Below are 115,343 nucleotides of genomic sequence, written 5' to 3'. Positions count from 1 at the left end.
ATGCGCTGGACTCCGGAGCCTCGCTGGTGGAACTCGATGTCTGGGCCAATGGACTGGGCCGGTCCTGGCGGGTCTCGCACAGCAACCCGCTGGGGAACAATAACAATTGCGAGGGCGCCGCGAGCGCCGCGGAGTTGCGGACCAAGGACACCGACCAGGACTTCGGCGCCTGTCTGGCCGATATGCGGGCCTGGCACGACGCCCACCCCGGGCACCGCCCCATCCTGGTCAAGGTCGAGATGAAGGACGGCTTCAATGCCAAGGGCGGCCGCGGGCCCGACGCCTTCGATGCGCTGGTACGGCAGAAGCTGGGCGATGCGGTCTACGGCCCCGGGGACCTGACGGCCGGTCATGCCACCGCCGACGAGGCCGTACGGGCCAACGGCTGGCCCGCCCGCTCCGCCCTGGCCGGAAAGTTTCTGATCGAGCTGATACCCGGCACCGTCGAGGAGCACAACCCGCTCGACAAGCTGTGGACCGACGTCGAATACGCCACCCATCTCAAGGACCTCGCCGCCCAGGGCAAGCTGGCGCAGTCGACGGCCTTCCCCGCCGTGCACGGCGCGGCCGCGGGCGATCCGCGCGAGCGCTATGCCGACCCGGCGCTGCGCCCGTGGTTCGTGGTCTTCGACGGCGATGCGGCGACGTATCTGGGCGGCAGTATCGACACCTCCTGGTACGACACCCGGCACTACCTCCTGGTGATGACGGACGCCCACAAGGTCCCGCCGGTGATCGACGGCACCCACCCCACCGAGGCCGAGGCCCTGGCCCGCGTCCGGCAACTCGCCGCCGCCCATGCGAGTTTCGCGACCGCGGACTGGTACCCGCTGCCGTCGGTCCTGAAGACCGTGGTGCCGCGGGGCGCGTGAACGCCGCGCCTACGACGTCGCGCGCCGGTACAGCGTGGCCAGGTCCTTGCCCAGGCGGCTGCTGTAGGACGTGGCGTCGTCGCCGCCCTCGTCCAGGCCGCCGATGACGCCGATGAGCGACCCGGTGCCGGTGGCCGGGTCGACGTCGATGAGCATCGGGCCGCCGCTGGTGCCGTTGGGGAACCCCGGGCAGTCGAACCGGAGTTGGGTGCCGCTTTCGGCGTCCGCCGTGTGGCGGCAGGCGAGGGGGGTGTCGCGGTCCTCGGGGTAGCCGGTCAGCAGGGCCGGGCGGCCGACGGGTGCGCCGAAGCGGATCTGCTCGGCGCCGGTGACCTCCTCGACCGTCCGGCCGTCCGCCGGCCGCCCGGCCCGGCGCACCCGCAGGAACGCCAGATCGCGGTCCGGGTCCCGGTCGGCGATCCAGCGGGGATCGACATCGATCCGGGTGGGCACCCACAGGCCGTACGGCGCGATCCCGTCGCGCAGACCGGGGACGAAGACCAGCCGGGTACGGAACCCGCCGTCGTGCACACAGTGGGCGGCGGTGACGACCAGATCGCCCGCGGGGGAGTGCACCACGCTCGCCGTGCAGTGATGTCCGGGGTCGCCGTCGTCGCCGGGGGAGAACAGCGCGCCGACGGGCGGTGAGGGGGCGGCCGGGGCCGCTTGCAGGGGCCGGGAGGCCGGGAGCGGGGCGGGGCTGCCGCCGCGGTCCGCGGAGACGGGCACCAGGGGACCGGGCCGCTCCCGGTACGGTCCGGCGAGCAGCGCCGCCGCGGCCGCGTCCCCGGCGTGCCGCCCGGGCCGGTACGTTCCGGTGTCCGGGTCCCCGTCGGCCAGATACGGGTCGCGCGCCCCGGCCCACAGCACCAGGGCCGCACCGCCCGCCAGCAGCCCCGCCGCCAGCAGCGCCAGTACCACCCGCCGCTGGGGGTACCTCCCGGCGTCAGCTGGGGGAGCACCGCCGCCGGGTCCGTCCTCGGCCTCCGTCATCCGGCGCGGCGGCTCCTCCGTCGCCGTCCGCCCGTACTCGCCCGTCTCCATGGCCCTCAGTCTGCGTTACGCGCCGCGGTGACGCGCGCACCACGGCGGGCACAGGCCCGGACCGTTAGGCCGTCGCGGGGTTGTGCCCGATGAGCGTCTCCGCCAGCCCGAACGCGTTCGGGAAGTCCATCGGGACGATGCCAAGCCCGCTCCAGCCGTGCCCCTCCGGCCCCGTCAGCAGGTCCTTGACCTGCGGGTTCAGCCGGTCGGCGTTGGAGCGGGGCGGCAGCAGGGCGGCGGTGCTGACGTAGTTGGCATACAGCTTGCCGGGCTCGGCGGCCGCCTTGCGGAACTGGGCGGCCACCTTCGGCCATTTCGCGAACGGCTCCGCCACATAGTCGTCCTGGATGTCGAACAGCTGCGGATCGCCGTACCGCACACCTGGCATCCCGTCGGAATCCGCCAGCAGGACGACCCGGCCGCGGGCGTTCCCGAGGGCAGGCAGATCGCTGTCGAGGCGGAACAGCGGACGGTAGCCCTTGCCGTCCAGATAGAGGTCGAAGATCCGGCGGAATTCCGTAGCGGGGACGTCGGAGTACTCCTGCTTGACCCGCATCAGAACGGTCTCGGACGGATGCGCCCGCAAGAACGCCCGGCAGGAGTTCAGTACGTCGCCGAACATCAGCTGCTGGTAGTAGGCGCCGTGATGGATGGCGAAGGCATCGTCGACGGCGCGGCAGCGGACGTCCAGAAAGCGGATGCCGCCGGCCAGTTGGTCATCGACGGCGCTGTCCTGGCAGGCCACCCAGGGGCCGCCGATGCGGGCGCCGGAGTCGTGGGTGCCGGGGACCGTCAGCCGCTGAAGGGGCGTCGTATCGGCCAGGGCCGACATCCAGTCCTGTACGGCGGCCCGGGCAAGGACCGACGGCCGCTCCGCCGCGTCGGCCGTGAAGCGGACGCCGCCGACGCCCACCAGCGCCCCCGCCGCCGACAGTCCCGCTGCGCCCCTGAGGAATCCCCGCCGGTCCAGTGCCATTCCGTCACCCCTGCCCGATGCGAACGTGTGAACGTGGGGGTCCCCCTGCTCGACCGGAGCCGAGAGCTTGGGGGACGTCGGGGCATCGAACCACAGGGGCGGCGCGAAGGGCACCGGATCGGCGGGGAAGGGCCGGTATTCTCAGGAACGGACCGCCAGCGACAGCGCGAACCGCCCGGCGCGGTCGGTCCACCACTCGCGCAACTCCAGTCCGGCAGCGGCCAGTTCGGCCCGTACGCCGTCCTCGCGGAACTTGGCGGAGACCTCGGTGCGCACCTCCTCGCCCTCGGCGAAGGAGACCGCCAGATCCACGTCGGTGATCTTGACCGTGAGCTCCTTGAGGGCCCGCAGCCGCATCTCGATCCACTCGTGCTCGGCATTCCACACGGCGACATGCGCGAAGTCGGCCGGATCGAAATCGCCGCCCAGCTCGCGGTTGATGACCTGGAGGACGTTCTTGTTGAAGGCGGCCGTCACGCCCTGCGCGTCGTCGTACGCGGCGACCAGCGTCGCCTCGTCCTTGACCAGATCGGTGCCCAGCAGCAGGGCGTCGCCCGGCGAGAGCAGCTCGTGCACGGAGCGCAGGAACGCCGCGCGTTCCCCGGGCAGCAGGTTGCCGATGGTGCCGCCGAGGAAGGCCAGCAGCCGGGGGCCGGGCGCGCCGGGGAGGGTCAGGCCCTGCTGGAAGTCGGCGACCAGGGCGTGCACGGTCAGGCCGGGGTGCTCGGTCAGCAGCGCCTTGCCCGCCGCGGTCAGCGCCGATTCGCTGACGTCGACCGGCACGTAGGTGTGCAGCCCGGTGAGGGCGCCGATCAGATGCCGGGTCTTGTCGGACGAGCCGGAGCCCAGCTCGATGAGCGTACGGGCGTCGGTGGCCGCGGCGATCTGCGGTGCACGGGCGAGCAGGATCTCGCGCTCCGCGCGGGTGGGGTAGTACTCGGGCAGTCTGGTGATCTCCTCGAAGAGCTCGCTGCCGCGGGCGTCATAGAACCATTTGGGCGGCAGCTGTTTGGGCGTACGGGTCAGCCCCTGGGTGACATCGGCGCGCAGCGCGGCCGAGGTGGCGTCGGCGGGGAGGGTGCGGGTGATGCTGAGCGGGCTCACGCGGCGGACTCCTTGAGCGGGGTGAGGCGGACGTCGGTGCGGGTGGCGCACACCAGGGTGCGGTCCGGGACCGGTGTCCACCGGGGGTCGTCGTCGTAGGGCTCGGAGGCTACGACGGTGCCGCCTCCGGAGCGGGTGTGGTGGAAGAGGGTGTCGCCCCAGGTGGTGGCGGCGATGGTGGTGCCGTCGGTCAGGAGCAGGTTCAGCCGGGAGCCGGGCGCGGCCCGCGCGACGTCGGCCACGGTGCCGGCCAGCGCCTGCCCCGGCGTCGCCCCGGCCGCCAGCCGGTGGCACACCAGCGCGAACAGGAACGCCGCATCGCAGCGGGCGGCCAGCTGGAGCAGCGCGACGGCGGGCAGCCCGGCGGCCAGCGGGGCGAGCGCATCGGGCCAGCCGAGCACCGCGCCGTTGTGGCTGAACAGATACCGCCCGGACGCGAACGGCGCCGCCGCGGCCTCGGCATCGGCCCCCGCCTCGGTGGCATCCCGGACGGCGGCGAGCAGGGCGCCGGTACGCACCACCCGGCCCAGGTCGGGCAGCAGATCGTCGGCCCAGATCGGCCCGGCCCGGCGGTAGCGGGCGGGTATCGGATCGTCCGGCGCGTACCAGCCGACCCCGAACCCGTCCGCGTTGACCGTTCCGTGCAGCTGCCGGCGCGGCGCCCAGGACTGCCGGTAGAGGCCCTGCGGCGGTTCCAGAATCACCTGGCCGAAGGGTATCTCCGGTCCCAGATAGGCAAGGTGACGGCACATCAGGCAGCTCCCGAGGGGCGCGGGACGGGCGGCGGCGCTGCCCTCATGCGGCCGCCGTCGGCTCGGCGTCCCGGGCGGTGCGGAACCCGGAGAAGATCTGCCGCCGTATGGGCAGGTCCCAGTTGCGGAACGTTCCGCGGCAGGCGACCGGATCGACCGCGAAGGACCCGCCGCGCAGCACCTTGTACCGGTCGCCGAAGAACACCTCGGAGTACTCCCGGTAGGGGAAGGCGGCGAAGCCGGGATACGGCAGGAAGTCGCTGGCCGTCCACTCCCAGACGTCGCCGATCAACTGCCGTACGCCGAGCGGGGATTGCCCCTCGGGATAGCTGCCGACGGGCGCGGGGCGGAGGTGGCGCTGGCCGAGGTTGGCGCGGTCGGGCGTCGGGTCCTCGTCGCCCCACGGGTAGCGCAGCGCCCGCCCGGTTGTGGGATCGTGCCGGGCGGCCTTCTCCCATTCGGCCTCCGTCGGCAGCCGCCGCCCCGCCCAGCGCGCATAGGCGTCCGCCTCGTACCAGCTGACGTGCAGCACCGGCTCGTCGGGCGGCACCGGTTCGGTCACCCCGAACCGGCGGCGCAGCCACTGACGGCTCTCGCGTTTCCAGAACAGCGGGGCCCGCAGTCCGTGCTCCCGCACCTGCGCCCAGCCCTCCTTCGCCCACCAGCGCGGTTCGTCATAGCCGCCGTCGTCGATGAAGCACTGATAGGCGCCGTTGCTGACCGGGGTGGTGTCGATGAGAAAGGCCGGAACGATCCTGCGGTGCGCGGGGCGCTCGTTGTCCAGCGCCCAGGGCTCGGTGGAGGTGCCCATGGTGAACGGGCCCGCGGGGACCAGGACTTCATCGGTCAGGATGCCGTCGAAGGTGGCCGGCGGCGGGGGAGCGGACAGCACGGCGGGGCCCCGGCGGAGCTGGTGTGTGATCAGCATGGTCTCGTCGTGCTGCTGCTCGTGCTGCGCGATCATGCCGAAGGCGAAACCGGCGTCCAGCAGCGGGCCGCCGCGCAGCGGACTGGACTCCAGCACCTCCAGCACCCGGCCGCGTACCTCGGCCAGATAGCCGTGCGCCTCGGCCGGTGCCAGCAGCGGCAGCGAGGGGCGCTCGGCGCGCGGATGCTCGAAGGCGTCGTAGACGGAGTCGATGTCCGGGCGCAGCGCGTCCCGGCCGCCGACGGTGCGCAGCAGCCACTGCTCCTCCTGGTTGCCGATGTGCGCCAGGTCCCACACCAGGGGCGACATCAGCGGGGAGTGCTGGGCGACGAGGTCGGGTTCTTCGACGCTGGTGGTCAGCAGGCGGGTACGGTCGCGGGCGGCGAGCAGCGCCGCGGCCGCCCGGGTGCGGAGCGCCTCGGGGGTGAGCGGATCGGTGGTCACGGACGGTCCTTCCCAAGGAGCTCGGTGATGTCCCCGTCGCCCGGGTGCGCGCGGGCGGCTTCGGCTTCCGCGGCGTACAGGGCGTCGAGATGGTCGTCGGCGGGGCAGCGGCCGCGGGCCACATAGCGTTCGGTGAACTCCGCGACCGCCGCGATCACCTCCGGGGCGGCTCCCAGCCGGGGCAGCGCCTCCTGGGCGGCGGCGAAACAGGCCACCGCGGCCGCATGCAGCTCGGGGTCGGTCAGCGCGCCGCGGACCGCATGCCGCCACAGGGGATTGCGCGGGGCGGGACGCGAACCGGCCGTCTCCGCAAGGGGTTTGACGATGCGATAGGCCCGCTCCGCGGCCTCGGCGTCGTCGAACAGCGCGGCCGTCACCGCCAGCGGCACGATCCAGCCGCCGTCGCCCGCCTGTGCGTCGATCATCCGCAGCTCCAGATGGCCGCGCGGCCGCACCGGCGGGAAGAGCGTGGTGACGTGGTAGTCCAGATCCTCCAGGGTCGGCGGCCGGGGCCGGCCGGTGCGGACCCAGTCGCGGAAGGTCAGCCCCTTCGGCGCGTCCCAGGGCCCTTCCTCGCTCCGTACGCACATCACCGGTGCGTCCAGTACATAGCGCGCCCAGGCGGCCCGCGGGTCCGCGGACTGCGGCGGGGCGAGGGTTCGGCCGGGATCCAGCTGGGTCCAGACGACCTGGCGGGTGGTGCGATAGCCGGTAGGGCAGCCCTCGCTGGCCGGCGAATTGGCGAACGCCGCGCACAGCACCGCGCCCAGCAGATGCGCCATCAGCCACCGGCGGCCCAGCCCGAGCGGCCCCGGCTCCTCGTAGCCCGCGTCCACACAGACCTGGACGGATGCGGTGGAGCACATCATGGACCGGCCGGCGCCGCCCCAGCGGTCGAAATACGCCTCCATGGTGCTGTAGCGGGGGTCGTCGGTCAGCACACGGTGCGGCGGAATCCAGGGATTGTGGCCGTGTCCCGCCATGCCCAGGCCCATGGCACGCATCGCGGGGCGGACCAGTGCCAGATCGGCCGCGACGGACTCGATGCAGGCGGTGAGGGAGGTGGCGGGCAGCGAGCTGAGCTCCAGCTGGCCGCCGGGTTCGAAGGTCAGAAGGGAGGTGAGGGGGAGGGTGCGAAGGTGGCGGGCCGCGGAGTGCAGCCGGTCCGGTTCGACCGGACATCGGGGGTTGCGTGCATCGTGCACCAGCCATTCGATCTCGACACCGATGCGTTGTGGCGGACCGGTCTTGAAACAGATTCCGTGCAGGTGAGCTTCCAGCTCAGCTTCCGTTTCCGCAGGTCGTACGGGCAACACGGGCTACTCCCCTCGGGGATCGCGGCAGGACTGCCGTCCTCCACCTAAGCGGCTGCGCGCCGTGTGCTCAAGAGCGCGTCGGGCGAACGGGCGGTGACGGGCGGGACCCGGCCACGGTGCCGGGCGGGCGGCAGCGATTCCTGACCGCTACGCCCGTTGGGGTGAGGCGCGGGAAACCGCGGGCCTCACCGGGTGTACCGGCCCCGGTGCCCGGCCGCTGATCGTCCGGCTCCGTCACGCCTGTTACTGCCGGTACGCCGCCTACTGCCGGTACCCCGCCAGGAACCGCCCGATCCGGCCGATGGCCGCGTCCAGGTCGTCGGCGTGCGGGAGGGTGAGGATGCGGAAGTGGTCGGGGCGGGGCCAGTTGAAACCGGTGCCCTGGACGACCTGGATCTTTTCGCGCAGGAGGAGGTCGAGGACGAACTTCTCGTCGTCGTGGATGGCGTGGACGGCGGGGTCGAGGCGCGGGAAGGCGTAGAGCGCGCCCTTGGGCTTGACGCAGGAGACGCCGGGGATCTCGTTCAGCCGCTCCCAGGCGAGGTCGCGCTGTTCGCGCAGCCGGCCGCCCGGCAGGATCAGGTCCGTGATGCTCTGGCGGCCGCCGAGCGCGGCTTGGATGGCGTACTGCGCGGGGGCGTTGGGGCACAGCCGCATCGAGGCCAGGGTGCCCAGGCCCTCCAGATAGTCGGCGGCGTGCTCCTTGGGGCCGGAGACGACCAGCCAGCCGGAGCGGAAGCCGGCGATGCGGGAGGACTTGGACAGCCCGCTGAAGGTGAGGCAGACCAGGTCCGGGGCGAGCACGGCGGCGTGGTGGTGGACCGCGTCGTCGTACAGGATCCGGTCGTAGACCTCGTCGGCGAGGACCATCAGCTGGTGGCGGCGGGCGAGGTCGAGCATGCCCTCCAGGAGCTCACGCGGATAGACCGCGCCGGTGGGGTTGTTGGGGTTGATGATGACCAGCGCCCGGGTCCGGTCGGTGATCTTCGACGCGATGTCGTCGAGGTCCGGCAGCCAGTCGGCGGACTCGTCGCACAGGTAGTGCACGGCCTTGCCGCCGGAGAGGGTGGTGACCGCCGTCCACAGGGGGTAATCGGGAGCCGGGATCAGCACCTCGTCGCCGTCGTCCAGGAGCGCCTGGAGCGCCAGCGAGACCAGCTCGGAGACGCCGTTGCCCAGGTAGATGTCGTCCACCCCGACATCGGGCAGCCCGGCCTCCTGATAGCGCTGGGCCACCGCGCGGCGGGCGGAGAGGATGCCCTGCGACTCCGTATAGCCGTGTGCGCGGGAGAGGTTGCGCATCACGTCCTGGAGGATCTCTTCGGGGCATTCGAAGCCGAACAGCGCCGGATTGCCCGTATTGAGGCGCAGCACGCTGTGGCCGGCCTCCTCCAGCGCGTTCGCCTGCTCGATCACCGGCCCGCGGATCTCGTAGCAGACGTCGGTCAACTTGCTGGACTGCTTGAACTGCATACGGCGGCCTCCCGGTCCTCGCCCACCGCGCGGCGCGGCAGTGCTCGTCACTGGTTACAACACCAAACGTGCGTACTTGGTTTTACCAAGCTGGGACTTGGAAAGTCCAACTATTGTCTATGCTGAGGTCATGCCGCGCCGAAGTTATGACCACTACTGCGCCCTCGCCCGCGCCCTGGACGCCGTCGGCGACCGCTGGACGCTGCTGATCGTCCGCGAACTGCTCGGCGGTGCCCGGCGCTACACCGATCTGCACGCCGACCTGCCCGGCGTCAGTACGGACATGCTCGCCTCCCGCCTCAAGGACATGGAGCGCGACGGGCTTCTCTCGCGGCGCCGGCTCGCCCCGCCCGGCGCCGCCTTCGTCTACGAACTCACCGGACGCGGACGTGGCCTGCTGCCCGCGCTCACCGCGCTCGCCGACTGGGGCGCCCCGGCCCTCGACGCCCGGCGCCCCACGGACGCGGTACGGGCCCACTGGTTCGCGCTGCCCCTCGTCACCCGGCTCGCCCGGCACTTCGCGGAGGGCGTCGCCGTGATCGACGTCGCCCTGGACGAGGGGGAGTTCCATGTGCTGCTCGACCCGGCGGACGAGGGCCCGCGCTACGGCGACGGCCCGGCCGAACGCGCCGACGTCCGCCTCCGCATGGACACCGCGACCTGCGCCGACGTCGCCGCCGATCGTCTCTCCCTCGCCGAGGGCATCGCCTCCGGGCGGATCGCGGTCACGGTCCCTGAGGGCGAGGGCGAGGGCGAGGGCGAGGGCGAGGGCGACCGGCCGCGGCGGGAGCGGGCGACGACGGGCTGACAGCGCGCGGCGGGCATCCCCGCTCGCCGCCGCCCCTCGCCGTCCTCCGTTTGCCGCCGCCCCTCCCGCCCGTCTCCTGCCCCACCCGTCTCCCGCTCCTCATCTCATGCCCCGTCAGGAACGGTCACCCGTACGGCAGGTGCGTACCGCCCCCGGCCCTCCGTTCGGCGCTTCTGGGCGGGCGCCCGCCGCGGCACCGGGTGAAGCTGCGGGCATGGACCATGTATCCGTTACCCGGGCGCGCCCCGGGTTCGCGCTCCTGCTGGCCGCGGTGGCGCTCGCCGGACCGCTCGCCCCGGCGGCCGTGGCCGCGGCGTCACCGGGGACCGAGGCCGGCGTCGCGCTGGCCGCCGCCGACCGGCGCACCGGCTCCGCCTGGCTGCCGTACTGGGGCGACACCGAGGCCGCCTACCAGGACGCGCTGGAACACGCCGACCAGCTGCGCACCGTCAGCCCGTTCTGGTACGAGGCCACGGCCGATGCCGTCAGGGGGCAGGACGGCGCGGGGGACGAGGGCGTCATCGACGGGCTGCACCGTGCCGGCATCCGCGTCGTGCCCACCGTGACCGAGAAGCCCGGCCCCGCCGAGATGGCCGGGGTGATACACGATCCCCGGCGCCGGGCCGCGCATATCGACGCCCTGCTGGAGACGGCGGGCAGCCGCGCGTACGACGGCATGGATCTGGACTACGAGACCATGACCCTCACCAACGACCGGGCCGCCCGCGAACGCGTCCGCACCGGCTTCAACCTCCTCACCCGCGATCTGTGCGCCCGGCTGCACGCCCGCGGCAAGGAATGCGTCGTCACCGTCCTGGCGCAGACCGGCGGCTCCGGCGAGGCGTACGACTACCGGCAGCTGGGCAAGGTCGCCGACACCGTCCGGATCATGGGCTATGACCTGCACTGGGCCGGCGGCGCGGCGGGCCCGCTGTCGTCCAAGGACTGGTACGAGCAGTTCCTCCGCTATGCCACCGCCACCATCCCGCGCAACAAGATCGAGGTCGGCTTCCCCGGCTACGGCTGGGACTGGACCAAGGGCAGTACGAACCGGGCCGGCCATCTGACCTGGAAGGAGGCCGAGGCGCTGCGCCGGCGGACCGGCTCCGGCTACCACTTGGACGACGCGTCCGGCACCCCGCACTTCACCTACCTCAAGGACGGCACCGAGCACCAGGTCTGGTACCAGGACGCCCGCGGGGTCGCCGAGCAGCTGCCGCTGCTGAAGAAGTACGGGGTGCAGGGCACCGGCCTATGGGCGCTCGGCTTCGAGGACCCGGAGGTGTGGCCCGTGTTCCGTGGCCAGTAGCCGCAGGGCCGCCTCGGAGGGCGAACCGTCCGCCGCGGTGTACATCAGCACGCCCTGCCCGGACCCGTCCGGGGTCTGCATCATCTCGAACTCCAGCTCCAGCTCGCCCACCAGCGGATGGTGGAAGCGCTTGGTGCCGAAGGTGCAGTTGCGCACGCCGTGCCATGACCACAGGGCGGCGAACTCCTCGCTCTTCATCATCAACTCACCGATCAGTGCGGCCAGTTGCGGGTCGTCGGGGCGCTCGCTTGCGGTGACCCGCAGCGCGGAGACGGCGCGCCGGATCTCCGTGTCGCGGTCGGGGAAGAGCTCGCGGGTGTGCGGGTCGAGGAAGAGCAGGCGCTGGGTGTTGGGGCGGTCCAGGGGGCGGCCGGGGCTGTCGGCATCCAGGTGGCCGGCGATCAGGGCGTGTCCGAGGCGGTTCCAGGCCAGCACCTCGAAGCGCGGGCCGAGCGCCAGGGCCGGGACGCCGTCCAGGGCGCGCAGCAGCTGAAGCACTCCGGGGCGGGCCTTCTCGTGCCGGACGGCGGGGCGGCGGCGCCGCTGTCCGGGCCGGGCCAGCGCCAGCAGATACGCCCGCTCGTCGGCGGTCAGCCGCAGCGCGCGGGCCAGGGCCTCCAGCACCCCTTCCGAAGCGTTGTGGCTCTGCCCCTGTTCGAGGCGGGTGTAGTACGCGGCACTGACCCCGGCCAATTGGGCCAGCTCCTCGCGGCGCAGCCCGGGGACGCGGCGGCGCGCCCCGTAGGAGACCAGTCCGACGTCCTCTGGTTGCAGGCGGGCGCGGCGGGTGCGCAGGAAGTCCCCCAGCTCGGCGGGTGTGCCGATGCCGGGGGCGGGCATGCGGGGGGCGGTGCCAGGTGTGTCCGTAGGGGGTGCGTTCGTGCCCGGTGAGTCCATGGGGTCAGTCTCGGTGATCCGGCGGCGCGGAGCCTGACCCTGTGGGTACCAGGGTCCGCGCCGCCCGGCTCGCGGAACGCCGGACACTGTTCCCTCCAGGATACCGACCGCTTAGTATGTCGCTCGACGGCGAGGCGACGGGGCCCGGCGGGCCGGCCCGGCCGTTGCACCCCGCATATCCGAGGTCTGTGGAGGCACCTGGTGAAGGCATGGCGCGTATCCGCGAACGGCGAGCCGCGAGAGGTGATGCGGCTGGAAGAGGTGCCGGACCCCGAGCCCGGCCCCGGGCAGCTGCTGCTGCGCGTCCGGGCCGCCAACGTCAACTTCCCGGACGCGCTGCTGTGCCGTGGCCACTACCAGGTACGGCCGCCGCTGCCGTTCACCCCGGGCGTGGAGATCTGCGGCGAGGTGCTGGCCGTGGGGGAGGGCGCGACCGGCTCGGTGGGGCAGCGGGTGCTGGCCCAACCGCCGCTGCCCGACGGAGGGTTCGCCGAGTACGCGGTGGCCGATGCCCGGTCCGTGCGGCCCGCCCCGGAGGCCCTGGACGATGCGGAGGCCGCCGCGCTGCACATCGGCTACCAGACCGGCTGGTTCGGCCTGCACCGGCGGGCGCGGCTCCAGGCGGGGGAGACCCTGCTGGTGCACGCCGCGGCCGGCGGCGTCGGCAGCGCCGCCGTCCAGCTGGGCAAGGCCGCGGGGGCGCGGGTCATCGGCGTCGTCGGCGGTGCGGACAAGGCCCGGATCGCCCGCGAGCTGGGCTGTGACCTCGTCCTCGACCGGCGCGCGGACGACCTCGTCGCCGAGGTCAAGAACGCCACCGGCGGGCGCGGCGCCGATGTCGTCTACGATCCGGTGGGCGGCGACGCCTACGCCAAGTCCGTCAAGTGCATCGCCTTCGAGGGCCGGATCGTCGTCGTCGGCTTCGCCAGCGGCGCCGTCCCCAGCCCCGCCCTCAACCATGCGCTGGTGAAGAACTACTCGGTGCTGGGCCTGCACTGGGGCCTGTACAACACCAAGGACCCGGCCGCGGTCGACGCCTGCCACGAGGAGCTCACCAAGCTCGCCGCGCAGGGCGTCGTACGGCCGCTGATCGGCGGGCGCATCCCGCTGGCGGGCGCCGCCGAGGCCGTCCAGCGGGTCGCCGACGGCACCTCCACCGGCCGTCTGGTCGTCCTGCCCGGACTTGAGGAGGCACGATGACCGACGCCGCCGACCTGCGCCGCCGCACCGCGGACCTGCTCGCCGCACACCCTCCGGCCACGACCGAGCGGCTGGACTTCCTGCGCGCCCGCTTCGACGCCGGCCTCGCCTGGGTCCACTTCCCCGAAGGGCTCGGCGGGCTGGGTGCGCCGCGCGCCCTCCAGGCGGTGGTGGACGCCGAACTGGAGGCCGCCGGCGCTCCCGGCAACGACCCCGGCCGCATCGGCATCGGCCTCGGCATGGCCGCGCCCACCCTCCTCCGCTTCGGCACCGAGGAGCAGAAGAAGCGCTTCCTGCGGCCCCTGTGGACGGGGGAGGAGGTGTGGTGCCAGCTGTTCAGCGAGCCCGGCGCGGGCTCCGACCTGGCGGCGCTGGCCACCCGTGCCGTACGGGACGAAAAGGAGGGTTGGGTGGTCGACGGCCAGAAGGTCTGGACGTCGAGCGCGCATCTGGCCCGCTGGGCGATCCTCATCGCCCGCACCGATCCCGACGTGCCCAAACACCGCGGGATGACCTACTTCGTCTGCGATATGACCGACCCCGGCGTCGAGGTGCGGCCGCTGCGGCAGATCACCGGCGAGGCCGAGTTCAACGAGGTGTTCCTGACCGGGGTGCGGATCCCCGACGCCCATCGCCTCGGCGAGGTCGGCGAGGGCTGGAAGGTCGCCCAGACCACGCTGATGAACGAGCGGGTCGCGATCGGCGGCATCCGCATCCCCCGCGAGGGCGGCATGATCGGCGTCGCCGCGACCGCCTGGCGCGAGCGCCCCGAACTGCGCACCCACGACCTCCACCAGCGGCTGCTGAAACTCTGGGTGGAGGCCGAGGTCGCCCGGCTGACCGGCGAGCGGCTGCGCCAGCAGCTCTCCAAGGGCCAGCCCGGCCCGGAAGGCAGCGGGATGAAGCTGGCCTTCGCCCGCCTCGCCCAGGAGATCAGCGGCTGGGAGGTGGAGTTCCTCGCCGAGGACGGACTGACCTACGACGACTGGACGCTGCGCCGTCCCGACGGCGTCGACTTCACCGGACGCCAGGCCGGCTACCGCTATCTGCGCGCCAAGGGGAACTCCATCGAAGGAGGCACCTCCGAAGTGCTGCTCAACATCGTCGCCGAACGCGTGCTGGGGCTGCCGCCCGAGCCGCGCACCGACAAGGACGTCGCGTGGAAGGACCTCCCCCGATGACCACCCCCATGTCCGCCGCCCCCGAGCCCGATCTGCTCTACTCCGCCGACGAGGAGGCGCTGCGCGACGCCGTCCGCGCTCTGCTCGCCGACCGCAGCGATCCGGCCACCGTTCTGGCCGGGCTGGAGTCGGCGCTCCCCTACGACCGCGAACTGTGGCGCGCGCTCGCCACCGGGATCGGCACCGCCGGACTGCTGGTCCCCGAGAAGCTCGGCGGCGCGGGCGCGAGCGCCCGGGAGGCCGCCGTGGTGCTGGAGGAGCTGGGCCGCTCCGTCGCCCCCGCGCCCTATCTGACCAGCGCCGTCATCGCGGTCACCGCGCTGCTGGGCTGCGATACGGACCAGACGGACGTCGCCGGGCCGCTCGCCGCGCTGGCCGAGGGCCGCACCCTCGGGGTGCTCGCGCTGCCGCTGACGACCGCGCCCGGCGGTGCGGGGGAGCCGACCGTACGGGCCGACGCGGACGGCGCGCTGACCGGCCGGGTGACCTCGGTCGCCGATGCCGCGGCCGCGGAGCTGCTGCTGGTGTGGGCGCAGGGGCCGCACGGCCCGGCCCTGCACGCGGTCGAGGCCCCGGCCGACGGCGTCCGCACCGAGGCCGTCATCCCGCTCGACCTCACCCGGCCGCTCGCCCATCTCACCCTCGACGGTGCACCGGGCCGAGTGCTGGCCGCCGGGGACCGCGCCCGCGACGCCGTGGAGCGGGCGCTGCTCACCGGGGCGGGACTGCTGGCCTCGGAGCAGCTCGGTATCGCCGAATGGTGCCTGGCCGAAACCGTGCGCCACACCACGCAGCGCACGCAGTTCGGCCGCCCGGTCGGCTCGTTCCAGGCCCTCAAGCACCGGATGGCGGCCCTGTGGCTGGAGGTCGCCTCGGCCCGCGCCGCCGCCCGCAACGCCGCCGATGCGCTGGCCGGCGGCAGCCCCGACGCCCCGCTGGCGGTGGCCGTCGCCCAGGCGTACTGCGCACCGGTGGCGGTCCGCGCCGCCGAGGAGTGCATCCAGCTGCACGGCGGCATCGGGATGACCTGGGAACACCCGGCACATCTCTACCTCAAGCGCGCCAAGGCCGATCAGCTCGCGCTGGGGGCGCCGGGGCGGCACCGCGCGGCGCTGGCGGAACTGGCCGGGCTGAGCGCGCCCTGAGGGCGCGGGCGGTGGTCAGGCGATGACGGCGAAGGACGTGCTGTAGGCATGGGCGATGTCGTCCTGGGTGGTCACCTCCAGCGCATAGGCGCGGCCGGGCGCCACCGGCGGTAGCGACACCAGCGCCTCCCCGGTGGGCCCGGCACCGGCCCGGGGGGCGACCTGCGCCATCCGCTGCATCCGGTTGCCGTGGCGCACCGTCAGCCAGACGTCCACCTCGCGGCCGGTGTTGTTCGTCCAGGACACGCTGAAACCGCCGTTGCCCCGGAAGGTGAGGCCGGGCGCCGGTCCGTTCACCGCGATCCGCCAGCCGCGGGGTGGCGCATGGGCGGGGGGCTCCTCTTCGGGCTCTGTGTGCCGGGAGTGCGCGGAGTGCCCGGCGGGGGCGTCGTGGCCGCTGGCCTCGGCGGGGGCGGCCGGGACGCCGCGGCCCATGATGTCCGCGCGGGCGGGCCCGGCACCGGGCGGGACATCGGCCTTGCCCGACGGCCAGGGGGTGCCGTGCGACGGGAGCAGCACCAGCACCAGCAGGCAGCCGCCGACGGTGGCGACGGCGACGGCGGCCATGGACTTGAACATCGAGGTCGCCCAGCGCATCCAGGTCTCGTTTCCTCAGGGGGCGGAAATTCCCCGGGGGAGGGGCGAACTGGAACATCCCCGGTCATTTCATCATCAAAAACGCCACGCTGAGCGACCACCTGGATGGTCACGCCCGGCGCGACAGACCGCCCCGCCGCCGCGATACTGCCTCCTCGGCCGTCGGCTTCCGGTCACTCCAACGGCCCTCCCGCGGCCCTCCTGTACCGGCCCCGTCACCGGCGCTGTCTGAAAAGTGCCGTTCAGGTAGCGTCGTAGACATGAAGACCGGTACGAGGACCGCAACCCGACGCGCACCGTTCGCCCCGGTGCTCCTGCTGGTGGCCGCGCTACTGGCCGTGATCACTGTGCTGGCCCCCGGAGCCCGCGCCACCGGCGGCCTCGATGCGGCCGCGGCCGCCCTCAAACAGGGACCGGTCTACGTCGATCCCCGCGCCGCCGGTCAGTTCCCCAAGGCCGACGCGGACGCACTGGCCAAGAAGATCAAGAACTCCGGCAAGCCGATCTTCGTCGCGGTGCTGCCCCGCGCCGCGGAATACCCGCCCAAGACGCTGCTCCAGGACCTGCGCACCAAGGTCGGCATCAGCGGCGTCTACGCCGTGGAGCTGGGCAACGGCTTCAACGCCGGCGCCGACCCCCGGGTGATGCCGCACGGCGCGGTGACGAACCTGGTCGGCTCGGTCAATCGCTCCGACTACCCCACCGTCTCCCAGCGCCTGAACAGCTTCGTCGACATCGCCGACCAGCAGGCCATGGGCCACGCCCCGTCCTCCTGGGGCGGCGGCGGGAACTCCGGCATCGACACCGGCACCCTCGTCGGCCTCGGCGCGCTGGTCGTCATCGGCGGCGGCGGCGCGTACGCCCTCGCCCGCCGCCAGCGCCGCCGGCGCGCCGAGGAGGAGCGCGCCGCGCTCGAAGACCTGCGGGTCGTCGTCGACGAGGACATCACCGCCTTCGGCGAAGAGCTGGACCGGCTCGACTTCAACCCCGGCGAGCCCGGCGCCGACGACGCGATGCGCGCCGACTACAGCCATGCCCTGGACGCCTACGAGAACGCCAAGTCGGCGATGACCCGGGCCGAACGGCCCGGCGACGTCCAGTCCGTGACCCGGGCCCTGGAGGACGGCCGGTTCTCGCTCGCCACCCTCGCCGCCCGGCGCGAGGGCCGGCCGCTGCCCGAGCGCCGGCTGCCCTGCTTCTTCGACCCCCGGCACGGGCCGTCCGTCGTCGACGTCGCGTGGGCACCGTCCGGCGGCGCCGAGCGCACCGTGCCGGTCTGCGCCGCGGACAAGAGCCGTCTGGACGACGGCCGAGAGCCGCTGGCCCGTACCGTGCGCACCGAGAGCGGCGACCGCCCCTACTGGGACGCGGGCCCGGCCTACGCCCCCTGGGCCGGCGGCTACTTCGGCGGCGGCCTGCTGCCCGGCCTTCTGGTGGGCACCATGCTCGGCAACCTGATGATGTCGTCCCCCGCCTACGGCGCCGACTTCGGCGGCCCGTCGGGTGCCGAGGGCGGCGACGTCACCGGATCCGACTTCAACCCGGACGACTTCGGGGGCGGCTTCGGCGACGGCGGCGGTTTCGACGGCGGTGGCGGCGGGGGCTTCGACGGCGGTTTCTGAGCCCGGCGGCGGGGCCAGGGCCCTTCTGATGGGTCTCCGCGGCGTCGCGACGCCACGGAGACCCATCAGAAGGGCCCTGACCCCCGGGCGGCCCCGACCGCCCGCTTGGCTCCCAGGAAGCGCGCATACCGCGGCCGCGCCGCGAAGTCCGCGTAGGTCCACACGGCGGGCCGCCCGACCTCCTTGCACAGATGCAGCACCTGACCGGGCGCCAGATGGACCCCGACATGGGCGCCGTACCCGGTGGGACGGCCCGCCACCGGCCCGCCGTCGAACAGCACCAGGTCCAGCGGCCGCGGCCGTGTGGCGCGTACCGTCGCCCGCTCGTCCGCCCACAGCTCCGCCGACCGCAGCGGCGGCACCACAAGGCCGAAGTGCCGGAGGACGGCGTAGGCGTAGCGCTGGCAGTTCGCGCCCCCGGCGAGGGCAGCGGCCGCATCCCCGGCGGATGACGTGCATTCAGGTGGCCCGGCTCCCGGATGGCGGGCGGCCGAGTAGCTGACGTTGCGCAGCTCCGCGGGAAGCCCGGCCAGGGCCTGCGGCCCGCAGGGAACGGGGATTTGACGGTCGGACCGTGCGCTCATCGGACCATGATGCAGGCGATCTCCGCGATGCCGCACGTCGCGCGGTCAACGAGGCTCGGCGGAACGGCTTCGACGCGTATTCGACCCGCGAGGAGATCCCCGATGCACTGCCGCTTCCGCAAGGCCGCTCTCTGGGGCGCCACCATGGCCGCCGTTCTGGCCGCCACCGGCCCGCTCAGCCCGGCGCACGCCACGCCGCGGCCCGACCCCACGCCCCAGCCCTCGCCCCGCGGCATGCTCGACGCGATGCGCCGCGACCTGGGCCTGACGCCCGACCAGGCCCGCACCCGGCTGGCCCAGGAGGCCGAGGCGCAGCGGGCCGCCGCCGCGGTGCGCCGGGTGCTCTCCGCACCACCCGCCGGTATGTGGTTCGACAAGAACGTCGGCAAGCTGGTCGTCGCGGTCACCGTCCCCGGCGACGCCGCGCGGGTACGGGCCGCCGGCGCGCTGCCCAAGACCGTCACCCACAGCCGCGCCGCGCTCACCGAAATGACCCGCCAGATCAGCACCCGGGCCGGCAAGGGCGTACCGGGCGTCACCGGCTGGGGTGTGGACGAGCGCGCCAACGGGGTCGTGGTCCGCGTGGACCGCCGCTCCGCCGGGCGGGCGACCGACTCCTTCGAGAACGCCGTACGCTCCATGGCCGCCCCCTCCCGCATCCCCGTCACCGTCGAGCGCAGCGACCAGGCGCCGCGCCAGCAGGGCGGCCCCGTCATCGGCGGCGAACGCTGGATGCCCGGCAAGGAGGGCATCTGCTCCATCGGCTTCTCGGTCACCGGACCCGGCGGCCTCCAGGGCTTTTTGACGGCGGGTCACTGCACGGACGACATCGATCAGGACGCGTTCGGCAAGGACGGCACCCGCATGGGCACCTCCAACAAAGGCGGCGGGCACAGCGTGATCGGGCGCGAGGGTGACTTCGGGCTGGTCACCGTCGACGGGGACGGCTGGACCCTGTCGCCGAACGTGGCCGGGCAGGGCGGCCAGCCGGTCGCCGTCACCGGATCCCAGGAGGGCGTGACGGGGATGTCCGTGTGCCATTCGGGCGAGGCCACCGGCTGGCACTGCGGGGAGATCACCCGCTCCGAGCAGACCGTGGACTACGGCACCGCCATCGTCGAGGGACTGTCCTTCACCAACGCCTGCTCGGCGCCCGGCGATTCGGGCGGCTCCTACGTCACCCAGCCCGGCTCCCCGAAGGCCGTGGGAATCCACTCCGGCGGCGGCACCGCGACCTGCACCGAAGGCGGCGACACCATCACCATCTTCCAGCCGGTCGACGAGGCGCTGGCCAAATGGCACCTGTCGCTGAAGAGGGGCGGTTCCTGACAACGGATCCTGACTGGCCGTCACCAGGGCGGAGGTGCGCAGACAGCCAGTGCAGTGATCTTTCGCCGGTGCCCCGTATCGGGGGGACGGTGCCGGGAAGTACAGAGGCTGACCACCGTCTCGGCTTCTCAGGAGAAAACATGCGTATGCGCACGGCCCTTTTCGCTGCGACCCTGGCCGCCGCCGCCCTCTTCGGCGGCGCCGGCATCGCCGCCGCCGACAACTCGATCCCCCACGGTCTCGGTTCGCTCCTGGGACAGGAGCAGTCGGGTCCGTCGGACCAGGGTCCGTCGGGCTCCGACATGATGGGCGGTTCGGGGACGATCTCGCAGACTGCGGACAGCAACGTCGACAAGGCGCCGGAGAGCTCCGGCGACTCCGGCAACCCCGGCGGCCATGGGGCGAACGGTGGTGGTTCGGACGGGATGGGCTCCAGTGGGATGGGCTCCAACGGCATGTGAGGCGCGCCCCCGAAGGGGCCGGAAAGCGGCGGGGCGGGCCGGTGTGCCCGCCCCTTGCCGCGCCCTCACCCCCGCTGCGGCACCACCATGACCTCGGTGCCGGCCGTCCGTATCGACCGTAGCTGCTCGGCCGGGAGACCGTCGTCGACGATCAGCAGCTCGAAATCGGTCAGCGGGGCGAGCGCGTACAGGCCGTCCTTGGTGAACTTGGTGTGGTCGGCGACCAGCACCCGGCGGGCCGCGCTCTCCATCATCGCCCGCTTGACCTGCACCGTTTCCGGTGAGGTGTGGTAGCAGCGGCCGTTGGTGACGGCCGTGGTGGACAGAAACAGGACATCGGCCCGAAACGCCCGTACGGCGTCCGCGGTGTGCAGCCCCATGAAGGCGTCGTACGCCGGGAAGTAGGCGCCGCCCAGCGTGATCAGCGCAATGCCCGGCTCCTTGGCGAGGGTGGTGATCGCCGGGAGCGAGTTGGTGATCACGGTCAGCGGGGCGTGCTCCGCGGCCTGGTGGGCCAGCAGCAGACAGGTGGTGCTGTCGTCGAGCAGCACGGTCTGCCCGGGGACCAGCAGCGTCGCCGCGGCCCGCGCCAGCTGCTGTTTGGTCGCCGCCATGGTCGCCATCCGCTCGGCGACACTGCCGTGGAACTGCGCCGACGGCAGCCCGGTCGCCCCGCCGCGCACCTTGCGGAGCCAGCCCTGCGCCTGGAGCGCGTCCAGATCGCGGTGTGCGGTCATCAGGCTGACCCCGAACTCCTCGGCCAGATCCGAGGTGCGGACGAACCCGCCGGCGATGACGCGCTCGCGCATCCGCCGCCGCCGCTCCTCCTGGGCCTCGACCCGGTCCACCGCGTCCTCCCTCCGCCCTCGACGGGCGATCGACCGTGCGACCGCGAAGGCGGCCGCGTGATCCACCACGTGAATGCGCCGCGTTATGTTCGCACGGATTTAACACTGCGCGCCGGACCGCGGCCCTGTCCACATGCGGTTCCGGTGCGACACATCATGGCTGGTCGCGGCGCCGATGCGAACATTCCGGCGGCCATTGACCCCCCGTTCCACGCGGCGGTTCCATCACTGCGTTCCTCCCCGTCACCCCCCCGCACCTTCCTGCCCCGCCGCCGCAGAAAGGGAGATTCGATGACGAACTCTCCTCCCGCCTCGCCGCGTTCGCCGCTCGCTCGCCTGGGCATCCCGCCGACCCTGGTCTGGGGGTACCTCGGGCTCCTGCTCTTCATGATCGGAGACGGGGTCGAGTCGGGCTATCTCTCGCCGTACCTGACCGACCGGGGCTTCTCCGAATCCCGCGTCGCCCTGCTCTTCACGGTCTACGGCATCGCCGCCGGAATCGCCGCCTGGCTCTCCGGGGTCCTCTCCGACCTGTGGGGCCCGCGCCGCGTCATGTGGACCGGTCTGGCCGTCTGGACCGTCTTCCAGCTGGTCTTCCTGGCCGTCGCCCTCCCCCTGGGCAGCTATCCGCTGATGATGCTCGGCTACGGGCTGCGCGGCCTGGGCTACCCCCTCTTCGCGTACGGCTTCCTGGTCTGGATCGCCGCGGTGGCCCCCGGCGCCCGGCTGGGCACCGCCATGGGCTGGTTCTGGTTCGCCTTCACCGGCGGGCTGCCCACGCTCGGCTCGCTCGTCGCCAGCGGACTCATCCCGCACATCGGCGCCTACGCCACCCTGTGGGCCGCCCTCGCCCTCGTCGCCGCGGGCGGACTGCTCGCCCTGCTGCTGGTCCGCGACACCCGGGGCGGCAAGCGGCCGCGCGGTACGGGCGAGGGGCCGCTGGCCACCCTCGTCGGCAGCATCACCATCCTGTGGCGCAACCCCCGTGTCGGCATGGGCTCGGTGGTGCGGGTCATCAACACCGCCTCACAGTTCGGCTTCTTCGTGATCATGCCGATCCACTTCACCAAAACGGTCGGCTTCAGCCTGACCCAGTGGCTGCACCTGCTCAGCGCGATGTTCGCGACCAACATCTTCGCCAACCTGCTGTTCGGCGTGATCGGCGACCGGCTCGGATGGCGCCGCACCATCGCCTGGTTCGGCGGCGCCGGCTGCACCCTGAGCACCCTGCTGCTCTTCTACGTCCCCGACGCCGCGGGCGCCAACTTCCCGCTCGCCCTGCTGGTGGCCGCCTTCTACGGGGCTACGCTGGCGGGATACGTACCGCTGTCGGCGCTGGTGCCCAGTATGGAACCGCGCCACAAGGGCCAGGCCCTGGCCGCGCTCAACCTCGGCGCGGGCGCCAGCACCTTCGTGGGCCCCGCCGTGGTCGCGGCCTTCGTGGGCCCGCTCGGCGTCGCCGGGGTGGTGTGGATCTTCGCGGGGATGTATGCGGTGAGCACTGTGCTCGCGCTCTTCCTGAAGCTGCCGGACGAGTCGCCCGCCGCGGCCGGTGCACCGCACGCCGGTGCCGAAGCCGCCGCCTCGGCTCCGGCGTGAGAGGACCCCACTGATGTCCGTACTGACCATCGACGTCGGCACCACGGTGATCAAGTCCGTCGTCTTCGACGACCAGGGCACCGAGATCGCCGTCGCCCGCCACGCCACCGAGGTCCTGCGCCCGCACCCCGGCTGGGCCGAACAGGACATGGAGGCCGTCTGGCGTGCCGTCGTCCATACCGTCCGCGAGGTCCTCGACGGGCTGGCCGATCCGGTCTGGCTGGTGTCCTTCACCGCACAGGGCGACGGCGCCTGGCTCGTCGACGACCGCGGCCGCCCCACCGGACCCGCCATCCTGTGGTCCGACGGGCGTGCCGGGGAGCTGCTCACCGGCTGGCAGCGCGACGGCCTGCTGGAGGCGGCCTTCCGCCGCAACGGCTCGCTGACCTGCACCGGAATGCCCAACGCCCTCTTCGCCTGGCTCGCCGCCCACGACCCGGACCGGCTCGCCCGCTCCGCCACCTCGCTGACCGCCGCCGGCTGGCTCTTCCTGCGCCTGACCGGTGTGCGGGCCAGCGATGAATCCGATGCCTCCGCCCCGTTCCTGGACCACTCCACCGGGGAGTACGACCCCGCCATCCTGGAGCTGTTCGGGCTGAGCGACTGCCGGCGGCTGCTGCCCACCGTGCTCGGCGAATCGGAGCGGATCGCCGAGCTGACCGGCCCGGCAGGACGGGAACTGGGCCTGCCCGCCGGGCTGCCGGTGGTGATGTCCCCCTATGACATCGCCGCCACCGCCCGCGGAGTCGGCGTGGTCAACCCCGGCCAGGCGTGCAGCATCCTGGGCACCACCCTGTGCACCGAAATCGTCCGCACCGAGATCGACACCGGCGGCGAACCGTCCGGGATCCATATCGCCTACCGCGGCCGGGAGCGGGTGCTGCGCGCCTTCCCCACGCTCAACGGCGCCGAGGTGCTCACCTGGGCGGCGCGGCTGCTGCATCTGCCCGGCCCGCCCGAGCTGGCACAGCTGGCGTTCGCCTCGGAGCCGGGCGCCCGCGGGTTGACCTTTCTGCCGTATCTCTCACCGGCCGGTGAGCGCGCCCCGTTCCTGGATCCGCGCGCCCGCGGCACCTTCTGGGGCATGTCCCTGGAACACACCCCCGCCGACCTGGCCCGCGCGGTCTTCGACGGCCTCTCGCTGGTGCTGCGCGACTCGCTGGCCGCCGCACGTACGGACGTCAGCGAACTGCGACTGTGCGGGGGCGGCGCCAACAGCGACGCCTGGTGCGCGCTGATCGCCGACGCGACGGGTGTGCCCACGGCCCGCTCCGGCGACACCGAACTCGGCGCCAAGGGGGCGTTCCTGACGGGTCTGGTACGTACCGGGGCCGAGTCCAGCATGCACCGTGCGGCCGACAAGTACGTCCGGATGAACCGCAGTTGGCAGCCCGATCCGCAGCGCGCGGCGTTCTACAGCGAGCTCTACGAGGATTTCCTCGCCTGGCGCGGCCTGGCCAGGGAGGCCGGCTGGCGCAGCGGCGCCCGCTGGTTTCCCCGTCCGCGCGTCACCCCTTCTGCCGGAGGCACCCGTGTCTGACCCCCGCACCTCCGCCCTCGACGGCATCTGGCTCGGCCTCGACCTCGGCACCCAGAGCGCCCGCTGTGTCGCCGTCGACGGCACCGGCCAGGTCCTCGCCTCGGCCGCCCGCCCGCTGGCCGGCCGCCGCGAGGGCAGACGGCACGAGCAGGACCCCGAGGAGTGGTGGTCGGCTCTCGCCGCCGCATGCCGGGAGGCGCTCGCGGGCATCGACACCGGGCGTGTGCGCGGCCTCGCCGTCGACGGCACCTCCGGCACGATCCTGCTCGCCGACGCCCACGGCACCCCGCTCACCCCAGGCCTGATGTACGACGACGGGCGCGCCGACACCCAGACCGGGGCCGTCAACGCGGCGGGCGGGGAGGTCTGGCAGGAGCTGGGCTACCGGAGCATGCAGCCGACCTGGGCGCTGCCCAAGCTCCGCTGGCTGCTGGAGCAGGGGAAGGCGGCCCGGGGCGCCCGGCTGCTGCACCAGGCCGACCTGGTGACCTGGAAACTGGCCGGACACCAGGTGCCCTCCGACGCCAGTCACGCCCTCAAGACCGGCTATCACCTCGTCGAGGAGCGCTGGCCGGAGCGGGTGATGGACGCCCTCGGGGTGCCCGGGGACCTGCTGCCCGAGGTCGTACGGCCGGGAACGGTGCTGGGCACGGTCTGCGCCGAGGCCGCCGAGGCCACCGGAATTCCGCCCGGCACCGCCGTCGTCGCCGGGATGACCGACGGCTGTGCCGCCCAGATCGGCGCCGGGGCCCTGGCACCCGGCGCCTGGAACTCCGTCCTGGGCACCACCCTCGTCCTCAAGGGCAGCAGCCCGCACCTGGTCCGGGACCCGGCGGGCGTCGTCTACTGCCACCGCGGCCCGGGGGAGCGCTGGCTGCCGGGCGGAGCGTCCAGCAGCGGCGCCGGAGTGCTCTCCCAGTACTTCCACGGCGAGAACCTCGATGTGCTCACCGAACAGGCCGCCGCCCTGGACGCGGACGCCGTCGCCTACCCCCTGGTCTCCACCGGCGGGGAACGCTTCCCCTTCCGCGCCCCCGAGGCCGAACCGTTCATCCTCGGAGACGTCCCCACCCGGCCCGCCGCCTTCCACGCCTACCTCCTCGGCCTCGCCTGCCTCGAACGGCTCTGCTTCGACTATCTCGACCACCTCGGCGCCCCCGTCGACGGTCCGCTCACCCTCACCGGCGGCGGCGCCCGCAACCACTACTGGTGCCGTCTGCGCGCCGATGTCCTCGGCCGCCCCGTACGCCTGCCCGAACAGGCCGAGGGCGCCGTCGGCATGGCCGTCCTCGCCGCCACCTCCGGCGGCGCCGGCCTGGAGGAGGCCGCCGCTGCCATGGTCCGCATCGCAGCCGAGATCGAGCCGTCCCCGGCGCGCACCGCCCGCTACACCCCCGTCTACCTCCGCTTCGTCGACGAACTGACCCGCCGCGGCTGGCTCGACCAGGCCGTGGCCGCACATGCCCGCAGGAGGGCCGCTCCGTGACCGACTTCATCCTCGTACGCCACGGCGAAACCGTCTGGCATGCGGAGAACCGCTATGCCGGCCGCACCGACGTGCCCCTGACCGACCACGGCCGCGACCAGGCCACCACGCTCGCCGCCTGGGCCGCCACCGCCGGCCTGACCGCCGTCTGGAGCTCGCCGCTCTCCCGCGCCCGGCTCACCGCCGAGCCCGCCGCCGACGCCTGCGGCCTGGCCCCGCAGACCGACGAGCGGCTCTACGAGGTCGACTTCGGCCGCGGCGAGGGCCTGACCCGCGACGAGATGCGCGAGCGCTTCCCGCGGGAGCTGGCGGACTTCCTCGCCGACCCGGTCGCCTGCCATCTGCCCGGCGGCGAACACCCCCGCCGCGCCGCCGAACGCGCCGCCGCCTGCCTGGCCGACCTCGCCCGCGACGAGCCCTCCGGCCGGATCCTCGTCGTCGCCCACTCCACCCTGCTGCGGCTGCTGCTGTGCCACCTCCTCGGCATCCCGCTCGCCGACTACCGCCGGGTCTTCCCCCGGCTGGACAACGGCGCCCTCACCGAGATCCGCCTCGCCCACGGCCACACCGCCCTGCTCAGCTTCAACACCCCCGCGCCGACCCAGACCCCCGCCCTCCACTGACCCCACCACCCCTTTCAGGAGACGCCCCACCATGAGCACCACCGTCCTCGCCGCCGGCAACCACTTCATCCGCCCCGGCCTGTTCGCCGAGGCGATAAGGACGGCTGTAGGGGAAACACCGCTGGACATCCGGGAGTTGCAGTTCGGCTGGCCGCACACCCCCTTCGGGCCGGTCGCCGAGGTCAGCGAGGCATCCGGTACCGAGGACGAGATGATCGAGGCGCTGCGCGGCGTCGAGATCTGCGTCACCGAACACGGCCCGCTCACCGCCCGCATCCTCGCCAACTGCCCCGATCTGAAGCTGTTCTGCACCAGCCGCGGCGGCCCGGTCAACGCCAACCTCGACGCCGCCACCCGGCACGGCGTCGCCGTCTGCTACGCCCCCGGCCGCAACGCCACCGCCACCGCGGAACACACCCTCACCCTGCTCCTCGCCGCGGCCCGCGGCGTCGGCGACACCCACACCGACCTGCGCCGCGGCGTCTGGCGCGGCGACTACTACGACTACGACACCTGCGGCATCGAGATCGACGGCACCACCGTCGGCCTGATCGGCTACGGCGCCATCGGCAGCCGCGTCGCCCGGATCCTCGCCGCGATGGGCGCCCATGTCCTCGTCCACGACCCGTACGTCCGCCCCGACATGCTGGCCGGCATCGCCGAACAGGTCACGCTCGACGAGCTGCTGACCCGCTCCCGGATCGTCTCGCTGCACGCGCGGGTGACCGAGGAGACCAGGGGCATGATCGGCCGCGACCAGATCGCCGCCATGCCGCGCGGCTCCGTGCTGGTCAACTGCGCCCGCGGTGCGCTGCTCGACTACGACGCGGTGTGCGAGGCGCTGGAGTCCGGGCAGTTGTCCGGTGCGGCGTTCGATGTGTTCCCCGAGGAGCCGATCCCGGCCGGTTCGCGGCTGCTGACCGTTCCCGGCGCCGTCCTCACCCCGCATATCGCGGGCGGCAGCCGCCAGGTCGCGCACAAGGCCGCACGGATCGTCGCCGGGGACGTCGCCCGCTATCTGCGCGGCGAGCCGCTGGCACACTGCGCCAACCCCGAGGTCCTGAAGGGCGGCTGAGGCCCGGCCGCCGGGGGCGGGCTCCGGCGGCGGCGGCGCGCCCCGCAGCGGGTGCCCGCCGCCCCGGCGCCCCCTCCCTCCGCCCGGCGCCCTTCCCTCCACACCGGGTCCTCCACTCCCTTTCCGGTTCTTCAACTCCCTTATCACGCATGTGCGTTGACACTGCACGAGGGTGCCCCCACCATGCATCGCGGCTTCCTCCAGCCGTACGACAAGGAGTGAGACCCGATGAAACCCCCCGCGAAACCCCCCGCGAAACCCCCCGCGCACCGCCTGCGCACCGCGCTGGCCGCGACCCTCGGCGCGCTCGGCCTGCTCGTCACGGCCACCACCGCCCAGGCGCACAACACCCACACCCCCACCCCGTCCCACCGGACCAGGGCCGTGCCCGCCTACGACCACGTCGTGATCGTCGTCTTCGAGAACAAGCAGTACGGCGAGATCATCGGCAGCTCCGAGGCGCCCTACATCAACCAACTCGCCCAGGGCGGCGCCAGCCTGACCGGCATGAAGGCGCTCACCCACCCCAGCCAGCCGAACTACTTCAACCTCTTCTCCGGCGCCACCCAGGGCATCACCGGCGACAGCTGCTACACCGCCCGGTCGATGAACGCCCCCAACCTCGGCCAGGAGCTGATCGCCGCGGGCAAGACCTTCGGCAGCTACAACGAGGGCCTGCCCAGCGCGGGTTCGACGGTCTGCTCCAGCGGCAAGTACGCGCAGAAGCACAACCCGTGGTTCGCCTTCAGCAACGTCCCCGTCGCCACCGGCAAGACCTTCGCACAGTTCCCCAAGGACGACTTCACCGCGCTGCCGACGCTGTCGTTCGTCATCCCGGACCTGTGCAACGACATGCACGACTGCGGCGTCGCCAGCGGTGACACCTGGATCAAGAACAACCTCGACTCCTACGCCCAGTGGGCCAAGGACCACAACAGCCTGCTGATGCTGACCTGGGACGAGGACAACTACCTCGGCTCCAACCAGATCGCCTCCGTGTTCTCCGGCGCCCACGTCACAAAGGGCGATGTCGCGGGGGCGTACAACCACTACAGCCTCCTGCGCACCTTCGAGGACATGTACGGCACCGGCCACGCGGGCAACGCCGCCACGGCCACCCCGGTGACCGGGGTGTTCGACACCGGCGTCCGCTGATCCACCCTCGGGAGGAGACGTCCGTGTATCTCTCGTCCAGCCGCGCCGCCGACGCCTCGGCCGGTGTCGTCCGCGACCGGCCCGGCATCCGCCGCGCCGTCGCCGGCACCGTCGTCGCCCTCGGCCTGGTCAGCATGGTCACGGACGTCTCCTCGGAGATGGTCACCGCGGTCCTGCCGCTGTATCTGGTCGCCGGCCTCGGTATGACCCCGCTCGCCTACGGGCTGCTCGACGGCGTCTACCAGGGCGTCACCGCACTGGTCCGCCTGGCCGGTTCGTACGCCGCCGACCGCACCCACCGCCGCAAACTCGTCGCGGGCAGCGGCTACGCCCTGTCCGCGGTCTGCAAACTCGGCCTGCTCGCCGTCACCACCCCCTGGGCGATCGGCGCCGTCCTGGCCGCCGACCGCACCGGCAAGGGCCTGCGCAGCGCCCCGCGCGACGCCCTGATCTCGCTGTCCACCGCCCCCGAGGACCAGGGCCGCGCCTTCGGCGTCCACCGCACCCTGGACACCGCCGGCGCCCTCCTGGGCCCGCTCGCCGCCTTCGCCGTCCTGTGGCCGGCCCGGGACGCCTATGACGCGGTCTTCCAGGTCAGCTTCTGCTGCGCCGTGTTCGGTGTGCTGCTGCTGGCCCTGTACGTCCGCGAGCCCCGCGCCCCCCGGCACCCCGCGCACCCTCCCCGCCCGGGCCTCGTACGGGCGCTGCGCACCCTGGCCGGTACCCCCGGCGTGCCCCGGCTGAGCCTGGCCGCCGTCCTGCTGGGCGCCGCCACCCTCAGCGACGCCTTCCTCTACCTCGTCCTCCAGCAGCGCCACCACCTCGACGCCCGGTGGTTCCCGCTGCTGCCGGTCGGTACCGCGGCGGCCTTCCTGCTGCTCGCGCTCCCGGTCGGCCGCCTCGCCGACCGGGTGGGGCGGCTGCGGGTCTTCCTGGCCGGGCACGGCGCCCTGCTCGCCGCCTACCTCCTGCTGCTGGTCCCCCTCGGCGGTGGCGCCCAACTCCCCGCGACCGCCGCCCTGTTCGTCCTCCTGGGCGTCTTCTACGCCGCCACCGACGGGGTCCTGATGGCCGCCACCGCACCCCTTCTCCCACCCGCCCTGCGCGCGAGCGGGCTCGCCCTGGTGCAGACCGGTCAGGCCGTGGGCCGGTTCGGCGCCGCGGTCCTCTTCGGGGCGGCCTGGACCGCCCTGGGGCCCGCGACGGCCCTGGCCGGGGCGGCCGGCGTGCTGGCCGCCGCGCTCGCGCTCTGCCTGCCGGTCCTCGTCCGCGACCGGTCCTCCGCCGCCGGAAAGGCCGCCGTATGACGCCGTTCCTGGTACGTCACCGCCTGGCGGTGCTGCTCGCGGTCACCGCCCTGCTGGTGACGGGCGCCGCCCTCGCCGTACACCGCGCCGCCGGACGTGCCGCCGAACGCGACCGCAGCCATGCGGGTCAGCCGTCCGTGACGAAGGGCGAGGTGCGCCTCGGGGGCGGTCCCCGCCGACTGATCTTCCGGAACCTGGCCTGGGGACCCCGGCGCGACCATCTCGCCACCGTCCCCCTCACCACCCCCGGAGCCACCCGCACCACCGCCCCGCGCGACTGCCTGCGCTTCCACGCCGCCGCCGGCACCGGCATCTGCCTGCGCACCACCGGGGGAGTGGTACCGGGCCACGAGGCCGTCGTCCTGGACTCCCGCCTCAGGCCCGTACGCCGCTTCCCGGTGCCCGGCATCCCCACCCGCGCCCGCGTCTCGCCCAGCGGCCGGCTCGTCGCCTGGACGGTGTTCGTCAGCGGCGACTCCTACGCGGGCGGCGCCTTCTCCACCCGTACCGCGCTCTACGACACCCGCACCCATACCCTCCACGACAACCTGGAGGACTTCACGGTCCTGATCGACGGCCGCCGCCACCAGGCGGTCGACGACAACTTCTGGGGCGTGACCTTCGCCGCCGACGACACCACCTTCTACGCCACCCTCGGCACCCAGGGCCGCACCTATCTCGTCCGCGGCAACCTCTCCCGCCACACTCTGACCGCCGTCCACGAGAACGTCGAATGCCCCTCCCTCTCCCCGGACGGCACCCGGATCGCCTTCAAGAAGCGGATCCGGCCCAAGGGGGCGGACGCGCCCTGGCGGCTGTACGTCCTGGACCTGCGCAGCGGCCGCGAGACCCCGCTCGCCGAACGGGCGAGCGTGGACGACCAGGCCCTGTGGCTCGACCGCGGCACCCTCCTGTACGCCCTGCCCGGCGACTACGGCGCCGACCTGTGGGAGGTGCCCGCCAACGGCGAAGGCCACCCCCGAAAGGTGGTGGCCTCCGCCGTTTCGCCCGCCGTCATCGGGCCCTGACGGTATGTTCCCGCCCGGGCCGCCTCAGCGGCGCCGCACCAGCGGGAACGGCAGCGTCTCGCGGATCGACAGACCGGTCAGGAACATCACCAGCCGGTCCACGCCGATGCCCAGACCACCGGTCGGCGGCATCGCGTACTCCAGCGCCTGGAGGAAGTCCTCGTCCAGCTCCATCGCCTCCGGGTTGCCGCCCGCCGCCAGCAGCGACTGGGCGGTCAGCCGGCGCCGCTGCTCGACCGGGTCGGTCAGCTCCGAGTAGGCGGTGCCCAGCTCGGTGCCGAAGGCGACCAGGTCCCAGCGCTCGGCGAGCCGCGGGTCCTTGCGGTGCTGACGGGTCAGCGGCGAGACATCCGTGGGGAAGTCCTTGTAGAAGGTGGGCAGGGTGGTCTTCTCCTCCACCAGCCGCTCGTACATCTCCAGCACGATGTCGCCGCGCCCCATCTCGGGCTTCACCGGCACCGCCGCGCGCAGACACAGCCGCCGCAGCACATCGAGCTCGGTGTCCGCGTCGACCTCCTCGCCGAGCGCCTCCGAGATCGCGCCGTAGACCGTCTTGACCGGCCAGATCCCGGAGATGTCGTGCTCGACGAGCTTGCCGTCGGCATCGGCCTTACGGGCCGTCGCACTGCCGAACGCCGAGACCGCCGCGCCCTGGATCAGCTCCCGGGTCAGGTCCAGCATCACGTCGTAGTCGGCGAACGCCTGGTACGCCTCCAGCATCGTGAACTCGGGGTTGTGCTTGTAGGAGATGCCCTCGTTGCGGAAGGTCCGCCCCATCTCGAAGACCTTCTCCATACCGCCCACGCACAGCCGCTTGAGATACAGCTCCGGTGCGATACGCAGATACAGATCGAGGTCGTAGGCGTTGATGTGGGTGTGGAACGGCCGGGCGTTGGCACCGCCGTGGATCTGCTGGAGCATCGGCGTCTCGACCTCCAGATAGCCCCGGTCGATCAGCCCCTGGCGCAGCGCCTGGACGGCCGTACTGCGCGCCCGCACGGTCTCGCGCGCATCCGGCGAGACGACCAGGTCCACATACCGCTGACGGACCTTGGCCTCCGGGTCGGACAGACCGCGTCGCTTGTCCGGCAGCGGGCGCAGGCACTTGGCCGTCAGCCGCCACTGGGTGACGAACACGGTCAGCTCGCCGCGGTCGCTGGCGCCGATCTCGCCCTCGGCCTCGATGTGGTCACCCAGATCGATGTCCGAGCCGAAGCGGTCGAGCAGCTCCTTGCCGCTGCCGTCCCGGGTCAGCGCGATCTGGAGATCGCCCGACCAGTCCCGCAGCACCGCGAACAGCACCCCGCCGTGGTCGCGGGTGAGCAGTACCCGCCCGGCGATGCTCACGGTCTGTCCGGTCCGCGCCCCCGCCGTCAGCTCCGGGTACTCGTCGCGCACCTGGCCGAGGGTGTGGGTGCGCTCGACCCCCACCGGATACGGGTCCGTGCCCGCCTCGCGCAGCCGCTCCAGCTTGTGGTGGCGCACCCGCACCTGCTCGGGCAGCGCGGCCAGCTCCGCGGCGCGCTGCTCCTCCTCGGTGGCCGGACGGTGCACCAGCCCCAGCTCGTCCAGCGACGGCAGCCCCGCGGTGCTCGCCGGAGCCAGCACCCGCTTCTTGTGCCCCTTGCCCCACAGCTTGCCCAGGCTCGGGACCGCGACGAAGCCCTCGGCGATACCGGAGGCGAGCCCGATCCGGGCCAGTGCACCGGCGTCCGCGTAGCACAGGAAGCGCGGGTACCACTCGGGGTTGTACTTGGCGTTGGAGCGGTAGAGGGCCTCCAGCTGCCACCACTTGGAGAAGAACAGCAGCAGTTTGCGCCAGAACTTCAGCACCGGGCCGGCGCCGATCCGGCCGCCCTCCTCGAAGGCGGAACGGAACACCGCGAAGTTCAGCGAGACACGGCGCACCCCGAGCTGCCCGGACTGGGCGCACAGCTGGGCGACCATGTACTCCATGACGCCGTTGGGCGCGCTGCGGTCGCGGCGCATCACATCGAGGGAGATGCCGTCCGTGCCCCAGGGGACGAAGGACAGCAGCGCCATCATCTTGCCGTCGCCGTCGAACGCCTCCGCCAGCAGGCAGTCCCCGTCCGCCTCGTCGCCGAGCCGGTCCAGCGCCATCGAGAAGCCGCGCTCGGTCTCGGTGTCGCGCCAGGCGTCCGCCCGGTGGATGACCTCCTGCATCTCCTCGTCCGACAGCGCCGAGTGGCGGCGCAGCCGGAAGGTGGCGCCGGTGCGCTCGACGCGGTTGACGGCCTGCCGGGTCACCCGCATCTCGCGGCCGTCCAGGTCGAAGTCCTTGATGTGCAGGATCGCCTCGTCGCCCAGTTGGAGCGCGCCCAGCCCGGCGCGGGCGAACGCCTTGGCGCCGTCCTCGCTCGCGCCCATGACCGCGGGCTGCCAGCCGTAGCGCCCGGCGACGTCCAGCCATGCCTCGATGGCCGGCCCCCACGCCTCCCGGTCGCCGACCGGGTCGCCGCTGGCCAGGCAGACGCCGGTCTCCACGCGGTAGGTGACGGCGGCCTTGCCGCTGGGGGAGAAGACCACGGCCTTGTCGCGGCGGGTGGCGAAGTAGCCCAGCGAGTCCTGGCTGCCGTAGCGGGCGAGCAGCGCCCGGATACGGGCCTCCTCGTCGCCGTGCAGCGCGGCCTCCATCCGCTGCGAGCGGAACAGCGCGGCGGCGGCGTTCAGCAGCGCCAGCGCACCCAGCAGGCCCAGCACCGTGCCGACCCAGTGCGGCGGATGTCCGGCGAAGGGGTGCCCGACGACCAGCTCGCCGCTGACGCGGTTGACGGTCCACAGCAGCCGGTTGCCGCCGCCGGACCGCAGCGTGCCGGGGAACAGCGAGACCAGCCCCCAGCCGATCAGCACCGCGGCCACCAGTCCGCCGGCCAGTACGCCGATGGCCCGCAGGAACGCCCCGCGGCGGGTGATCGCGTAGAACTCGCGGTGCGCGACGAGCAGCAGCGCCAGCGAGCCCGTGCACAGCACGAGGGAGAACGCGTAATTCCAGGCGCCGTCGACGAGGAACAGCGCATCGGCCAGGGCGACCAGCAGCATGTAGGCCACCAGGAACCACAGAGCCACCCGCTTACGGGCGGCCAGTGCCGCGCCGAGCAGGAAGAGGAACGCGGCGTAGGCGAAGTTCGTCGACACCGGGATCGTCAGCGTGTCCAGCCAGTAGATCACCGGCTGGAGACCGTGCCGCAAGGGTCCGATCAGTGCTGTCAGGGCGCAGAAGAGCCCCAGCACGCTGAAAATGATGGCAAAGCCGTTGGGCACGCGGCGCCGGAAGCGCCGCCATGCCGAAAGTTCATCCTGGTCCTGCACGGTGCTCATTCCGTCACATTAGGCTTTGTGGGCTTGCTTTGGGGGCTGGCAAAGGGGTCGGCTGCGGGGGGCCCGTTCGCCCGTCCGGTCTCCCGTCCGTCGGCTGCCGTGGTCACCGACTCCTTGATCTCTCCGGCCGCCCCCCGGGCATCCTTGGTGCGGGCGACGACGGAGTACTTGGTGGCCGGCGCGGCCCTCGCACGGGAGGTCCAGACCGTATCGCCCCGGTCGAGCGCGCCCGACAGAAGGTGGCCGCGTGGATCGGTGACCGTCACCTCGGTCAGCACACCGCCGCGTGCCGTCACCTGGAGCCGGTCGCCGGTCTGCACCGTCCGCGTCCCGCCGGCCGCCCCCAGTCCCACCTGCACCGCATTGCGCTCGCTCGCCGAGGCCGCGGCGCTCCCGCACCCCGTGAGCGCGCCGGCGCCGAGCAGCGACACCAGGGCGAGCGCACCGCACCGCATGCGGCGGCGGGCAGCGGAGGGGGATCGGCTCATGCAGGGGCTTTCGTCGGTGGTGCGGGTAGGCGGTACGCCAGAGCGGCGTCCGCTAAGACGGCCGAGGACGGCACTTCGTTGCGCGCGCCGTCGCCCGGAGTGACGTGATGCGCGCCACATTGCCGCGCCGAATGGGGTGAAATCCGGCCGGTGACACGCAGTGATCACCCGATTGGCGTACCCGAGGGCGAACCGGACATACCCCGAAATACGCCAAACTGGCCACTCAGGGCCGCCCGTTCGGGCGGCGGCCGAGGAGGTACACCATGGCCATTTCCATTTCCGTCATCCTGCTGCTGGTGATCCTGACCGTGATCTTCCTGCGCAGCGGAAAACTCAAGTTCTCGCACGCCCTGGTGTGCGCCCTGCTCGGCTTCTATCTGGCGGGCAGCAGCCTGGCCCCCGACATCCACAACGGGCTCGCCGGCGCCGCCGACATGGTCAGCAGCGTCCGCCCGTGACCGACGCCGGACGGCCGCTCAGCCGAAGCTGAAAACCCCCACCGCATTCGGCACCGGCCGCTCCGCCCCGCCGGACGGATGATTGCGTACGGTCACCTCCCGGCTGAAGGGATCGCGGGTGACCAGCGTCGAAGATCCGCCGCCGTCCAGGTCGACCGCATCCTGGGCGCCCAGCCTGCTCATCAGCTCGCCCAGCTCGCGCACCGTCATCCCGGGCTCGCCGTGCGTCCCGTCCAGCGCCACCAGATACAGCATCCGGCCGCCGTCCCCGATCCCCACCGCCGTGCGCACCGTCGCCGCACCGTTGTCCAGCCCGTCCACCGGCCGGGCGTCGCGCACGACCGGGAAGCCGCCGACCGCGAAGCGCAGCGGCACCGGCCCCTCGCCGACGAGCCGCTCGCTGACCTCCACCGGATCGCCCAGGTGCAGCTTGCGCAGCTGCCGGGCCCCCTCCTCCCGCCCCACCAGCACCACGCCCCCCGTCTCGATCCCGCCCGCGCCCGGCCGGTCGGCCAGCGCCGCCACCCGGCCGTGCCGGACGGTCACCTCCGCGGTCTCCGTACTGCACGGCGCCCCCCGGTCGGTGTCCGTACCGCAGGTGGCGCGCACCCGCGACGCCGGACCCCACAGCTCGGTGTACTCCCCGATCCCGTCCACCGGCAGCGCGTACTGGTTGAGCCCGCGCAGCGGCAGCGGCCCCTCCCTCGTCCACACCGTGCCGCGCAGCGACAGCCGGTCCAGCCGCGCCCGGTGGTCGTAGCCGACGCCCAGGACGTCCTCGGTGGTCGCTCCCGGCGGCATGACCGGCCCGAACCGCTGGCCGTCGGGCACCGCGGCCTTCAGCCGCCGACCGGAGGAGATCGCCGGCCCGTCCGAGGCGCCCGTCGGCTCCACCCCCGGGTGCTGGCCCTCGCTGATGTTGAAGAAATCGCCGTTGACCGCCCCCACCGCGCCGCGCCCGGCGGCCAGCTCGGACACGGGCGAGCGGGCGGCGACCGCTCCCGGATACAGCAGATCCACCGTCACCCGGGGATCGTCCAGATCGACCGTCAGCAGATGGCCGTGCGCGATGCCGCGCGGCACCGCCGTGAGGAACTCCTCGTACTCCACCCCGGGCGCCACCGGCGCATCGGCCACCTGGCGCAGGGCGTCGCCCACCGCCGTGGCCCGCGCCCCGCCCGCGAGCCCGCCACCGGCCAGTACCGCCGAGACCACCAGCACCGTCAGTATTCCGCGCGTCCGACCGAATGGCTGCATCACGAGCCCCCCTGACGTCATGTCAACTGTTCCAGGTGCCGAAGACGCCCACTATGACCCGCAGATGTCGATTATCTGCATATTTGTTGTACGCCAGTCGTGTTCGGGCGAGGTGGCGACGGCTGCGCGGTCCGGCCGCGCGGCCGGTGTGTGCGCCGCGGCGGCGGTCAGCGGTTGGCGGCGCCGGTCAGCGGTTCGCGGCCGCGACCAGCTCCATGTAGTGCGCCCAGTCCCAGTACTGCCCCGGATCGGTGTGGTCGGTCCCGGGGACCTCGACGTGCCCGATGATGTGCTCGCGGTCCCTGGGGATCCCGTAGCGGTCGCACACCGCGGCGGTCAGCCGCGCCGACTGGGCGTAGAGCACATCGCTGAACCACTTGGGGTCATCGGTCCAGCCCTCGTGCTCGATGCCGACGGCGCGGGTGTTGTAGCCCCAGTTCCCGGCGTGCCAGGCGACGTCCTTCTCGTGTACGCACTGGGCGATATAGCCGTCGGCGGAGCGGACGACATAGTGCGCGGCGGCCTTGTGTGCCGGGTCCTGGAACAGCCGGAGGGTGTCGCCGAAGCTCTCCTGCGTCACATGCACCACCACCATGTCGATGGCGTACTGGCCCGGGCGGTTGGCGGCGGTGAAGTTGGCGGGGGCGGCGGGGGACCAGTGCAGTGGCGGATAGTCCACGGTGCCGGCCTGGACGGCCAGGTCGGCGAGGTCGCCGAGGTCGGCCGGGTCCGCGGGGTCGTCGGGGTGGTACGGGCCGTCGGGGCGCGGATGCGCGTGGGCGGAGGTCGCGGAGAGCGGGCCGAGGGCGGTGGCCGCGGCGATCGCGGCGGCGCCGGTGAGCAGACGTCTGCGGGCCGGGGGACGGCGGTCGGGTTCCATGTGTGAACTCCTGACAAGACCGAGGGTTGGTCGCGTTCATGTCACGCACGCCGATGCGTTTCATGATGCGCAACAGCTCACGCCCTGCCAAGGGGCTGGCCCTTGTGCCAATGGCTTGACCAAAGACGGAACTGTGCAGGTCAGAACTTCCCGGAAATCGCCCCGTACTGATCGCACGTCACCCGGGTGCCGCACCCCCTGCCCCGGTGGGCGGGAATGCGGCACCCGGGTGCGCTCGACCGCGGTCCGCCGACCGCTGCGAGGTCAGTGACCGATCTCGACGTTCTCCAAAATGCCCAGCGCATCCGGCACCAGCACCGCCGCCGAGTAGTAGGCGCTGACCAGGTACTTGATGACCGCCTGGTCGTTGATGCCCATGAAGCGCACCGACAGGCCCGGCTGGTACTCGTCGGGAATTCCGATCTGGTGCAGCCCGACCACGCCCTGGTTCTCCTCCCCGAGCCGCATCGCGAGAATCGAGCTGGTCTGGTCCGGGGTCACCGGAATCTTGTTGCACGGCAGCAGCGGAATGCCCCGCCAGGCGCGGACCGCGGTGCCCTCGAGCTCCGCCCCGGACGGGTAGATGCCCCGCGCGTTCCACTCCCGCCCGATCGCCGCGATGGTGCGCGGATGCGCCAGCAGGACCTGGGTCTTACGGCGCCGCGAGATCAGCTCGTCCAGGTCGTCGGGGGTGGGCGGGCCGCTGCGGGTGTGGATGCGCTGCTTGAGGTCGGCGTTGTGCAGCAGGCCGAACTCGCGGTTGTTGATCATCTCGTGTTCCTGGCGCTCGCGCAGCGCCTCCACCGTCAGCCGCAGCTGCTGGTCCAGCTGGTTCATCGGGTCGTTGTAGAGGTCCGCGACCCGCGAGTGGATCTTGAGCACGGTCTGCGCGACGCTCAGCTCGTACTCCCGCGGCGCCCGCTCGTAGTCGGCGAAGGTGCCCGGCAGCGACGGCTCGCCGACATGGCCCGCGGCCACCTCGATGGCCGCCTCACCGTGCTTGTTCTGCGCCGGAACGAGCGTGGCCCGGAAGGTCTCGACATGCTCGCGCAGCGACTCCGACCGGCCCAGCACCGCTTCGTAGTCCGCACGCGACAGCGTCAGCGCGGTCACCCGCGTGACCGCCCGTACCGTGTGCTCCCACTCCGCGTCCGCCGAGAGCAGCGCCGCCTCGCCCAGGTGGTCGCCGTCGGCCAGCTGTCCCAGGGCCGTCTCGCCGCCGTACTTGCCGGTGCCGAGCCGGTCCAGTTTGCCGTGGGCGATCAGGATGATCCGGTCGGCGGTCTGGTCCTGCTGGGCGAGGACGTCGCCGGGGGCGAACTCGTGCTGGGTGAAGCGGTCGGCCAGCGCCTCCAGCGTCGGGGTGTCGGTGTAGTCGCGCAGCGGCGCGAGCTCCCGCAACTCGGCAGGGATCACCCGGACTTCGGAGCCGGTCGTGACGAACTCCACCCGGCCGTCGCCGAGCGTGTAGGTGAGGCGGCGGTTGACGCGGTACGTACCGCCGGAGACCTGGGTCCAGGGCAGGACGCGCAGCAGCCAGCGGGAGGAGATCCCCTGCATCTGCGGCACGGTCTTGGTCGTGGTCGCCAGCTTGCGCGCGGCCGCGGTGTCCAGGCTGGAACGGTTCTGCTCGGTCTCGGACGCCTGCGGGCCGGAGGTCGGGTCCACGGATGTGGTCATGGAGAAAGCTCACCTGTTCTGTCGGTGCTGAGTGCTGCTGGGTGCTGCTGGGTGCTGCTGGGTGGTGCCGAGTGCTGCCAGGTGCTGCCGGTCGGACTGCCTACGAGGGAGGGCCGCGGAAATTCGGGGCGGCGAAGATGCCGGCGCCTTCAGTGGCCGATTTCCACGTCCTCGAGAACGCCCAGGGCATCCGGGACGAGAATGGCCGACGAATAGTAGGTGCTGACGAGGTAGTTGAGGAGGGCCCGGTCGTCGATTCCCATGAAACGTACCGACAGGCCCGGTTCGTATTCATCGGGAATTCCCGTCTGGTGCAGTCCGACGACGCCCTGCTTTTCCTCTCCGGTACGCATCAGCAGAATGGAACTCGTGCCCTCCTGCGTCACCGGGATCTTGTTGCAGGGGAAAATCGGCACCCCGCGCCACGACGGCAGCGAATGCCCGTTGACGTCCACCGCCGTCGGATACAGCCCGCGGGCGCTGCACTCCCGGCCGATCGCGGCGATCGCCTTGGGGTGGGCCAGCAGGAAGCCCGGGTCCTTCCAGACCGTGGCGAGCAGTTCATCGAGGTCGTCGGGGGTGGGCGGGCCGCTGCGGGTGTGGATGCGCTGAGTGAGGTCGGCGTTGTGCAGCAGGCCGAACTCGCGGTTGTTGACCATTTCGTGTTCCTGGCGCTCGCGCAGCGCCTGAATGGTGAGCTTGAGCTGCTCCTCGACCTGGTTCATCGGGTCGTTGTAGAGATCGCCGACCCGGGTGTGGGCGCGCAGTACGGTCTGCGCGACGCTGAGTTCGTACTCCCGCGGGGCCGGCTCGTAGTCGACGAACGTGCTGGGCAGGGGTGGTTCGCCGTGGTGGCCGGAGGCGACCGCGACCGCCTTCTCGCCGCTGGAGTTCGTCGGGTGAACGGGCCGCTGCCCGGCCGTCGCCAGATGCTCGCGCAGCGCGGGCGCCTGCTCGGCGATCTCCCGCGCGGCCTGCCGGGACAGCTCCACGACCGTCACCCGCGTCACCGCGCGATAGCTGTACTCCCACCGCACGTCGTCGTCGGTCAGCGGGGCATCGCCGAGGTGGTCGCCGCCGGCCAGCGCCTCCAGCACGGTCGCATCGCCGTACTTGCCGGTGCCGATACGGTCCACCCGGCCGTAGGCGATCAGCACCAGCCGGTCGCCGGGCCCGCCCGCCTCGGCGATCAGCTCACCGGGGGCGTACTCCCGCTGGGTGAACCGCGCACCCAGCGCGGCCAGCGCCTCGGTATCGGTGAAGTCCCGCAGGGCGGGCAGTTCGCGCAGCTCCTCCGGGATGATCGTGACCTCGGTGCCGGAGATGTCGAAGTCGATCCGCCCGTCGCCCACGGTGTGCGCCAGCCGGCGGTTGACCCGGTACGTACCGCCGGAGACCTGCACCCAGGGAAGCAGCCGCAGCAGCCAGCGGGATGTCATTCCCTGCATTTGCGGCTCGGTTTTGGTGGTGGTCGCCAAATTCCGCGCCGCGGTGGTACTCAGACTCGAATGCGCGGCGTCTTCCTGGCTTCCGGTGTGGGTCTCGTCGGCAATCGTCACAACTCCGCCTATCTCTTGGGGGGTGCGGCATGGCCGGAACTGTCCCCCCATTCAAGGGAGTTTGTTCGTCGGCGGCCTACCGAAGCGACGATAGTGGCGCTGTTTTAATCAGCACAATCGCTCGAAGGGGTGGCATGGAATTCTCTTTCCATGGAAAGGTTTAGCGGGTTCAGCTCTGGGGAGAGTGTGCCGGGGTACTGGTGCCGGCCGGATCGTCGAGGACGGCCGACAGAGCGGAATGCGCCGCCCCGAGCAGCGGCCCCTCCGCCCCCAGCCGCGACACCGTCACCACGCATCCGCCGGGCCGTGCGGCCGCCGGGGCGACAGCCGTGCGCACCGCCAACTCCCGCTCCAGGGACGGCAGGATCCAGGGCGCGAGCCCGGCCAGCGCGCCCCCGAGGACCACCGCCCGCGGATCGAGCAGATTCACCGCCCCGGCGAGCGCGATGCCCAGTGCCGTGCCCGCCTCGCGCAGCGCCCCTGTGGCGGTCGTGTCCCCGTCGGCCGCCCGCCGCGCGAGCAGCGCGATACGGGCCCCCGGCCCCGCGTGCGCGGCCGCGTCCGGTGCGATCCCGCCCGCCCGCAGAACGGCCCTTTCGCCCGCGTACTGCTCCAGACAGCCCCGGCCCCCACAGTCGCACGGGCGCCCGTCCGGATACACCGGCACATGCCCCAGCTCCCCGGCGAACCCCCGTGCGCCCCGCAGGAGTTGACCGTCGACGACCACCGCGGCCCCGATGCCGGCGTCCGCCGAGACATGGACGAAGTCCGCCGGCGGCGCGGGCCCGTCCGTGCCGCCGCCCAGCCGGAGTTCGGCCAGCGCGCCAAGGTGCGCCTCGTTGTCGACGGTGAGCGGCACCGGTGTCCCGGCCAGCCCGGAGGCGAGATCCGTCTGGCGCCAGCCGAGGTTGGGGGCGTGCACCACGGTCGCCGAACCGCGGGCCACCAGGCCGGGAACCGCCACCGTCAGCCCGGCCGGCCGCAGCCCTTCGGCGGCCATCCGGGACGTCACCTCGGCCAGCAGGGCCGACAGCCGCCGCAGTACGGGCCCCGGTGCGCTGTGCCGGTTGGCCGCGGCCACCGCCACCCGGGCGCGGACCCGGCCGCGCAGATCCACCGCGCACACGGCCAGATGGCCGACGCCTATCTCCGCCCCCAGCCCCGCAGGACCCCGGTCGCTGGCCGTCAGCCCGCTGCCCGGCCGGCCCCGCCCGCCGCCCGCCGCCCGCCCGGTCTCGACCAGCAGCCCGGCCCGCAGCAGCTCCTCGACCAGCGGCGCGACCCCGGCCCGGGTCAGCCCGATGCGCGCCGCGACCCCGGCGCGGGACACCGTCCCCGCGGCGGCCACCTCCCGCAGCACCCGGGACAGATTGCGGCGGCGCAGCGCCCGCTGGGTGTCGCCGCCCTTCGCCGCGCCGCCCGTCGCCCCCGGCGTCACCCCCGCAGCAACCCCTCGCCGGCGGTCAGCGTCGCCGCCAGCCGCTCCAGCGCCGCCTCGTCGCGCTCCCTGGCCTCGTACCGCGCGCCCCGCGCCGTACCCCACCGCCGGGCCACCGCCGCCGGGTCCTCGCCCAGGAGGAGCCCGGCCGCCTGCGCCGCCGCCCCCAGGGCCACCAGCTCCCCGGCCTCGGGCACCACCACCGGGCGGCCCGACAGCCGCCGTACGGTCTCCCGCCAGGCCAGGCCCCTGGCGCCGCCGCCGATCAGCAGCAGCGGGGCGTCGGGTGCGGTGTCCGCGTCCAGCACCTCGTCCAGGGCCCGCAGCAGGGCGAACACCGCGCCGTCGTAGGCCGCCTGGAGCACCTGGCCGGGCGTGGTGTCGTGGCGCAGCCCGTGCAGCAGGCCGGCGGCGCCGGGCAGGTTCGGGGTGCGTTCGCCGTCCAGGAAGGGCAGCAGGACGGCGCCGCCGCCCGGTTCGACGGCCTCGCGGTCCCGGCCGAGCAGCGCCGCGATCCGGTCCACGGCCAGGGTGCAGTTCAGGGTGCAGGCCAGCGGCAGCCAGTCGCCGCGGGCATCGGCGAAGCCCGCGACGGTGCCGGTCGGATCGGCGGGCCGGTGCCGGGAGACCGCATAGACCGTCCCGGAGGTGCCCAGGCTCAGCACCGGCTGCCCCGGGCGCAGCCCCAGACCGAGGGCCGCGGCCATGTTGTCCCCGGTGCCGGCCGCCACCAGCGCACCGTGCGGCAGCGGCAGATCGCCGGCGTGGACCGTCCCGGCCGCCTCGCCCGGCGCGGCGACCCGCGGCAGCGCGTCCGGCGGCAGGCCGATGCGGTCGAGGATCTCGGTGTCGTACGCCTGGGTGGCCGAGGCCCACCAGCCCGTCCCGGAGGCATCGCCGCGGTCGGTGACGCCCTGGCCGGTCAGCCGCTGGACGAGGTAGTCGTGCGGCAGCCGCACCGCGGCCGTTGCGGCCGCCGACTCCGGCTCGTGCTCCCGAAGCCAGGCCCATTTGGTGACGGTGAAGGCCGGCGCCGGCACGCTGCCGACCCGCTCGGCCCAGGCCCGCGGCCCGCCCAACTCCGCGGTCAGGCGCTCGCTCTGGGGCGCCGAGCGCACGTCGTTCCACAGGATCGCGGGCCGTACGGGCTCCCCGGCCGCATCCAGCGCCACCAGGCCGTGCTGCTGGCCGCCCACGGAGAGCGCGGACGCCTGCCGGGCCGCCTCCCCGCACTGGTGCAGCGCCTCGCCCAGCGCCCGCCACCACTGCCCCGGGTCGCTCTCCTTGCGCTCGCCGCCGCTGACGCTGTGCGGCGCATGGCCCCGCGCGACGACGGCGCCGGTGGCCGCGTCCACGACCAGCGTCTTGGTGGACTGGGTGGAGCTGTCCACCCCGACGACGAGCGGTCCGGCTGACTGTGCGCCCATCGTGCACTCTCCCTCGGCGGCTCGGTTACCGGGCCCCGTCCAGGGGGTTCCCCGGTGTGCTGCCGCATATTAGTTTGGCCGCCGCGGAATTTGTAAGGCCCGTTGACGAAACCGCCGAGGGAGTCGCGATGCGCCATCAGCCCGTACCCGAGGACAACTTCAGCTTCGGCCTGTGGACCGTCGGCTGGCAGGGCCGCGATCCCTTCGGGGACGCCACCCGGGGCGCGCTGGACCCCGTCGAGGCGGTCCACCGGCTCGCCGAGCTGGGCGCCTACGGCGTCACCTTCCACGACGACGATCTGATCCCGCACGGCTCCGACGGCCGCGAGCGCGCGGCAGCGGTCCGGCGCTTCACCACCGCGCTCGATGCCACCGGCATGGCCGTCCCGATGGTCACCACCAACCTGTTCACCCACCCCGTCTTCAAGGACGGCGCCTTCACCGCCAACGACCGCGACATCCGCCGCTACGCCCTGCGCAAGACGCTCCGCACCCTCGACCTCGCGGCGGAGCTGGGGGCGCGGACCTATGTGGCCTGGGGCGGACGGGAGGGCGCGGAGTCGGGCGCGGCCAAGGACGTACGGGTGGCGCTGGACCGGCTCAAGGAGGCGTTCGACCTGCTCGGTCAGTACGTCGTCGAGCAGGGCTACGACCTGCGGTTCGCCATCGAGCCCAAGCCCAACGAGCCGCGCGGCGACCTCCTGCTGCCCACCGTCGGCCACGCCCTGGCCTTCATCGAACGCCTGGAGCGCCCCGGGCTCTACGGTGTCAACCCGGAGGTCGGCCATGAGCAGATGGCCGGCCTGAACGTCGCACACGGCGTCGCCCAGGCGCTGTGGTCCGGCAAGCTCTTCCACATCGACCTCAACGGGCAGAGCGGGATCAAGTACGACCAGGACCTGCGCTTCGGCGCGGGCGATCTGCGCGCCGCGTTCTGGCTGGTCGATCTGCTGGAGAGCGCCGGTTACGACGGGCCGCGGCACTTCGACTTCAAGCCGCCGCGCACCGAGAACGGGGACGGTGTGTGGGCCTCGGCGGCCGGTTGTATGCGCAACTATCTGATCCTCAAGGAGCGCGCGGCGGCCTTCCGCGCCGACCCCGCCGTACAGGCCGCCCTGGGCGCCGCGCGTCTGGACCGGCTGGCGCGGCCCACCGCCGAGGACGGTCTGGCCGGGCTGCTGGCGGACCGGACCGCTTTCGAGACCTTCGACGCCGAGGCGGCCGCCGCCCGCGGTATGGCCTTCGAGCACCTGGACCAGCTGGCCCTGGACCATCTTCTCGGGGCGGCCTGACCGGCCCCGGCGCCTGACCGGCCCCGGCGCCGGCCCCGCCCTCGGGCCGGGCCGGTGCACGCCGGTGACCGCCGGGTCGTAGGGTTGCCTTGGCGTGTTCCCGTCCAAAGGTGTGCGCCCGGCGGACGGTTCAACTCCGGAATGTTCCAGGTTGGTCACCGCCTCACCCAAAACCCCGTAAAGAAGCGATCATTTCTGCCATGAGCTTTCCTCCGCCTCCGCCGAACCAGCCGCCGAACGACGCTCCGGGGGGCTTCGGCCCGCCCGCCGGTGGCTTCGGCCAGGGCGGTTACGGCCAGGGTGGCTACGCCCAGCCGGCCGGCCAGCAGCCGCCCGGTGGCTGGCAGCAACCCGCCGGCGGCGGATACGGCCCCGGCGGTCCGGCGGCGCCCGGTGGCTGGCAGCAGCCGCCCGTCCCGCCGTCCGGCGGCGGAGGCAACGGCAAGGTCATCGCGGCGATCATCGCGGGCGGCGCCCTGGTGGTGGCCGCCGTCATCACCGTCGTCGTGATGAGCAGCGGCGGCGACAGCCCGCACCGCGCCCAGCCCGCCGCCTCCAGCGCCACCCCCTCCGACAGCGCCTCGGCCACGCCCTCCGACGACCCCTCGCAGACCCCGTCGGCCGACAACGCCACGGCCACCGCGGACCCGACGCCCGGCAGCGGCACGCTGCCTTTCTACGAGCTCAAGGTCGGCGACTGCTACAACCTGCCGCCGTCCGGCGCCGGCAACAACACCTCGGCCTCGTGCAACGGCCCGCACGACGCCGAGGTCGTCACCACCCATCAGCTCGGCTCCGGCTTCACCACCAGCGAGGACATCAAGCAGAAGGCGTCCTCGCTGTGCAAGAAGGAGCTGACGAGCAAGGCTGCCCGGCAGCCCTCCGGCACCGCCGAGGGCACCTATGTGCAGTTCCCCAACCTCCAGGGCTACAAGATCGGCATCAAGACCGTCAGTTGCAGCCTGATGGGCAACCGCACCAACACCAAGAAGCTCACCGGACCGCTGTCCTGAGCCGGAGCCGGCGGTACGGTCGGGGCGGCACCTCCGCGCGCTACCCGGCCGTGCCGTCCGCCTCCGCCGCCACTTCCGCCTCCCTTTCCCCTTCCATCTCCACCGCCGCCGGATCCAGCACCCGCGCCAGAAACGTCCGGGTCCGCTCGTGCCGTGGGGCGCCCACCACCTGCTCCGGGGTGCCCTCCTCGACGATCGATCCGTCGTCCATGAACACCACCCGGTCGGCGACCTCCCGGGCGAAGCTCATCTCATGGGTGACGACCAGCATCGTCATACCGTCCCGCGCCAGCGCGCGCATCACCGCCAGTACGTCGCCGACCAGTTCGGGGTCGAGGGCCGAGGTCGGCTCGTCGAACAGCATCAACTCCGGGTCCATGGACAGCGCACGGGCAATGGCCACCCGCTGCTGCTGCCCGCCCGACAGCTGCGCCGGATAGGCCGCCTCCTTGCCGCTCAGCCCGACCCGCGCCAGGTTGGTCCGGGCGATCCGCTCCGCCTCGGCCCGGCCGCGGTGCAGCACCCGCCGCTGAGCGATCGTCAGGTTCTCCAGCGCGGTCAGATGCGGAAAAAGGTGAAAGGACTGGAACACCATCCCGATCCGGCGCCGGACCCGGTCGATGTCCACCTCCGGGTCGGTCACCTCCGTGCCCGCCACCGTGACCCGCCCGGCGCTCGGCTCCTCCAGCAGATTCACACAGCGCAGCAGGGTCGACTTGCCGGACCCCGACGGCCCGATGACGCACACCACTTCACCGCGTGCCACCGAGAAGTCGATCCCGCGCAGCACCTCCAGCGCGCCGAAGGACTTGCGCAGCCCCCGCACATCGATCGCCGCCCCGGCGGCCCGCTCCTCCGTCGTCTCCTTCGTCATCGCGCTCACCTCGCCCGCGCCGTACGGGCCTCCAGCCGACGGACCAGCTGGCCCAGGGGCAGGGTGATCACCAGATAGCACAGCCCGGCGATCAGCACCGGGGTCAGGCTTTTGTGTTCGTTGAGCGCGTCCCGGCCGAAATTGGCCAGTTCGAACTGGTTGAGGGAAAGCCCCAGGAGATACACCAGCGAGGAATCCTTGGTCAGCAGAATCAGTTCATTGGTCAGCGGCGGCAGAACGATCCGGAACGCCTGCGGAATGACGATCGAGACCGTCGCCCGGCCCTGCGACATCCCCAGCGAACGCGCCGCCTCCGTCTGCCCCTTCGGCACCGCCTGTATTCCGGCCCGGATGGTCTCCGCCATATAAGCCGCGCCCACCAGCCCCAGCGAGAGCATGACCGTGACGTTCATATCGAGTGCGACCTGGAACGCCAGCGGCACCCCGAAGCCCAGCGCGATGAACACCAGCAGCGCCGGGACGCCACGGAAGAACTCGATATAGGTGATGGCGATCCACCGGTAGGGCGGTACGGACGACAGCCGCATCAGCGCCAGCACCAGGCCGAGGCCGAGTCCGAAACCGAAGCCGAGCAGGGTGTAGAGAACGGTGTTGACCAGTGCGGTGGTGATGATGTCGGGAAACAGCGCCTTGGCGACCTCGACGTCGAAGAACGCCGTACGCAGCTGATGCCAGTCGGCCACCAGCGCCAGGGCCACCACGGCGACCACCAGGACGCCGTACTGGACGCCGCGGATGATCCGCGTGCGCCGTCGCCTGGACAGCGGCATCACGAACGGCCCGTCGTCTGCGGGGTGGTGCCGAACCACTTCTTGTAGATCCGGTCGTACCGGCCGTCGGATTTCGCCTTCTTGAGGACCGCGTTGATCTTTTTGCGCAGCGCGTCGTTTCCGGTGCGTACGCCGATGCCGTAGTGCTCGCCGGTGTTGAACTCCGCGGTGACGGCGGTGTCCGGGTTCTTCTTCACATAGTCGAAGAGCACGCCGTTGTCATTGATCCCGGCATCGACCTGACCGGACTTCACCGCCGTCAGCAGCAGCCCCAGGTCCTCGAACTCCACCAGTTCGACGCCCTTGCCGTGCGCCTTGGCGTAGATCCCGCCGGTGGTGGCCTTCTGGTAGCCGAGCTTCTTTCCCTTGAGGTCCTCGACCTTCTTGAAGGGCTTGCCCTTCTTCGTCAACAGCGCCTGGGTGGCGTTGAAATACGGGTCGGAGAAATCCATCACCTTTTCCCGGGCCGGGGTGATGGTCATGCCCGCGGCGGCCAGATCGCATTTGCGGATGGTGAAGTCCTGGCCGGTCTCGATCCCTTCGAAGGGGGTGTTGACGATCTCCTGCCGGACGCCCATGTCCTTGGCCACCAGATCCACCAGGTCCACATCGAACCCGACGATCGCGCCGTCCTTCTTCACCTGGAACGGGGCATACGGCAGATGGGTGCAGGTCGTCAGTTTCCCGGCGGAGACCAGATCCGGGCCGGAACTTTTGTTTCCTCCGGATGCGGTGCTGGTGCAACCGGCCAGTACGGCGACGGCCGCGAGTACGGAAAGGGCGGGCAACGCGGAGCGAGCGGACACGGGTCCTCCAGGCGCGGTGAGCAAGTACCAACCAAGCCGTGCATGCTGCGAGTTGGCCTGCATCCTGCCATTGGCCAGGACCTTTGTCGCCGTTGCAGGTGGTTGCGGCTGGGTAACGCCGCCCGCGCCCGCCGGGGCCTATCGGCCCAGGACCGCAGCCAGTTCGGCGATGGCGTCCGGGCCGACCCGGCAGCAGCCGCCGATGAGCCGGGCGCCGGCCGCGGCCCACGCCGCGACCCGGTCCGCGGTGAACGCCGGACTGCCGCACCACGCCCGCGCCCCGGCGTCCCAGCGCTCCCCGCTGTTGGGGTAGACCACCACCGGCTTGCCGGTGATCTGCGCGGCGAGCCGCACCGCACGGTCCGCATCGCCGGGCGCGCAGCAGTTCACCCCGACCGCGACCACCTCGTCCGCCTCCGCCGCCGGGGCAAACGCTTCTGCCAGGGGCTGTCCGGCCCGCGTGCGGTCGCCCGCCACGCTGTACGAGAGATAGGCCGGAACCCCCAGCCCGCGCACCGCCCGCAGCAGCGCCCGGCCCTCCTCGGCGTCCGGCACCGTCTCCAGCGCCAGCACATCGGGCCCGGCCGCGGCGAGCACCTCCAGCCGCGGGCGGTGGAAGCGCTCCAGCTCGTCCACCGACAGGCCGTACCGGCCGCGGTATTCCGAGCCGTCCGCCAGCATCGCCCCGTACGGTCCGGCCGACGCCGCCACATACAGCGGCCCCCGCACCCCGACCGCCTCCGCCTGCCCCGCCGCCGCACGCGCCAGCTCCACGCTCCGCGCCATCAGCTCGGCGGCCCGCGCCGCCCCGGTGCCGCGCCGCGCGAACCCCTCGAACGTCGCCTGATAGCTGGCGGTGATCGCCACCTGGGCCCCGGCCTTGTAGTACGCCAGATGCGCATCCACCACCGCCTCGGGATCCTCGGCGAGCAGCCGGGCCGACCACAGCGCATCGCTCAGATCGTGCCCGGCGGCCTCCAGCTGGTTGGACAGCCCGCCGTCGAGGACGACCGGCCCCGCGGCGAGGGCTTCGACGAACGACGGGGAGGTGCCGGCCATGGTGCGGTGCCTTTCGGTGCCGACGGGCTGCGCCGCCGCGGGTGCGAGTGATGGGCCCGGCGGGGCGTCGCCCGGCCCGTGGTCGGATCGTAACGCCGGGCGCGCCGCCTCAGCCCGGCGACGGGAACCCGGCCCGGCGACGGGAACGCTGGCCGGCGAAGGCGACTCGGCCCGGCGACGGCAACCTCAGCCCAGCGACGAGAAGACGAACGCGAACCGGGCCGGCGCCGCCTCCAGCCGGTGCTGCGGCAGCACGCCCGGCCCGCAGGACCCGCTGCCGATGCCGTGCTGCGCATGGTCGAGATGCAGCCACAGCCGGTCGCCCGGGGCGAGATCGGTGGTGTGCCGGGCCGCGGCCAGCTCGGCCACGGACCAGCGGCGGGCGGTGAAGAAGAAGTGCGGATCGCCCTCGACGCGCAGGCCCTTGCCGTTGCTGCGGGTCAGCCGGGCCCAACGCACCCCGGGCCGGGCGCCGTTCTCCTGCGGCCGGACGTACGGCGTCTGGAGCGCCTCCACCGGCATCGACCACAGGCCCACCTGCGCCGCGGCCCGGGTGTCGGGATAGCCCTCACCGGGCCCGCCGCCGAACCACTGCGCACGCCCCAGACTCCCGCACAGCGCCATCGTCACCCCCAGCCGCGGCAGCGGGACGCGCCAGTCGCCCTCGGGGTCGACGGCCACCTCCAGACGCAGCCGGGTGCCTTCGGCCGTCCAGCGGTAGACGGCGCGCAGCGCCAGATCCGTGGCGGCCGGGGCGATGCGGGTGCGGACCACCAGGGCGCCGGGGCCGGTCTCGACGGCATCGACGCGATGCCGCATCCGGTGCAGTCCGATCCGCCGCCACTGCTCTGCCGTATGCGGCCCCGGAAGCCAGGTCGGGCCCTCGTCGTTGTCCGTCGGCGCCCGCCACACGTCCACGAGGGGACCGGTGAGCTGAACGCCGTCCAGATAGCGGAGCGTGCCCGTCGTGGCATCGAAGGTGCCCGGACCGAGGACGATCACATTGCCCTCGCCGCGGCGCGGGGTCGCAGGGGCGCGGTGCGGGGGATCGGGCAGGGGGAGCGCGGGGGCCGGCAGCTGGCCCCAGGCGACCTCGTGGCCGGCGTCCGCCCAGGGTGTGTCCGCGGCGAGCACCGCCGTCACCGTCCACCAGGCTTCCCCGGTGTCGCCCTCCCGCACCGAAGGCGCCGACAGCTGCAGATCCGCCGATTCCCCGGGTGCCAGGGGCGGCACCGCCAGCCGTCCCGATCCGCGCCCCAGGCCCGCCACCTCGTAGCGCCAGCGGAAGTGCAGATGCCCCAGATCGGCGAAGTCGTGGAGATTGGTGATCCGGACCCTGCCCGTCCCGTCGTCCCCGCCGGGCAGCGGCTCGATCCGTACCGGCTCGATGACCTTCTTGAACTCCACCAGGCCGGGGGAGGGCGTCCGGTCGGGGAGGACCAGCCCGTCGCAGACGAAGTTGCCGTCGTGCAGTTCCTCGCCGAAGTCGCCGCCGTAGGCGTGGAACACCTCGCCGTCGGGCGTCAGCCGGCGCAGCCCGTGGTCGATCCATTCCCAGACGAAGCCGCCCTGACAGCGGTCGTATCTCTCGAACAGCCGCTGGTACTCGCTCAGACCGCCCGGTCCGTTGCCCATCGCATGGGCGTACTCGCAGAGGATGAAGGGCAGTTGACGCCGCCGGGCGTCCAGCTCCGGGTCGGGCAGCGGCTCCTCGGCGCGCCGTCCGATGCGTTCCACCTCGGCGTGGCCGGCGTACATCCGGGAGTACACATCGGTGTCCGCGCAGGTGCGGTCGCCCTCGTAGTGCAGCGGCCGGGACGGATCGCGCTCGCGCATCCAGGAGGCCATGGCGGACAGCCCGCGGCCGGTGCCGCACTCGTTGCCCAGCGACCACAGCACGATGCTGGGGTGGTTCTTGTCCCGCTCGACCATCCGCCGGGCCCGGTCCAGCAGCGCCGGCTCCCAGCGTGCGTCGTCGGCCGGATTGCCCCGCCAGTCCTGCCGGCCGAAACCGTGGGTCTCCAGATCGCATTCGTCGATCACCCACAGCCCCAGTTCGTCGCACAGGTCGAGGAAGGCGGGGTGCGGCGGATAGTGGCTGGTGCGCACGGCGTTGATGTTGTGACGCTTCATCAGCACCAGATCGTGGCGCATCGCCTCGGGGCCGAGCGTGCGCCCGTAACGCGGGTGGAATTCATGGCGGTTGACGCCGCGCAGCAGGATCCGGCGGCCGTTGACCTTCAGCAGACCGTCCTCGATGCGGACCGTACGGAACCCGATCCGCAGCGGGATCCGCTCGCCCGGGGTGACCAGCTCGCCGTCGTAGAGACGGGGCTCCTCCGCGGTCCAGGGACGTACGGAGACCGTTGCGCTCTCCCCGGTGGCCAGGTCGAGTCCCAGCTCCGGGACGGTCACCCGCCCGGCCGGTGTGCAGTCCACCCGTAGCGTGCCCTCGCCCGTGACGTGATCGAATCCGGCGTGCACGAAGTGGTCGACGACGGCGCCCTCGGGGCGGCGGTGCACCGTCACGTTCCGGAAGATGCCCGGCAGCCACCACTGGTCCTGGTCCTCCAGATAGCTGCCCGACGACCACTGGTGCACCCGCACCGCCAGCACATTGCCGCGCGGCCGCAGCAGATGCCCCACCTCGAACTCGTGCGGCAGCCTGCTGCCCTTGAAATGCCCCAGCTCCTGCCCGTTGAGCCAGACCCGGGCGCAGGACTCCACCCCGCCGAAATGCAGCACCGCGGGCCCCTCGCCCCAGCCGTCGGGCAGATCGAAGACCTGCCGGTGGTCGCCGGTCGGATTCTCGTCCGGCACCCGCGGCGGGTCGACCGGGAAGGGGTAGGCGGTGTTGGTGTACGCGGGCGCCCCGTTCCACTGCGCTCCTTCTTCGCCCTCCTCCGAGCCCTCGGAAGCAAAGGCCCCCTTGAGCACCCAGTGGCCCGGCACCCGCAGGTCCTGCCACTGGGCGTCGTCGAAGTCCGGCCGGGCGAAGGAGTCGTCCTCGGCATCGGCCCGCGCCGAGAGCCGGAAGCGCCAGACGCCGTGCAGCGAGATCCGGGGCGCGTCCGATGCCGCGAACCAGGCGCGCGGGGGCAGCGCACCGGTGCCGGGGGAGCGGTCTTCGTAATACGGGAGGAGACGGTCGTGCCGGTCGGTGGGGTGCGGGGTGCGGGTCGTCTCGTTGGCGGGCTGGGGCGGTTGTCCGTACGGCGTCTGCTGCGGCGAATGCGGCGAAGTGCCGGTCACGGGTCCTCCTGCTGCGGGCGGCGTGCCTGACGGTGGGGGATCGGTCCAGCGAATCACGAGCGGGGGCATGGCGCAGCAGGATGGGGCGGATTGCGCCGGGGTGGGGGATGGGCCGGACCGGGGCGATGGGCCAAACCGGGGCCGGGGCGGGCGCCGTGGGGGCGCCCGCCCTGGCGCCCGCAACCATCGCTCACCCCTGCGCCGCCGCCTCCACCGCCTCCACCTCCTCCGTCGCTTCCGCCGCCTCGGCCAGCGCGCCCGCCGGATCGTCCGACGCCGGTCCGGCCGGTATCCACCGCCCGCCGTCCTTCCGGTACGGCCACCAGCGGCCGTCCGGCCCGTAGCGCAGCTGGGCGGTGCCGTCGGCCACCGTCCAGCGGTTGCCTGCGGCCCGCAGCCGTGGCCGGTTCTCATCGTCCGTCCAGGCTGCCGCGAGCCGGTCGGCCGCCCGCGCCAGCGCTTCCGGTTCCGGCGTCCACTCCTCCTCCAGGACGGCCAGCCCGGCCGGGCCGCCCAGCTCCCAGGCCCGTACCGCCAGGTCCAGACCCCGGCCCTCGCGTCCCGAACCGGTGGCCAGGCGCGCCGATATGGCCGCGCCGGGACCGGCCGCCGCCAGCCGTACCGCATCCTGACCGGGCGTCAGCGCGGGCGGCGGCGGAGCGTCCGGATGCCCGGGGGAGAGCGCCTCCGCCAGCAGCCGCTGGGCGCGCGCCGCCGTGTCGGCGATCAGGAACTCCAGCGCGGCCGGGTCCACCCCGGGCGCGGGCGGGGTGCCGCCGCCGAGTACGGGCGCGGCGACCGGGGTCTCTACGGCCGGTGGCGGTACGGGCAGCGGCGGCAGGATGTCGCGCGCCGCGTACGCCTCGACGGCCGGTACGCCCCTGTCGGACGGTATCCCTTCACCTTCCGGCGCCTCGGCCCCCGCCGCGCTGCGGTTCTGCACCTCCGCCAGCAGCTCCCGCTCACCGCGGCCGCGCAGCAGCAACAGGAGGAACGGGTCCCGGTCGAGCAGCCGCGCCACCTGATAGCACAGCGCGGCCGTATGCGCGCAGTGGTCCCAGGCCCCGCAGCTGCATGCGGATTCCAAGTCCCCGATGCCCGGCAGCAGTTCGATCCCGCAGGCCGCCGCGTCCTCGACCAGGACCGGCGGCATGTCGTGGTCCAGCAGTGCCGCGATATGTCCCGCCCGGTCCGCGACCAGGTCCAGGAGGCGGTCCCACTCCACCGCGCTCAACTGCTGGAGCAGGACGTCCGAGCGGTGCCGGGTGTGGTCGCGGTCCTGGACGACCGCGGTGATCCGGCCGGGACGCACCGATACCGCGCCGACCGCACCCGCCCGGGCGTGCCGCCGCTCGAGTTTGACCTGCTGACCGTCGAGCGCGGTGTCCTCCAGCGCCTTGAGCCATGCCTGCCCCCACCAGGTCCGCGCGAAGCCGCCGCCACGGGCCGGCGGCAGCGCGGCGAAGGTCCGCTCGGCCTCGGTGCCGGCCGCATCCGCGTCCTCGAAGTCCCCACTCATCGTCCGCTCCCTCGCAGCTCCACCAGTTCCGCCAGTTCCGCATCGCTCAGTTCGGTCAGCGCCGCCTCGCCGGCGCCCAGCACGGCGTCCGCCAGCTGCTGTTTTCGGGCGAGCATGTCGGCGATCCGGTCCTCGATCGTGCCCTCCGCGATCAGCCGGTGGACCTGCACCGGCTGGGTCTGCCCGATGCGGTACGCGCGGTCGGTGGCCTGCGCCTCGACGGCCGGGTTCCACCAGCGGTCGACGTGCACGACATGCCCGGCCCGGGTGAGGTTCAGCCCCGTACCGGCGGCCTTCAGCGACAGCAGGAACACCGGCACCTCCCCGTCCTGGAAGCGGCGCACCATCTCCTCGCGGCGGGCCACCGGCGTCCCGCCGTGCAGGAACTGCGTGGGCACCCCGCGCGCCGCCAGATGGGTCTCCAGCAGCCGCGCCATCTGGACGTACTGCGTGAAGACCAGCACGCTCGCCTCCGCGGCGAGGAGGGTGTCCAGCAGCTCGTCGAGCAGTTCGACCTTTCCGGAACGCCCGGGAATACGCGGATCCGCCTCCTTCAGGAACTGCGCGGGGTGGTTGCAGATCTGCTTGAGCGCGGTGAGCAGCTTGACCACCAGGCCGCGCCGCGCGAACCCGTCCGCCCCGGCGACCTCTTGGAGTCCCTCGCGCACCACGGCCTCGTACAGCCCGGCCTGTTCCTCGGTCAGCGCCACCGTGCGGTCGGTCTCCGTCTTGGGCGGCAGCTCCGGCGCGATGCCCGGGTCGGATTTGCGGCGGCGCAGCAGGAACGGCCGCACCAGCCGGGCCAGTCGCTCGGCCGCCGCTGCCGCCTCCGGGGAGGCCGCCGCACCACCCTCGATGACCTGCGCATAGCGCCTACGGAACCGGCCCAGCGGCCCCAGCAGCCCCGGGGTCGTCCAGTCCAGGATCGCCCACAGCTCCGAGAGGTTGTTCTCCACCGGGGTGCCGGTCAGCGCCACCCGCGCCTTGGCCGGGAGGGTGCGCAGCGCCCTGGCGGTCGCGGAGAAGGGGTTCTTGATGTGCTGTGCCTCGTCGGCGACGACCAGTCCCCAGCCCGCCTCCGCCAGGCGCGCGGCATCGCGGCGCATCGTGCCGTAGGTGGTCAGCACGAACTCGTCCGCGGCCAGGTCGGCCAGGCTGCGCCGCCCGGCGTGGTAGCGGCGTACGGGGGTGCCCGGGGCGAACGTCTCGATTTCCCGCTGCCAGTTGCCCATGAGCGAAGTGGGGCAGACGACGAGCGTGGGGCCCGTCGAGGAGGGAAGGGCCTGCCGGTGCAGATGGAGCGAGATGAGGGTGATGGTCTTGCCGAGCCCCATATCGTCGGCGAGGGTGCCGCCCAGCCCCAGCGAGGTCATCCGGTGCAGCCAGGAAAGCCCGCGCAATTGGTAGTCGCGCAGCGTCGCGGCGAGCGCCGCGGGCTGCCGCACCGCCGAGGCGTCGGCGCGCTCCGGGTCGGCGAGCCGGTCGCGCAGCTCGGCCGGCCATCCGGACGCCTCAACGGCCACCCGTTCGCCGCCCTCGTCCTCGGCGGTCCCGGTGAGCGCGGCGCCGAGCGCGTCCAGCGGCGTGATCTTACGGTCCCGGCGGTCGCGGGCGGCCCGCACCGCCTCCGGGTCGAGCAGCACCCACTGGTCGCGCAGCCGCACCAGCGGACGGCCCGCCTCGGCCAGCCGCTCCAGCTCCGCCCGGTCGATCTCCTGGTCGCCGACCGCGAACCGCCAGCTGAACGAGAGCAGCGCCTCGGCGGACAGCAGCGAGGGCAGCCCGGACCCGGACCCGTCCGAGGGGCCGGGCGGGCCCACCACCGCCCGTCCGGTGAGCTCGCGGGCCAACTGCCGGGGCCAGTGCACCTCCACTCCCGCGGCGGCCAGGGTGCGTCCGGCGGAGCCGAGCAGCTCGGCGATCTCCTCGTCGGCCAGCGACAGCGCGTCCGGGACGGCTGCGGACAGCAGCGGGGTGAGCGGCGGCCAGACGGCGGCCGCCCGGCGGAGGGTGAGCAGGGTGTCCATACGGGCCCCCGGCCCGAACGCCCGCCCCGCCGAGGACGCCCCGGCCCACACCTCGGCGGCATCGGCGACCAGCGCCGGATCGGAGGGGCTGTGCACCTGGAGGACGGCGGTGAAGCGCGCCCCGTCGCCGGTCCCCTCGGCCGCATCCGCCGCGTCCATCCCCTGCACCTCCACCCGCAGCGAGATCCGTACGCCCGCGTCATGACCGGCCGCGACGTCCGCGGCCCAGGCGCGCTGCCCGGGGACGCGCTGCGGGGCCTCGGCCGCGAAGGCCGGGCCCCCGGTGGCCAGCGCCGCGGCGGGCGTACGGGGCAGACCGTCGGCGACCGCGTCCAGGAAGGCCCGCAGATGGCGTTCCGGCTCGGGCAGTTCGAGCGGGTCGGTGTCCGGGAGGGGCGTGGCATGGGCGTACGGCGGCATGGCGGCGGCCAGGTCGCGCAGCCGCGCGAGGTCGGCCGCGTCCAGCGGGCCCAGCCGCCAGGCATCGTGGTCGGCGGCGGTCAGGCCGGGCAGCAGCCGCCCGCGGGCGGCCAGCTGGAGCGCCAGGACACACGCCGTGCCCCAGAAGGCGGCCGCCGGATGGGCGCCACGGGCGGCACGGGCGCGGGTGAGGACCGGGACCGCGGCGGCCACGGGAAGGATCACGGCCGGAACGGCGGACACCGCCACGCCGCCGTCCTCGTCCGGCAGGGCGACGGCGACCTCACCCTCGGGTCCGGCGGCCTCGACGGGCTCGCCGTCGGGCCGCCAGAACGCGACCCGTCCGGCGCGGGGCGGGTCCGACGGCAGGAAAACCGCCGCACACCCGGTGAGCGCGGGGAGCTGAGCGGGCGGGGCATCGGGAGGAAAAGCCACTGGGTACGGACTCCTCAAGTTTGACTACTGACGCCTGGAGCGCCCGAGGGTACAGGACCGACCGGCGCAGGGCCGTATACCGACCGGCGCAGGTCCGTACACCGACCGGTGCAGGGCCGTATGACGCCCGAGGGAACCTGCGGAGCGATTTCGGCGTTCAATGGAAGACACGGAGTGCGGCGTGCGCCGCGGAAGGGGCGTGAAGGATGTCCACACAGGCGAAGGTCGCGGTCGGTGGCATCGCGGTGGGAGTGTTCCTGCTGTGGCTGCTGCCCCTCTGGGCGGCCCTCTTGGTGATGATCGGGGTGCCGGCCGTCGCCTATCTGACGCTCGACCCCTCCCAGCGGCGCCGGCTGCGCCGCGTCACCCGCAAGGAGATCGGGCGCTGAGGGCCGGGCCGCCCGGGGCCCGGCCAGAGCCCGCGGGGCCCGGGGACGGCTGCCCCGGCCCCGCTTCGGGTCGTCGTCCGGCCTAGGGTCTGTCCGATGGGCCATGGCCGGGGCCCTGACCCATCGGACAGACCCTAGACGGGGCGCACCGCCAGCTGGTCCAACGACGCCAGCAGCCCCGGCAGTTCGGGCCCGCGGCCCACGGGGTGCACCTCGCCGGGCTCCTCGTCCAGCAGCACGAACGCAATGTCGTCCGTGCGGGCCACCATGCTCCACCCGGGTCCGTCGACCCGCAGCGTGCGCGCCTCGCCCGCGGCGAACGACGACCGCACCCGGCCGGGCGGCGGCGGCTCGGCCAGATAGCCGCGCGCCTCCTTCAGCACCTGCCGCACGCCCTGGTGCGGGCTTTCGTCCTCGCTCTCGCCGTCACCCGGCTCGGCGAAGGCCACCTCGTCGTCGACCTGCTCGCGCCACGCCGCCCACTGGAGGGCGATCTCGTCGGCGCCCAGGCGTCGTTGGGCGGGGCCCCACTCCTCGGCGTCCGGCGGGCTCAGCGGGGCCGGATCCCCCTCCTGCGGCTTCGGGTCGTGCGGCTCGGGCACCCCGGGCGCCGAGACGGCGAGGGCCAGCGGCCAGCCGGGCAGCGCCCCGACGATGCTGCCCTCCCCTGGCGAGAGGTCGTACTCCATACCGCAGTCCCAGGCGGCGATGGCGCAGGACACCAACGTCACGTCCTCGGTCACCACCGTCCAGCGCGCGCCGCTGCCGTCCTGCCCGAGGACCAGCCCATAGCCCTCGGCATACGGTTCGAGCCCGAGGAAGGCACACACCTCGGGGTAGTCGTCACCGAGCACGCTCGGAAACTGCGCGGGCGTCAACATCACCGCCGTCAGCACAAACAGCTGATCGCTGTCGCTGTCGGCGCTCTCGGTCGTGGCCACGCGGCGCCTCCCTGTCGGATCCCTCCGGAACACCCTCGTCCGGAATACATCGGCGCACCTTAATTGGCCGGGGACGGCCTTGTCACCCGCCCTACGCTGCACACATGTGATTCTCCAACCGGCCGGAAGCCGTGCCGTGCTCGTAAAGTTGGTGCGACAGCGGGCGAAAGGACGGATATCACGTGCAGCGTTACGACTGGTTGCAGGAGATCCGGCGGCTCGATCCGGAACGCGACTTTCTGCGGATCTACCGGATCACCGCAACCCACGAATTCCCCTGGGACATCACCAGGGCCCTGGAATTAGCGATCTACCGCACCTATGCCGTTCCCCGCATCGGCCGGCTCCTCGCCGAGACCGCGGAACTGACCCGCCGTACACAAAAGCGCTACGACGACACCGCCCTTCTCCTGGACGCGGTCCTGGAGCACGGCTTCGACGGAGCGGACGGGCGGACCGCGATCCGCCGGATGAACCAGATGCACCGCAGCTACGACATCGGCAACGACGACATGCGGTATGTCCTGTCCACGTTCGTGGTGGTGCCCCAGCGGTGGATCGATCAATACGGCTGGCGCCGGCTGAGCGCGCACGAAAAACGCGCCATAGCGGCCTATTACCGCACACTCGGCCGCCATATGGGCATCACCGAAATCCCGCAGACCTTCGAGGACTTCGTACGCTTCCTGGACGCCTACGAAGCCGCCCATTTCGGCTGGGACGAGGGCGCCCGGAAGGTCTCGGACGCCACCTTGGACCTGATGGCGGGCTGGTACGGCCCGCTCGCCCCCCTGGTGCGCGGCGCGAGCATGGCCCTCCTGGACGACACGCTGCTGGACGCCTTCCGTTACGAGCGGCCCCACCCGACCGTCCGCACGGCCGTCCGCGGCGCGCTCAGGCTGCGCGCCAAGACCGTACGGCTGCTGCCGCCGCGCCGCCGCCCGCACTACGCCCGCCAGAACCCGGAGATCAAGGGTTACCCCAACGGGTTCCGGGTCGCCGAACTGGGCACCTTCCCCGCCGCGCCCCGGGCGGGCGGCTGCCCGCTGCCGCACACCGACGGACCCGCGCCCCGGTAGTCCGCGGCGCCCGGTGGCGGCCCGGCGCCTCGGCAGCGGCCCGGTGCCTCGGTGGCGCCCCGTCGCCTCACCCCTGGCGGACCGCCAGCGCCAGATAGCGCGCGTCCTCGTCCACGTAGCGGACCAGGTCCCAGCCGCTGCCGGCCAGCAGGGGCCGCAGATTCGGCTCCGCCCGCAGATCGCCGGGGGTGAGCGGGCGGCCCTTGCGCGCGGCGAGGGCCGCCCGGCCGATGGGGTGGAAAAGCGCCAGGCGGCCACCGGGGCGGACGACCCTGGCCAGTTCGGCGAGGCCGCCCGCCGAGTCCGCGAGGTGCGAGACGAGCCCGGCGGCGAAGACGGCGTCCAGCGCACCGTCGGGCAGCGGAAGCCGGGTCGCATCGGCGAGCAGCAGCGCCGCAAAGCGGTCCCGTCCGGCCCGTACGGCCTCGTGCAGCATCTCCGGGGTGAGATCCGCTGCCAGGACCGTCCCGCGCGGCCCCACGGCCGCCCGCAGCGCCTCGAGGGCGCGGCCCGTACCGCAGCCGGCATCCAGGACGCGATCGCCTTCCTGGAGGCCGAGTTCGGCGACACCGGTGGCGAAGGCGGGGCCGTCGCCGGGGAACTTGCTGTCCCAGTCGGCGGCACGCGGCCCGAAGAAGGCGCGGACGTCGTGCGGGTCGGCGGCATGGTGGTCGGTCATCGGTCTCCTCCGGGGGCGGCACGGGCGGGGTCGGGTACGGATGGGCGGCGGTCGGCCAGGGCGGCGGTCGCGGCATACAGGACGCCCGCGACGACCAGGGCCACCACGACGCCGAGATTCATGGCGCCCAGCGTGCCGTGTGCGGCACGTTCGCCGAGCAGAAAGCCCACGGCCCGGGCGATGTTGGGGTCGGCGGAGGTGATCAGGCCCAGTCCGACGGCGGTGGCGACGGCGAGCGAGAGCACCGCCGGCCATCCCACCGCGCGTACGGCCACCGGGGCGGGACCGGTTCGGCGGCGCCACTGTTCCACCAGGAAGACCGCCGTCCAGGCGGCCATCGCCACCCCGATGACGGACAGGAACGCCTGGAACGTGGCGAAGAAACTGGGCGAGACGAAGAGCACGTACCAGCCGCCCGCGGCCATCAGCAGACCGTCCACCACAACGGCCGTATGCCGCCGGAGCGGGATGCCCAGCGCCAGCATCGACATGCCCGAGCTGTAGATGTCCATGATCGCCCCGGAGGCGAAGCCCCCGATGGCGGTGAGCAGATACGGCACCAGGAACCAGGTCGGCAGCCGGGTGGCGAGGGCACCGACGGGGTCGGCGGCCGCGGCCTTCGCCAGTGCCGGATCGCCGGCGTTCAGCAGCACTCCGAAGACCAGCAGGACCACCGGGGCCAGCACCCCGCCGAAGGTCGTCCAGGCGGTGATGGCCCGGCCGCTGCTCGCCTTCGGCAGATAACGGCTGTAATCGGCGGCGCAGTTGACCCAGCCCAGCCCCAGCAGCGTCATCGCGAAGACGACGCCCCCGATGCACGTACCGAGATTCCCCGGCCGGCCGGCGCCCAGCGCGGAGAGATCGGTGCGGTCGGCCATCAGCACCATGTACACCACGGTCATCAGGGTGATCGCCGCCGTCAGATACTTCTGCACCTTCATGATCAGGGCATGTCCGAAGATTCCCACGACCACCACCGCCACCGCCGTCACGCCGAAGCACAGCGCCTGCGCCCCCGTGGCGGGCGTGGTCCCGTCGGCCCGTGCGAAGGCACCGGGCGAGACCCTGGCCAAGATGGCGGCGCCGCCCAGAGAGGAGAGCGCGACCAGTACGGTCTCCCAGCCGACGTTGCACACGTAACTGAACAGCGTGGGCAGCTTGTTGCCCTGGTGGCCGAAGGAGGACCGGCCGATGGCCATGGTGGGCGCGCCCGTCCGCGCCCCGGCTATGGAGACCAGGCCGACCAGGATGAACGACAGCACATAGCCGACCGCCCCGGTGGTGACCGCCTGCCACGGGCTGAGCCCGAGGCCCATGAGGTAGCTCCCGTAGGCGATGCACAGCAGGGACAGACCCGACGCCGCCCAGGGCCAGAACAGCGTCCGGGGCGTGCCGTGGCGTTCGGAGGCAGGGACCGGGTCGATGCCGTGCCGCTCGACGGCACCTGCCGAGGCGGGCGCACCGGCACGTAGCGGGCCCCGCTCCCGTTCCTGCTGCTGCGTCATGCACTCATGATCCCCCACAGCGGGAGCCGCCCGCAGGGCAAATATCCCGCGGAGAATGCACCACCGGGAGCACCGGATGGAGAACCCACGCGGTTTTGTTGAAAGGGAAGGTAACCACCATCGGTCGGAGGTACGGTCCTCGCTACGGATTTCCGGACGGCGCTGTGGCCGCCGGGGGCTCCTGTTGCCGAGCCCTGCATCCGTACACCCCGTGACGCGTGCTGCCCGCATCCTGGAGGAGACGTCCCATGAACGCTGTACAAGGGGCCCGGGAGGACGTACGGCCGGGCCCTGGCTCCGAACTGGGCCTGAAGATCGTGGTCGCGGGCGGCTTCGGAGCGGGCAAGACGACCCTGGTGGGAGCGGTCAGCGAGAGCCGCCCGCTGCGCACCGAGGAACGGCTCAGCGAAGTGGGCGAGGCGCTGGACGGCACCGGGGGCGTGGACGACAAGAGCACCACCACGGTGGCCATGGACTTCGGCCGCATCGCCATCCGGCAGGGCCTGTCCCTCTACCTCTTCGGCACCCCCGGCCAGGACCGCTTCTGGTTCCTGTGGGACGACCTGTCGGACGGCGCCCTGGGCGCCGTGGTGCTCGCCGACACCCGCCGTCTGACGGACTGCTTCCCGGCGGTGGACTACTTCGAGCGCCGCGCCCTCCCGTTCCTGGTCGCCGTCAACTGCTTTGCGCAGGACCGGTCCTACGGCGCCGACGAGGTGGCCCGCGCCCTCGACCTGGACCGTGGCACGCCGGTGGTCCTGTGCGACGCACGGGACCGCGACTCGGGGAAGGAAGTGCTGATTCGCCTGGTCGAGCACGCCGGGCGGCGGCACACCGCCCGGCGGGTGCACTCGGCCGGGTAGCGGGCCGCCCGCCCGCCGCGCAGGTCAGTCCGCCAGGTCCGCGACGGCCACCGCCTTGTCGATCCGCACCCGTACGAGCAGTTCGCCCGGTACGCCGTTGCGGGCCCCGTACTCCTCCGCGCGGTCCTCACCCATGTAGCGGGCCGCGATCCGCGCCGCCCAGTGCCGCACCGCGGCGAGATCCTCACTGAGCTCCGCCGTGCCGTGCACCACCACGAAGGAGAACGGCGGCCGCTCGTCGTCCACGCACAGTGCAACTCTGCCGTCCCGGGCCAGATTGCGGCCCTTGACCGTCTCCTTCCCGGTGTTGAACACCAGCTCATCGCCGTCCATGAGGAACCACACCGGTGCCAGGTGCGGGCTGCCGTCGGCCCGTACGGTCGCCAGCTTGCCGGTCCGGGTGCCTTCGGAAAGGAACGTGTGCCACTGGTCCTTGGTCATCTTCTGTGCCATGCCGCCATCCTCCGCCGTGGCGCCGACGGGGCCCGTGCAGGCACGCCGCGCGGCCGACCCGCTTGCCCAGACGGCGGAGGTGGGACAGGCTGGCACGGCAGTCGCGCACCGACTGCGCACTGCCGTCCGGTCAAGGAAGCGGACGGGGATACGGGGAGGAAGCGGCATGGCACTGAGCAGCGGACTGGACTGGCTGCTGGACGACTTGACCAAACGGGTGGAGAAAGTACGGCACGCGATGGTGCTCTCCAACGACGGTCTGGTGACCGGAGCCAGTCAGGCACTGGAAAAGGCGGACGCCGAACATCTGGCGGCGGTCGCCTCCGGACTGCACAGCCTCGCCAAGGGGTCGGGGCTGCATTTCCGGGCCGGACGGGTGCGCCAGACGATGGTCGAGTTCGACGACGGGATGCTGTTCGTGACGGCGGCGGGGGACGGCAGCTGCCTGTGTGTCCTGGCCGGGGCCGACGCCGATATGGGGCAGATCGCTTATGAGATGACGCTGTTGGTCAATCGCGTGGGCGAGCATCTCGGCGTCGCGGTGCGCCAGCCGGAGAGTTATCCACAGGCTTGAGGTGACGGTTGACCCGCTGTCACAGCCCGCGGCTACAGTCGTGACTGTCAGTGATTGACGCGTCGGTGGCATCGACGTCATCGATACAAGCGACTGTATTGCGGGGGAATCGACATGACAGTGATGTGTGACGGGCAGCAGACCTTCGCCGTGGGGCGAGCGGCCCAGGAACTTCAGCTGAGGAGCGGCGAGTTCGAGCTCGCCACCCAGCTCGGGGAGGTACGGACGGTCCCGTCCGGGACGGAAGGCCGGCCGGGGGCCGCCGGGCCGCTCGGGCGGCGCCGGGTCGCCGCCGGGGAGATCGCCCGGCTCCAGGCCCAGCCCGGCTTCCCGGACGCGCTGCGCGAGCGCATCCGTACGGTCGGGGCGAACGAGGGTGCCGAGCTGATGCGCATCGGCCCCGGGCGCTTTCTGCGGCTGACCCGGGCCGGCTGCTTCGGCCCGGTCAGGTTCTATGTGAACCGCTACGGTGCGGTGGTCTGGCTCTATCTCGCCGCCGAGATCGCCGAATTCGCCGACCGGGAACCGGAGTTGCTGCAAGGCAATCTCCCCGCCGTGATGCGGGTGGTGCTCGACGGCGGACAGGACTGGCGGCCCCGGAAGTGGCGCGCACGGCGGGTGGCGCAGCTGATGGGGCAGACGCACGACCCCTGGGAGTCGGCGGCGGTGATCGCCGCCGTACTCCCGCCGGAGGAATTGGCCTCAGTGGTCACCGACCCGAGGGAGCGGTCGCTGCTCCGCCGGCTCAGGCCGGTCCTGGCCTCGCTGATCACGGCGACCGCCGCCGCCCGGGAATCCTTCGAACGGGTGCTGACGGCGGAGGAGTTCGACGAGGTGATGTGGTACCGCGTCAATCTCTCCCGCACCCTGGAAACCGCCCGCAAGGAAGACCCCGGACGGGTGCGCCGGCCCCCGGCACGGCCGTCGGCGCTCCGCCGGCCGTCCGAGGCCCGGCGGCCGTCCGCGGTCCGGCCTCCTCAGTCGCCGAGTTTTCTGAACAGGCCCTCCTGGACGACCGAGACCAGCATTCTTCCCTCCCGGTCGTAGATCCGTCCCCGGGCCAGTCCCCGGCCGCCGGTGGCGATGGGTGACTCCTGGTCGTAGAGGAACCACTCGTCCGCGCGGAACGGACGGTGGAACCACATCGCATGGTCGAGCGAGGCCATGTCGAAGCCCCGAGGGCCCCACAGCGGCTCGATCGGGATGCGGACGGCGTCCAGCAGCGTCATATCGCTGGCGTAGGTCAGCGCGCAGGTGTGCACCAGCGGATCGTCACCCAACGGCCCCACCGCGCGCATCCACACCGCACTGCGCGGCTCCGCACCCTCGATCTCCTCCGGCGCCCAGCGCAGCCGGTCGACATACCGGATGTCGAACGGCTGACGGCGCGCCATCCGCTCCAGGGCCTCGGGCAGACCGCCCAGATGCTCGCGGACCTCGTCCGTGACGGTGGGCAGCTCCTCCGGGTCGGGCACCGCCCGGCGCATGGGCAACTGATGGTCGAAGCCGGGTTCCGGCTGATGAAAGGAGGCGGTCAGATTGAAGATCGTGCGTCCCTGCTGGACGGCGACGACCCGGCGGGTGGTGAAGGACCGTCCGTCACGGACCCGCTCGACCTGGTACACGATCGGCACCCCGGGACGGCCGGGCCGCAGAAAGTACGCGTGCAGCGAGTGGACCGGGCGGTCCCCCTCGGTGGTCCGCCCGGCCGCCACGAGCGCCTGGCCCGCGACCTGCCCGCCGAAGACCCGCTGGAGGCTCTCCTGCGGACTTCGGCCCCGGAAGATGTTCATCTCGATCTGCTCAAGATTCAGCAGATCGACCAGCTTCTCGGCGGGATTGGTCATGACCGGTGGCCCTCCGTCGCATCCCTCGACGACCTCGGTCGAGGCCGTCGCCCTACAGCTGACCCACGTCGGTGACGCGCACCACCGCGCGCCCCTCCTCGTCGGAGGCGGCCAGGTCCACCTCCGCGGAGATGCCCCAGTCGTGATCACCGTTCGGGTCGGCGAAAGTCTGCCGCACCTTCCACAGCCCGTGCGCCGGGTCCTCCTGAATCTGCAGCAGCTTGGGCCCGCGCGCATCCGGGCCGGTGCCCAGGTCGTCGTATTCGTCCCAGTAGGCATCCATCGCCTCGCCCCAGGCGTCGGCGTCCCAGCCCGAGTCGGCGTCCATCGCGCCGAGCTCCTCCACCTTGTCCAGCGCCGCCAGCTCCACCCGCCGGAACATCGCATTGCGCACCAGCACCCGGAAGGCACGCACATTGGTGGTGACGGGCTTGACCTCGTCCGCGTGCTCCATGGCCTCCTCGGCCGTCTCCTCCTCCGGGTTGGCGAGCTTCTCCCACTCGTCCAGAAGACTGGAGTCGACCTGCCGCACCATCTCGCCGAGCCAGGCGATGATGTCCTGGAAGTCCTCGGACTTCAGATCGTCGGGCACGGTGTGGTCCAGGGCCTTGTACGCGCTCGCCAGGTAGCGCAGCACGATGCCCTCGGTGCGGGCCAGCTCGTAGAAGGAGACGAACTCGCTGAAGGTCATGGCGCGTTCGTACATATCGCGGATGACCGACTTCGGCGACAGCGGATGGTCGCCGACCCACGGGTGGCTCCTGCGGTAGAGGCCGTAGGCGTGCGAGAGCAGCTCGTCGAGCGGTTTGGGGTACTCGACGTCCATGAGGCGCTCCATGCGGTCCTCGTACTCGACGCCGTCGGCCTTCATCTGGGCGACCGCCTCGCCCCGGGCCTTGTTCTGCTGCGCCGCGAGGATCTGCCGCGGATCGTCCAGCGTGGACTCCACGACCGAGACCATGTCCAGCGCATACGACGGCGATTCGGGGTCGAGCAGATCGAAGGCGGCCAGCGCGAAGGTGGACAGCGGCTGATTGAGCGCGAAGTCCTGCTGGAGGTCGACGGTCAGCCGGACGATCCGGCCCTCCGCGTCCGGCTCCGCCAGCCGCTCCACGATCCCGCCGTCCACCAGCGACCGGTAGATCGCGATGGCGCGGCGGATGTGCCGCAGCTGGCTGCGGCGCGGCTCGTGATTGTCCTCCAGCAGCCGCCGCATCGCCTCGAAGGCGTTGCCGGGCCGGGCGATGACGGACAGCAGCATCGCGTGGGTGACCCGGAAGCGGGAGGTGAGCGGTTCCGGCTCGGAGCCGATCAGCTTCTCGAAGGTGTTCTGACCCCAGTTGACGAAGCCCTCGGGGGCCTTCTTGCGGACCACCTTGCGGCGCTTCTTCGGATCGTCACCGGCCTTGGCGAGCGCCTTCTCGTTCTCGACGACATGCTCGGGAGCCTGCGCGACGACAAAACCGGCGGTGTCGAATCCGGCCCGCCCGGCCCGCCCGGCGATCTGGTGGAACTCCCGGGCCCGCAGCGTGCGCACCCGGTTGCCGTCGTACTTCGTCAGCGCGGTGAACAGCACCGTACGGATCGGCACATTCACCCCGACACCCAGCGTGTCCGTACCACAGATCACCTTCAGCAGCCCCGCCTGCGCGAGCTTCTCCACCAGCCGCCGGTATTTCGGGAGCATCCCGGCGTGATGGACGCCGATGCCGTGCCGCACATACCGCGAGAGGTTCTGGCCGAACTTGGTGGTGAAGCGGAAATTGCCGATCAGCTTGGCGATCTCGTCCTTCTCGGCCCGCGTGCACATATTGATGCTCATCAGCGCCTGCGCCCGCTCCACGGCCGCGGCCTGGGTGAAGTGCACGATGTAGACCGGCGCCTGCCGGGTCTCCAGCAGCTCGGTGAGCGTCTCGGTCAGCGGGGTGGTGCGGTACTCGTACGACAGCGGCACGGGCCGCGTCGCCGACCGTACGACCGAGGTGGGCCGGCCGGTGCGCCGGGCGAGGTCCTTCTCGAACATCGCGACATCGCCGAGCGTGGCCGACATCAGGACGAACTGTGCCTGCGGCAGCTCCAGCAGCGGGATCTGCCAGGCCCAGCCGCGGTCCGCCTCGGCATAGAAATGGAACTCGTCCATCACGACCTGGCCGATGTCGGCGTGCCGGCCGTCGCGCAGCGCGATGGAGGCGAGTACCTCGGCGGTGCAGCAGATGACCGGCGCATCGGAGTTGACCGAGGCGTCCCCGGTGAGCATCCCGACGTTCTCGGTGCCGAAGAGCTTGCACAGGTCGAAGAACTTCTCCGACACCAGCGCCTTGATGGGCGCGGTATAGAAGGTGACCTGGTCGTTGGCGAGGGCGGTGAAGTGCGCGCCGGCCGCCACCAGGCTCTTACCGGAGCCGGTGGGGGTGGACAGGACGACGTTTGCACCCGAGACCACTTCGATCAGCGCCTCCTCCTGGGCAGGGTAGAGCGTGATGCCCTGCTGCTCGGACCAGCCCGAAAAGGCTTCGAAGAGGGCATCGGGGTCGGCGTCGTTCGGCAGATGATCGATGAGGGTCACGCCCCCATACTGCCTGGCCCGGGGCCGGATCAGGGAACCGGCCGCAGATATGAAGATCGCGTGACCGCCCGTGCGGCCTCGCGGACGGGGTGCGCCGACGGGTGCGCGGGGCCGTGCGGGGGCGGTTACGTTGGAATTGCGGGGAAATCGGCGGACAGGGGAGTGAATTCCATGGGATTGCATATCACGATCGATATTTTCTCCGGACATCCCCGGCGCAGGCGGATACGCGGCGCCGTCCGTGAGGTCTGCCGCGGATTCGCCGGGCTGGGAATTCGGGGGGTACGGGTGGATCTCCGGTGCGGAAGACCGTTCTGCGGATCCGGCCGGCGCCATGGCGGGTCGGGCCGCTAGCCACCTACGTATTCCGGGAGAGTCATGCCCCTCGACCAGTCCGCGTTCGGCGGGGGGCGGATGCCCGCGCGAGCCGGTGATCCGGCGGTCGAACGGCACGGTATCCGGCCCGTGCCGGAAAGTAACCGCTATGGAAAACCGGGCCGTCTCTTCGCGGTCCGGTACGCGCCGAATCTCACCATGAGCGGGGTAATCGTCGGAATCGTGGGCATTTCGCTCGGACTGCATTTCTGGACCGCGCTGATCGCCCTGGTGCTCGGCACGGTCGTCGGCGCCGTGCCGGCCGCTTATCCGTGCACCTGGGGCAGCCTGACCGGCACCGGCCGGCTGCCGCTGCCGCTGCCGCTGTCGCGGCTGGCCTTCGGCGGCGGCCCCGATGCACGGCGCCGATCTCGCCTGCTACGTCGCCTTCGTCGTCGCCGTGGCCGGCTGTGCGCCCCGGCGGATATCCGGCGCGCGGGCGGGTGCGGCACCGAAGGTCACAGGCACCGCGGCGGGGTGGTGCGCCCGGTCGATGGACCGTTCGGAGGGGATTCGCCGAAGATAGCGGCCGGTGTGCGGCCGGGGGCGGTGGCCGAGGGTAAGGGTGAGGCGTCCCGTATCGCACCGCCAAGGAGCCGTGCCCGTGCTTCGTCTCAGCAGCGATCCGCTGTTCCAGTCGTTCGCCGAGCGGGTGCTCGCCCAGAGCAGCCGCGGGGGCGCCGAATACGGAGAGTGCGAGAAGACCCTGGGACGCATCCTCCCCGGAGACGCCGCCGGATGGCACCGGGAGTGGACGGCCACCGCCGCCATGGTGGAGTCCTGGGCACGGGAGAGCGATGAGCAGGGGCACCGGGTGAGCGCTCGCGAGGCGTATCTGCGGGCGACCACCTACTACCGCGCCTCCTACCTCCCGCTGTTCGGTGCGCCCGTCGACCCCCGGCTGGTCGAGGCGTTCGACCATGAACGCCGGTGCTTCGACCGCTTCGCCGAGCTCGCCCCGCACCCCCTGCACCCCGTGGCGATCCCCTTCGAGGGCGGCAGCCTGCCCGGATATCTGTGCACGCCCGACAGCGGCCCCACGCCCCGGCCCGTCCTCATCGGCGTCAACGGCTATGACTCCAACATCCACGAGATGTACTGGTCGCACGCCGTGCCCGCGCTCCGCCGCGGCCATGTCTGCCTGCTGGTCGACGGCCCCGGTCAGGGCGCAGCCCTGATCGAGGACGGCCGTACGCTGCGCCCGGACTGGGAGACGGTGCTGCGGCCGGTGATCGACCATGTCCTGACCCTGCCTCAGGCCGACCCCGCCCGTATCGCCGTCATGGGCTGGAGCTTCGGGGGCTGTCTGGCGCCGCGCGGGGTCAGCGGCGAGCCGCGGGTGGCCGCGCTGGTCGCCGATCCGGGGCTGTGGGACCCGGCGGCGGTCAGCAGGGTGCTGCCGTTGCCGGACGACCTGCGGGAGCGGCTGCCGAAGGTCGATCCGGCGGAACTGGATCCCTATCTCGCCGGGGTCGCCGACGATCCGATCTGGCGCTGGAAGCTCGTCCAGCGGGCGCTGTGGGTGCACGGACTGGAGTCGCTCGGCGAGTACCTCGTGGAGATGAGCCGCTACCACCTCGCGGAAGCGGCGGCCGCCATCGCCTGCCCCACCCTGGTCGCGTCCGCCGAGAACGACCCGCTCTCGGCGCAGGCCCAGGAGCTGTACGACGCGCTGCGCTGCCCCAAGAAGCTGGTCCGCTTCACGGCTGACGAGGGGTCGGCCGGCCACTGCGAGACCTGGAACCGCTCGCGGTTCGACCAGCGGGTCTTCGACTGGCTCGACGAGGTGCTCGCGGCACGGTGACGTACCCAGGCCCCGCCGTACCCAAGCCCGGTGAGGTACCGAAGAACCGTGCGGCGGCGGCCGCTCCGCGTCGTGGCGGTGCTCCCGGCGTACCCGCGCGACCTGCGGAGATCATCTGACGCTACGCTGAGCCGCCGGGCCGACCGGGCGTCAAAGGCCATGCGGCGGCGGCGCGATCAGATCACGCGGGCCGGCCGTACGAGCCGACACGACAAGCCCGGACGACAAGCCCGGACGACGAACAGAGCACGACAGGCCGATACGGCAACCCGATACGGCAACCCGATACGGCAAGCCGATACGACAAAGGTGGGGGAACGACCATGATGGGACCGGCGCACTCGCTGTCCGGGGCGGCGGCCTGGCTGGGGGTGGGCGCCGCGGCCGATGCCGCCGGGTATCCGATGCCCTGGCCGGTGCTGGTCTGCGGAGCCCTGATCTGTGCCGGCGCGGCACTGGCCCCCGACCTCGACCACAAGTCCGCCACCATCTCCCGGGCCTTCGGCCCGCTCTCGCGGATCGTGTGCGAGGTGGTCGACGCCCTCTCGCACGCCGTCTACAAAGCGACCAGGATGCGCGGCGACTCGAACCGCAACGGCGGCCACCGCACGCTCACCCACACCTGGGTGTGGGCCGTTCTGGTCGGCGGCGGTATGTCGCTGCTGGCGATGGAGGGCGGCCGCTGGGCGGTGCTCGGCATCCTCTTCGTGCATATGGTCCTCGCCATCGAGGGCCTGCTGTGGAGGGCGGCCCGGGTCTCCAGCGATGTGCTGGTGTGGCTGCTGGGCGCGGCCGCGGCCTGGATCCTGGGCGGCATCCTCGACCAGCCGGGCAACGGCGCGCACTGGCTGTTCACCGAACCGGACCAGGGCTACCTCTGGTTGGGCCTGCCCATCGTGCTCGGCGCTCTGGTCCACGACATCGGTGACGCGCTGACCGTCTCCGGCTGCCCCGTCCTGTGGCCCATCCCCATCGGCCGTAAGCGCTGGTACCCCCTCGGCCCGCCCAAGGGCATGCGCTTCAAGGCGGGCAGCTGGGTGGAGATCAAGGTGCTGATGCCGGTCTTCATGCTGCTGGGCGGCCTCGGCGGCCTGGGGGCCCTCGGCTACATCTGAGACACCTCGGGCCCGGCCGATGGGCCGGCGCGGGCCCGCGACCCGAGGCCGTACCCGGCCTCCAGCGCGCCGCGGTCCGAGGGCCGCGGCGCGCCCGTATGCGGTCACCCGTGCCAGGACCGCCACAGCGCCGCATACGCGCCGTCCGCCGCGACCAGCTCGTCGTGGCTGCCCAGCTCGCTGATCCGGCCCTCCTCGACCACCGCGATCAGGTCCGCGTCGTAGGCGGTGTGCAGCCGGTGCGCAATGGCCACCACCGTACGGCCGTCCAGCACCTTGCCCAGGGAACGTTCCAGATGCCGGGCGGCGCGCGGATCCAGCAGCGAGGTCGCCTCGTCCAGCACCAGGGTGTGCGGATCGGCGAGCACCAGCCGCGCCAGCGCGATCTGCTGGGCCTGCGCCGGGGTGAGCGGATGGCCTCCGGAGCCGACCTCGGTGTCCAGGCCGTCGTCCAGCGCGGCCGCCCAGTCCGCGGCGTCCACCGCGCCCAGCGCCGCCCACAGTTCGGCATCCTCCGCAGTCGTGCAGGCGAGCAGCAGATTGTCGCGGAGCGAGCCGACGAAGACATGATGTTCCTGGTTGACCAGGGCCACCTGCGCACGGACCCGTTCGGCGGGCATCTGCGAGAGCTCGGCGCCGCCCAGGGTGACGCTCCCCGTGCGCGGCCCGTAGATACCGGCCAGCAGCCGGCCCAGCGTCGACTTCCCGGCGCCGGACGGGCCGACCAGGGCCAGCCTGCTGCCCGGCCGCACCCGCAGCGAGACCTCGTGCAGCACATCGACGCCCTCTCGGTAGCCGAAGCGCACCGCATCGGCACGGACGTCCCGGCCCTGGGGCGCGGCCGTCCCGTCCGCGGCCTGCGGCTCGATCTCCCGCACGCCCACCAGCCGCGCCAGGGACACCTGGGCCACCTGGAGCTCGTCGTACCAGCGCAGGATCATGCCGATCGGCTCGACCATCATCTGTGCCAGCAGCGCACCGGTCGTCAGCTGACCCGGCGTCATATCGCCCGCCATCACCCACACCCCGCCGAGCAGCAGCACCGAGCCCAGCAGCAGCACATGGGTCACGCTCACCACGGGGAAAAGCACCGACCGCAAGAACAGCGTGTAGCGCTCCCACTGCGTCCACTCGCGGATCCGGCGCTCCGACTGGGCGATCCGGCGCGGGCCCAGCCGGTGCGCCTCGATCGTGCGCCCCGCATCCACGGTCTCTGCCAGCGCGGCCGAAACCGCGGCGTATCCGGCGGCCTCGGAACGATAGGCGCGCGGCGCCCGGGCGAAGTACCAGCGGCAGCCGACGATCAGGAGCGGCAGCGCGAGGAGGACGGACAGCGCCAGCGGCGGCGCGGTCACCGTCAGCCCGCCGATCAGCAGCGCGATCCACACCACGCCGATGGCCAGCTGCGGTACGGCCTCGCGCATCGCCTCCGACAGCCGGTCGATGTCGGTGGTGATACGGGACAGCAGATCGCCGGTCCCGGCCCGCTCCAGCACGCCCGGCGGCAGTGCCACGGACCGTACGAGAAAGTCCTCGCGCAGATCGGCCAGCATCTGCTCGCCGAGCATCGCCCCGCGCAGCCGGACCATCCGTACGAACAGGGTCTGGGCGACCAGCGCGAGGGCGAACAGCCCCATGGCGCGCCCCAGTTGGACATCGCGGTGGCCCGCGGAGAGGTCCTCGACCAGCCCGCCGAGCAGATAGGGCCCGGCCATCGAGGCGATGACCGCCGCCGCATTGACTCCGACCAGGAGGCCGAAGGCCCGCCGGTGGCGCCGGATCAGCTCGCCCACGTAGGCACGCACCGTCGACGGGGAGCCGACGGGCAGGGTCGTGGCGGTCTGCGGGGCGTCGGGATCGTGCTCCGGTGGCGCCAGGCCGATCATGCGGTCTCCTCGATCTGGTCCCAGCGGCCGAGCCGCAAGGGGGTTTCTTCCGGTGGGGCGAGCCCCGGGGTAACGGGGGCGTCATCGGTCTCGCGGGTGACAACGGCGCGGTAGGCGGGGTGGCCGCGCAGCAGGTCGCGATGGCCGCCGGTGGCCGCGACCTTGCCGTCGGAGAGGAAGACGACCTGGTCGGCGCGGTCCAGCAGCAGGGGGCTGGAGCTGAGCACCACCGTCGTCCGGCCGCCGCGCAGCCTGCGCAGACCGTCGGCGATCCGGGCCTCGGTGTGGGAGTCGACGGCGCTGGTCGGCTCGTCCAGCACCAGGACGGCGGGGTCGGCGACCAGCGACCGGGCCAGGGCCAGACGCTGGCGCTGCCCGCCGGACAGCGACCGGCCGCGTTCGGTGATCCGGGTGCGCATCGGGTCGCCGGAGTCATCGGTGGACGCCTGCGCCAGCGCGGCCAGCACATCGCCGCACTGCGCCGCGGCCAGCGCCTCCTGCGTGCCCACGAGCCCCGAGGACGGGACGTCGAGGAGTTCGCCGAGGGTGCCGGAGAGCAGTACCGGGTCCTTGTCCTGGACGAGGACGGCCGCGCGGGCGGCGTCGCGCGGGACGTCGTCCAGGGCCGTGCCGCCCAGCAGGACGGAGGGCTGTGTCCCCGCGTCCGTCCCCGCGTCCGTCCCTGCGTCCGTCCCCGTGTCCGTCCCCGTGTCCGTCCCCGTGTCCGTCCCTGCGTCCGTCCCTGCGTCCGTCCCCGTGTCCGTCTCCGCCGGATGCCCGCCGAGGCGTTCGGCGAGCCGGCCCGCGGCATCCGGGTCGCCGCAGACCACCGCGGTCAGCCGCCCGGCCGCGGCCGTGAGCCCGCTGACCGGGTCGTACAGATCGCCGTCGAGCGCTTCCGGGGCCCCGGCCGTGCCCCCGGACGGCCGGGAAAGCGCCAGCACGCGCGCAGCGCGCTTCGCCGAGGGTCTGGAGAAGGAGTACGCCATGGCGATCTCCTCGAAGTGGCGCAGCGGATAGAGCAGAAAGGCGACCGCGCTGTAGATGGTGACCAGTTCGCCGACGGCGATCCGGCCGTCCTGGACGAGCCGGACGCCGTACCAGACCACCGCGATCAGCAGCAGCCCCGGCAGCACCACCTGTACGGCCGAGATCAGCGACCACATACGGGCGCTGCGCACGGCGGCCCTGCGGACGTCCTGCGAGGCGCTGCGGTAGCGGCCGAGGAAGAGTTCCTCGCCGCCGATGCCGCGCAGCACCCGCAGCCCGGCGACGGTGTCGGAGGCCAGCTCGGTGGCCCGACCCGCCTTCTCCCGCTGGACGTCGGCGCGCCGGGTGGCGGGCGGCAGCAGCGGCAGCACGGCCAGCGCCAGAACCGGTACGCCCAGGGCCACCACGATGCCGAGGGCGGGCTGATAGACCACCAGGGCCACACAGACCCCGACCGAGGTCAGCGCCGCCGCGCCGAAGCGGGACACCGCCTCCACGAACCAGCCGATCTTCTCCAGGTCACCGGTGCTGACGGCGACGATCTCACCGGCCGCCACCCGTTGGGTCAGGGCCGAGCCGAGCTCGGTGGTCTTCCGGGCGAGCAGCTGCTGCAACCGGGCGACGGCGGTGATCCAGTTGGTCACCGCCGAGCGGTGCAGCATCACATCGCCGAGGGCGACCAGCACCCCCAGTAACACCATCAGGCCCCCGGACCGGGCCAGTTGGCCGCCGTCGCGGTCCACCACGGCCTGCACGGCCAGGCCCACCGGCAGGGGGAACGAGGCCACCGCACCGGTGTGCACCAGCCCCCACACCAGGGCCTTGGCCTGCCCGCCGAGCTGTTGCCCGTGGAGCCACAAAAGGAGCCGTCCGCCGGTACGGGCGTCCGGCACGCCGGGGTCGGGGTGCGGAAGATCGCGAATCTGCATGATGTCCAAGGCGGTCGTGGGCGGGCGTCCGGCCCCGGGCAGGGCACCGGGACGTACGGGAACGCGTGGGGGAGGGGCCGGCACGGGAGTGCGGGGCGGAGGCTGGAAGGTTGGCGCGCCGGGCTGCCGGATTTCAAACGGTTTTCCGTCGCCGACGGGGATATCGGGCCAATCGTGTGGGACGCGTACACGACGGGCGGGTGCTGAAGGATCGTCGGACTTCCGGTGCGACGATGTGCCCATGCGACTTACGGGCAGTGCGATGCGGACGGCGGCGGTGGCTACAGCGGGGCTGGTCCTTGTGGCGGGCTGCGGGGGCGGTGCCGGCGCCGGGGACGGCAAGGACGACGGTGCGGGCAAGGAACGCCCCGGCGGCCCGGCGCGCGGCGCCTCGGCCACCACGCACCTCAAGCAGATCCCCGAGGTCGGCACCGCCCTCCGCTCGCGCATCCCGGCCGACTCCCAGCAGATCGTCGCCGTCTACGGCAAGGGCTTCGACTCCGCCGAGTCCACCGTCGTGCTGTACGAGAAGGGCCCCAAGGGCTGGGACCGCACGGCGTCCTGGGCCGCGCACAACGGCCGCCACGGCTGGACGCTGCACCACCACGAGGGGGACAAGCGCAGCCCGGTCGGTGTGTTCACCCTGACCGATGCGGGCGGCGTGCTGGCCGACCCGGGTGCCCGTCTGCCGTATACGCACTCGGCGGAATTCACCCCGCCGTCATACTGGGACAAGGGCACCCGGCACGACTTCGACTATGTCGTCGCCATCAACTACAACCGCGTCACGGGCACCTCCCCGCTGGATCCGACGCGGCCCCAGGGCCAGGCCCAAGGTGGCGGGATCTGGTTGCACCTGGACCACGGCAGCGGGACCTCCGGCTGCGTCAGCCTCCCCAAGGCCGCGATGACGACGCTGCTGCGCAGCCTCGACCCGAAGCGGCATCCGGTGGTGGTGATGGGGGACCGGATGCATTTGCTGGCGTGAGCGCGTCTCCTGGTGTGTGGGCCTCCGGTGGTGTGCGGGCTCATTCCTCCGGCTGGTGTGAATCCATTCCGGGCCGCGCCTTCCTCCACAGCCCCCGGGTGAAGTCGGGAATCTCCTGCGGCGCGCCGTTCGCCTTGATCGAGAGGTCGCTCAGCGGTACGGGCGCCGACCAGGTCGCCGCGTCGTACACGTCGAAATCCGGTACCAGGCCCAGCCGCATGCACTGCATCAACCGGAAGACCAGCATGTAGTCCATGCCGTCGTGGTCGCCGGGCGGGTTGGGGTGCTCCTTCCAGAGCCAGTGGTCCCACTCGGCGTACTGGCCGAAATCGCCCCATGCGTCATTGCTCTGGTCGGGCTCGATATAGATCCGCTCGGGGTAGTCCTCGAAGAGGCCCTTGGTGCCCGCGAGGCTGTTGATGCGGCTGTAGGGGTGCGGGGTGGAGACATCGTGCTCCAGCCGGATCACCCGGCCCTTGGAGGTCTGGACGAGGCTGATCGTCCGGTCGCTCTCGATGTACGACTCCTTCCAGCTCGGGTCGTTCGGCGGCAGGTGCTCCTTGCGGTACGCCGCCAGGCCCCGTGCGGGGGTGCCGACGCTGGAGATGCGTACGGCCCGGTCACCGCGGTTGAGGTCCATGTAGTTGGCCACCGGGCCGAAGCCGTGGTTGGGGTAGAGATCGCCGCGCAGCCGGGTGTGCCACAGACGGCGCCACGGCCCCTCGTAATACGCGGGGTCGAACATCAGGCCCCGCAGATCGTGGATATAGGCGCCCGCACCGTGCAGTAACTCGCCGAACAGGCCCGCGTGCGCCATTCGCAGCACCCGCAACTCGTTCCTGCCGTAACAGCAGTTCTCCAGCTGCATGCAGTGCCTGCGGGTTCTTTCGGAAAGATCCACCAGTTCCCACAGCTGCTCCAGACGCAGCGAGAGCGGGCACTCCACGCCCACATGCTTGCCGTTGAGCAGCGCGGTCTTCGCCATCTCGAAGTGCCGGTCCCACGGCGTGGCGGCATAGACGAAATCGATGTCGGCGCGCTTGCAGAGGTTTTCGAAATCGTGGTCGCCGTGTGTGTAGACGGCGGGCGCGGGCCGGCCGGCGTCGGTGACCTTCTTGGCGGCCTTGGCAACCTTGTCCTTCACCGGGTCGCACAGGGCGACGACGCGTACGCCCGGCACCGCGAGGAACAGGTCGATCATGCTGCCGCCGCGGTTGCCGAGGCCGATGATGCCGACGCGTACGGTGCTGCGCCGCTCGAACGGCACCCCGATCATGGTTCGGCTCCTGGCCTCCGGGGCCGCGGCCGCTGCGGAGGGGCCGGTGGCCCCGGTCTTCGGTGCGGCCGCCACGGTGCCGCCTGCCGTGAGCTGGCCGCCCAGGCCCAGCCCGGCGCCCGCGGCGCCGGTGGTCCACAGGACCGTACGGCGGCTGGGGCCCGCCTTCTCGTCATGGCCGGGTGTGTGGTTCCGGTGGGGTGCCTCGTTCATCGGTCCTCCAGGGGAGCGGATGGTGCGCGGGGCATGCGTGAACCTCGGTCAGGACCTTGGCGGGTGGGCCACCTGGGCCACAAGAGGGCAAGTTGGACTCTTGGGGCGGCGTGCTTGGACTCTTCCGCGACCGCCGGCCGGACGTCGTCGTGGCATCGCCGCAAGGGTGGTCACCGTCTTGCGGCAAGCGCCGCAAGCAGCACCTTTCGCAACTTGCTGAAAAGCCTTGCGGAAAGGGTTGACGTGTCCACGAGGTAAACGGCAGTCTCCCTTACGGAATCCCCGGCGGATCCCGAGCGGATCCGGCTGCGGATTCCCAACCCCCCTCGGCGGCCTGGCGCGTGGCTGCTCTCAAGGGTGCGGTGTGCCTGCCGCACCCGTTGACGAAGGAGCCGCACCATGCAGCATCGTTCCCGCGTGCTGGGCGGGGCGCTGGCCGGAGTGCTGGCCGCGACCGGCCTGGCCACCCTCGCGCCATGGCCCTCGCAGGCCACCCCACCAGGTGAAAAGACCGTGACGGCCACCCTGTTCGAGCGCAAGTTCACCGACGTCGCCACGGCATGCACCCACCAGCTGGGCCCGGCCGGCTACGGCTATGTCGAGGTCTCACCCGCCTCCGAGCACGTCCAGGGCGACCAGTGGTGGACCTCGTACCAGCCCGTCAGCTACAAGATCGCCGGGCGGCTCGGCGACCGGTCCGCCTTCGCCGCCATGGTGAAGACCTGCCACGGCGCGGGCGTGAAAGTGATTGCAGACGCCGTCATCAACCACATGGCGGCCGGATCCGGTACGGGCACCGGCGGCACCCAGTACTCCAAGTACGCCTACTCCGGCACCTACGAGGACAAGGACTTCCACGCCTGTCGCAAGAACATCTCCGATTACACCAACCGGGACGACGTCCAGAACTGCGAACTGGTGGGTCTGGCCGACCTCGACACCGGCAGCGACCACGTCCGTACCACCATCGCCAAGTACCTCGACGATCTGCGGTCGCTGGGCGTCGACGGCTTCCGGGTGGACGCCGCCAAACACATCTCCGCCACCGACCTCGCCGCCATCAAGGCCAAGATGAGCGACCCGGGTTACTGGGTGCAGGAGGTCATCTACGGATCCGGCGAGGCCGTCCGGCCCGACGAGTACACCGGCATCGGCGACGTCGACGAATTCCGTTACGGCGCCCACCTCAAGAGCGCCTTCCAGGGCGGCAACATCGCCCAGCTCAAGTCCGTCGCGGACGGCAAACTCGGCAGCGACAAGGCCCGTACCTTCGTCGACAACTGGGACACCGAACGCAACGGCTCGACGCTCACCTACAAGGACGGCGGGTCCTACACCCTCGCCAACGTCTTCATGCTCGCCTCGCCCTACGGCTCGCCCAACGTCTATTCCGGCTACGAGTGGTCCGACAAGGACGCGGGCCCGCCCAGCGGCTCCGGCGGCTGGACCGACGAGCACGCCAAACGGGAGATCACCGGCATGGTCGGCTTCCGCAACGCGGTGGGCTCCGCCGAGCTGAGCGACTGGTGGGACAACGGCGGCAGCGCCCTCGCCTTCGCCCGGAAGGACAAGGGCTTTGTCGCCCTCAACAACGGCGACGGCGACCTGAAGCAGACCTTTGCGACCTCGCTGCCCGCCGGCACGTACTGCGATGTCGTCCACGCGGCGCCGTCCGCCTGCGGGGGGCACACCGTCACCGTCGGCGACGACGGCAAGGCGGAACTCACCGTCCCGGCCAGGAGCGCCGTGGCCCTGCACGTGGGCGCCAAGAGCTGACCGGCGGTTCCCCAGGGCGGGCCACACCGGCATCAGTCCGGCCGGGTGGCCCGCTCCAGCTCCATCAGCACCGAGTAATAGCCCCGCCCGCCGGTCGCATGGTCCATCCCCACCTCGCACATCCGGTTCGCCGACAGATGCGCATCGAAATGCCGCGCCGTGACCTCGGCCGCCTCCTTGGCCGTCGCCGACTCCGTCAGCTCCTTGTGCAGCATCCCCCGGTCGCCCGCGAACGCACAGCAGCCCGCATCGTCGGGCACCACGACCTCCCGCGCACACGCCCGCGCGACCTCCCGCAGCCGCTCCTCGATGCCCAAGTGCCGCATGGAGCAGGTGGGATGGAGTACGGCGGAGCCGACCGTGCGCAGGATCTCCAGCCGCGGCAGCAGCTCCTCGGCGGCCCAGACGACGGAGTCGACGACGGTCAGCTCGGTGTGCAGCGCGCGGTTGTCCGGCGTCAGATACGGCACCACCTCCTCGGCGAGGCCGAGCGTGCAGGACGAGGCGTCCACGACCAGCGGCAGCCGCCCGCCGGCCGTCCAGCCCCAGGCCGCCTCCACGATGCGGTTCGCCATCACGCGGTTGCCCGCGTCGTACCCCTTGGAGTGCCAGATCGTGGCGCAGCACGTCCCCGTCACATCCTCCGGGATCCACACCGGGCGGCCCGCCCGCCGCGCCAGCGCCACCACCGCCTGGGGGAGTGAGGGGCCGCGGTATCCGTCCGGTGCGCCGAAGATGCGGTTCACACACGCGGGGTAGTAGACGGCCGTTGCCCCCGCTTTGCGGGTGGGCGGCAGCGTACGGGCCGCGGCGCCCGGGATCTGCGGCAGCCACTCGGGCACCAGGTCCGGGCGCACGGCCCTGCGCACCGCGCCGGTCGCCGACACCAGCAGCCGGTCGCCGATCCGGTCCGCGGCCGCCACCGCCAGCCGCGCGGACCGCTCCAGGGTCCCGAAGTGCCGGGCGCACTGCGCGGCCGCCCACTCCTCGCGCGGTGAATGCCGCCGGTGCCGGAAGTCGCGCATCATCGCGCCGGTGTCGATGCCCACCGGGCAGGCCAGTTTGCAGGTCGAATCGCCCGCGCAGGTGTCCACCGCGGCATAGCCGTAGGAATCCAGCAGCTCGGCCGTCACCGGTGAGCCGGGCGGCTGGCGCATCATCTCGCGGCGCAGCACGATCCGTTGCCGGGGTGTGGTGGTCAGGTCCTGGCTGGGGCAGGTCGGTTCGCAAAAGCCGCACTCGATACAGGGATCGGCGACCGCCTCGACCTCCGGGATGGTCTTGAGGCCGCGCAGATGCCCTTTTGGGTCGCGGTCGAGCAGTACCCGGGGGGCGAGGATGCCGTGCGGGTCGACGGTCTCCTTGATCCGCCACATCAACTCCGTTGCCCGCGGCCCCCATTCGAGTTCCAGGAAGGGCGCGATGTTCCGTCCGGTCGCATGCTCGGCCTTCAGCGAGCCGTCGAAGCGCTCGACGGTCAGCCGGCAGAACGCGTCCATGAAGGCGGCATAACGCTCCACGTCCCCGGGCTTCGCCGCGTCGAAGGCGAGCAGGAAATGCAGATTGCCGTGCGCGGCGTGCCCGGCGACCGCCGCATCGAACCCGTGCCGGGCCTGGAGTTCCAGCAGCGCGGCGCAGGCGTCCGCGAGCCGGGGCGGCGGCACCGCGAAGTCCTCGGTGATCAGCGTCGTCCCGGCCGGCCGGGAGCCGCCCACCGCCGTCACGAATGCCTTACGGGCCGTCCAGTAGCCGGCGATGGTGCCCGCGTCCCGGGTGAGGGCATTGGTGACGGAGGCCACCGGCGCGATCAGTTCCAGGCCCGCCAGGACCCGCGCGGCGGCTTCCTCGTACGCGGCCTGCGCGGCCTCGTCCGGCGCCCGGAACTCCACCAGCAGCGCCGCCGTCTCCTTGGGCAGCCCGGCCCAGTCCGCCGGCACCCCGGCCACCTGCACCGAGGCCCGCAGTGTATTGCCGTCCATCAGCTCCACGGCCCGCGCGCCGGCCTCGGTGAAGGCCGGTACGGCCGCGGCCGCGGCGCGCAGCGTCGGGAAGAACAGCAGGGCGCCGGTGGTGTACCGGTCCAGCGGCAGGGTCTCGAAGACGGTCTCGGCGATGAAGCCGAGCGTGCCCTCGGAGCCGACCGCGAGACCGCGCAGGATCTGCACCGGGGTGGCCCCGTCCAGGAAGGCGTCCAGTCGGTAGCCGTTGGTGTTCTTGATCGCGTACTTGGCGCGGATCCTGGCCACCAGCTCCGCGTCCCCCGCGATCTCGGTCTTCAGTGCCAGCAGCCCCGCGCACAGCGCCGGTTCGGCATGCGCCAGCATCTCGTCGGCCCGCGGATCTGCGGTGTCCACGACCGTGCCCGAGGGCAGTACGAGGGTGAGCGAGGACAGCGTCCGGTAGGAGTTGCGGGTGGTGCCGGCCGTCATCCCCGAGGCGTTGTTGGCGACCACCCCGCCCAGCGTGCAGGCCACGGCGCTGGCCGGATCGGGTCCGAGCAGCCGGCCGTGGCGGGCGAGGGCGGCGTTTGCCCGCAGCACCGTCGTGCCCGGCCGGATGCGGGCGCGGGCGCCGCCGTCGAGCACCTCGATCCCGCTCCAATGACGGCGCACATCCACCAGGATGTCCTCGCCCTGCGCCTGGCCGTTGAGCGAGGTCCCGGCGGCCCGGAAGACGAGATGGCGGCCGTCGGTGTGCGCATACGCGAAGAGCGCCGCGATGTCGTCGAGGTCCTCGGCGAGCACCACCACCTGGGGCACGAAGCGGTAGGGGCTGGCGTCCGAGGCGTAGCGGACCAGGTCGGAAAGGGAGTGCAGCACCTTGTCCGGGCCGAGCAGGGCGATCAGATCGCCGCGCAGCGGCTCGGGCGTGCCCGGTGCCCGCCGGGCGGCGACCCGGTCGTGGGCGGGCGGTGCGGAGGTGGTGGGACGCAGGGACTCGGGCCCGGGCTCCAGCAGGGGCATGGCGGCACTCCTCCGATGACGGCGCGTCAGGTCAGTGCGGTTCCCCCGGCCCGTCGACCAGGGTGGACAGCAGACCGCCGAGCACCTCGCGCTGGTCGGCGGTCAGGGGAGCCAGGATCTCCTCCGCCGCGGCCCGGCGGGCGCTGCGCAACGCGCGCAGCGTCGAGCGGCCGGTGTCGGTCAGCTCGATCCGTACCACCCGGCGATTGGCCGGATCGGGCACCCGGCGCACGGCGTCCTGCGCCTCCAGCGCATCCACCAGCGTCGTCACCGCCCGGGGGACCACCTCCAGCCGCTCGGCCAGATCGGCCATCCGGGGCGGGGTGCCGCGGCAGTGACCGACGATGCGCAGCAGCCGGGACTGGGCGGGGGTGAAGGCGATGTCCAGGTGGGCCATATGACGCTTCTGGGCGCGTTGCAACCGGCGGGTCAGCCGTACCAGCTGCTCGGGGAGGTTCGTGGCGACCGTCGGCTCGGGGGTGGGCATGGCACGAGGATATCAGGACCTGGTTCATTGTGAGCTTAGGTAACAATGAGCTAAGCTCCATAAAATCCTTCGGCGCACCGCACGTCCTTAAGCGCACCGCGCCGCCCCTTCGTCTGAGCCGTTCCCCGTCCTCCCACCCTCGTAGGAGCCCATGCATCCCCACGATCCCGACTGGACCCCACCGCCCAAGGACCCCGACGCACCACCGGTCCAGCTGCGGCGGATCCTCGCCCTCTTCCGCCCCTACCGCGCCCGGCTGGCCCTGGTCGGCCTGCTCGTCGGCGCCTCGTCCCTCGTCTCGGTCGCCTCGCCCTTCCTGCTGCGCGAGATCCTCGACGTCGCGATACCGGGCCGGCGCACCGGGCTGCTCACCCTCCTCGCCCTCGGCATGATCGCCACCGCCGTCACCACCAGCGTCTTCGGCGTCCTCCAGACCCTGCTGTCCACGACCGTCGGCCAGCGCGTGATGCACGATCTGCGTACCGCCGTCTACGCCAAGCTCCAGCGGATGCCGCTGGCGTTCTTCACCCGCACCCGAACCGGCGAGGTGCAGTCCCGTATCGCCAACGACATCGGCGGAATGCAGGCGACGGTCACCTCCACCGCCACCTCCCTGGTCTCCAATCTGACCTCGGTGGTCGCCACCGTCGTCGCCATGATCGCCCTCGACTGGCGGCTGACCGTCGTCTCGCTCCTCCTGCTGCCGGTGTTCGTCTGGATCAGCCGCCGCGTCGGCAACGAGCGCAAGAAGATCACCGCCCAGCGGCAGAAGCAGATGGCCTCGATGTCCGCGATGGTCACCGAATCGCTCTCCGTCAGCGGCATCCTGCTCGGCCGCACCATGGGCCGCGCCGACTCCCTCACCCGCACCTTCGCCGACGAGTCCGAGCGCCTGGTCGGTCTGGAGGTCCGCGCCAACATGGCCGGCCGCTGGCGGATGGCCACCATCGGCATCGTCATGGCCGCCATGCCCGCTCTGATCTACTGGGCGGCGGGCATGGTCCTCCAGCTAGGCGGCCCGGCCTTCTCCCTGGGCACCCTGGTCGCCTTCGTCTCGCTCCAGCAGGGCCTGCTGCGGCCCACCGTCTCGCTGCTGACCACCGGCGTGCAGATGCAGACTTCCCTGGCCCTCTTCCAGCGGATCTTCGAATACCTCGATCTGCCCGTGGCCATCACTGAACCGGCCGAGCCGGTGCGGCTGCCGGCCCCCCGCGGCGAGATCCGCTTCGAGAACGTGTCGTTCTCCTACGACGCCGAGGCCGACGCCACCCTCCACGGCATCGACCTGACCGTCCCCGCCGGCGGCAGCCTCGCCATCGTCGGCGCGACCGGCAGCGGCAAGAGCACCCTGAGCTATCTGGTGCCCCGCCTCTACGACGTCACCGGAGGCCGGGTCACCCTCGACTGCCAGGACGTGCGCGACCTCTCCTTCGACACCCTCGCCCGCGCGGTCGGCGTGGTCTCCCAGGAGACCTACCTCTTCCACGCCTCGGTCGCCGACAACCTCCGCTTCGCCAAGCCGGACGCCACCGACGACGAGATAGCGCGGGCCGCGAGGGCTGCCCAGATCCACGACCACATCGCGGCCCTCCCCGACGGCTACGACACCCTCGTCGGTGAACGCGGCTACCGCTTCTCCGGCGGCGAGAAACAGCGCCTCGCCCTCGCCCGGACGATCCTGCGCGATCCGCCCGTCCTCGTCCTGGACGAGGCGACCAGTGCCCTGGACACCCGTACCGAGCACGCCGTCCAGCAGGCCATCGACGCGCTGTCCCGGGACCGCACCACGCTCACCATCGCGCACCGCCTCTCCACCGTCCGCGACGCCGACCAGATCGTCGTCCTGGACGCCGGCCGGATCGCCGAACGCGGCACCCACGACGAGCTCCTCGCCGCCGGCGGCCGCTATGCCGCCCTGGTACGCCGCGACGCCCACCGGGCCGACGAGCGTGACGCACACCTCACCGCGGACGCCGATCCACTGATGACCGCTAAGTGACTCGCGGGTAAGGTCTCTCTCGCGGCGGCCAGTTACCTGGTCGGGGCGGCCGCCGCACCTTTTCGTCGCCGGACGGGCGCCGTTGGCCGGGGGACCGGCGGTGGTGTTCGGGCGGGGCGGCCCCCGCCCGGTCGTTCAGAGGCTGGTGAGGTCCACCGCGGCGGCCATCTGCCGGTAGCCCTCGTCACTGGGGTGCTTGTGGTCGCCGCTGTCGTACGCCGGTGTGAGTGCTTCCGGGTCGTCCGGGTCCGCCAGCGCCGTGGCGAAGTCGGCGATCGCGTCGAAGGCGCCCGAGCCGCGTATCCAGGCGTTGATCTCCTGTCGCTTCGCCTCGGCGGCCGGGGTGTGGTACTCGGCTCCCTTGAACGGCAGGAGGGTGCCGCCGATGATCCGCACGTCCGCCGCCCGCGCCTGGGCGATCAGGTCCCGGTACCCCGCGATCAGTGCGGCGGCCGGTTGGTCCGGTGCGGGCTTGTACGTCGGCAGGTCGACCTCGCTGAACCCGATGTCGTTCAGCCCCACCAGGACGATCACCGAGCGCACACCCGGCCGGTCCAGCACATCGCGCCGGAAGCGGTTGTCGGCCCGCTCCCCGAACCATGCCGAGTCGTTGAGCAGCAGATTCCCGCCGATGCCCTGGTTGAGCACCGGCCTCGGCATCCCCGCGGCGGCCAGCCGCTCGGCCAGTGCGTCCGGGTAGCGCCGGTCGGCGTCGAGGGTCGAGCCGAACCCGTCCGTGATCGAATCGCCGAACGCCACCACCGCATCCCGCCTCGCCGGACCGCCGTCCGCCAGCTCGACGGCCGCGAGGTGATACCAGGACCGGGTCGTCTCGCCGAACGCCGCCGGGTCCGGGTCCGTCAGCCGGTCGCCCGCGGCGCGGTAGGCGGTGGCATACGCCTGGGCGTGGAAGGTGGCGGGCCCCGTCGGCCGCGCGAAGTGCAGCGAGACGGTCAGGGAAGCGAACGGCTCGGTGAACGGCGCGGCGGTCAGCTCTGCGCCCAGCTCGGCGGCGTCGCTGTGGACCTCGCCGCCCGCCGGGATGCGGACGGACGCGGCGCCGCCGAAGGTGAGCCGCCGGACCGTACTCTCCTGCACCGCCGCGCCCTTGTCCGTACGGGCCAGGGTGGCGCCGGTCACCTCCAGCGGGGCGCTCCCGTACCGGTTGGAGAGCCGGATCCGGGCCCGGGTGCCGGAGCCGGTCACCCGGACGACCTGGCGCAGGGTGTGGCCGGCGAACCCCTCCAGGGACCAGTTCGGGTGGAAGCCCTCGCTGGGGCGCTGTACGGCCGCGGCCCAACCTGCATGCCAGACAAGGGAGTTGCTGTTGTCGTTCATGGCGGTACTCGTCTCTCCGTTGATCGTCCGGTGGCGATGACAGGGAGTCTTCCGGCCGGTGCGAGGGTCACCCAGCCCTCTGTGCTTGGTACGCAGCGGATGCCTACCAACGGCAGGGTCACCCTCGGGCCCGGCGGGGGCGCTCAGCTCCGGCGCCGGGGCGTGGCTCCCGCCTTCGGCGGGCGGCCGACGAAGAGGACGGTCCCGTACGGCACTTGGGCACCATCCGTACGCCACATCGCCCTGTCTCCCGCACCACGTGGCCGCCCCCCTGTGCGCCCATGCAACCCGCCCGGGTCCGCGGAGACCGGTCCGCCGAAAAGGCCCCGCCGGTACGGTGGATCTCCGTATCGGGCCAGGAGCCCGTCCCCTCGGATTGCGAGACGTCTGATGAATCAGCCCGCAGCCCACACCTACCTGGCCTCGGCCGTGGTGGTACACAATGCGCGCGTCCTGATCGTGCGCCGCAGCTACAGCGAACGCTTTCTGCCCGGCGCCTGGGGCGTACCGTGCGGCAAGCTGGAGCGCGGGGAGTCCGCCGCGAGCGGCGCCCTGCGGGAGCTGAAGGAGGAGACCGGCCTGCTCGGTGCCATCATCGCGCACACCGGATCGTCCGCCTTCCTGAGCGACTATCAGGGCCGTCGCGTCCGCAACCACCAGGAGAACTTCGCCGTCCGCCCGCTCACCCTGGACGTGGTGCTGCCCAGCGCGGACCAGGCGTACCTCTGGGCCCGGCCGTCCGAGCTGGCCGACATCGGGGTGGACGCCTACAACATGAACGTGATCCGGCAGGCCCTCGGCGGGCGGCTGGATGCGTCCGGCCTCCCCGGCCCGGCGGCGGCCGGTCCGCTGCGGTTCGCTCCGGCCCCGTTCAATAGCCCAAAGACCGGGCCAGGGCGTCGAGTTCGGCAAGATAGGCGGCCGGCGCCAGTGGAGTCTTGGGCGGTGGATCCGGCCGCCCGGCGACGCCGTTACTCCTGACGGGGGCGAAGACATCGGTCACCGTGCGCTGCGCCGCGGTCTCCAGGAACAGCGTGACGGTCGGTTCCTCGCTCACCACACGGTGCAGCGCCCGCGCGTCCAGGCCGTAGCTGCTCCCGGCGCCGTAGCGCTCGTCGCCGGTCAGTCGCAGCCGTGCGGCGCCGATACGGTGCAGCCGCCATGCGCCGCCGGGGCCGTCGATGGTCTCGCGGTAGGCGACGGCGGGTAGGCCGTCGGCCCCTGCGCCGGGCGGCGGCCCGTCCACGGGGTCGTGTGCGAGCGGCTCATAGCACTCCATACGGACCCGGCCGCGCACCACCGCCGAGGCGATGGCGCAACGGTGGTTGTGGATGTCCTCGGGCGCGGGGCCCGGTCCGCCGTGCCACAGATGCACCCGCAGCATGTAGCGCGGGGCGCCGCCGAGCAGTAACAGCTTGTCGAAGCCCAGCACATGGCGGTACGAGAGCCGGGTGCAGCCCGCGAGGTCCTGATCGCCCGCGGATAATCGGCGCACCAGCGGGCCGAGCGTGTCCGGGTGGGCCAGCAGGGCGATCACCGCCCGCGCCGCCTCGGGCGACGGCGGCCACGGTCCGCCGCCCAGCCGGTCCACCAACAGCCGCCGGACGTCCTCGATCTGCATGCCCGCCTCCCGTTCCCCGGCTCACCCGTCTCGCTCGCCACGCCCCCGTACCCCGCAACCACCGCCGACCACCCGCCCACGTCCGGCGGACCCGTACCTCTCACGTCCGGCGGACCCGTACGCCTCACGTCCGGCGGACCTGTACCTCTCACGTCCGGCGGGCCCGCCCGCCTCACGTCCGGCGGGCCCGCCCGCCTCACGTCCGGCGGGCCTGTACGCCTCACGGCCGACGGCCCCGCCCGCCTCACGGCCGGTGGGCCATCAGCGCATAGCGGCGCAGCACCGACAGCCCCTGATACGTCATCCACACCGGATGTCCCATCGGCCCGTCCTCCCAGCGCCACACCCCGCCCCGCTGCATCCCCGACACCCGCGCCACCGCGCCCCTCAGCTGTGCCTCCCACGCCGTCGCCCCGGCGCCGTCCGCCGCGACCCGCCGCGCCCCGTCCGTCATCAGCGCACGGGCCACCCAGGCCGCCGCGAAATGCCGCACCGACAGCAGCTCCTGATGCAGCGGATCGTCGCTGCCCGGTCGTCGTACCTCCTCCTGGCAGTTGTCCAGATCGGCCGCGCCGCCCGCCAGCAGCCAGCGCAGCCCCTCCTCGCGCACCGCCCGCTGCCGTTCGTCCTCGCCCAGCACCCCCGCCGCCCGGTCCAGCGCCACCACCGCCCGCGCGGTATGCGCCGCCGACGGCGCCGGATTGCCGCGCCCGGTGGCCAGCGCCGCACCCCAGCAGCGGTGCTGGCCGCGGGCGGGATCGGCGGTGGCGCCGTTGACCAGCACCGTGCGCAGCCCGTCCAGCGCGGCCGAGCCGGGCGCGGCGCGCAGCAGCCCGCGCAGGACATTGGTCACCACATAGGTGTTGGCCAGCCCCGGCGCATCGTGCTCCGGATCCAACAGCGCCTCACAGGAGCGGACTTCGGACTCCAGCAGCCGCGGATCGGCCCCGGCCCGCGCCAGCGCACCCAGCACGATCGCACTCACCTCGGGGCGCGCCCCGCTTCCTTGCGACCGCGCGGCCCAGCCGCCGCCGGGCAGCCGCAGCCGCCACAGCGTCTCGGCGACCTCCCCGACCCGTATTCGGCCGTCCAGCGGCGCGATGTCCAGCAGGAGATGCAGACCGTAGGCCGTACCGAACGCCGTGGGATGCACCGGCGGATCGCTCTCGGCGAGGGAGTGCGGCCAGCCGGAGAGCGGCCCTCGGCCGGGCACGTCGATCACTGACAGGCCGCGCCGCAGCGCCGTATACGCACCGTCCATCAGCTCCGGCAGCGAACCGGCCGGCGACGGCGCGAGCGCGGGCGCCGCCGGCCGCGCCCCGGCCGCGGCGCGGGCATGCAGCAGCGCCGCCGCCAGCCAGACCGCCGCGCCCGTCCCGGCCCCGGCCGCCGCCGCCACGCAATACCGCGCCGCCTCGCCCGCCAGATGCTGCGGCAGGAGCCCGAACAGCGCCTGGAACACCGCGAACGCGGCAGCCGGCGCCCCGAGCCGGCCGAGCCAGGTGAGCAGCCGGGAGGGGACGGGGGGAGGCGGGACACCCGGCGTCACCGCCGGAACGGGCGCGGGCACCACACCGCCCGCGCCGGACATCCATGGCCGTACGCGCTGCCGCAGCATCATCTGCTCCCTCCCCCCGGACGGCACAACACCGCACCGCATACGCGGATTTGGCATCCCGATCAGTGTAAAAGTCCCCACTGACAGCGGGGTCGCACACCTGTCCAGGCCGGGGAGAGCGGCCTATTTCCGCCGCGGGGGCGACGGGCCGACGATCCGGCCGCTCAGAGCGACGGCCCGGCCCCGCCGCCCGTCAGCAGAATCACCTCCAGGGTCCGAGGCCCGTGCACCCCCTCGACCCGGTCGAGCTCGATATCGCTGGTCGCCGACGGGCCGGAGATCCCCGTCAGCGGGCGCCGCGGATCCAGCCGCGCCAGCGCCTCGGGCACCGACCCGACGACCTGGTCCGGCACGCGGACGACACAGAGGTGATGGTCGGGCACCAGCGTGATCCGGCGCCGCCCCTGGTCGGGCCCCGCGTCCAGGACGAGGGTGCCGGTCTCCGCGACGGCCACCGCACAGCCGGTCACCACGCTGTCCACGGCGTCGAGTTCACGGGCGGTGGCCGCCGCGCGGTCAGGAACACGGGTGGCATCCGCGGCGGCCATCCACCACGGCTCCAGCCCCGCCGGCACCGCCACCGTCCGCGCCCCGCGACGCGCCAGCAGCGTGCCGATCAGCATCGCCAGCCCCTCGGCATCGCTGCGGTGCACGACCGCCCGGTAGTCCGCGAGGTTCTCCGCGAGCAGCTCGACGGTCTCCTCGGCCGTACGGGAGCCGTGCACCCGCAGGTAGTCGCGCCGGACCGGTACCCGCTCGGGCCGCTCGCCGCCCGGCACATCCGCCAGCGCGCGCCGCACCCGCCCCAACACCACGTCCCTGCTGTTCACTTGCCCTCTCCTCCCTGCCGCGCGGACGCCGTGCCGGTGCCGCGGGTGCGCTGCCACCAGTCGCGGAACGACTCGGCCGGTACGGCCGGGAGTTCGCGGGTCTGCGACCAGGCCCGCCCCGGCCCCGGCAGCCGCCGCGGATGGAGGCGCCGGGTGCGAGCGGCAAGGCGCGTCCCGGCGCGGAGCGCGCGGGGTGATCGAAGACCCAGCCCGCGGCCCGCATCGCCGCCCGCTCCGCGGCATGCCCCCTGGCGGGCCTGAGGACCGTCCGCGTCCCGCGCCGGGTCACCTCGCCGCCCTCCACCACCCGTTCCCGCAGGTGCACCAGCACCTCGGGAATGTCGATGGCCACCGGACACACCTCGTAGCAGGCCCCGCATACAGCGACGACGCATACGGCAGAGAGGACTCCAACGCACCCTACACACCCCGCAGTTGGGGAGCCGGGCCCGTTTGCCGCGGATGGTGCGGGTGGCGTGGGTGAGATTGGCGCGCAGCCGGCCGTCGCGGGTGGCGGCGGCCGCGGCCTGGGGGAACGCGGGCATGCCGAGGTCGGTGCCGCTCATCGCAGGATCCCTTCCGTGGCGTCCTCCGTACTGGCCAGGATCTCGGCGATATGGACCGGGCGAACCGGGGATCCCTGCCGGGCGAGGGTGCCGCCGATGTGCAGCAGACAGGAGTTGTCGACCGTACAGACCACTTCGGCGCCGGTGCCGGTGAGGTGCCGGACCTTGTCGGCGCCCATCGCCGCCGAGACCGCAGGATTCTTCACCGCGAAGGTGCCGCCGAAACCGCAGCACTCCTCGGCGCCCGGCAGTTCGCGCAGCTCCAGCCCCCGGACATGGGACAGCAGGCGCCGCGGGCGGTCTCCCAGGCCCAGCATCCGCAGACCATGACAGGTGGGGTGATAGGTGACGGTATGCGGGTAATACGCACCCACATCCTCCACCTTCAGCACGTCCACGAGGAATTCGCTGAGTTCATACGTCTTGGGCACCGCCGGCGCCGCGGCATCGGTGAGCTCCCGGCCGCGCCCTTCGGCAGCCGCCTTCGCACCGATCCGCGGATAGTTGTCGCGCACCATCGCGGCGCAGGAGCCGGACGGGGTGACGACGTATTCGTAGTCCTTGAACGCCCGGTCGAAGCGGCGTACCAGCGGCTCGGTGGCATGCCGGTAGCCGGTGTTGAACCGGGGCCGGCCGCAGCAGGACTGCTCGGCGGGGAATGCGACCTCGACCCCCAGACGTTCCAGGAGCGTGACCACCGCCTGGCCCGTCCGCGGATGGAGGATGTCGTTGATACAGGTGACGAACAGTGCTACGCGCACGGTGTCCTCTCCTTTCGGCCGCCGCGGGCTCTGGCGGCCGGCCGTTCCACCGGTACATGATCACCTGTCGGCTCATCCTGCCCCAGCGGCAGGCCCAGGAGAAGAACCGGGCGGCCGGCCGTGAACGGGCCGTGCGAACGACCGTAGGACCGTAAGCAGGACGGGAAGCGGAGGACCATGCCGAGCGCACAGGAGACAGCACCGGACCGGACGGTCGACGACGGCCGCCCGCCGTCACGGCTGCGGCAGCTGGCCGCGGCGTCGGTCGGCAACGCCGTCGAGTGGTACGACTGGTACGCCTACTCCTTCCTGGCGGCCTACTTCGCCGAGCAGATCTTCCCCAAGAGCAGCGGCAACTCCCTGGTGCCGCTGCTGTCCTCCTTCGCGGTCTTCGCGGTCGGCTTCTTCATGCGGCCGGTCGGCGGGCTGGTGATGGGCGCGGTCGCCGACCGCCGCGGCCGGCGCAGCGCGCTGACCCTCACCATCCTGCTGATGGGCGGCGGCAGCCTGCTGGTCGCGCTCACCCCCACCTATGCGAGTGCCGGGGTGCTCGCGCCCGTCGTCCTGGTGATCGCCCGGCTCGTCCAAGGGCTTTCGGTGGGCGGCGAGTTCGCGGCCTCCACGACGTTCCTGGTCGAATCGGCCGGACCCGGCAGGCGCGGACTGTTCTCCAGCTTCCAGTACGTCTCCACCAGCATCGGCCAGCTGCTGGCGTCCGGGATCGCCGCGCTGCTCGCCGGGCAGCTCAGCGACCGGCAGATGGGGCAGTGGGGCTGGCGGGTGGCGTTCCTGGTAGGGGCGGTGCTGAGCCTGCTCGGGCTGTGGATCCGGCGAGGCGCCCAGGAGACCAGGAGTGCCGAACGGCAGGCCGAGCGCCCCGGGCTCTTCGAGGCGCTGCGCCGCCATCCCCGGCAGTCCCTGCTGATCTGCGGCATCACCGTCGGCGGCACCATCGCCTACTACACCTGGACCACCTACCTCCCCACCTATGCCCAGGTCAACGCAGGCTTCGACAAGGGCGATTCGCTCACCGTCGGGACCCTCTCGCTGGCGTTCTTCGCCGTGCTGCAACCGCTGGGCGGACTGCTGTCGGACCGTATCGGCCGTAAACCGCTGCTGCTCGGCTTCTCGCTGGGTTTTGCCGTCCTGGCGGTGCCGCTGCTCCATCTGGTCTCCGCCGCCTGGATCTCGTTGCTGCTGGTGCAGTGCGCGGGCATGGTGCTGCTGACCGGCTACACGGCCATCGCCGCGGCCGTGAACGCCGAGGTGTTCCCCGCGCGGGTGCGGGCGGCCGGAATCGGCTTCCCGTACTCCCTGACCGTGGCCGTCTTCGGCGGCACCGCCCCGTATGTCGGCACCTGGTTCCAGCAGGCGGGGAACGCCGGGCTGTTCCCCTGGTATGTGGCCGTGCTGTGCCTGGTGTCGTTCGTCGTCTATCTGGCGCTGTCGGAGACGGCGCGGCAGCCGCTGGAGAAGTAGCCCGCCGTACGGACGGCAAAGCGCCGCCCCTCCCGGGACAGGGAGGGGCGGCGCCGTGTTGCCAGGTACGTCAGACGAGCCAGCCGACGAGGTGGAGGACGCCGGCGAGCACGTTGGTGAGGATGTTCATCTGGCTTTGTCTCCTTGAAGCATGTGTGTGGGACCAACTCCCCGGCCCAGCAAGGGATGTCGACCGGAGGCACGGTGACGGTCTGCAGCCCGTCACTTGCGCCCCGTAAGCATCACTCGATGCGTTGCGCTTGCGAAAGCCCTTTCAGAATCGATCACGCTTTCTGGCGAACACTCGCGCACACGTTCGTTTGTTCCCATGTTTCGGATCGGTGTCGAGTGGATGACGTGCCGCCAGGTCGCCCCTATCGGCCCGCTTTTTCCCTTTCGGGGCGCATAGCGGGATCACGCCCCGTGACGGTCGCGATGTCCCGTGACCTTTCTCATTGGCGATTTTCCTTGCCGAAATGGCGGCCGGCTGTCAGCGGTCCGGAATTGACGCGCAATCAGGAGTGCCGGTGCCGGGGCATTGACGGACATTTACCGGCGCCGCCGCCACGGAACTCGCCAGTAGTGCCACGCTGCGTGAAATGCCCCCGTATTCCTGCGCGAATCAATCGCGAGATGTGCACGACTTTCACAAGACGATCACGTGTTAGCGTCCGTCGCCGCGAACCGAATCCGCGAAAGGAAACTCCGTGGGCCACATGCACCACTTCAGCGCGGGCTGGGTATCCCCCGTCCTCGCCTATGCGATGGCGTGCGTAGGATCCGCCCTCGGCCTGCGCTGCACGGTAAGGGCGCTCGCCGCCACCGGCCGCGCCCGGCGCAACTGGCTGCTGACCGCCTCCGTCGCCATCGGTTCCGGCATCTGGACCATGCACTTCATCGGGATGCTCGGATTCGGCGTCACCGGCACCCCGATCCGCTACGACGTCCCGCGAACCGTCCTCAGCCTGCTGGTCGCCATGGCGGTCGTCGGCGCCGGCGTCTTCGCCGTCGGCCATGGCTCGGCCCGGCTGCGCTCGCTGCTGCTCGGCGGCCTGGGCACGGGCGTCGGCGTGGCGGCCATGCACTACCTGGGCATGGCCGCGATGCGCCTGCACGGCCACGTCACCTACGACCCGGCCCTGGTCGCGCTCTCCGTCCTCATCGCCGTCGCCGCGGCAACGGCCGCGCTGTGGGCCGCGCTCAGCGTGCGCGGCGTGGTCGGCGCGGCCATCGCCTCCGTGGTGATGGGGCTCGCCGTCACCAGCATGCACTACACCGCAATGGCCGCCGTGCACATCCGGCTGGCGCCCTCCCGCGCACCGCTTCCCGGGGTCACCCCCATGGAATTCATCTTTCCCCTGACCGTCGTCCTCGGCTCCTTTCTCTTTCTCACCGTGGCCTTTGTCGCATTGTCGCCGACCGCCCAGGAACGTGCCGCATCCGCCTCCGCGCAATCGCTCCGCGAAGCCGAACTCCCCGCTTCTCTCTGACCTCTTGAGGATTTCATGCACGCACCACAGAGCACGGGCCATTCCGGGCCCGAAGGGGGAACGCCGCCGCCCAAGTCCGGTAATACGGGCGGCAATTACGGCCGCCACCGGACGGCCCGCCGCGCGCCACACCGGGCGCCCCGCATCCCTTTCGTGATGCCCCGGCTGATGCCCCGATCCGTACGGTCGAAGATCGTCGCGCTGCTGATGGTCCCCGTCGTCTCACTGATCGCCCTGTGGGCCTTCGCCACCGTCACCTCCGCGCGCAGCGTCTCCGACCTCAACCGGCTCAAGGAGATCGACACCACCCTGGTGATCCCCGTCGGTGACTTCATCGCCGCCGTACAGGACGAACGCAGCGCCGCGGCCCGCGCCGTCGCCGCACCCGACGCCGAACGGCAGCAGACCCTGCGCGACCGCCGACGGGCCACCGACGCCGCCGCGACCGCACTGCGCGACGGCGTCAACGGCGGCAGCGCCGACGCCGCGGACGTCGACCCCCAACTGCCCGGCCGCATCGACCGCCTGATGCGCGATGCCGCCCAACTGACCGCGCTCCGCGCCCGGCACACCACCGGCAAGGACGCCACCGACCGAACGACCGGCGCCTACGGCGAGATCGTCGACCACGGCCTGGCCACCCTCGGCGCGCTGAGCGGCCTCCAGAACCCGCCCGGCGCCTCGCAGCCGCGCGTCGTCCTCGAACTCGCCCGCGCCCGCGACGTCCTCTCCCGCGAGGACGCGGCCCTGGGCGCCGCGCAGGCCGCCGGACGGATGTCGCCCGCCCAGTTCGACGCCTTCACCGGCGCGGCGCACACCCAGCGCGACCTGTTCGCCGGCGCCGTCGACGACCTGGCGCCCGCCGACGCCGCCGCCTACCACCGGATCCTGAACGGCACCGCCTACCGCGATCTGCGGTCCGCCGAGGACGCCGTACGCGACGCCGGTCCCGGCATCCGCGCCGCCACCGCCGTCCCCGCCGCCGACTGGAGCGACGCCCACGGCACCGTGCTGCGCGCCCTGCGCACCGCACAGCGCTCGGCGGGCACCGCCGCGGCCCGCACCGCCGACCCGCTGTCCCTCGGCACGCTCGGCGGCTCCGGCCTCGCCGTGGTCCTGGGCCTGGCAGGTGTGCTGCTCTCCCTGCTCATCTCCGTCAAGATCGGCCGCCGGCTCGTCATCGAGCTGGAGGAACTGCGCAACTCAGCCCTGCGCGTCGCGGGCCGTGACCTGCCCCGGTCGCTGCGGCGGCTGTACGCGGGCAAGTCCGTGGACATCGACGCCGTCGCCCCGCTGCCCGCCGACCGCGGTGCCGGCCGCGACGAGGTGGGCCAGGTCGGCGAGGCCCTGGTGGCCGTGCACCGCACCGCGCTCAAGGCCGCGGCCGACCGCGCCGAGGCGCTCAGCGGAATCTCCGGCGTCTACGTCAGCCTCGCCCGCCGCAGCCAGCTGCTGGTGCACCGTCAGCTCGCCCTGCTCGACACCATGGAACGCCGTACCGAGGACCCGGCCGAACTGGAGGACCTCTTCCGCCTCGACCACCTCACCACCCGGATGCGCCGGCACGCCGAGAGCCTGATCATCCTCTCCGGCGCCGCGCCCGGCCGCGGCTGGCGGCATCCCGTACCGCTGCTGGACGTGGTGCGGGCCGCGGTCGCCGAGGTCGAGGACTTCGCACGGGTCGAGGTGAGCGCCGTCGCCGAGGTCCGGCTGGCCGGCGGCGCGGTCGCCGACCTGACCCATCTGCTGGCCGAACTGGTCGAGAACGCCGTGACGTTCTCCCCGCCGCACACCAAGGTGCAGGTCCACGCCGAGCGGGTGGGCACCGGCCTCGCCCTGGAGATCCACGACCGCGGGCTCGGTATGAGCACCGAGGCGCTGGACGAGGCCAACCGCCGGATCGCCGACGCCGACGAGATCGACCTCCTGGACACCGAACGGCTCGGCCTCTTCGTGGTCAACCGTCTCGCCCATCGCCAGCAGGCGCGGGTGACCCTCCAGCCGTCGGCCTACGGCGGCGTCACCGCCGTGGTGCTGCTGCCCGACGACGTACTGGCCGAGGCCGCGCCGGACGACGGGGGAGCACCGGAGGAGATGACCTCGCTGTACCACCGGCGGCGTCCGGCCAGGGCGCGGGCGCTCGGCGCCGCGATCAGCCGGCCCGCCGCGCTCCCGGCAGCGCCCGAGCCGCCCGTAGCAGGGACCGCACCCGCCCCGGAGGCGCCCATGTCCGAGCGGCCCGCCCCGCCGGAGCCCGCCCCGGCCGACCTCGACGGCCCCCTGCCCCGCCGCGTCCGCCAGGCCAGCCTCGCGCCGGACCTGCGCGACGAGCCCCAGCACAAGCCGGAGTGGGTCCCCCGCACCGAAGTCACCGCCGCACCGCGCCGCTCCCCGGAACAGGCCCGCGCCACCATGGCGTCCCTGCGCGCCGGCTGGACCCGCGGCCGCGCCGCGACGGCGCCGCGCGACGGTGCCCACGGGCCGATCACCCCCGACGACGCCACCCCCGACGACGCCACCCCTGACGACGCCGCCCCCGGCCACGACCCCCAAGGAGAAACCGCCCCATGACCACCGACCAGCACCAGCACCCTCACCTCTCCGGTGAACTCAACTGGCTTCTGGACGACTTGGTGTCCCGGGTACTGGAGATCCGCTGCGCCGTCGTCCTGTCCGGTGACGGCCTGGCCGTCGGCACGTCCGGCGGGCTCACCCGCGAAGACAGCGAACGCTTCGCCGCCATCGCCTCCGGTTTCCACAGCCTGTCCAAGGGCGTCGCCCGGCATTTCGCGGCCGGCCAGGTCATCCAGACCATGGTCGAGCTGGAGGGCGGCTTCCTCTTCGTCGTGGCGGCGGGGGACGGCTCCTGCCTGGGCGTGTTCAGCAGCGCCGAGGCCGATATCGGCCTGGTCGCCTACGAGATGGCCCGCCTGGTCAAGCGCGTCGGCGAGCACCTCGCCACGCCCGAGCGCGCCGGAGTGGAGTGACCGGCCGCCCATGAGCGACTCCACCCCGCGCTGGTACGACGACGAAGCGGGGCCGATGGTCCGGCTCTATGCGATGACCGCGGGGCGGGCCAGGCCCAGCAGCGAGGCCTTCGCGCTGATGGCCGTCGTACAGGCCGAATCCCGCCCCGCCACCGGCAACCCGCCGGCGCTCTCGCCCGAGCAGCGGGCCATCCTCGCACTGTGCGGCGAACGCCCCCGCCCGGTGGCCGAGATCGCCTCCGACTCCGGACTGCCCCTGGGGGTGGTCCGCGTCCTGCTGAGCGATCTGCTGGCGGCGGAACTGATCTGCGTCAACCGCCCTGTTCCGCCTGCCCAGTTGCCCGCCACGCACCTTCTCAAGGAAGTGATTGATGGACTCCGCGCGCTCTGATTCCGTGCGCTCCCACCCCCCGGGCTCCGCCCCCGCCTCCTCCTTCATGGCCCTGAAGATCCTGGTGGCCGGCGGTTTCGGCGTCGGCAAGACCACCCTGGTCGGCTCCGTCAGCGAGATCCGCCCGCTCAGCACGGAGGAGCGGCTGACCGAGGCCGGCCGCCCGGTCGACCGGCTCGACGGCGTCGAGCACAAGACCACCACGACCGTGGCGATGGATTTCGGCCGGATCACCCTCCACGACGACCTGGCGCTGTATCTGTTCGGCACCCCGGGCCAGGACCGCTTCTGGTTCCTGTGGGACGAGCTGGCGCAGGGCGCCCTCGGCGCGGTGGTACTCGCCGACACCCGCCGCCTGGCCGACTGCTTCTCGGCCATCGACTACTTCGAGCACCGAGCCATCCCCTTCGTCGTCGCCGTCAACTGCTTCGACGGCGCCCGCGCCCACCGCCCCGACGAGGTCGCCCGCGCCCTGGACCTCGATCCGGGCACCCCCGTACTGCTGTGCGACGCACGCGACCGCGCGTCCTGCAAGGAGGTGCTGATCGGCCTGGTCGAGCATGCGGCGGCGTCGTACGAGGCGCGGCTGCGGCCGGGGGTGGGGTCGGGTGGTTGATTGCGGGTGGTTGATTGCCGGGTGGTGGTGACGGCGTCGTGTGCCGGGAGTTCGGCCGGAGGTGGCGTATGGCGGTCTCGTGCGAGGTGCGGTTGCGGCCCGGGGCGCGGTCGCGCGGCTGATCACCGGGCCGCGGCCACGGTGTCGCGCACCAGCAGCTGCCGGACGTCGCGTACGGCGGCCCGGCCCGCCCGGTTGGCGCCGATGGTGCTGGCCGACGGCCCGTAGCCGACCAGGCGCACCCGTGCGTCGCGCAGCGCGCGGGTGCCCGCCATCTGGATGCCGCCGCCCGGCTCGCGCAACTTGAGCGGCGCGAGATGGTCGATGGCGGCGCGGAACCCGGTCGCGTACAGGATGACGTCGGCTTCGACGGTCCGCCCGTCCGGCCACACCACCCCCGTGGGCGTGGTCCGCTCGAAGAGCGGCAGCCGCTCCAGAACGCCGCTCTCGCGGGCCCGCCGGACGGCGTCCGTCATGGCCGGCCCGGTCACACCGACCACGCTGCGCGGCGGCAGCCCCTTGCGCACCGGCTCCTCGCCGTCCGGGCCGCATACCCGTGGGGTTTGGCTGTCTCTGAGAAGATCCGCACATGGCTGAGAGCTTCACGACACGAGAGATCGACGTCAGGACCGGCTCGCATGAGACGGTCTACGACCTGACCGGGGAGTGCGCGTCCTTCTTGCGGCATGTTGCCCAGGGCCGGGACGGGTTGCTGAATGTCTTTGCACCTCACGCCACTATGGGAGTAGCGCTGCTGGAGACGGGAGCGGGCAGTGACGATGACCTGTTGTCCGCGCTCCACGATCTTCTTCCGGCGGACGACCGATGGCGGCACAAGCACGGGAGCCCCGGCCATGGTCGTGACCACGTGCTTCCCGCCCTCGTGCCACCGCACGCCACGTTGCCCGTGGTCGGCGGTGAACTGGCCCTTGGAACCTGGCAGTCTGTCTGCCTTGTGGACACCAACATCGATAATGTCAACCGTCAGGTTCGACTGAGCTTCCTGGGCTGACCAAGATCGTCCTGGGGGTGGCCGCGAAATCTCCGTACCTTGCGTGTTCGAAACGGAGAAGCCTTGCGCGGTACGGACCTGGACATGATCGAACGACCCTACGACGGATGCGGGAAATGCCTGCTCGGTGTGCGGCGGCTGTCCCGCATGAAGCTGGCCACCTCCTCCCAGGAGCGCCAGCGGGAGGATGTGCTGACGGCCGCCGCGTCCGTCGGCGGCCACATCATCGGCCGGGCCGATGACTGGGAGGTCTCGGGCGCCACGGATCCCATGACGAGGCCCCGGCTCGGCCCATGGCTCCGGGACGAGCGGGGCTCAGGCAGTTCGCCGGGTCGCGGTCATTGTCTGAGTTCGGTGAGGAGCAGGGTCTCGGCGAGGCAGGCGCGTTCGAAGTCAGCCAGGTGCAGGCTTTCGTTCTCACTGTGTGCGCGGGAGTCGCCGTCGGCTCCGGCGGAGGCGATCAGGATGGCTGCGTCGGGGTAGGCGTGGGCGAACGCGGCGATGAAGGGGATGGAGGCGCCGGAGCCGATGTCGAGGACACCTTTGTCGTAGGCCTGGCGGTAGGCCTTGCGGGCGGCGTCGAACGCCGGGCCTTGCGCGTCGACGAGGAACGGTTGTCCGGACTCGCCTTCGGTGACGGTGACGTGCAGTCCCCAGGGCGTGTGGTGCCGCAGATGGCGGGCGAGGGCCCGTCTTGCCATGACTGCATCGTCGCCTGGCGCGACCCGCAGCCCGACCTTCGCTCTGGCCTTGGGGGTGAGCGTATTGGACGCGGCGTCCACTGGTGTCGAGTCGATCGCGAGTACGGTGGCCGCGGGCCCGGCCCAGAGCCGCTCGCTGATGCTGCCGCGTCCGAGGAGGTGAACGCCGTCGAGGAGACCGGCCTCGGCTCGGAATCCGGTCTCGGAGAGGCTGTCGGCGGGTGCCGTCGCGGTGCCGAGGCCTTCGATGGCGACGTTGCCCTGCTCGTCGTGGAGCGTGGCGAGGAGTCGGCACAACGCGGTCAGTGCGTCCGGGGCGGCTCCGCCGTAGATGCCGGAGTGCACGCCGCGCTGCAGGGCGCGCAGTTCCACCACGCAGGAGGTGATCCCGCGCAGGCCGGTGGTCAGGCATGGCGTGCCGGTGATCAGGTTGTCGGCGTCAGCGAGCACGATGACGTCGGCGTTGAGTTTGTCCTGGTGGCGGTCGAGGAAGGTGCTGAGGTTCGGTGATCCGACTTCTTCCTCCCCTTCGACGAGCACGGTCACGCCGATGGGCGGTCGGCCGGAGTACGCGCGCAGTGCGGCGAGGTGCGCGGCGATGCCGGCCTTGTCGTCGGCGGTGCCGCGGCCGTACAGGCGTCCGTCGCGTTCGGTCGGCTGGAAGGGAGGGCTGGACCACCCTGCGAGATCGCCGGCGGGCTGCACGTCATGGTGGGCGTACAGCATTGCGGTGGGTTGACCGGGCGGGGCGGCATAGCGTGCCAGAACTGCGGGCCGGCCGCCTTCGATGTCATCCAGGATCTCGACCTGCGGGGAGCCGGTGTTCCGGAACAGGCGGGCTGTCATTTCGGCGGAGCGGCGCACCTCGTCGAAGGAGTCGGGGTCGGCGCTGACCGAGGGGATCCGGACCAGTGCTTCGAGGTCTGCCCGGACTGCGGGCAGCACCCGGCGCACAGCCTGGCGAAGGTCATGATGCATGGTTGGCTTTCCTTCCTGCTGTGCGATCACGCCATGCGGGGGCGATCGCGGCGATGAGTACCAGTGCGGTCACGGCGAATCCGGTTGGGTAGCCCACCGGTGCGGTCAGCAGGCCGAAGCCGACGGCTCCGATGCCGAAACCGCCGTCATAGGCGAGGTTCCACAGCGCACTGGCCTTGCCGAACTCGGTCGGTGAGATGCGCTCCAACATCAGCGCCAGGGTCGCGTTCTGGCCGATGCCGAACCCGATCCCGAACAGCGCCATCCCCGCGATCACCGCGACCGGGCTTGCCACCCACACAAGCCCCGCCGTGCCGATGGCTGCGGTGAGCACCGCCGGGACCAGAAGCGGTCCAGAGCCCCGGCGGTCGCCCAGGCGTCCTGCCCCCCAGCGTGCGAAGGGGGTGATGGCGGTCTGCGCCAGTAGGGCGAGGGGGACCCACGCGCGGACCGTGGCGGGCATGGCCAACGACAAGAAGGTCTCCACCACGCCGGCTACCACCGTGAAGGCGGCGAAGATCACCGCGGGCCGGACGAACCCACTGCCGCGAAGGCTGCCCCGCATCCTGCCATGAGGTTCGCTGCGTCCCTGCTGGGCCGGCAGGCCGAGTGCTGCGACCAGGGTGGCAACAGATACTCCCGCGCTGATCAGGAAGACGAAGTGAAAGCCGAGGTGGCTGCTGAGCCACACGCCCAGTGGCAGCCCGATCACGGCAGGTACACCGACTACCACGCCATACAGGCCAAGTCCTTCACCTCGACGTTCCACGGGCACCAGTTCGGCGGTCAGTGCGGGGCCGACCACGGCCACGATCGCCAGGCCCGCTCCACGGAGCAGGCATACGGCGAGTACCAGCGGCATTCGCTCAGAGAGGGTGAGTGCGGCCGCTGAGGCGGCGAGCATCAGCAGGCCTGCTGATGCCACCGTCCGGTAGCCGAATCTCGCTACCAGACGGGCCACCGCCAACTCCATCAGGACGGTGGCAAGCATCATGACGCCGGTTGCGGCGCCGGCACCGCTCGCACCAGCCCCGCCCGCGGCGGCATACAGAGGAACGACCGAGAGCAGCAGGTAGAAGCCGATAAACGAACCGAATGACACAAGCAACAGCAAGATCATCTGACGGCTGGTGATCAGCCGGGAGGCCGTCGTGCTCGACAGGCCGGTATCGGAGACGGTCACGGCCCAAGACTCACCGCGGCCGGGGCGGCTCCGCATCGTAGAACTGCCTTATGCGAACGCCTCAGATCCTCACCACGAGCGCTTACCGCGATCTGAAAAGCTGGAGGCATGGCTACGACCAGCACTGTCTTGGCGGGGCGAGAGGAAGAGCTGTCCGCGCTCACCGAGGCATTCCAACGCGCCGGCGGCGGCCGGCCGTCCGCCATACTGATCGCCGGCGAGGCCGGCGTGGGCAAGTCCCGGCTGGTCAGCGAGTTCGCGGCACAGCTGCCGGCGCCGGCCTGGCATCTCACCGGCGCATGCCTGGAGATAGGCGAGACCGGCCTGCCGTTCGCCCCCTTCACCGCGATATTGCGTGAGCTGGTCCGCACGATCGGTCTGGAAGAAGTCCGCCACATGCTGCCGAACGGTGAGACGGGCGAGCTCGGACGGCTGCTGCCCAGCCTGAGCCGCCCGGACTCCGCGGACGAGACCGACCTCGCCCGCGCTCGCCTGTTCGAACAGTTCCTTGCGCTCCTGCAGGCCCTCGGACAACGCGCCCCGGTGCTCCTCGTCGTCGAGGATGTTCACTGGGCGGACCGGTCCAGCTTGGACCTGCTCACCTTCATCATCGGCAACCAGCAGTCAGTTCCCGATGTACTGGCAGTGGTGACCTACCGCAGCGACCGACTGGCCCCGGCCCAAAGGGTGCGCCGGCTGCTCGCCGAGATGGAGCGCATGGCGTGGGCACAGCGAATCGACCTCGGCAGACTGACCAAGAGCGAGGTCACCACGCAACTTCGTGGCCTGCTCGGACACCCGCCAACTCCTGAGCTGAGCGAAACGATCTACCGGCGAAGCGAAGGCAATCCACTGCTGGTGGAGACACTGCTGACCTGTGGTGCCGGACCGGGCGAGTCACTGCCGTCATCGATCCGCGATCTCCTGGTCGCACCACTGGAGCGACTCGCAGAGCAGACCCAGAGCGTGGTCCGGGCCGCTGCTGTCGGCGGCGTGCGCGTTGGTCATGCGCTGCTCGCCGAGGTCACCGGCCTCGACGATCCGGCATTGTCCACCGCGCTGCGGCCCGCCGTGGCGTCGAACCTGCTGGTTGTCGAAGGCGACAGCTATGTCTTCCGACACGCGCTGATCCGGGAGGTCATCGAGGGGGAGCTGCTTCCCGGCGAGCGGTCTGTCCTGCACGTACGGTATGGCGAGGCGTTGGAGCGCCATCCCCACCTTGCTCCCCCCGGCCGTGGCGCACTTGAGATGGCCCATCATTGGCACGCCGTGGCCGAGCAACATCCGCAACGGGCATTCGCTGCCGCGTGGGACGCCGCCGAGAGCGCCGAGGCATCACTGGCCTACGCCGAACAGTCGCGCATACTGGAGACGGTCCTGGACCTGTGGGATCAGGCACCCGACGTGGCACGTCGGCTCGGGAACGACCGAAGGTCCGTGCTGGACAAAGCCATCCAGGCGGCGATGCTGTCCGGCGAAGGTGGTCATGGCATGACACTGATCGCCACTGCACTCGCAGACGTCGATCCTGCCGACGATCCCGGGCGCGCCGCGCAGCTGCTCCGCCACCGAGGAGAGCTCCGTCAGGCCCTGGGACAGCCCGGCGCCGTCGATGACCTGCGGACAGCGGTGCGGATCATGCCACCACAACACCCGGACCGGCCCAACGTCCTGAACACCTTGACTCACCGCCTGCTCACCATCCCGTGTGACGAAGAAGGAATCGCCATCGCCACAGAGGCGATCCGGGCGGCGCGCGCTGCCGGCGACATCCGGGCCGAGGTGGTCGCCTCGACCAACCTGGCCTACGCGCGGGCCCGTACCGGAGACCTGGACCGACAGCTGCCACACCTGGCCCAGGCACGGGCAGAAGCACAAAGCATCCATGATCCTGCCGCGTTGATGCACACGTTCCGCTGCGAGGCCGACGTACTCCAAGGCGCCGGCCGCTACGAGCAGGCCGCAGAATCAGCGCGGCGCGGCCTCGCCGCGGCGAGCCGTGCCGGACTGTTGCGCACCTTCGGGCCCACGCACGCCGCCAACGTGGCCGAGGCCCTGATCGCGACAGGACACTGGGACGAAGCGACCGAGATTCTCGACCATTCACTCGAACTCGCCCCCGCCCCCAGCTTCCGCGCCTATCTCCTGGTCCTGCGCGGCTCGATCGCCTTGGCCCGCGGCGATCTCCCGCTGGCCGAATCCGCTGCCGCCTTCGCCCACGGCGTCTTCGGCTGGGGAACCTCCGACGCCCAAGACCTCCTCCCGCTGATCTGCTTCGCATCGGACCTGGCACTCGCCAAGGGCAACGAAGCACAAGCCGTCGCGCATGTGGAGCAAACACTGGCCAGGAACGAGGCCATATCAACTCCCCGGTACCTGTGGCCGCTGCTCGTCCTCGGTGCGCGAGTCGCCCACGCGAGCCCCACGCTGCCGGCCGCCCTGTGCGAGCTCGCCGCCGAGCTTCCCGTCATCGGGCCGGTCCAACAAGCGCAGCAATTGACCTTCACCGCCGAAACCGCACGAGTCCGCGGATCATCCCAGCTGTCGGCCTGGGACCGCTGCGCGACCGCCTGGGGCGAGCTGCACCAGCCTTATCAACAATGCCTGGCGCTCCTGCGAGCAGCGGAGGCAGCGGCCGAGGCCGGCGACCGGCAAGTGGCGGCCGACCGCCTGCGAGCCGCCCGCCGCAACGCCGATCTGCTCGGCGCTCGCGGCCTGCTGACAGACATCGAGCAGCTGGCCAGGCTGGCCAGGCTTCCGCTGAACTCCCCTCCATATGAACACCGCTCTCCAGGCCGGCACCACGGGCTCACCCCCCGTGAGCACGAGGTGCTCCACCTGGTCGCTAACGGCCGCACCAACCGAGAGATCGCAGAGGAGCTGTACATCTCCGTCAAGACAGCGAGCGTCCATGTCTCCAACATCCTCGCCAAGCTCGGCGTCTCCAGCCGAGTCCAGGCCGCCACCGCCGCCTACCGCCTCGGACTTGTCCCATCAGAATGACGATCATGGATCGGCGTACGAATGGCCCAGCACAGCCCATCCCCTCCATCCCACCCATGAGGGCTCTGAGGAGCCAATCAACCCTCTGGTGTGACCCGAAGAACGGCGACACTCTCGCGGTGCTTGCGGAACTCCCGGTACAGCGTGGAGCGGCTGATACCGAGTTCAGCGGCGACCTGCTCGGGGATCGCGCCGTCCTTGATCCGCTGGGCTGCCCCGACGCGAGTGGTGGCGTTCAGCTTCGCCGGGCACCCGGTCCGCGGACCACGGGCCTTCCAGCCTGCCGTTCACGAAGTGGAACCTTCCAACTTCGGCGTGCCGCACTGCGATTGCTTCGCTCACCGGCTGGGCAACACCGCCGCAGACAGCAATGATCGTGTCCTGGTCCCTACGCCGGGCGGTGCCGCAACGAAGTAGCCTTCGCCGCCCTCACCGGCGTCAGCCCGCTGCCTGCCAGCAGCGGCCCACGGACTCGACCGACGGCGATCGGCAACTCAACACGCTCTTCACGGCATCGTCCTCACACGATGGCGCCTCTGCCTACGAACACACGATTGCATCGCCCGGTGACGAGCCGGAGGACGCACCGACCGCGAAATCCGCCGAACGCGCAAGCGCTACCTCACCCTCGAACTCTTCCGAACAGTGAACGTCGCCAACCCACTTGACGACGCAGAGAAGGGGCTTTGGTACACCCCAATGGCGATCGTGGCGATGTCACCTGTGGTGTTCCGGTGCTTTCTTCGCCTTGGGTACACGGCCGAGCGTCGGCCGTAGGACCGGTGCATGGCGGGCCAAGAAGTCCCACAGCTGGTCGGCGACCGGCCCGTGCGGCCGGTCGCGCCGGCGAGCTGCCGAGAGTTCCTCGACCACACCGGGAAAGTGCCGTCCGGCGATGGAAAGCAGGCTTCCGTCACGCAACTCGGTCTCGATCATGAACCGCGGGACGTGTCCCCACGCCATGCCGTGCAAGATCAGCTCCTTCTTCATGAGGTGGTCCGGAACGGAGCTCCGGGGCGCGCCTTCGACCAGGAAATGACCTTGTTCCGACGGATGTCGCGCCGAATCCCGGACCACGCATTGGGTGAAGGCCTGCATCCGCTGCGGTGTGATGTCGGTGTCCGGAGGGAAAGGCAGGAAACCGGGCGCCACGACGGGCACCAGCGCGACGCGGCCGAGATCGATCCACTCCATCCGCACGTCGCTTTTGGGGACGCGGTGCACGATGAGGTCGGCTTCGTCCTCCAGCAGCCGCTCCCAGGGGCCGGTGACCGTCTCGAACTGCAGGTGCAGTCGTGTCTGCGGGCACTGCGCGAAGAAGCGGCTGAGCATCTCCAACACCGGTGGGAGTGGACACAGGTCCCCCAGCACCACTCGCAGTTCGGCCTCTTCGCCCATCGCCAACTGCGCGGCGTAGGTCTGGAGCTCCTCGGCCTCGTGCAGCAGGAAGCGCACCTTGCGGTGGAAGGCGTGCCCCGCCTCGGTGAGCTGAACCCGATAGCCCGAGCGATCCAGCAGGTCCAGGCCCAGCTGGCGCTCCAGCTTGGCGACTGCTGCGAACACAGAAGGGTGCGAGCGGTGCAGCCGCTCGGCGGCGGCCTGGAAACCGCCGTCGAGCACAACGGCGTTGAAGCACTGCAACTCGTGGAGCGTGAAGTTTGACATTGTCCAAGCAACCTACAGGGCTCGTTCGATCTTTGTAATAGAACTCTGCAGGTGGCGTTCATAGGCTGAGCGCATACCCGCTGGATCACTGGAGCTGACATGACTTCTCAGACTCGTACCGCCATCACCACCGGCGATGGCGTTCGCATCGTCTACCGCTTCGACGGTGACGAGAACAAGCCGGTGCTGCTGCTCTCGAACTCCATCGGCACCGACCTCCACATGTGGGATGGCCAGGTGTCGGCTCTGACCGAGCACTTCCGGCTGCTGCGCTACGACGCGCGCGGCCACGGCGCCTCCGATGTCCCGAGCGGCCCGTATTCCCTGGACCGACTGGGGCGCGACGTGGTGGAACTGCTGGATGCCCTGGGCCTGCAGCGGGTGCATGTGCTGGGCCTGTCTCTGGGCGGAATCGTCGCGCAGTGGTTGGGGATCCACGTTCCGGAGCGCGTTGACCGCCTGGTGCTCTCCAACACCGCCGCGTACCTCGGGCCGGCGAATCAGTGGGATCGACCGATCGCCGAACTGCTGGAAGCCCCCGACATGCAGGTCACCGCGGAGAGGTTCCTGCACAACTGGTTCCCGGCCCGCATGCTGCACGGCGACGACGAGGTTGTCGAGGGCTTCCGCCGCACCCTGCTCGCCACGCAGCGCGAGGGCGTGGCCGGGAGCTGGGCTGCGGTGCGCGACTACGACCTGCGCCGCACGGCCACGCTCATCCACAACCCGACACTGGTCATCGCGGGCGAGCACGACACCGTCACGTCCGCCGAGCACGGGAAGGAGCTCGCCGCGACCGTCCCCGGCGCGCGGTTCACCGTCCTGCCCACGGTGCACATGGCGAACGTCGAAGGGCAGGCGGAGTTCGTGGACGCTGTGGTGGCCTTCCTCACCGAACAGTCTTGACGGCTGCTGCGTCGTGTCTGGACGGCTCCTTCCCGCTGTCCCGACCAACGCCGGCGTGGATGGACAGCCGGGGCGGCCGGCCGGAGGGCTCTTGCCACCGCCAGATGCTCGACGCAGTCCGCTACCTGGTCGGTAATGGCATCAAGTGGCGGTCCATGCTGGTCACGCCCGCATCCGCCACGGACCGGGATGCCGCCCGCACGCCTCGCCCGCCGCGCAGACACTACGCGGCGACAGCAGCCGGACCTGCCCCCTTCTCACAGCCGGCTCCACGTCACCTGGGACGAACAAGACGGCCCAAGCCTGCCTCAACAACGCGGACATCGCGCCTGACCTGCGGAAACCCGCACATCAGGCTCGGAAAGAGAACCGCTGCCAAAACGCGCTCACCACCTCACCCCGGGTCGCAGGATCCCAGGTCCCATGGCCGACGCAGCGGCTACCACCCCGTGCCCGTCCGGGTGCGGCTCCCCAGGGCCGTATTGCCTGTGCCCGGGTAGAAGTACAGGGTTCCGGTGGAGCCGGCAGGGGCCTGGACGGCTTCGAGGTCGCCCTTGCCGTCGTTGTTGAAGTCGGCGCCGACCAGCTGGCGCATGGTGTCCCAGCCGGTACCGATCCGGGTGCGGCTGCCGAGGGTGTCGCTCGCATTGAGGGAGCCCGTGCCCGGATACGCCCAGAGGGCACCGGAGCGGTCCACCGCGACGAGGTCGGCCCTGCCGTCGGCGTTCAGGTCGCCGGGGCTGGTGAGTTCGGCCATGGTGTCCCAGCCGGTACCGATCCGGACACGGTTGCCGAGAGTGTTGCCGCCGGCGAGGGACCCGGCGCCCGGGTACGCCCAGAGCACGCCGTCGATGTCGACGGCCGCGAGGTCGGCCCTGCCGTCGTCGTTGATGTCGATGGCGGTCAGCTCGCGCATGCTGCTCCAGCCGGTGCCGATCCGGTTCCGGGTACCCAGGGTGTTCATGCCGTTCGCAGTGCCGGTTCCCACATACACGTACAGGTCGCCGGTGGCCGAGTCCACGGCGAGGAGGTCGGCTTTGCCGTCGCCGGTGTAGTCGGCGGCGGCGAGCTTGCTCATGGCGTTCCAGCCGGTGCCGATCTGGACGCGGGTCCCGAAGGTGCCGTCGCCCTTGCCGGGGTAGAGCCACAGCTTTCCGGTGGCCGATTCGACGCCGACCAGATCCTTCCTGCCGTCACCGGTGAAGTCCGCGGCCGTCAGGTGGACCATGCCGGCAGGCGCGGGGTCCTTGGGCCAGGGCGTGTTGATGACGACGCGTTCGCCGGTGGACTCGGTGACCATCCAGAGCTGGTCGGTGCCGGGCCAGTAGGAGAGGTTCTCCGGATTGGTGGGGGTCCTGGTCACCAGACGTACGGGCTCGCCCGGCCGGGCGTGATAGAGGCAGCCCGGGAAATTCCGGATGTGTTTCTGGTCCGGCTGGTGCTCGGCGGGCACGAACTCCGGGCAGGGGCCCGCGATGACGAACCGGCCGTTGTTCATGGCGATGCCTTGCGTACCGCCCATCGGGGACGCGAAGGCTTCATGGGCGCGCACGCGCCCGCCGGCGTCGGCCTTGAGGACGCCGGTGACCGGGTCGATGGGCCAGCGGACGACGGGAGCGGTGGCCTTGCCGAACTGCCCCTCGACCTTGCCCGGGTCGCCTTCGGCGGTGACCAGGGAGGGCTGGGAACCGCTGAGGTCGAGCGAGGCCGCGGTGATGCAGGGGCGCTGCGGGACACCGGCGTACGCGCCGCAGCCTGTGCCCTGGCCCGTGGAGGTGTAGGTGCCGACGCGTGGCAGGACGTAGCCGTGGCCCGCGCCGTGGGCCTTGCCCTTCGCGTCGATGCCGAACGAGGTGTCGGTGGTGACGTCCATCTTCCAGATCTCGTTCAGGTCGAAGACGTCGATGCGGCTGCCGGTGCTCGCCACGTACAGCTTGCTGCCGGCCCAGACCACCGCGTGGGCATGTCCGCCGGTGATCGGGACGAAGTTGTCGCCTGCGTCGTCGAGGGCGGCCAACTGAACGTGCCGGTAGGTGATATGAGCCATGTCCGACACATCGGCGAGGGTGACCCGCTCGCTCCCGGAAGCGCCGTACCAACTGGTTATCAGCACCTTGCGGCCGTTGACCAGGGCCTGTGACCGGGGGAATTCGCCGGAGCCGGTGAGCCCTTGCGGGATCCAGGAGCCGGTGTTGTCGTCCTCGGTGGACCAGCAGAAGCCCTGGGCGCCCGCGGTGTTGGTGGGGTGGCAGAGGTCGCGGCCCGCGCCGGCGCCGGAGGTGTCGGCGAGGACGTCGGCTGTTGTGACCCGTCCCAGTGCGGGGTGGGCGGATTCGAAGGCGGAGACCCGGCGCGCCTCACGGCCGTTGTCCGATTGCAGGCCCATTCCGTCGGTGCTTGTCCGGGTGATGCTGTTGTAGGTGGCAGTGGTCCCGTCGGGAGTGGCCTCGGCGACGGCGTGGCCGCTGGTGGCCAGGGAGGCGAGCGCCATCACGCCCGCCACCGCGGTGCCTCGCCCTCGGGTGCGGGTCCTGCGGAAGGGGTGTCGGCGGGCCATGGTGGCACTGGTCCTTTCATCGGCTGGGTCGGTTCCCGGAGAGTGGTGGGGAGCAGGCGGGGCCGCCACCACGCTGTGGGTGCGGTGGTGGCGGCCCTTCGGAGAGCGGCGGTCGCGGGCCTTGCGGCGGGGCTACCAGCCGGTGCCGATCTGGACGCGGGCGCCCAGGGTGTTGGTGCCGTTGATGGCGCCGGTGCCCGGGTAGCTGTAGAAGGTGCCGGTCTCGCCGACCTTGGCCTGGACGGCGTCCACGTCGCCGATGCCGTCGCCGTTGAAGTCGCCGCTGACCAGGTTGGTCATCGAGTCCCAGCCGGAGCCGATCTGGGTACGGGAGCCAAGGGTGTTGGTGCCGTTGAAGGAGCCGGTGCCCGGGTAGACGTACAGGTTGCCGGTGGAAACCTCACGGGCCACGATGTCGGCGTTGCCGTCCTTGTTCATGTCGCCGGGGCTGACGATCTGGTCCATGCCGTTCCAGCCGGAGCCGATCTGGACGCGGTTGCCGAAGGTGCCGTTGCCGTTGCCCGGGTAGGCGTAGAGCTTGCCGGTGGAGGACTCGACGGCCACCAGGTCGCTCTTGCCGTCCTTGTTGAGGTCGGCGCCCGCCAGGTCGTGCATGCCGTCCCAGCCGGTGCCCGCCTTGATGCGGTTGCCGAAGGTGCCGTTGCCGTTGCCCGGGTAGATCCACAGCACTCCGTCGTTGTCGACGGCCGCGAGGTCCAGCTTGCCCGAGCCGGTGAAGTAGCCGGAGGCCAGCTCGCTCATCGTGTTCCAGCCGGTGCCGGCCTGGACGCGGTCGCCGAGCCGGCCACCGCCGGTACCCGGGTAGTAGAACAGCTTGCCGCTGGACGCTTCGACCGCGACCACATCGGCCTTGCCGTCACCGCCGAAGTCGCCGCCCGTGAGGTTGGTCATGCCGACGTCCTTCGGAGTCGGCTTGGACTCCACGATCTTGGTGTAGCGGTAGGGGCGGTAGCCGTTGTTGTTGATGTAACTGCGGGTGTAATAGGACGAGTTGACGCGGGCGGTGGTGCCCGGACGGGCCTCTTCCCAGACCTTCGCCGTGGTGCGGCCCGAGTCGGCCCAGCCACCGAAGAGCACGACGTGGGAGTCTATGTTGTCGAGCATGTCGCCGGGCTGCAGATCGTCCAGGCTGGACAGCCGGGTGGCGACCTGCGGCAGCGTCCAGGTGGTGAGGCTGGTGTTCAGGTGCCAGGCCATCGAGACGAACCCGGAGCAGTCCTGGCGGTAATTGCGGCCCTGCGGGTCCGGGTCGTAGTCCGACTGGCTGTACGGAACGGCGCGGTCGACCCAGTACTGGGCACGGGACATGACCTCTGCGGTGGTGATCTCGCCCCCCACGGCGGAGGTGCCGGCCGCATGTGCCGGGGCAGCGGCCGGTCCGGTGATGCCCAGACCGGTGACCGCGGCGGCGACCAGGGTGGCGACGGCGGTCTTCTTCAACTTGGCTGCGAACGTCGACATGACGGGTCTCCTGAAATCTGAAAGCGTGAAAGTCCGGAAGCGGGCGCGGCGGACTGCCGCGCGAGCGGTGAAGGTGTGGCGAAGTCGGGGTGGGTGGCGCGGCTACCAGCCGGTGCCGATCCGGGCGCGGTCGGCGAGGCCGCCGCTGCCGTTGCCGGGGTAGAAGTAGAGGCCGCCGGTGGAACCGGCCTGTGCCTGGACGGCGTCCAGATCACCCTTGCCGTCGTTGTTGAAGTCGGCGCCGACCAGCTGGTGCATGCTGTTCCAGCCGGAACCGATCTGGTTGCGGCCCCCGAAGGTGTTGCTGCCGTTGAGGGCGCCGGTGCCGGGGTACTTCCACAGCGCGCCGGCCGGGTCGACGGCGACCAGGTCGTCCTTGCCGTCCGAGTCGAGGTCGCCGGGGCTCGTGAGCTCGGCCATGCTGCCCCAGCCGGAACCGATCTGGACGCGGCCGCCCAGGGTGCTGCTGCCCGCGAGGGACCCGGTCCCCGGGTAGGCCCACAGGGCGCCGTTGGTGTCGACGCCAACCAGATCCGGCTTGCCGTCCTTGTTCACGTCGACCGCGGTGAGGTCCCGCATGCCGCCCCAGCCGGAGCCGATCCGGTTCCGGGCACCCAGGGTGTTCATGCCGACCGCGCTGCCGGTGCCCGGGTAGAGGAAGAGATTCCCGGTGGAGTTCTCGACGGCGAGGAGGTCGGCTTTGCCGTCGCCGGTGTAGTCGGCGGCGGCGAGCTTGCTCATGGCGTTCCAGCCGGTGCCGATCTGGACGCGGGTCCCGAAGGTGCCGTCGCCCTTGCCGGGGTAGAGCCACAGCTTTCCGGTGGCCGATTCGACGCCGACCAGATCCTTCCTGCCGTCACCGGTGAAGTCCGCGGCCGTCAGGTGGACCATGCCGACAGGCGCGGGCGGGGTGGTGGGGTAGGGGTCGGCGTGGTCACTACCAAGTCCGGCGCTCGCCCCGCAGCTTCCCCAGGCGCCCGCACCCTGCCCGGCGAGGATCTTCTCGGCTATCAGGATCTGCTGTTGCTTGGTGGCCTGGTGCGGGTAAGTGGCGTACTCGCGGCCGCCGTAGGCGTTCCACGTCGGCAGGTAGATCTGCACACCGCCGTAGTAGCCGTTGCCGGTGTTGATCTGCCAGTTCCCGCTGGACTCGCACTGGGCGACCTTGTCCCACGTGCCGAGGGAGGCAGCTGTCGCGGGGGCAGCGGAGACGAGGGAGAGGGTGAGACCGGCGAGGGTCAGGGCGGCCGTGGCGGCGGACTTCCAGGCCGTACGGGACGTGGCGCGGGGTGTTTCGGGCATGGCGGAACCTCAATAGTGGCGATGCGGGATGCAGTGACGGGCGGCGCAGGCAGCTGCCGGGCCTAACCGGTGCGGCTCGGTACTGCGGGTGTGGCGAAGCATGTGCGGCCGGGACAACAGGGCTGCTGCGGCCGCCCTCCGGGAGCGGCTGGGAACGGTCCGGGGTGATGGGGCCGAGGCCGGGGGTTACGACCAGCCCATGGTCTGCCCGGGGGCGGCGGTCGCGGCCGAGGCGGCGATGGTGGCGACCGCGGCGGCCGTGGCGAGACGGAGACGAAGCATGGGAAAGCCCTCTTCTGACGTTGGGTCGGTGTCCTCGACCGGTTCGCATCCCGCGGTGATGCTGTCCGGTCCGTGGCCCGCCGGGCGGTGTTCCCTGCTGGCAAGAACTACTTTCGCTGCTGGTCAGAGGGGGAGAAAGGGTTTTCGGCTGGACCGAAATGTCCTTGGCCGCATCCGTCCACCGCCGGACCGGCGGGTCCCGGGTCGGACAACCACGACGCGTAGAGGGGCGTGACCAACGGTGCCTCGACGAGGGGCAGCGACCAGCCGTCGAACCCGGCGCAGCCCAGCAGCAGCCGACAGAGCCGGGCCGCCCGGGATTCCGCGGTGGCCAGGCTGTCGGCGCGTACGTAGAGACCGACCACCGGGTGGGGCAAAGCATCGGGGTGGACGGTGACGTGCTCGACGCCGTCGCCGTCGTGGATCTGGGAACGGACCAAGGGCCGCGTCTCGAGCGGGAGGGAGGCGCCGGGCGGCCCCTGCAGGCGGGCGTGGATGAGATACATGGCACCGACTGTCCCAAACCGGCAACTGGCCTTCCAGGAGCGGAATGTGGACGCTTCCGTCCATGGACACTTCGGTCCAGCGCGTCACTATTTCCTTATACCGGACATACGTATATCGGCACCGTATGGCATGATCCAGACGATTCAGAGGTGGAGTTGTGCATGCATGAGGGAGATGTGCGTTGCTGACCGTATTGGGACTCGACGCAGTCGCGGAATCCGTCTACCGCGCGATGCTGGCCGATCCGCAGGGAGGGGTAGCCGAGCTCGTCGCCAGGGTGGGCAAGCCCGAGGACGAGGTGCGCGACGCTCTCGACCTGCTCAGCGAGCTGGCCCTGGTGCAGCCGTCGATCGAGCAGTCAGGAAGGCCGAGGGCGGTCTCGCCGGACATCGGCATGGAGATCCTGATGGCCCGCCAACAGGCGGACCTGGCCGCACAACAGCAGCGCCTGGAGGCATCGCGCGCCGTCGCCGCGCAGCTGATTGCCGAGTACGCGGATCTGCGCCCGGACGCCTCCAGCCCCGGCGTCGAGCAGCTCGTCGGCATCGAACAGATCCGGGACCGCCTGGCCAAGCTCACCCGCGATGTGACCACCGAGGTCATGTCGTTCGCTCCGGGCGGCGCTCAGCCCGCGGCCCAGATGAAGGCGTCGCGCCCGCTGGACGAGCAGTTGCTGGGTCGGGGGGTGCGGATACGCACCGTCTACCTCAGCAGCGTCCGCAACGACCAGCCCACCGTCGACTATGCCAACTGGCTCACAGACCTGGGCGGTCAGATCCGTACCACCCCGGCCCTGCCCACCCGAATGATCATCACTGACGGCTCCACCGCGGTCATCCCCGTCAGCAGCGACGACACCGCTACCGGTGCCGTCGTCCTGACCAGCCAGGGCACTCTCACCGCACTGTGCGCCCTCTTCGAGGGCGTCTGGTCCTGCGCTCAGCCACTCGGCGAGACCGCCCCCAAGGACTCCCACGGGCTGAACCCGCAAGAGTCCACCACCATCGCCCTGCTGGCACAGGGCCACACGGACGAGGCCATCGCCAAACGCCTGGGGGTCTCCCAGCGCACGGCGCGACGCATCGCGACCGACCTGATGGAACGCCTCGGCGCCCGCAGCCGCTTCGCGGCCGGCGCGCGAGCCGTGCAGCACGGCTGGCTGCCGTCGCAGCCCACCTGAGCTCGGGAAAAGCTGCCTCGGGAAGAGCACTACCCGGTAGCTGGAAACGGAGCGGAAGCCACCGTGCCAGTCCCCGACCCTCCTGAGGCCCAATCACTCGACGGACGAAGGTCGTTGACGCTCACATCCCGGCGAGGTGACGAGACGGCCGCCCAGGCATCCCGCCCCTGGAACTACTCGCTCGTATAGTTGTTCCCATGAGTAAAGGGAACGATGAACTGCGGTTAAGCCGTTGGGCGCGCATCGCACTGTCCGCGGTAAGTGGCCTGGCTGTTGCCGGACTGGTGGCGCTCATGGCCTGGTGGACCGGATGGCACTTGGCGGTCGGTTGGCTCATCGCGAAGCTGGGCGTCAAGGCCGCCGTCGCGGCGCCCGTGGGGCTGGCAGCGGTAGCCGTCTGGCTCAGGAAGCGCCGGTCCGGCGGGGCGGCTGCCTCCGCCTGAGTCGGGTAGCCGGGCCCCGCGGGCCGGG

General features: G+C 71.9%; 92 protein-coding genes and 4 pseudogenes (1 of these 96 running past the window's edge). 44 read left to right on the top strand and 52 right to left on the bottom strand.

What is annotated here, in order from left to right:
* A protein-coding gene (locus SNA_RS14360; RefSeq protein WP_030072735.1) for a phosphatidylinositol-specific phospholipase C domain-containing protein crosses the window boundary here: on the top strand, positions 1-872 show its 3' portion. It extends 160 nt beyond the left edge of the window; only the last 872 of its 1,032 coding nucleotides appear in the window; its start codon lies off the left edge, out of view; the stop codon is at positions 870-872.
* A 9-nt stretch (positions 873-881) separates the two neighbouring features.
* On the opposite strand, the gene SNA_RS14355 is transcribed toward SNA_RS14360, so the two are convergent.
* From SNA_RS14355 to SNA_RS14325, 7 genes are all read right to left on the bottom strand, one after another.
* Positions 882-1,916, bottom strand: coding sequence for a trypsin-like serine peptidase (locus SNA_RS14355; protein ID WP_107070873.1), 1,035 nt, complete (start codon positions 1,914-1,916; stop codon positions 882-884).
* 64 nt (positions 1,917-1,980) lie between these two features.
* The gene (locus SNA_RS14350) at positions 1,981-2,892 is read right to left on the bottom strand and encodes a phosphatidylinositol-specific phospholipase C (protein ID WP_030072738.1); all 912 of its coding nucleotides are present in this window, start codon (positions 2,890-2,892) and stop codon (positions 1,981-1,983) included.
* Positions 2,893-3,033: 141 nt separating this feature from the next.
* On the bottom strand, positions 3,034-3,996 hold the full coding sequence (gene egtD / locus SNA_RS14345; protein WP_030072740.1) for an L-histidine N(alpha)-methyltransferase: 963 nt from the start codon (positions 3,994-3,996) through the stop codon (positions 3,034-3,036).
* On the bottom strand, positions 3,993-4,748 hold the full coding sequence (gene egtC, locus SNA_RS14340; protein WP_044365318.1) for an ergothioneine biosynthesis protein EgtC: 756 nt from the start codon (positions 4,746-4,748) through the stop codon (positions 3,993-3,995). Before egtC ends, egtD begins: the two co-directional genes overlap by 4 nt.
* A gap of 43 nt (positions 4,749-4,791) precedes the next feature.
* Entirely contained in the window at positions 4,792-6,120 is a 1,329-nt protein-coding gene (egtB, locus tag SNA_RS14335) for an ergothioneine biosynthesis protein EgtB (RefSeq protein ID WP_030072746.1), read from the bottom strand.
* A complete protein-coding gene (gene egtA, locus SNA_RS14330) occupies positions 6,117-7,433 on the bottom strand; it encodes an ergothioneine biosynthesis glutamate--cysteine ligase EgtA (protein ID WP_030072748.1) in 1,317 nt (438 codons plus the stop codon). Before egtA ends, egtB begins: the two co-directional genes overlap by 4 nt.
* Positions 7,434-7,697: 264 nt before the next feature.
* Positions 7,698-8,909 carry a pyridoxal phosphate-dependent aminotransferase gene (locus SNA_RS14325; RefSeq protein WP_030072750.1) on the bottom strand — a complete coding sequence of 404 codons (1,212 nt, stop codon included), beginning with the start codon at positions 8,907-8,909 and terminating at the stop codon, positions 7,698-7,700.
* A gap of 130 nt (positions 8,910-9,039) precedes the next feature.
* Between SNA_RS14325 and SNA_RS14320 the strand changes: the two genes are divergently transcribed.
* Positions 9,040-9,717 (top strand): winged helix-turn-helix transcriptional regulator, encoded by a 678-nt coding sequence (locus SNA_RS14320; protein WP_037794202.1) that lies wholly within the window; start codon positions 9,040-9,042, stop codon positions 9,715-9,717.
* A 214-nt stretch (positions 9,718-9,931) separates the two neighbouring features.
* On the top strand, positions 9,932-11,026 hold the full coding sequence (locus tag SNA_RS14315) for a glycosyl hydrolase family 18 protein (RefSeq protein ID WP_044365307.1): 1,095 nt from the start codon (positions 9,932-9,934) through the stop codon (positions 11,024-11,026).
* On the opposite strand, the gene SNA_RS14310 is transcribed toward SNA_RS14315, so the two are convergent.
* Positions 10,970-11,866, bottom strand: coding sequence for a helix-turn-helix transcriptional regulator (locus SNA_RS14310; RefSeq protein WP_030072755.1), 897 nt, complete (start codon positions 11,864-11,866; stop codon positions 10,970-10,972). The genes SNA_RS14315 and SNA_RS14310 overlap by 57 nt on opposite strands.
* Before the next feature lie 258 nt (positions 11,867-12,124).
* On the opposite strand from SNA_RS14310, the gene SNA_RS14305 reads away from it, so the two are divergent.
* From SNA_RS14305 to SNA_RS14295, 3 genes are read left to right on the top strand one after another with little or no spacing between them, the layout of a single operon-like run.
* Positions 12,125-13,123, top strand: coding sequence for an NADPH:quinone oxidoreductase family protein (locus SNA_RS14305; protein WP_044365305.1), 999 nt, complete (start codon positions 12,125-12,127; stop codon positions 13,121-13,123).
* Positions 13,120-14,304: an acyl-CoA dehydrogenase family protein gene (locus tag SNA_RS14300; protein ID WP_030072757.1), complete on the top strand. Its 1,185-nt coding sequence runs from the start codon at positions 13,120-13,122 to the stop codon at positions 14,302-14,304. The genes SNA_RS14305 and SNA_RS14300 overlap by 4 nt, the downstream gene beginning before the upstream one ends.
* Positions 14,301-15,449: an acyl-CoA dehydrogenase family protein gene (locus SNA_RS14295; RefSeq protein ID WP_044365303.1), complete on the top strand. Its 1,149-nt coding sequence runs from the start codon at positions 14,301-14,303 to the stop codon at positions 15,447-15,449. Before SNA_RS14300 ends, SNA_RS14295 begins: the two co-directional genes overlap by 4 nt.
* A 15-nt stretch (positions 15,450-15,464) precedes the next feature.
* On the opposite strand, the gene SNA_RS14290 is transcribed toward SNA_RS14295, so the two are convergent.
* Positions 15,465-16,046 carry a hypothetical protein gene (locus tag SNA_RS14290; RefSeq protein WP_051877543.1) on the bottom strand — a complete coding sequence of 194 codons (582 nt, stop codon included), beginning with the start codon at positions 16,044-16,046 and terminating at the stop codon, positions 15,465-15,467.
* Between the two features lie 260 nt (positions 16,047-16,306).
* Here SNA_RS14290 and SNA_RS14285 point away from each other — a divergent pair, with 260 nt between their 5' ends.
* Positions 16,307-17,668, top strand: coding sequence for a hypothetical protein (locus tag SNA_RS14285; protein WP_044365301.1), 1,362 nt, complete (start codon positions 16,307-16,309; stop codon positions 17,666-17,668).
* Positions 17,669-17,733: 65 nt separating this feature from the next.
* On the opposite strand, the gene SNA_RS14280 is transcribed toward SNA_RS14285, so the two are convergent.
* On the bottom strand, positions 17,734-18,252 hold the full coding sequence (locus SNA_RS14280) for a CHAP domain-containing protein (RefSeq protein WP_030064046.1): 519 nt from the start codon (positions 18,250-18,252) through the stop codon (positions 17,734-17,736).
* Positions 18,253-18,354: 102 nt separating this feature from the next.
* Here SNA_RS14280 and SNA_RS14275 point away from each other — a divergent pair, with 102 nt between their 5' ends.
* Positions 18,355-19,581, top strand: coding sequence for a S1 family peptidase (locus tag SNA_RS14275; RefSeq protein WP_030064047.1), 1,227 nt, complete (start codon positions 18,355-18,357; stop codon positions 19,579-19,581).
* A gap of 140 nt (positions 19,582-19,721) precedes the next feature.
* On the top strand, positions 19,722-20,042 hold the full coding sequence (locus tag SNA_RS14270) for a hypothetical protein (protein ID WP_052808912.1): 321 nt from the start codon (positions 19,722-19,724) through the stop codon (positions 20,040-20,042).
* Positions 20,043-20,107: 65 nt separating this feature from the next.
* Here the strand turns inward: SNA_RS14270 and SNA_RS14265 are convergent, their stop codons facing one another.
* Positions 20,108-20,890 (bottom strand): DeoR/GlpR family DNA-binding transcription regulator, encoded by a 783-nt coding sequence (locus SNA_RS14265; RefSeq protein ID WP_030064049.1) that lies wholly within the window; start codon positions 20,888-20,890, stop codon positions 20,108-20,110.
* Between the two features lie 291 nt (positions 20,891-21,181).
* On the opposite strand from SNA_RS14265, the gene SNA_RS14260 reads away from it, so the two are divergent.
* The 8 genes from SNA_RS14260 (at position 21,182) to SNA_RS14225 (ending at position 30,703) form a co-directional block, all read left to right on the top strand.
* On the top strand, positions 21,182-22,489 hold the full coding sequence (locus SNA_RS14260; RefSeq protein WP_030064050.1) for an MFS transporter: 1,308 nt from the start codon (positions 21,182-21,184) through the stop codon (positions 22,487-22,489).
* 13 nt (positions 22,490-22,502) lie between these two features.
* Complete coding sequence (locus tag SNA_RS14255) at positions 22,503-24,029, top strand: FGGY-family carbohydrate kinase (protein ID WP_030064051.1); 1,527 nt, start codon at positions 22,503-22,505, stop codon at positions 24,027-24,029.
* Complete coding sequence (locus SNA_RS14250; RefSeq protein WP_030064052.1) at positions 24,022-25,515, top strand: FGGY-family carbohydrate kinase; 1,494 nt, start codon at positions 24,022-24,024, stop codon at positions 25,513-25,515. Before SNA_RS14255 ends, SNA_RS14250 begins: the two co-directional genes overlap by 8 nt.
* Positions 25,512-26,138: a histidine phosphatase family protein gene (locus SNA_RS14245; RefSeq protein ID WP_030064053.1), complete on the top strand. Its 627-nt coding sequence runs from the start codon at positions 25,512-25,514 to the stop codon at positions 26,136-26,138. Before SNA_RS14250 ends, SNA_RS14245 begins: the two co-directional genes overlap by 4 nt.
* 31 nt (positions 26,139-26,169) lie before the next feature.
* Entirely contained in the window at positions 26,170-27,213 is a 1,044-nt protein-coding gene (locus SNA_RS14240; RefSeq protein WP_030064054.1) for a 2-hydroxyacid dehydrogenase, read from the top strand.
* A 228-nt stretch (positions 27,214-27,441) separates the two neighbouring features.
* On the top strand, positions 27,442-28,368 hold the full coding sequence (locus SNA_RS14235; protein WP_078969907.1) for an alkaline phosphatase family protein: 927 nt from the start codon (positions 27,442-27,444) through the stop codon (positions 28,366-28,368).
* 23 nt (positions 28,369-28,391) lie between these two features.
* Positions 28,392-29,675: an MFS transporter gene (locus SNA_RS14230; RefSeq protein ID WP_030064056.1), complete on the top strand. Its 1,284-nt coding sequence runs from the start codon at positions 28,392-28,394 to the stop codon at positions 29,673-29,675.
* Positions 29,672-30,703 (top strand): TolB-like translocation protein, encoded by a 1,032-nt coding sequence (locus tag SNA_RS14225; protein ID WP_030064057.1) that lies wholly within the window; start codon positions 29,672-29,674, stop codon positions 30,701-30,703. The genes SNA_RS14230 and SNA_RS14225 overlap by 4 nt, the downstream gene beginning before the upstream one ends.
* 24 nt (positions 30,704-30,727) lie before the next feature.
* Here the strand turns inward: SNA_RS14225 and lysX are convergent, their stop codons facing one another.
* Positions 30,728-34,042: a bifunctional lysylphosphatidylglycerol synthetase/lysine--tRNA ligase LysX gene (gene lysX, locus SNA_RS14220; protein ID WP_030064058.1), complete on the bottom strand. Its 3,315-nt coding sequence runs from the start codon at positions 34,040-34,042 to the stop codon at positions 30,728-30,730.
* Positions 34,039-34,530 (bottom strand): Ig-like domain-containing protein, encoded by a 492-nt coding sequence (locus SNA_RS14215; protein WP_157879910.1) that lies wholly within the window; start codon positions 34,528-34,530, stop codon positions 34,039-34,041. Before SNA_RS14215 ends, lysX begins: the two co-directional genes overlap by 4 nt.
* 266 nt (positions 34,531-34,796) lie before the next feature.
* Between SNA_RS14215 and SNA_RS14210 the strand changes: the two genes are divergently transcribed.
* Positions 34,797-34,991: a hypothetical protein gene (locus tag SNA_RS14210; protein ID WP_030064060.1), complete on the top strand. Its 195-nt coding sequence runs from the start codon at positions 34,797-34,799 to the stop codon at positions 34,989-34,991.
* A gap of 18 nt (positions 34,992-35,009) precedes the next feature.
* On the opposite strand, the gene SNA_RS14205 is transcribed toward SNA_RS14210, so the two are convergent.
* The 6 genes from SNA_RS14205 to xylB all read right to left on the bottom strand — a co-directional run bounded on the left by SNA_RS14205 (position 35,010) and on the right by xylB (position 43,232).
* Entirely contained in the window at positions 35,010-36,248 is a 1,239-nt protein-coding gene (locus SNA_RS14205) for a phosphodiester glycosidase family protein (protein WP_030064061.1), read from the bottom strand.
* Between the two features lie 187 nt (positions 36,249-36,435).
* Positions 36,436-37,128 (bottom strand): N-acetylmuramoyl-L-alanine amidase, encoded by a 693-nt coding sequence (locus tag SNA_RS14200; protein WP_030064062.1) that lies wholly within the window; start codon positions 37,126-37,128, stop codon positions 36,436-36,438.
* Positions 37,129-37,392: 264 nt separating this feature from the next.
* Positions 37,393-38,808 carry a family 2B encapsulin nanocompartment shell protein gene (locus SNA_RS14195; RefSeq protein ID WP_044365297.1) on the bottom strand — a complete coding sequence of 472 codons (1,416 nt, stop codon included), beginning with the start codon at positions 38,806-38,808 and terminating at the stop codon, positions 37,393-37,395.
* A gap of 149 nt (positions 38,809-38,957) precedes the next feature.
* A complete protein-coding gene (locus SNA_RS14190; RefSeq protein ID WP_030064065.1) occupies positions 38,958-40,367 on the bottom strand; it encodes a family 2B encapsulin nanocompartment shell protein in 1,410 nt (469 codons plus the stop codon).
* Between the two features lie 169 nt (positions 40,368-40,536).
* The gene (locus SNA_RS14185; protein ID WP_044365294.1) at positions 40,537-41,805 is read right to left on the bottom strand and encodes an ROK family protein; all 1,269 of its coding nucleotides are present in this window, start codon (positions 41,803-41,805) and stop codon (positions 40,537-40,539) included.
* Positions 41,802-43,232, bottom strand: coding sequence for a xylulokinase (xylB, locus tag SNA_RS14180; RefSeq protein WP_044365292.1), 1,431 nt, complete (start codon positions 43,230-43,232; stop codon positions 41,802-41,804). Before xylB ends, SNA_RS14185 begins: the two co-directional genes overlap by 4 nt.
* Before the next feature lie 128 nt (positions 43,233-43,360).
* On the opposite strand from xylB, the gene xylA reads away from it, so the two are divergent.
* Entirely contained in the window at positions 43,361-44,524 is a 1,164-nt protein-coding gene (gene xylA / locus SNA_RS14175) for a xylose isomerase (protein ID WP_030071163.1), read from the top strand.
* A 200-nt stretch (positions 44,525-44,724) separates the two neighbouring features.
* Positions 44,725-45,537: a hypothetical protein gene (locus SNA_RS14170; protein WP_044365290.1), complete on the top strand. Its 813-nt coding sequence runs from the start codon at positions 44,725-44,727 to the stop codon at positions 45,535-45,537.
* A gap of 40 nt (positions 45,538-45,577) precedes the next feature.
* Here the strand turns inward: SNA_RS14170 and SNA_RS14165 are convergent, their stop codons facing one another.
* The 7 genes from SNA_RS14165 to SNA_RS14135 all read right to left on the bottom strand — a co-directional run bounded on the left by SNA_RS14165 (position 45,578) and on the right by SNA_RS14135 (position 56,720).
* Entirely contained in the window at positions 45,578-46,411 is an 834-nt protein-coding gene (locus tag SNA_RS14165) for an amino acid ABC transporter ATP-binding protein (RefSeq protein WP_030071159.1), read from the bottom strand.
* A 5-nt stretch (positions 46,412-46,416) separates the two neighbouring features.
* Entirely contained in the window at positions 46,417-47,202 is a 786-nt protein-coding gene (locus SNA_RS14160; RefSeq protein ID WP_030071157.1) for an amino acid ABC transporter permease, read from the bottom strand.
* The gene (locus tag SNA_RS14155) at positions 47,202-48,008 is read right to left on the bottom strand and encodes an ABC transporter substrate-binding protein (protein WP_030071155.1); all 807 of its coding nucleotides are present in this window, start codon (positions 48,006-48,008) and stop codon (positions 47,202-47,204) included. The genes SNA_RS14160 and SNA_RS14155 overlap by 1 nt, the downstream gene beginning before the upstream one ends.
* Before the next feature lie 138 nt (positions 48,009-48,146).
* Positions 48,147-49,067 (bottom strand): homocysteine S-methyltransferase, encoded by a 921-nt coding sequence (gene mmuM, locus SNA_RS14150; protein ID WP_030071153.1) that lies wholly within the window; start codon positions 49,065-49,067, stop codon positions 48,147-48,149.
* 186 nt (positions 49,068-49,253) lie between these two features.
* The gene (locus SNA_RS14145) at positions 49,254-52,319 is read right to left on the bottom strand and encodes a glycoside hydrolase family 2 TIM barrel-domain containing protein (protein WP_044365287.1); all 3,066 of its coding nucleotides are present in this window, start codon (positions 52,317-52,319) and stop codon (positions 49,254-49,256) included.
* Positions 52,320-52,509: 190 nt separating this feature from the next.
* Positions 52,510-53,838: an SWIM zinc finger family protein gene (locus SNA_RS14140; RefSeq protein ID WP_044365286.1), complete on the bottom strand. Its 1,329-nt coding sequence runs from the start codon at positions 53,836-53,838 to the stop codon at positions 52,510-52,512.
* Positions 53,835-56,720, bottom strand: coding sequence for a DEAD/DEAH box helicase (locus SNA_RS14135; protein WP_044365284.1), 2,886 nt, complete (start codon positions 56,718-56,720; stop codon positions 53,835-53,837). Before SNA_RS14135 ends, SNA_RS14140 begins: the two co-directional genes overlap by 4 nt.
* 206 nt (positions 56,721-56,926) lie before the next feature.
* Between SNA_RS14135 and SNA_RS14130 the strand changes: the two genes are divergently transcribed.
* Positions 56,927-57,109: a hypothetical protein gene (locus tag SNA_RS14130; RefSeq protein WP_030071139.1), complete on the top strand. Its 183-nt coding sequence runs from the start codon at positions 56,927-56,929 to the stop codon at positions 57,107-57,109.
* 134 nt (positions 57,110-57,243) lie between these two features.
* Here SNA_RS14130 and SNA_RS14125 read toward each other — a convergent pair whose 3' ends face one another.
* Positions 57,244-58,050 carry a hypothetical protein gene (locus SNA_RS14125; RefSeq protein ID WP_030071138.1) on the bottom strand — a complete coding sequence of 269 codons (807 nt, stop codon included), beginning with the start codon at positions 58,048-58,050 and terminating at the stop codon, positions 57,244-57,246.
* Positions 58,051-58,232: 182 nt separating this feature from the next.
* On the opposite strand from SNA_RS14125, the gene SNA_RS14120 reads away from it, so the two are divergent.
* A complete protein-coding gene (locus SNA_RS14120) occupies positions 58,233-59,129 on the top strand; it encodes an oxygenase MpaB family protein (RefSeq protein WP_030071137.1) in 897 nt (298 codons plus the stop codon).
* Between the two features lie 67 nt (positions 59,130-59,196).
* Here the strand turns inward: SNA_RS14120 and SNA_RS14115 are convergent, their stop codons facing one another.
* Positions 59,197-59,808 (bottom strand): class I SAM-dependent methyltransferase, encoded by a 612-nt coding sequence (locus SNA_RS14115; protein WP_030071136.1) that lies wholly within the window; start codon positions 59,806-59,808, stop codon positions 59,197-59,199.
* Positions 59,805-61,313: a purine-cytosine permease family protein gene (locus SNA_RS14110; protein WP_030071134.1), complete on the bottom strand. Its 1,509-nt coding sequence runs from the start codon at positions 61,311-61,313 to the stop codon at positions 59,805-59,807. The genes SNA_RS14115 and SNA_RS14110 overlap by 4 nt, the downstream gene beginning before the upstream one ends.
* A 248-nt stretch (positions 61,314-61,561) precedes the next feature.
* On the opposite strand from SNA_RS14110, the gene SNA_RS14105 reads away from it, so the two are divergent.
* Complete coding sequence (locus tag SNA_RS14105) at positions 61,562-62,176, top strand: GTP-binding protein (RefSeq protein ID WP_030071133.1); 615 nt, start codon at positions 61,562-61,564, stop codon at positions 62,174-62,176.
* Positions 62,177-62,200: 24 nt separating this feature from the next.
* Here SNA_RS14105 and SNA_RS14100 read toward each other — a convergent pair whose 3' ends face one another.
* Positions 62,201-62,629 carry a PPOX class F420-dependent oxidoreductase gene (locus SNA_RS14100; protein WP_030071132.1) on the bottom strand — a complete coding sequence of 143 codons (429 nt, stop codon included), beginning with the start codon at positions 62,627-62,629 and terminating at the stop codon, positions 62,201-62,203.
* Positions 62,630-62,795: 166 nt separating this feature from the next.
* Between SNA_RS14100 and SNA_RS14095 the strand changes: the two genes are divergently transcribed.
* Together SNA_RS14095 and SNA_RS14090 are read left to right on the top strand one after the other, a co-directional pair.
* Positions 62,796-63,203 carry a roadblock/LC7 domain-containing protein gene (locus SNA_RS14095; RefSeq protein WP_030071130.1) on the top strand — a complete coding sequence of 136 codons (408 nt, stop codon included), beginning with the start codon at positions 62,796-62,798 and terminating at the stop codon, positions 63,201-63,203.
* Between the two features lie 114 nt (positions 63,204-63,317).
* On the top strand, positions 63,318-64,250 hold the full coding sequence (locus SNA_RS14090; protein WP_030071128.1) for a DUF6397 family protein: 933 nt from the start codon (positions 63,318-63,320) through the stop codon (positions 64,248-64,250).
* Here SNA_RS14090 and SNA_RS14085 read toward each other — a convergent pair.
* Positions 64,181-65,050: an acyl-CoA thioesterase gene (locus SNA_RS14085; protein ID WP_044365283.1), complete on the bottom strand. Its 870-nt coding sequence runs from the start codon at positions 65,048-65,050 to the stop codon at positions 64,181-64,183. The genes SNA_RS14090 and SNA_RS14085 overlap by 70 nt on opposite strands.
* A gap of 52 nt (positions 65,051-65,102) precedes the next feature.
* Positions 65,103-67,616 carry a DEAD/DEAH box helicase gene (locus SNA_RS14080; protein WP_044365282.1) on the bottom strand — a complete coding sequence of 838 codons (2,514 nt, stop codon included), beginning with the start codon at positions 67,614-67,616 and terminating at the stop codon, positions 65,103-65,105.
* A gap of 378 nt (positions 67,617-67,994) precedes the next feature.
* Here SNA_RS14080 and SNA_RS43835 point away from each other — a divergent pair.
* The 3 genes and pseudogenes from SNA_RS43835 to SNA_RS14070 form a co-directional block, all read left to right on the top strand.
* A pseudogene (locus SNA_RS43835) lies at positions 67,995-68,279 on the top strand (cytosine permease); the annotation flags it as partial.
* A gap of 316 nt (positions 68,280-68,595) precedes the next feature.
* The gene (locus SNA_RS43830) at positions 68,596-69,795 is read left to right on the top strand and encodes an alpha/beta hydrolase family protein (protein WP_241779646.1); all 1,200 of its coding nucleotides are present in this window, start codon (positions 68,596-68,598) and stop codon (positions 69,793-69,795) included.
* 323 nt (positions 69,796-70,118) lie between these two features.
* Positions 70,119-70,910, top strand: a complete 792-nt coding sequence (locus SNA_RS14070; RefSeq protein WP_030072925.1) for a metal-dependent hydrolase — start codon at positions 70,119-70,121, stop codon at positions 70,908-70,910.
* 104 nt (positions 70,911-71,014) lie between these two features.
* On the opposite strand, the gene SNA_RS14065 is transcribed toward SNA_RS14070, so the two are convergent.
* Together SNA_RS14065 and SNA_RS14060 are read right to left on the bottom strand one after the other, a co-directional pair.
* Positions 71,015-72,796: an ABC transporter ATP-binding protein gene (locus SNA_RS14065; RefSeq protein WP_044365280.1), complete on the bottom strand. Its 1,782-nt coding sequence runs from the start codon at positions 72,794-72,796 to the stop codon at positions 71,015-71,017.
* Complete coding sequence (locus tag SNA_RS14060) at positions 72,793-74,715, bottom strand: ABC transporter transmembrane domain-containing protein (RefSeq protein WP_044365353.1); 1,923 nt, start codon at positions 74,713-74,715, stop codon at positions 72,793-72,795. Before SNA_RS14060 ends, SNA_RS14065 begins: the two co-directional genes overlap by 4 nt.
* A 241-nt stretch (positions 74,716-74,956) precedes the next feature.
* Between SNA_RS14060 and SNA_RS14055 the strand changes: the two genes are divergently transcribed.
* Positions 74,957-75,703, top strand: a complete 747-nt coding sequence (locus SNA_RS14055) for a L,D-transpeptidase family protein (protein ID WP_078969902.1) — start codon at positions 74,957-74,959, stop codon at positions 75,701-75,703.
* A 40-nt stretch (positions 75,704-75,743) separates the two neighbouring features.
* On the opposite strand, the gene SNA_RS14050 is transcribed toward SNA_RS14055, so the two are convergent.
* Complete coding sequence (locus SNA_RS14050) at positions 75,744-77,192, bottom strand: Gfo/Idh/MocA family protein (protein WP_030072917.1); 1,449 nt, start codon at positions 77,190-77,192, stop codon at positions 75,744-75,746.
* 399 nt (positions 77,193-77,591) lie between these two features.
* On the opposite strand from SNA_RS14050, the gene SNA_RS14045 reads away from it, so the two are divergent.
* A complete protein-coding gene (locus tag SNA_RS14045; protein ID WP_030072915.1) occupies positions 77,592-78,968 on the top strand; it encodes an alpha-amylase in 1,377 nt (458 codons plus the stop codon).
* A 32-nt stretch (positions 78,969-79,000) separates the two neighbouring features.
* Here the strand turns inward: SNA_RS14045 and SNA_RS14040 are convergent, their stop codons facing one another.
* Positions 79,001-81,931 carry an FAD-binding and (Fe-S)-binding domain-containing protein gene (locus SNA_RS14040; protein ID WP_044365278.1) on the bottom strand — a complete coding sequence of 977 codons (2,931 nt, stop codon included), beginning with the start codon at positions 81,929-81,931 and terminating at the stop codon, positions 79,001-79,003.
* 31 nt (positions 81,932-81,962) lie between these two features.
* Positions 81,963-82,418 (bottom strand): MarR family winged helix-turn-helix transcriptional regulator, encoded by a 456-nt coding sequence (locus SNA_RS14035; protein ID WP_030072909.1) that lies wholly within the window; start codon positions 82,416-82,418, stop codon positions 81,963-81,965.
* 151 nt (positions 82,419-82,569) lie between these two features.
* Between SNA_RS14035 and SNA_RS14030 the strand changes: the two genes are divergently transcribed.
* Complete coding sequence (locus SNA_RS14030; RefSeq protein WP_044365276.1) at positions 82,570-84,417, top strand: ABC transporter ATP-binding protein; 1,848 nt, start codon at positions 82,570-82,572, stop codon at positions 84,415-84,417.
* Positions 84,418-84,552: 135 nt separating this feature from the next.
* Here SNA_RS14030 and SNA_RS14025 read toward each other — a convergent pair whose 3' ends face one another.
* The gene (locus SNA_RS14025) at positions 84,553-85,755 is read right to left on the bottom strand and encodes an SGNH/GDSL hydrolase family protein (RefSeq protein ID WP_044365275.1); all 1,203 of its coding nucleotides are present in this window, start codon (positions 85,753-85,755) and stop codon (positions 84,553-84,555) included.
* A 390-nt stretch (positions 85,756-86,145) separates the two neighbouring features.
* On the opposite strand from SNA_RS14025, the gene SNA_RS14020 reads away from it, so the two are divergent.
* On the top strand, positions 86,146-86,736 hold the full coding sequence (locus SNA_RS14020; RefSeq protein WP_063752991.1) for an NUDIX domain-containing protein: 591 nt from the start codon (positions 86,146-86,148) through the stop codon (positions 86,734-86,736).
* Here SNA_RS14020 and SNA_RS14015 read toward each other — a convergent pair.
* The 5 genes and pseudogenes from SNA_RS14015 to SNA_RS14000 all read right to left on the bottom strand — a co-directional run bounded on the left by SNA_RS14015 (position 86,627) and on the right by SNA_RS14000 (position 91,151).
* The gene (locus SNA_RS14015) at positions 86,627-87,376 is read right to left on the bottom strand and encodes a hypothetical protein (protein ID WP_051877547.1); all 750 of its coding nucleotides are present in this window, start codon (positions 87,374-87,376) and stop codon (positions 86,627-86,629) included. The genes SNA_RS14020 and SNA_RS14015 overlap by 110 nt on opposite strands.
* A gap of 244 nt (positions 87,377-87,620) precedes the next feature.
* Positions 87,621-88,997 carry a hypothetical protein gene (locus tag SNA_RS43825; RefSeq protein WP_241779645.1) on the bottom strand — a complete coding sequence of 459 codons (1,377 nt, stop codon included), beginning with the start codon at positions 88,995-88,997 and terminating at the stop codon, positions 87,621-87,623.
* A gap of 161 nt (positions 88,998-89,158) precedes the next feature.
* Entirely contained in the window at positions 89,159-89,824 is a 666-nt protein-coding gene (locus SNA_RS14005; protein ID WP_044365273.1) for a LutC/YkgG family protein, read from the bottom strand.
* A pseudogene (locus SNA_RS39515) lies at positions 89,821-90,265 on the bottom strand (lactate utilisation protein LutB domain-containing protein); the annotation flags it as partial. The gene SNA_RS14005 and the pseudogene SNA_RS39515, both read right to left, overlap by 4 nt.
* 121 nt (positions 90,266-90,386) lie before the next feature.
* Positions 90,387-91,151, bottom strand: coding sequence for a (Fe-S)-binding protein (locus SNA_RS14000; protein ID WP_044365271.1), 765 nt, complete (start codon positions 91,149-91,151; stop codon positions 90,387-90,389).
* Positions 91,152-91,328: 177 nt separating this feature from the next.
* Between SNA_RS14000 and SNA_RS13995 the strand changes: the two genes are divergently transcribed.
* The 6 genes from SNA_RS13995 to SNA_RS13970 all read left to right on the top strand — a co-directional run bounded on the left by SNA_RS13995 (position 91,329) and on the right by SNA_RS13970 (position 98,114).
* On the top strand, positions 91,329-92,630 hold the full coding sequence (locus SNA_RS13995; protein ID WP_044365269.1) for an MFS transporter: 1,302 nt from the start codon (positions 91,329-91,331) through the stop codon (positions 92,628-92,630).
* A gap of 707 nt (positions 92,631-93,337) precedes the next feature.
* Positions 93,338-94,120 carry an MHYT domain-containing protein gene (locus SNA_RS13990; protein WP_037793875.1) on the top strand — a complete coding sequence of 261 codons (783 nt, stop codon included), beginning with the start codon at positions 93,338-93,340 and terminating at the stop codon, positions 94,118-94,120.
* A gap of 168 nt (positions 94,121-94,288) precedes the next feature.
* Positions 94,289-96,691, top strand: a complete 2,403-nt coding sequence (locus SNA_RS13985; RefSeq protein ID WP_078969901.1) for a sensor histidine kinase — start codon at positions 94,289-94,291, stop codon at positions 96,689-96,691.
* On the top strand, positions 96,688-97,107 hold the full coding sequence (locus SNA_RS13980) for a roadblock/LC7 domain-containing protein (protein ID WP_030072061.1): 420 nt from the start codon (positions 96,688-96,690) through the stop codon (positions 97,105-97,107). Before SNA_RS13985 ends, SNA_RS13980 begins: the two co-directional genes overlap by 4 nt.
* Before the next feature lie 10 nt (positions 97,108-97,117).
* The gene (locus tag SNA_RS13975; RefSeq protein WP_030072060.1) at positions 97,118-97,498 is read left to right on the top strand and encodes a DUF742 domain-containing protein; all 381 of its coding nucleotides are present in this window, start codon (positions 97,118-97,120) and stop codon (positions 97,496-97,498) included.
* Complete coding sequence (locus SNA_RS13970) at positions 97,479-98,114, top strand: GTP-binding protein (RefSeq protein ID WP_241779644.1); 636 nt, start codon at positions 97,479-97,481, stop codon at positions 98,112-98,114. The genes SNA_RS13975 and SNA_RS13970 overlap by 20 nt, the downstream gene beginning before the upstream one ends.
* Before the next feature lie 122 nt (positions 98,115-98,236).
* On the opposite strand, the pseudogene SNA_RS13965 reads toward SNA_RS13970, so the two are convergent.
* Positions 98,237-98,650 (bottom strand): annotated as a pseudogene (locus tag SNA_RS13965) (pyridine nucleotide-disulfide oxidoreductase); the annotation flags it as partial.
* A 53-nt stretch (positions 98,651-98,703) separates the two neighbouring features.
* On the opposite strand from SNA_RS13965, the gene SNA_RS13960 reads away from it, so the two are divergent.
* Positions 98,704-99,126 carry a YjbQ family protein gene (locus SNA_RS13960; protein WP_030073596.1) on the top strand — a complete coding sequence of 141 codons (423 nt, stop codon included), beginning with the start codon at positions 98,704-98,706 and terminating at the stop codon, positions 99,124-99,126.
* A 338-nt stretch (positions 99,127-99,464) separates the two neighbouring features.
* On the opposite strand, the gene SNA_RS13955 is transcribed toward SNA_RS13960, so the two are convergent.
* Together SNA_RS13955 and SNA_RS13950 are read right to left on the bottom strand one after the other, a co-directional pair.
* Positions 99,465-100,805, bottom strand: a complete 1,341-nt coding sequence (locus tag SNA_RS13955) for a dipeptidase (protein ID WP_044365268.1) — start codon at positions 100,803-100,805, stop codon at positions 99,465-99,467.
* The gene (locus tag SNA_RS13950) at positions 100,795-101,988 is read right to left on the bottom strand and encodes an MFS transporter (protein ID WP_241779643.1); all 1,194 of its coding nucleotides are present in this window, start codon (positions 101,986-101,988) and stop codon (positions 100,795-100,797) included. Before SNA_RS13950 ends, SNA_RS13955 begins: the two co-directional genes overlap by 11 nt.
* Before the next feature lie 108 nt (positions 101,989-102,096).
* Here SNA_RS13950 and SNA_RS45185 point away from each other — a divergent pair.
* Both SNA_RS45185 and SNA_RS13945 read left to right on the top strand, forming a co-directional pair.
* Positions 102,097-102,570, top strand: a pseudogene (locus SNA_RS45185) (ATP-binding protein); the annotation flags it as partial.
* A 6-nt stretch (positions 102,571-102,576) separates the two neighbouring features.
* Positions 102,577-104,991, top strand: a complete 2,415-nt coding sequence (locus SNA_RS13945; RefSeq protein ID WP_241779641.1) for a LuxR C-terminal-related transcriptional regulator — start codon at positions 102,577-102,579, stop codon at positions 104,989-104,991.
* A 77-nt stretch (positions 104,992-105,068) separates the two neighbouring features.
* Here the strand turns inward: SNA_RS13945 and SNA_RS45180 are convergent, their stop codons facing one another.
* Positions 105,069-105,230: a helix-turn-helix domain-containing protein gene (locus tag SNA_RS45180; RefSeq protein ID WP_078969916.1), complete on the bottom strand. Its 162-nt coding sequence runs from the start codon at positions 105,228-105,230 to the stop codon at positions 105,069-105,071.
* A 478-nt stretch (positions 105,231-105,708) separates the two neighbouring features.
* A complete protein-coding gene (locus SNA_RS13940) occupies positions 105,709-106,656 on the bottom strand; it encodes a LysR family transcriptional regulator (protein ID WP_030073589.1) in 948 nt (315 codons plus the stop codon).
* A 99-nt stretch (positions 106,657-106,755) separates the two neighbouring features.
* Between SNA_RS13940 and pcaD the strand changes: the two genes are divergently transcribed.
* On the top strand, positions 106,756-107,562 hold the full coding sequence (gene pcaD / locus SNA_RS13935; protein ID WP_030073588.1) for a 3-oxoadipate enol-lactonase: 807 nt from the start codon (positions 106,756-106,758) through the stop codon (positions 107,560-107,562).
* 439 nt (positions 107,563-108,001) lie between these two features.
* Here pcaD and SNA_RS38290 read toward each other — a convergent pair whose 3' ends face one another.
* From SNA_RS38290 to SNA_RS13915, 4 genes are all read right to left on the bottom strand, one after another.
* Entirely contained in the window at positions 108,002-110,119 is a 2,118-nt protein-coding gene (locus tag SNA_RS38290) for an FG-GAP repeat domain-containing protein (protein WP_104531971.1), read from the bottom strand.
* Positions 110,120-110,251: 132 nt separating this feature from the next.
* A complete protein-coding gene (locus tag SNA_RS38285) occupies positions 110,252-111,601 on the bottom strand; it encodes an FG-GAP repeat domain-containing protein (protein ID WP_052808908.1) in 1,350 nt (449 codons plus the stop codon).
* Between the two features lie 102 nt (positions 111,602-111,703).
* Positions 111,704-112,903, bottom strand: a complete 1,200-nt coding sequence (locus tag SNA_RS13920) for an FG-GAP-like repeat-containing protein (protein ID WP_044365264.1) — start codon at positions 112,901-112,903, stop codon at positions 111,704-111,706.
* Positions 112,904-113,292: 389 nt separating this feature from the next.
* A complete protein-coding gene (locus SNA_RS13915; protein ID WP_030073217.1) occupies positions 113,293-113,691 on the bottom strand; it encodes a hypothetical protein in 399 nt (132 codons plus the stop codon).
* 182 nt (positions 113,692-113,873) lie between these two features.
* On the opposite strand from SNA_RS13915, the gene SNA_RS13910 reads away from it, so the two are divergent.
* A complete protein-coding gene (locus tag SNA_RS13910) occupies positions 113,874-114,872 on the top strand; it encodes a helix-turn-helix transcriptional regulator (protein ID WP_044365262.1) in 999 nt (332 codons plus the stop codon).
* Between the two features lie 197 nt (positions 114,873-115,069).
* Positions 115,070-115,315 carry a hypothetical protein gene (locus tag SNA_RS42235; protein WP_157879908.1) on the top strand — a complete coding sequence of 82 codons (246 nt, stop codon included), beginning with the start codon at positions 115,070-115,072 and terminating at the stop codon, positions 115,313-115,315.
* The last annotated feature ends 28 nt before the right edge of the window (positions 115,316-115,343 follow it).

This window comes from Streptomyces natalensis ATCC 27448 (assembly GCF_000935125.1).
In the GTDB taxonomy this organism is placed as follows: domain Bacteria; phylum Actinomycetota; class Actinomycetes; order Streptomycetales; family Streptomycetaceae; genus Streptomyces; species Streptomyces natalensis.
The sequence above is the reverse complement of the archived record's forward strand: the minus strand, read 5'-3'. Positions and strand labels throughout refer to the sequence as shown.

Excerpts from the sequence above, each read along its gene's own strand:
- SNA_RS14355 (WP_107070873.1), bottom strand. The coding sequence starts at position 1,916 with ATGGAGACGGGCGAGTACGGGCGGACGGCGACGGAGGAGCCGCCGCGC.
- SNA_RS14350 (WP_030072738.1), bottom strand. The coding sequence starts at position 2,892 with ATGGCACTGGACCGGCGGGGATTCCTCAGGGGCGCAGCGGGACTGTCG.
- egtC (WP_044365318.1), bottom strand. The coding sequence starts at position 4,748 with ATGTGCCGTCACCTTGCCTATCTGGGACCGGAGATACCCTTCGGCCAG.
- SNA_RS14325 (WP_030072750.1), bottom strand. The coding sequence starts at position 8,909 with ATGCAGTTCAAGCAGTCCAGCAAGTTGACCGACGTCTGCTACGAGATC.
- SNA_RS14320 (WP_037794202.1), top strand. The coding sequence starts at position 9,040 with ATGCCGCGCCGAAGTTATGACCACTACTGCGCCCTCGCCCGCGCCCTG.
- SNA_RS14315 (WP_044365307.1), top strand. The coding sequence starts at position 9,932 with ATGGACCATGTATCCGTTACCCGGGCGCGCCCCGGGTTCGCGCTCCTG.
- SNA_RS14310 (WP_030072755.1), bottom strand. The coding sequence starts at position 11,866 with ATGCCCGCCCCCGGCATCGGCACACCCGCCGAGCTGGGGGACTTCCTG.
- SNA_RS14300 (WP_030072757.1), top strand. The coding sequence starts at position 13,120 with ATGACCGACGCCGCCGACCTGCGCCGCCGCACCGCGGACCTGCTCGCC.
- SNA_RS14295 (WP_044365303.1), top strand. The coding sequence starts at position 14,301 with ATGACCACCCCCATGTCCGCCGCCCCCGAGCCCGATCTGCTCTACTCC.
- SNA_RS14290 (WP_051877543.1), bottom strand. The coding sequence starts at position 16,046 with ATGCGCTGGGCGACCTCGATGTTCAAGTCCATGGCCGCCGTCGCCGTC.
- SNA_RS14285 (WP_044365301.1), top strand. The coding sequence starts at position 16,307 with ATGAAGACCGGTACGAGGACCGCAACCCGACGCGCACCGTTCGCCCCG.
- SNA_RS14280 (WP_030064046.1), bottom strand. The coding sequence starts at position 18,252 with ATGAGCGCACGGTCCGACCGTCAAATCCCCGTTCCCTGCGGGCCGCAG.
- SNA_RS14275 (WP_030064047.1), top strand. The coding sequence starts at position 18,355 with ATGCACTGCCGCTTCCGCAAGGCCGCTCTCTGGGGCGCCACCATGGCC.
- SNA_RS14270 (WP_052808912.1), top strand. The coding sequence starts at position 19,722 with ATGCGTATGCGCACGGCCCTTTTCGCTGCGACCCTGGCCGCCGCCGCC.
- SNA_RS14260 (WP_030064050.1), top strand. The coding sequence starts at position 21,182 with ATGACGAACTCTCCTCCCGCCTCGCCGCGTTCGCCGCTCGCTCGCCTG.
- SNA_RS14255 (WP_030064051.1), top strand. The coding sequence starts at position 22,503 with ATGTCCGTACTGACCATCGACGTCGGCACCACGGTGATCAAGTCCGTC.
- SNA_RS14240 (WP_030064054.1), top strand. The coding sequence starts at position 26,170 with ATGAGCACCACCGTCCTCGCCGCCGGCAACCACTTCATCCGCCCCGGC.
- SNA_RS14235 (WP_078969907.1), top strand. The coding sequence starts at position 27,442 with ATGAAACCCCCCGCGAAACCCCCCGCGAAACCCCCCGCGCACCGCCTG.
- SNA_RS14225 (WP_030064057.1), top strand. The coding sequence starts at position 29,672 with ATGACGCCGTTCCTGGTACGTCACCGCCTGGCGGTGCTGCTCGCGGTC.
- lysX (WP_030064058.1), bottom strand. The coding sequence starts at position 34,042 with ATGAGCACCGTGCAGGACCAGGATGAACTTTCGGCATGGCGGCGCTTC.
- SNA_RS14215 (WP_157879910.1), bottom strand. The coding sequence starts at position 34,530 with ATGAGCCGATCCCCCTCCGCTGCCCGCCGCCGCATGCGGTGCGGTGCG.
- SNA_RS14210 (WP_030064060.1), top strand. The coding sequence starts at position 34,797 with ATGGCCATTTCCATTTCCGTCATCCTGCTGCTGGTGATCCTGACCGTG.
- SNA_RS14205 (WP_030064061.1), bottom strand. The coding sequence starts at position 36,248 with ATGCAGCCATTCGGTCGGACGCGCGGAATACTGACGGTGCTGGTGGTC.
- SNA_RS14200 (WP_030064062.1), bottom strand. The coding sequence starts at position 37,128 with ATGGAACCCGACCGCCGTCCCCCGGCCCGCAGACGTCTGCTCACCGGC.
- SNA_RS14195 (WP_044365297.1), bottom strand. The coding sequence starts at position 38,808 with ATGACCACATCCGTGGACCCGACCTCCGGCCCGCAGGCGTCCGAGACC.
- xylB (WP_044365292.1), bottom strand. The coding sequence starts at position 43,232 with ATGGGCGCACAGTCAGCCGGACCGCTCGTCGTCGGGGTGGACAGCTCC.
- xylA (WP_030071163.1), top strand. The coding sequence starts at position 43,361 with ATGCGCCATCAGCCCGTACCCGAGGACAACTTCAGCTTCGGCCTGTGG.
- SNA_RS14170 (WP_044365290.1), top strand. The coding sequence starts at position 44,725 with ATGAGCTTTCCTCCGCCTCCGCCGAACCAGCCGCCGAACGACGCTCCG.
- SNA_RS14165 (WP_030071159.1), bottom strand. The coding sequence starts at position 46,411 with ATGACGAAGGAGACGACGGAGGAGCGGGCCGCCGGGGCGGCGATCGAT.
- SNA_RS14160 (WP_030071157.1), bottom strand. The coding sequence starts at position 47,202 with ATGCCGCTGTCCAGGCGACGGCGCACGCGGATCATCCGCGGCGTCCAG.
- mmuM (WP_030071153.1), bottom strand. The coding sequence starts at position 49,067 with ATGGCCGGCACCTCCCCGTCGTTCGTCGAAGCCCTCGCCGCGGGGCCG.
- SNA_RS14140 (WP_044365286.1), bottom strand. The coding sequence starts at position 53,838 with ATGAGTGGGGACTTCGAGGACGCGGATGCGGCCGGCACCGAGGCCGAG.
- SNA_RS14130 (WP_030071139.1), top strand. The coding sequence starts at position 56,927 with ATGTCCACACAGGCGAAGGTCGCGGTCGGTGGCATCGCGGTGGGAGTG.
- SNA_RS14115 (WP_030071136.1), bottom strand. The coding sequence starts at position 59,808 with ATGACCGACCACCATGCCGCCGACCCGCACGACGTCCGCGCCTTCTTC.
- SNA_RS14110 (WP_030071134.1), bottom strand. The coding sequence starts at position 61,313 with ATGACGCAGCAGCAGGAACGGGAGCGGGGCCCGCTACGTGCCGGTGCG.
- SNA_RS14105 (WP_030071133.1), top strand. The coding sequence starts at position 61,562 with ATGAACGCTGTACAAGGGGCCCGGGAGGACGTACGGCCGGGCCCTGGC.
- SNA_RS14100 (WP_030071132.1), bottom strand. The coding sequence starts at position 62,629 with ATGGCACAGAAGATGACCAAGGACCAGTGGCACACGTTCCTTTCCGAA.
- SNA_RS14095 (WP_030071130.1), top strand. The coding sequence starts at position 62,796 with ATGGCACTGAGCAGCGGACTGGACTGGCTGCTGGACGACTTGACCAAA.
- SNA_RS14090 (WP_030071128.1), top strand. The coding sequence starts at position 63,318 with ATGACAGTGATGTGTGACGGGCAGCAGACCTTCGCCGTGGGGCGAGCG.
- SNA_RS14085 (WP_044365283.1), bottom strand. The coding sequence starts at position 65,050 with ATGACCAATCCCGCCGAGAAGCTGGTCGATCTGCTGAATCTTGAGCAG.
- SNA_RS14070 (WP_030072925.1), top strand. The coding sequence starts at position 70,119 with ATGATGGGACCGGCGCACTCGCTGTCCGGGGCGGCGGCCTGGCTGGGG.
- SNA_RS14065 (WP_044365280.1), bottom strand. The coding sequence starts at position 72,796 with ATGATCGGCCTGGCGCCACCGGAGCACGATCCCGACGCCCCGCAGACC.
- SNA_RS14060 (WP_044365353.1), bottom strand. The coding sequence starts at position 74,715 with ATGCAGATTCGCGATCTTCCGCACCCCGACCCCGGCGTGCCGGACGCC.
- SNA_RS14055 (WP_078969902.1), top strand. The coding sequence starts at position 74,957 with ATGCGACTTACGGGCAGTGCGATGCGGACGGCGGCGGTGGCTACAGCG.
- SNA_RS14050 (WP_030072917.1), bottom strand. The coding sequence starts at position 77,192 with ATGAACGAGGCACCCCACCGGAACCACACACCCGGCCATGACGAGAAG.
- SNA_RS14045 (WP_030072915.1), top strand. The coding sequence starts at position 77,592 with ATGCAGCATCGTTCCCGCGTGCTGGGCGGGGCGCTGGCCGGAGTGCTG.
- SNA_RS14040 (WP_044365278.1), bottom strand. The coding sequence starts at position 81,931 with ATGCCCCTGCTGGAGCCCGGGCCCGAGTCCCTGCGTCCCACCACCTCC.
- SNA_RS14035 (WP_030072909.1), bottom strand. The coding sequence starts at position 82,418 with ATGCCCACCCCCGAGCCGACGGTCGCCACGAACCTCCCCGAGCAGCTG.
- SNA_RS14030 (WP_044365276.1), top strand. The coding sequence starts at position 82,570 with ATGCATCCCCACGATCCCGACTGGACCCCACCGCCCAAGGACCCCGAC.
- SNA_RS14025 (WP_044365275.1), bottom strand. The coding sequence starts at position 85,755 with ATGAACGACAACAGCAACTCCCTTGTCTGGCATGCAGGTTGGGCCGCG.
- SNA_RS14020 (WP_063752991.1), top strand. The coding sequence starts at position 86,146 with ATGAATCAGCCCGCAGCCCACACCTACCTGGCCTCGGCCGTGGTGGTA.
- SNA_RS14015 (WP_051877547.1), bottom strand. The coding sequence starts at position 87,376 with ATGCAGATCGAGGACGTCCGGCGGCTGTTGGTGGACCGGCTGGGCGGC.
- SNA_RS43825 (WP_241779645.1), bottom strand. The coding sequence starts at position 88,997 with ATGATGCTGCGGCAGCGCGTACGGCCATGGATGTCCGGCGCGGGCGGT.
- SNA_RS13995 (WP_044365269.1), top strand. The coding sequence starts at position 91,329 with ATGCCGAGCGCACAGGAGACAGCACCGGACCGGACGGTCGACGACGGC.
- SNA_RS13985 (WP_078969901.1), top strand. The coding sequence starts at position 94,289 with ATGCCCCGATCCGTACGGTCGAAGATCGTCGCGCTGCTGATGGTCCCC.
- SNA_RS13980 (WP_030072061.1), top strand. The coding sequence starts at position 96,688 with ATGACCACCGACCAGCACCAGCACCCTCACCTCTCCGGTGAACTCAAC.
- SNA_RS13975 (WP_030072060.1), top strand. The coding sequence starts at position 97,118 with ATGAGCGACTCCACCCCGCGCTGGTACGACGACGAAGCGGGGCCGATG.
- SNA_RS13970 (WP_241779644.1), top strand. The coding sequence starts at position 97,479 with ATGGACTCCGCGCGCTCTGATTCCGTGCGCTCCCACCCCCCGGGCTCC.
- SNA_RS13960 (WP_030073596.1), top strand. The coding sequence starts at position 98,704 with ATGGCTGAGAGCTTCACGACACGAGAGATCGACGTCAGGACCGGCTCG.
- SNA_RS13955 (WP_044365268.1), bottom strand. The coding sequence starts at position 100,805 with ATGCATCATGACCTTCGCCAGGCTGTGCGCCGGGTGCTGCCCGCAGTC.
- SNA_RS13940 (WP_030073589.1), bottom strand. The coding sequence starts at position 106,656 with ATGTCAAACTTCACGCTCCACGAGTTGCAGTGCTTCAACGCCGTTGTG.
- pcaD (WP_030073588.1), top strand. The coding sequence starts at position 106,756 with ATGACTTCTCAGACTCGTACCGCCATCACCACCGGCGATGGCGTTCGC.
- SNA_RS38290 (WP_104531971.1), bottom strand. The coding sequence starts at position 110,119 with ATGGCCCGCCGACACCCCTTCCGCAGGACCCGCACCCGAGGGCGAGGC.
- SNA_RS38285 (WP_052808908.1), bottom strand. The coding sequence starts at position 111,601 with ATGTCGACGTTCGCAGCCAAGTTGAAGAAGACCGCCGTCGCCACCCTG.
- SNA_RS13920 (WP_044365264.1), bottom strand. The coding sequence starts at position 112,903 with ATGCCCGAAACACCCCGCGCCACGTCCCGTACGGCCTGGAAGTCCGCC.
- SNA_RS13915 (WP_030073217.1), bottom strand. The coding sequence starts at position 113,691 with ATGTATCTCATCCACGCCCGCCTGCAGGGGCCGCCCGGCGCCTCCCTC.
- SNA_RS42235 (WP_157879908.1), top strand. The coding sequence starts at position 115,070 with ATGAGTAAAGGGAACGATGAACTGCGGTTAAGCCGTTGGGCGCGCATC.